The organism is Paenibacillus sp. J22R98 (assembly GCF_059383835.1).
Window position 1 is genome coordinate 403701 of the sequence record NZ_JBXENW010000002.1, and the last position, 115343, is coordinate 519043.

89 protein-coding genes (2 of these 89 cut by a window edge) are annotated in these 115343 nt (G+C 49.2%); 73 read left to right on the forward strand and 16 right to left on the reverse strand.

What is annotated here, in order from left to right:
- From AC50Y3_RS07395 to AC50Y3_RS07420, 6 genes are all read left to right on the forward strand, one after another.
- Positions 1–1451 carry the 3' portion of a response regulator transcription factor gene (locus AC50Y3_RS07395; protein WP_494818129.1) on the forward strand. It extends 175 nt beyond the left edge of the window, so 1451 of the gene's 1626 nt are visible here — the last part of the coding sequence; its start codon lies beyond the left edge, outside the window; its stop codon occupies positions 1449–1451.
- Between the two features lie 239 nt (positions 1452–1690).
- Complete coding sequence (locus AC50Y3_RS07400; protein WP_494818130.1) at positions 1691–2560, forward strand: ABC transporter permease; 870 nt, start codon at positions 1691–1693, stop codon at positions 2558–2560.
- A gap of 18 nt (positions 2561–2578) precedes the next feature.
- Positions 2579–3544 carry a carbohydrate ABC transporter permease gene (locus tag AC50Y3_RS07405; RefSeq protein ID WP_494818131.1) on the forward strand — a complete coding sequence of 322 codons (966 nt, stop codon included), beginning with the start codon at positions 2579–2581 and terminating at the stop codon, positions 3542–3544.
- A gap of 48 nt (positions 3545–3592) precedes the next feature.
- On the forward strand, positions 3593–5167 hold the full coding sequence (locus AC50Y3_RS07410; protein WP_494818132.1) for an ABC transporter substrate-binding protein: 1575 nt from the start codon (positions 3593–3595) through the stop codon (positions 5165–5167).
- A gap of 68 nt (positions 5168–5235) precedes the next feature.
- The gene (locus AC50Y3_RS07415) at positions 5236–6159 is read left to right on the forward strand and encodes a phytanoyl-CoA dioxygenase family protein (RefSeq protein ID WP_494818133.1); all 924 of its coding nucleotides are present in this window, start codon (positions 5236–5238) and stop codon (positions 6157–6159) included.
- Positions 6159–9182 carry a beta-galactosidase gene (locus AC50Y3_RS07420; RefSeq protein WP_494818134.1) on the forward strand — a complete coding sequence of 1008 codons (3024 nt, stop codon included), beginning with the start codon at positions 6159–6161 and terminating at the stop codon, positions 9180–9182. Before AC50Y3_RS07415 ends, AC50Y3_RS07420 begins: the two co-directional genes overlap by 1 nt.
- Before the next feature lie 30 nt (positions 9183–9212).
- Here the strand turns inward: AC50Y3_RS07420 and AC50Y3_RS07425 are convergent, their stop codons facing one another.
- Positions 9213–10520 carry a CBM96 family carbohydrate-binding protein gene (locus AC50Y3_RS07425; RefSeq protein WP_494818135.1) on the reverse strand — a complete coding sequence of 436 codons (1308 nt, stop codon included), beginning with the start codon at positions 10518–10520 and terminating at the stop codon, positions 9213–9215.
- A gap of 296 nt (positions 10521–10816) precedes the next feature.
- Here AC50Y3_RS07425 and AC50Y3_RS07430 point away from each other — a divergent pair, with 296 nt between their 5' ends.
- From AC50Y3_RS07430 to AC50Y3_RS07520, 19 genes are all read left to right on the forward strand, one after another.
- Complete coding sequence (locus tag AC50Y3_RS07430; protein WP_494818136.1) at positions 10817–11941, forward strand: hypothetical protein; 1125 nt, start codon at positions 10817–10819, stop codon at positions 11939–11941.
- Positions 11925–12104 carry a hypothetical protein gene (locus AC50Y3_RS07435; protein ID WP_494818137.1) on the forward strand — a complete coding sequence of 60 codons (180 nt, stop codon included), beginning with the start codon at positions 11925–11927 and terminating at the stop codon, positions 12102–12104. Before AC50Y3_RS07430 ends, AC50Y3_RS07435 begins: the two co-directional genes overlap by 17 nt.
- Before the next feature lie 99 nt (positions 12105–12203).
- A complete protein-coding gene (locus tag AC50Y3_RS07440) occupies positions 12204–12338 on the forward strand; it encodes a hypothetical protein (protein WP_494818138.1) in 135 nt (44 codons plus the stop codon).
- Between the two features lie 252 nt (positions 12339–12590).
- A complete protein-coding gene (locus AC50Y3_RS07445) occupies positions 12591–14789 on the forward strand; it encodes a helix-turn-helix domain-containing protein (protein WP_494818139.1) in 2199 nt (732 codons plus the stop codon).
- Between the two features lie 245 nt (positions 14790–15034).
- Positions 15035–16009, forward strand: a complete 975-nt coding sequence (locus tag AC50Y3_RS07450; RefSeq protein ID WP_494818140.1) for an ABC transporter permease — start codon at positions 15035–15037, stop codon at positions 16007–16009.
- A 13-nt stretch (positions 16010–16022) separates the two neighbouring features.
- Positions 16023–16922 (forward strand): carbohydrate ABC transporter permease, encoded by a 900-nt coding sequence (locus AC50Y3_RS07455; protein ID WP_494818141.1) that lies wholly within the window; start codon positions 16023–16025, stop codon positions 16920–16922.
- Positions 16923–17028: 106 nt separating this feature from the next.
- Complete coding sequence (locus tag AC50Y3_RS07460) at positions 17029–18687, forward strand: type 2 periplasmic-binding domain-containing protein (protein WP_494818142.1); 1659 nt, start codon at positions 17029–17031, stop codon at positions 18685–18687.
- 213 nt (positions 18688–18900) lie between these two features.
- The gene (locus tag AC50Y3_RS07465) at positions 18901–19482 is read left to right on the forward strand and encodes a TetR/AcrR family transcriptional regulator (protein WP_494818143.1); all 582 of its coding nucleotides are present in this window, start codon (positions 18901–18903) and stop codon (positions 19480–19482) included.
- Positions 19479–21920 (forward strand): glycoside hydrolase family 2 protein, encoded by a 2442-nt coding sequence (locus AC50Y3_RS07470; RefSeq protein ID WP_494818144.1) that lies wholly within the window; start codon positions 19479–19481, stop codon positions 21918–21920. The genes AC50Y3_RS07465 and AC50Y3_RS07470 overlap by 4 nt, the downstream gene beginning before the upstream one ends.
- Positions 21921–21923: 3 nt before the next feature.
- On the forward strand, positions 21924–23282 hold the full coding sequence (locus AC50Y3_RS07475) for a glycoside-pentoside-hexuronide (GPH):cation symporter (protein WP_494818145.1): 1359 nt from the start codon (positions 21924–21926) through the stop codon (positions 23280–23282).
- Positions 23279–24658 (forward strand): glycoside-pentoside-hexuronide (GPH):cation symporter, encoded by a 1380-nt coding sequence (locus tag AC50Y3_RS07480; protein WP_494818146.1) that lies wholly within the window; start codon positions 23279–23281, stop codon positions 24656–24658. The genes AC50Y3_RS07475 and AC50Y3_RS07480 overlap by 4 nt, the downstream gene beginning before the upstream one ends.
- 43 nt (positions 24659–24701) lie before the next feature.
- Positions 24702–26054: a glycoside hydrolase family 30 protein gene (locus AC50Y3_RS07485; RefSeq protein ID WP_494818147.1), complete on the forward strand. Its 1353-nt coding sequence runs from the start codon at positions 24702–24704 to the stop codon at positions 26052–26054.
- Positions 26055–26226: 172 nt separating this feature from the next.
- Positions 26227–27756: a right-handed parallel beta-helix repeat-containing protein gene (locus tag AC50Y3_RS07490; protein WP_494818148.1), complete on the forward strand. Its 1530-nt coding sequence runs from the start codon at positions 26227–26229 to the stop codon at positions 27754–27756.
- 195 nt (positions 27757–27951) lie between these two features.
- Positions 27952–28431: a GAF domain-containing protein gene (locus AC50Y3_RS07495; protein ID WP_494818149.1), complete on the forward strand. Its 480-nt coding sequence runs from the start codon at positions 27952–27954 to the stop codon at positions 28429–28431.
- 327 nt (positions 28432–28758) lie between these two features.
- On the forward strand, positions 28759–29199 hold the full coding sequence (locus tag AC50Y3_RS07500) for a MarR family winged helix-turn-helix transcriptional regulator (RefSeq protein WP_494818150.1): 441 nt from the start codon (positions 28759–28761) through the stop codon (positions 29197–29199).
- A gap of 210 nt (positions 29200–29409) precedes the next feature.
- Entirely contained in the window at positions 29410–30588 is a 1179-nt protein-coding gene (locus AC50Y3_RS07505; protein ID WP_494818151.1) for an MFS transporter, read from the forward strand.
- Between the two features lie 143 nt (positions 30589–30731).
- A complete protein-coding gene (locus tag AC50Y3_RS07510; RefSeq protein ID WP_494818152.1) occupies positions 30732–31832 on the forward strand; it encodes an alpha/beta fold hydrolase in 1101 nt (366 codons plus the stop codon).
- 18 nt (positions 31833–31850) lie between these two features.
- Positions 31851–32189: a bacillithiol system redox-active protein YtxJ gene (gene ytxJ / locus AC50Y3_RS07515; protein ID WP_494818153.1), complete on the forward strand. Its 339-nt coding sequence runs from the start codon at positions 31851–31853 to the stop codon at positions 32187–32189.
- 192 nt (positions 32190–32381) lie between these two features.
- Positions 32382–33464, forward strand: coding sequence for a fatty acid desaturase family protein (locus AC50Y3_RS07520; protein WP_494818154.1), 1083 nt, complete (start codon positions 32382–32384; stop codon positions 33462–33464).
- 53 nt (positions 33465–33517) lie between these two features.
- Here AC50Y3_RS07520 and AC50Y3_RS07525 read toward each other — a convergent pair whose 3' ends face one another.
- Positions 33518–34135 carry a YjgB family protein gene (locus tag AC50Y3_RS07525; RefSeq protein ID WP_494818155.1) on the reverse strand — a complete coding sequence of 206 codons (618 nt, stop codon included), beginning with the start codon at positions 34133–34135 and terminating at the stop codon, positions 33518–33520.
- 205 nt (positions 34136–34340) lie between these two features.
- Between AC50Y3_RS07525 and AC50Y3_RS07530 the strand changes: the two genes are divergently transcribed.
- Both AC50Y3_RS07530 and AC50Y3_RS07535 read left to right on the forward strand, forming a co-directional pair.
- A complete protein-coding gene (locus tag AC50Y3_RS07530; protein ID WP_494818156.1) occupies positions 34341–34955 on the forward strand; it encodes a cysteine hydrolase family protein in 615 nt (204 codons plus the stop codon).
- Between the two features lie 40 nt (positions 34956–34995).
- Positions 34996–36321, forward strand: a complete 1326-nt coding sequence (locus AC50Y3_RS07535) for an MFS transporter (RefSeq protein WP_494818157.1) — start codon at positions 34996–34998, stop codon at positions 36319–36321.
- A gap of 45 nt (positions 36322–36366) precedes the next feature.
- Here the strand turns inward: AC50Y3_RS07535 and AC50Y3_RS07540 are convergent, their stop codons facing one another.
- A complete protein-coding gene (locus AC50Y3_RS07540) occupies positions 36367–36984 on the reverse strand; it encodes a TetR/AcrR family transcriptional regulator (RefSeq protein ID WP_494818607.1) in 618 nt (205 codons plus the stop codon).
- A gap of 202 nt (positions 36985–37186) precedes the next feature.
- Here AC50Y3_RS07540 and AC50Y3_RS07545 point away from each other — a divergent pair, with 202 nt between their 5' ends.
- From AC50Y3_RS07545 to AC50Y3_RS07585, 9 genes are all read left to right on the forward strand, one after another.
- Positions 37187–38689: a DHA2 family efflux MFS transporter permease subunit gene (locus AC50Y3_RS07545; RefSeq protein WP_494818158.1), complete on the forward strand. Its 1503-nt coding sequence runs from the start codon at positions 37187–37189 to the stop codon at positions 38687–38689.
- Between the two features lie 17 nt (positions 38690–38706).
- The gene (locus tag AC50Y3_RS07550; RefSeq protein ID WP_494818159.1) at positions 38707–39468 is read left to right on the forward strand and encodes an SDR family oxidoreductase; all 762 of its coding nucleotides are present in this window, start codon (positions 38707–38709) and stop codon (positions 39466–39468) included.
- A gap of 155 nt (positions 39469–39623) precedes the next feature.
- Complete coding sequence (locus AC50Y3_RS07555; protein ID WP_494818160.1) at positions 39624–40616, forward strand: 3'-5' exonuclease; 993 nt, start codon at positions 39624–39626, stop codon at positions 40614–40616.
- 263 nt (positions 40617–40879) lie between these two features.
- On the forward strand, positions 40880–43096 hold the full coding sequence (locus tag AC50Y3_RS07560; protein ID WP_494818161.1) for a hypothetical protein: 2217 nt from the start codon (positions 40880–40882) through the stop codon (positions 43094–43096).
- 442 nt (positions 43097–43538) lie between these two features.
- Positions 43539–44666, forward strand: a complete 1128-nt coding sequence (locus tag AC50Y3_RS07565) for a GntR family transcriptional regulator (protein WP_494818162.1) — start codon at positions 43539–43541, stop codon at positions 44664–44666.
- Between the two features lie 343 nt (positions 44667–45009).
- Entirely contained in the window at positions 45010–46194 is a 1185-nt protein-coding gene (locus AC50Y3_RS07570) for an enolase C-terminal domain-like protein (RefSeq protein ID WP_494818163.1), read from the forward strand.
- A 12-nt stretch (positions 46195–46206) separates the two neighbouring features.
- Complete coding sequence (locus AC50Y3_RS07575; protein WP_494818164.1) at positions 46207–47004, forward strand: N-acyl homoserine lactonase family protein; 798 nt, start codon at positions 46207–46209, stop codon at positions 47002–47004.
- A complete protein-coding gene (locus AC50Y3_RS07580) occupies positions 47001–47780 on the forward strand; it encodes an SDR family NAD(P)-dependent oxidoreductase (protein WP_494818165.1) in 780 nt (259 codons plus the stop codon). Before AC50Y3_RS07575 ends, AC50Y3_RS07580 begins: the two co-directional genes overlap by 4 nt.
- Positions 47781–47795: 15 nt before the next feature.
- Complete coding sequence (locus tag AC50Y3_RS07585; RefSeq protein ID WP_494818166.1) at positions 47796–48812, forward strand: zinc-dependent alcohol dehydrogenase; 1017 nt, start codon at positions 47796–47798, stop codon at positions 48810–48812.
- 24 nt (positions 48813–48836) lie between these two features.
- On the opposite strand, the gene AC50Y3_RS07590 is transcribed toward AC50Y3_RS07585, so the two are convergent.
- On the reverse strand, positions 48837–50000 hold the full coding sequence (locus AC50Y3_RS07590) for an ROK family protein (protein WP_494818167.1): 1164 nt from the start codon (positions 49998–50000) through the stop codon (positions 48837–48839).
- Between the two features lie 73 nt (positions 50001–50073).
- A complete protein-coding gene (locus tag AC50Y3_RS07595) occupies positions 50074–55590 on the reverse strand; it encodes a DUF7507 domain-containing protein (protein ID WP_494818168.1) in 5517 nt (1838 codons plus the stop codon).
- 189 nt (positions 55591–55779) lie between these two features.
- Here AC50Y3_RS07595 and xylA point away from each other — a divergent pair, with 189 nt between their 5' ends.
- The 3 genes from xylA (at position 55780) to AC50Y3_RS07610 (ending at position 60622) form a co-directional block, all read left to right on the forward strand.
- Positions 55780–57093: a xylose isomerase gene (xylA, locus tag AC50Y3_RS07600; RefSeq protein WP_494818169.1), complete on the forward strand. Its 1314-nt coding sequence runs from the start codon at positions 55780–55782 to the stop codon at positions 57091–57093.
- 21 nt (positions 57094–57114) lie between these two features.
- A complete protein-coding gene (gene xylB, locus AC50Y3_RS07605) occupies positions 57115–58614 on the forward strand; it encodes a xylulokinase (protein ID WP_494818170.1) in 1500 nt (499 codons plus the stop codon).
- Between the two features lie 277 nt (positions 58615–58891).
- Positions 58892–60622, forward strand: a complete 1731-nt coding sequence (locus tag AC50Y3_RS07610; protein ID WP_494818171.1) for a methyl-accepting chemotaxis protein — start codon at positions 58892–58894, stop codon at positions 60620–60622.
- A 141-nt stretch (positions 60623–60763) separates the two neighbouring features.
- Here the strand turns inward: AC50Y3_RS07610 and AC50Y3_RS07615 are convergent, their stop codons facing one another.
- The gene (locus AC50Y3_RS07615; RefSeq protein ID WP_494818172.1) at positions 60764–61726 is read right to left on the reverse strand and encodes a helix-turn-helix domain-containing protein; all 963 of its coding nucleotides are present in this window, start codon (positions 61724–61726) and stop codon (positions 60764–60766) included.
- Between the two features lie 68 nt (positions 61727–61794).
- Between AC50Y3_RS07615 and AC50Y3_RS07620 the strand changes: the two genes are divergently transcribed.
- From AC50Y3_RS07620 to AC50Y3_RS07630, 3 genes are all read left to right on the forward strand, one after another.
- On the forward strand, positions 61795–62688 hold the full coding sequence (locus tag AC50Y3_RS07620; RefSeq protein WP_494818173.1) for a DUF1835 domain-containing protein: 894 nt from the start codon (positions 61795–61797) through the stop codon (positions 62686–62688).
- Positions 62689–62775: 87 nt separating this feature from the next.
- Entirely contained in the window at positions 62776–63177 is a 402-nt protein-coding gene (locus tag AC50Y3_RS07625) for a hypothetical protein (protein ID WP_494818174.1), read from the forward strand.
- 407 nt (positions 63178–63584) lie between these two features.
- A complete protein-coding gene (locus AC50Y3_RS07630) occupies positions 63585–69752 on the forward strand; it encodes an S-layer homology domain-containing protein (protein WP_494818175.1) in 6168 nt (2055 codons plus the stop codon).
- Positions 69753–70384: 632 nt separating this feature from the next.
- Here AC50Y3_RS07630 and AC50Y3_RS07635 read toward each other — a convergent pair.
- Complete coding sequence (locus tag AC50Y3_RS07635) at positions 70385–71056, reverse strand: transcriptional regulator (protein ID WP_494818176.1); 672 nt, start codon at positions 71054–71056, stop codon at positions 70385–70387.
- Positions 71057–71568: 512 nt separating this feature from the next.
- Between AC50Y3_RS07635 and AC50Y3_RS07640 the strand changes: the two genes are divergently transcribed.
- The 9 genes from AC50Y3_RS07640 to AC50Y3_RS07680 all read left to right on the forward strand — a co-directional run bounded on the left by AC50Y3_RS07640 (position 71569) and on the right by AC50Y3_RS07680 (position 84551).
- Positions 71569–72822: an ROK family protein gene (locus tag AC50Y3_RS07640; protein WP_494818177.1), complete on the forward strand. Its 1254-nt coding sequence runs from the start codon at positions 71569–71571 to the stop codon at positions 72820–72822.
- Positions 72823–72973: 151 nt separating this feature from the next.
- Entirely contained in the window at positions 72974–73606 is a 633-nt protein-coding gene (locus tag AC50Y3_RS07645) for a D-sedoheptulose-7-phosphate isomerase (protein WP_494818178.1), read from the forward strand.
- Positions 73603–74592, forward strand: coding sequence for an ROK family protein (locus AC50Y3_RS07650; protein ID WP_494818179.1), 990 nt, complete (start codon positions 73603–73605; stop codon positions 74590–74592). Before AC50Y3_RS07645 ends, AC50Y3_RS07650 begins: the two co-directional genes overlap by 4 nt.
- 4 nt (positions 74593–74596) lie before the next feature.
- Entirely contained in the window at positions 74597–77095 is a 2499-nt protein-coding gene (locus tag AC50Y3_RS07655; protein ID WP_494818180.1) for an alpha-mannosidase, read from the forward strand.
- A 165-nt stretch (positions 77096–77260) separates the two neighbouring features.
- Positions 77261–79108 carry a cache domain-containing sensor histidine kinase gene (locus AC50Y3_RS07660; RefSeq protein ID WP_494818181.1) on the forward strand — a complete coding sequence of 616 codons (1848 nt, stop codon included), beginning with the start codon at positions 77261–77263 and terminating at the stop codon, positions 79106–79108.
- Positions 79086–80714, forward strand: a complete 1629-nt coding sequence (locus AC50Y3_RS07665; RefSeq protein WP_494818182.1) for a response regulator — start codon at positions 79086–79088, stop codon at positions 80712–80714. The genes AC50Y3_RS07660 and AC50Y3_RS07665 overlap by 23 nt, the downstream gene beginning before the upstream one ends.
- A 111-nt stretch (positions 80715–80825) precedes the next feature.
- Entirely contained in the window at positions 80826–82262 is a 1437-nt protein-coding gene (locus tag AC50Y3_RS07670; protein WP_494818183.1) for an extracellular solute-binding protein, read from the forward strand.
- 97 nt (positions 82263–82359) lie between these two features.
- A complete protein-coding gene (locus AC50Y3_RS07675; protein WP_494818184.1) occupies positions 82360–83229 on the forward strand; it encodes a carbohydrate ABC transporter permease in 870 nt (289 codons plus the stop codon).
- A 5-nt stretch (positions 83230–83234) separates the two neighbouring features.
- Positions 83235–84551, forward strand: coding sequence for a carbohydrate ABC transporter permease (locus AC50Y3_RS07680; RefSeq protein ID WP_494818185.1), 1317 nt, complete (start codon positions 83235–83237; stop codon positions 84549–84551).
- A gap of 69 nt (positions 84552–84620) precedes the next feature.
- Here the strand turns inward: AC50Y3_RS07680 and AC50Y3_RS07685 are convergent, their stop codons facing one another.
- Entirely contained in the window at positions 84621–85925 is a 1305-nt protein-coding gene (locus tag AC50Y3_RS07685; RefSeq protein WP_494818186.1) for a BaiN/RdsA family NAD(P)/FAD-dependent oxidoreductase, read from the reverse strand.
- Positions 85926–86144: 219 nt separating this feature from the next.
- On the opposite strand from AC50Y3_RS07685, the gene AC50Y3_RS07690 reads away from it, so the two are divergent.
- The 6 genes from AC50Y3_RS07690 to nadE all read left to right on the forward strand — a co-directional run bounded on the left by AC50Y3_RS07690 (position 86145) and on the right by nadE (position 90479).
- Positions 86145–87836, forward strand: a complete 1692-nt coding sequence (locus AC50Y3_RS07690) for a two-component system sensor histidine kinase NtrB (protein ID WP_494818187.1) — start codon at positions 86145–86147, stop codon at positions 87834–87836.
- Between the two features lie 12 nt (positions 87837–87848).
- Positions 87849–88520: a hypothetical protein gene (locus AC50Y3_RS07695; RefSeq protein WP_494818188.1), complete on the forward strand. Its 672-nt coding sequence runs from the start codon at positions 87849–87851 to the stop codon at positions 88518–88520.
- Between the two features lie 41 nt (positions 88521–88561).
- A complete protein-coding gene (locus AC50Y3_RS07700; RefSeq protein WP_494818189.1) occupies positions 88562–88699 on the forward strand; it encodes a hypothetical protein in 138 nt (45 codons plus the stop codon).
- Positions 88700–88711: 12 nt separating this feature from the next.
- Complete coding sequence (locus AC50Y3_RS07705; protein WP_494818190.1) at positions 88712–89104, forward strand: DUF3905 domain-containing protein; 393 nt, start codon at positions 88712–88714, stop codon at positions 89102–89104.
- 110 nt (positions 89105–89214) lie between these two features.
- Entirely contained in the window at positions 89215–89649 is a 435-nt protein-coding gene (locus AC50Y3_RS07710) for a BrxA/BrxB family bacilliredoxin (protein WP_091221603.1), read from the forward strand.
- Between the two features lie 20 nt (positions 89650–89669).
- Positions 89670–90479 (forward strand): NAD(+) synthase, encoded by an 810-nt coding sequence (nadE, locus tag AC50Y3_RS07715; RefSeq protein ID WP_494818191.1) that lies wholly within the window; start codon positions 89670–89672, stop codon positions 90477–90479.
- A 276-nt stretch (positions 90480–90755) separates the two neighbouring features.
- Here nadE and AC50Y3_RS07720 read toward each other — a convergent pair whose 3' ends face one another.
- Entirely contained in the window at positions 90756–91448 is a 693-nt protein-coding gene (locus AC50Y3_RS07720; RefSeq protein ID WP_494818192.1) for a putative endonuclease domain-containing protein, read from the reverse strand.
- A gap of 295 nt (positions 91449–91743) precedes the next feature.
- Here AC50Y3_RS07720 and AC50Y3_RS07725 point away from each other — a divergent pair, with 295 nt between their 5' ends.
- From AC50Y3_RS07725 to AC50Y3_RS07740, 4 genes are all read left to right on the forward strand, one after another.
- Positions 91744–92838: an SGNH/GDSL hydrolase family protein gene (locus tag AC50Y3_RS07725; RefSeq protein WP_494818193.1), complete on the forward strand. Its 1095-nt coding sequence runs from the start codon at positions 91744–91746 to the stop codon at positions 92836–92838.
- 16 nt (positions 92839–92854) lie between these two features.
- Positions 92855–93640, forward strand: coding sequence for a molybdate ABC transporter substrate-binding protein (gene modA, locus AC50Y3_RS07730; RefSeq protein ID WP_494818194.1), 786 nt, complete (start codon positions 92855–92857; stop codon positions 93638–93640).
- Positions 93641–93703: 63 nt separating this feature from the next.
- Positions 93704–94099: a holo-ACP synthase gene (gene acpS / locus AC50Y3_RS07735; RefSeq protein ID WP_494818195.1), complete on the forward strand. Its 396-nt coding sequence runs from the start codon at positions 93704–93706 to the stop codon at positions 94097–94099.
- A gap of 85 nt (positions 94100–94184) precedes the next feature.
- Positions 94185–94409, forward strand: a complete 225-nt coding sequence (locus tag AC50Y3_RS07740; protein WP_494818196.1) for a hypothetical protein — start codon at positions 94185–94187, stop codon at positions 94407–94409.
- A 70-nt stretch (positions 94410–94479) separates the two neighbouring features.
- Here AC50Y3_RS07740 and AC50Y3_RS07745 read toward each other — a convergent pair whose 3' ends face one another.
- Entirely contained in the window at positions 94480–94701 is a 222-nt protein-coding gene (locus AC50Y3_RS07745; RefSeq protein ID WP_494818197.1) for a c-type cytochrome, read from the reverse strand.
- A gap of 295 nt (positions 94702–94996) precedes the next feature.
- Between AC50Y3_RS07745 and AC50Y3_RS07750 the strand changes: the two genes are divergently transcribed.
- From AC50Y3_RS07750 to AC50Y3_RS07760, 3 genes are all read left to right on the forward strand, one after another.
- Positions 94997–95833 (forward strand): AraC family transcriptional regulator, encoded by an 837-nt coding sequence (locus AC50Y3_RS07750; RefSeq protein WP_494818198.1) that lies wholly within the window; start codon positions 94997–94999, stop codon positions 95831–95833.
- 32 nt (positions 95834–95865) lie between these two features.
- The gene (gene mutY / locus AC50Y3_RS07755; RefSeq protein WP_494818199.1) at positions 95866–97194 is read left to right on the forward strand and encodes an A/G-specific adenine glycosylase; all 1329 of its coding nucleotides are present in this window, start codon (positions 95866–95868) and stop codon (positions 97192–97194) included.
- 68 nt (positions 97195–97262) lie between these two features.
- A complete protein-coding gene (locus tag AC50Y3_RS07760; RefSeq protein ID WP_494818200.1) occupies positions 97263–97895 on the forward strand; it encodes a bifunctional 4-hydroxy-2-oxoglutarate aldolase/2-dehydro-3-deoxy-phosphogluconate aldolase in 633 nt (210 codons plus the stop codon).
- Between the two features lie 707 nt (positions 97896–98602).
- Here the strand turns inward: AC50Y3_RS07760 and AC50Y3_RS07765 are convergent.
- Entirely contained in the window at positions 98603–99793 is a 1191-nt protein-coding gene (locus AC50Y3_RS07765; protein ID WP_494818201.1) for a GGDEF domain-containing protein, read from the reverse strand.
- 588 nt (positions 99794–100381) lie between these two features.
- On the opposite strand from AC50Y3_RS07765, the gene AC50Y3_RS07770 reads away from it, so the two are divergent.
- The gene (locus tag AC50Y3_RS07770; protein ID WP_494818202.1) at positions 100382–101233 is read left to right on the forward strand and encodes a tyrosine-type recombinase/integrase; all 852 of its coding nucleotides are present in this window, start codon (positions 100382–100384) and stop codon (positions 101231–101233) included.
- Positions 101234–101308: 75 nt separating this feature from the next.
- Positions 101309–101680 (forward strand): DUF2750 domain-containing protein, encoded by a 372-nt coding sequence (locus tag AC50Y3_RS07775; protein WP_494818203.1) that lies wholly within the window; start codon positions 101309–101311, stop codon positions 101678–101680.
- A gap of 138 nt (positions 101681–101818) precedes the next feature.
- Here AC50Y3_RS07775 and AC50Y3_RS07780 read toward each other — a convergent pair whose 3' ends face one another.
- On the reverse strand, positions 101819–102802 hold the full coding sequence (locus AC50Y3_RS07780) for a Gfo/Idh/MocA family protein (protein ID WP_494818204.1): 984 nt from the start codon (positions 102800–102802) through the stop codon (positions 101819–101821).
- A 390-nt stretch (positions 102803–103192) separates the two neighbouring features.
- On the opposite strand from AC50Y3_RS07780, the gene AC50Y3_RS07785 reads away from it, so the two are divergent.
- A complete protein-coding gene (locus AC50Y3_RS07785; RefSeq protein WP_494818205.1) occupies positions 103193–103414 on the forward strand; it encodes a hypothetical protein in 222 nt (73 codons plus the stop codon).
- A gap of 21 nt (positions 103415–103435) precedes the next feature.
- On the opposite strand, the gene AC50Y3_RS07790 is transcribed toward AC50Y3_RS07785, so the two are convergent.
- Positions 103436–104020: a YjgB family protein gene (locus tag AC50Y3_RS07790; RefSeq protein ID WP_494818206.1), complete on the reverse strand. Its 585-nt coding sequence runs from the start codon at positions 104018–104020 to the stop codon at positions 103436–103438.
- Between the two features lie 515 nt (positions 104021–104535).
- Here AC50Y3_RS07790 and AC50Y3_RS07795 point away from each other — a divergent pair.
- Positions 104536–105300: a M15 family metallopeptidase gene (locus AC50Y3_RS07795; protein ID WP_494818207.1), complete on the forward strand. Its 765-nt coding sequence runs from the start codon at positions 104536–104538 to the stop codon at positions 105298–105300.
- Between the two features lie 62 nt (positions 105301–105362).
- Here AC50Y3_RS07795 and AC50Y3_RS07800 read toward each other — a convergent pair whose 3' ends face one another.
- Both AC50Y3_RS07800 and AC50Y3_RS07805 read right to left on the reverse strand, forming a co-directional pair.
- Entirely contained in the window at positions 105363–106202 is an 840-nt protein-coding gene (locus AC50Y3_RS07800) for an IS3 family transposase (RefSeq protein ID WP_494818608.1), read from the reverse strand.
- 20 nt (positions 106203–106222) lie between these two features.
- Positions 106223–106543 (reverse strand): transposase, encoded by a 321-nt coding sequence (locus tag AC50Y3_RS07805; protein WP_494818208.1) that lies wholly within the window; start codon positions 106541–106543, stop codon positions 106223–106225.
- A gap of 2105 nt (positions 106544–108648) precedes the next feature.
- On the opposite strand from AC50Y3_RS07805, the gene AC50Y3_RS07810 reads away from it, so the two are divergent.
- Positions 108649–109872, forward strand: coding sequence for a response regulator transcription factor (locus AC50Y3_RS07810; RefSeq protein ID WP_494818209.1), 1224 nt, complete (start codon positions 108649–108651; stop codon positions 109870–109872).
- A gap of 2 nt (positions 109873–109874) precedes the next feature.
- The gene (locus tag AC50Y3_RS07815) at positions 109875–111737 is read left to right on the forward strand and encodes a cache domain-containing sensor histidine kinase (RefSeq protein WP_494818210.1); all 1863 of its coding nucleotides are present in this window, start codon (positions 109875–109877) and stop codon (positions 111735–111737) included.
- 62 nt (positions 111738–111799) lie between these two features.
- Here AC50Y3_RS07815 and AC50Y3_RS07820 read toward each other — a convergent pair whose 3' ends face one another.
- Positions 111800–112006, reverse strand: coding sequence for a hypothetical protein (locus tag AC50Y3_RS07820; RefSeq protein ID WP_494818211.1), 207 nt, complete (start codon positions 112004–112006; stop codon positions 111800–111802).
- A 34-nt stretch (positions 112007–112040) separates the two neighbouring features.
- On the opposite strand from AC50Y3_RS07820, the gene AC50Y3_RS07825 reads away from it, so the two are divergent.
- The 3 genes from AC50Y3_RS07825 to AC50Y3_RS07835 form a co-directional block, all read left to right on the forward strand.
- Entirely contained in the window at positions 112041–113603 is a 1563-nt protein-coding gene (locus AC50Y3_RS07825; protein ID WP_494818212.1) for a type 2 periplasmic-binding domain-containing protein, read from the forward strand.
- 80 nt (positions 113604–113683) lie between these two features.
- Positions 113684–114583, forward strand: a complete 900-nt coding sequence (locus AC50Y3_RS07830) for an ABC transporter permease (protein WP_494818213.1) — start codon at positions 113684–113686, stop codon at positions 114581–114583.
- A 14-nt stretch (positions 114584–114597) separates the two neighbouring features.
- A protein-coding gene (locus AC50Y3_RS07835) for a carbohydrate ABC transporter permease (RefSeq protein WP_494818214.1) crosses the window boundary here: on the forward strand, positions 114598–115343 show its 5' portion. Its footprint extends 157 nt past the window's final position; only the first 746 of its 903 coding nucleotides appear in the window; its start codon is at positions 114598–114600; its stop codon lies beyond the right edge, outside the window.

The window sequence follows — 115343 nt, forward strand, 5'->3', positions numbered from 1 at the left end:
CCGACAGCAATGGACTCGATCTGGTCGGGTGGGTCAGAGAGCATAACACGTCGATCGTGCCTGTTTTTTTGACTGGCCATGCCGACTTCTCTTACGCCCAACAGGCTATTCGCCTGGGCAGCTATGAATATTTACTGAAGCCTGTTAACTATGATCAATTAAGAACCGTCATGGTTAAGGTGCAGGAACGGGTAGAGGATTTGAGGAAGGTCGAGCAATTCGATGAACAATTTCAAACCTATGAGAAGCTTTGGGAGAAGCAGAAGCCCTTATTGACCGAACGGTTCTGGCAAGATATATTAGCCCAGCGCCTCATACCGACCGCGGATAATTTAAAGCAGCAGCTTCCTGCTTATCATTTCACGTTTGATCCCCATACATTGATTTTGCCCATTCTGCTTAGCGTAGAGATGTGGAGCAAGGAATTCAATCTGCGCGATGAGGAAATCATGGAGTACGCACTGCGAAATGCGGCAGCTGAGATGTTTCTCCAATCACGTGCGGGTGACGTCATTCAAGATCGAAACGGCCTTCATTTCATACTCATTTACTTGACGGGGGATGCAGAAGCAGAGAAGGATGATTGGCATGCCAAATGCCAGGCCTACATCGACGTCTGTTCGCAACTATTCTATTGCAGCTTATCCTGTTATATCGGCCAGCCCGTAGGGATAGGTGCTCTATCCGATAGCTGCCAGGCGTTACTGGAGCTGGAGGCTCGTAATATTGTAAATACGAAGGTTGTCCAATTCCAATCGGAACGTATAGGCAGTATGGCAGCAAATCCGATCAAAGCACCTGTCCATATCGAATGTGCGGACTGGGTGGTGCTATTCGAGTTAGGGAAGAAAGATGAACTCATGAAGCGTCTGGAGGCAGTCCTTGCCGAACTCCGGGAAGAGCAATCCAGCGCAGCTGAAACGATCGATGCGCTCTACCATTCGATCTTACATATGGTTTATCAAGTGTCGCACAAGCATGGACGATCCGTGAAAGAGATGATGGGTACAGGAAAATGGTTTGGAGATGCTTCGGCAACCCGTTCCGTTGCTCAGTTTAAACAGTGGGCTGCGCGCGTTATTACTGCAGGAATCGATTATATGCAGTTGATGCGGATGGACAGCTCCGCCATCATCGAGAAAATAAGGCTGTATGTGCATGCGAATTTGAAGGATGTCATGAGGGAAGGGATTGCCTCTCATGTGCATTTGAATTCGGCCTATTTATCAAGGCTGTTTAAGAAAGAAACAGGGCAAACCTTGATGGAATACATCATTACGGTTCGGATGAACCAAGCCAAGATTATGCTCATTGAAACTGATTTGAAAATAAGTGAAATATGTGAATCTATGGGATACGAAAACTTCTCTCATTTTAGCAAGATTTTCAAGAAGCAAGTCGGCGTGCATCCCCAAGAATTTCGCAAGCGGTATCAACTACTAGGTAAATAACAGTAAGATAGACCCTCGATGAGCTATTCCTTGTTCATCCGAGGGTTTTTTATTGCTGTCATAATAACGGCAATGATGTCATTCCACTTCGTAGATAGCCAATACATGAAACTCTATAATAAAGTTAACAGAAGGGGATAACGCGAAAGAAGGTGCTAGATATGGGTAATAAACCCATTAATAATCATTATAAAACATCCTTTTTTAAAAAAGTACATCAAAATCGATATTTATTACTCATGTTATTTCCAGGAATACTTTACTTAATCATCAATAATTACATTCCGATGTTTGGATCGGTTGTCGCTTTCAAAAGCATCAATTATGCGTTAGGTTACTGGAAAAGCCCTTGGGTCGGATTCGAGAATTTCAAGTTTCTGTTTAACTCGAGCGATGCCTGGGTCATTACGCGAAACACGATCTTGTACAATCTTGTGTTTATCGTCCTTACATTGGTCAGCGCCGTTACATTTGCCATTCTGCTGAATGAGCTGCGAAATCGGTTCTTCTCCAATTTGTATCAGAGCATTATGTTTCTGCCTTACTTTCTATCTGCGGTTGTCGTAGGGTATCTTGGCTACTCGATGCTGAGCCAGGAATTTGGTTTCATTAATACGATCATCTTGGCTCCACTCGGCATTGAACCGATTTCGTGGTATAGCGAGCCGAAATACTGGCCATTCATCTTGCCGATCGTCTACATCTGGAAGAACGTAGGCTACTCCATCGTGATTTACTTAGCAGCTATTATCAGTATCGACAAAGAGTACTATGAGGCGGCCATAACCGATGGCGCAACCAAGTGGCAGTTGATCAGGAATATTACACTGCCTTCCATCAAGCCGATGATGATTATTCTAACTTTGCTGGCGGTCGGTCATATTTTAAATGCGGATTTCGGTTTATTCTATCAGCTGCCGCTTGATGCGGGGGCCTTGTACTCCACGACCAATGTCATTGATACGTATGTGTATCGGGCTTTGATCCGCCTGGGGGATACCGGAATGTCGTCGGCAGCGGGGCTTTATCAGTCCGTAGTCGGATTCATCCTAGTCGTCGGCGTGAATTTCCTAGTACGCAAAATAGACAAAGAGAATGCACTCTTTTAGAACAGGAGGAGGAGAAGGTTGGAAACCACAACTTCAGTGAACTATTCTTTGCAAGAGGAGCCATCGGTAATAAAAAGGAACCAGAGAGACATACTGGCTGTCTCACCAAAGTCCAACGTCATTCTGAATGTCATTTTTATTCTGTACAGTTGTCTGTGTCTCCTTCCTATATTGTTAGTCGTAGGCGTTTCCTTCTCGGATGAGAAATCGATTGCGCTCCATGGCTATAAATTAATACCGGAGAAATTCAGCTTGTCCGCCTACAAGTATTTGTGGTTCGATATTCACAGCATTATAGCGGCTTACGGGATTTCAATCGTTGTTACGGTTGCAGGTACGATTGCCGGAATCATTATGACTGCCTTGTTTGCTTATCCGCTATCCAGGAAAGATTTTCATTTTCGCGGTTTCTTCTCCTTCTTTATCTTCTTCACGATGATATTCAGCGGCGGTCTGGTTCCATGGTACTTGGTATACACGAATGTCCTTCATCTGAAGGATACGATCTTCGCCTTGATCGTCCCTGGTCTATTAATGAACGCCTTCTATGTCATTATTATGAGAACGTTCTTTCAGACCACAATACATCCCTCCATTATTGAATCTGCAACGATGGAAGGAGCGGGCGAAGGCAGAATTCTGGTTCAGATTGTCGTCCCGTTATCGCTTCCGGTCTTTGCGACAATAGGATTGTTTTACTCGCTGGGGTATTGGAATGGCTGGTACAACAGTCTGATCTTCATCAATAATGACAACATCATCAATCTTCAGTACATGATGTATAAAGTGTTAATGAACCTGCAATTTTTACTGGCAAACGCCCAAGCGGGCTCAGGTCCAAGTTCTACGGAAATTGCAAATTTACCGAGTGAATCTGTTCGTATGGCCATGTGTATTGTCGGCACGGGTCCAATGGTGTTCGCCTACCCCTTCTTCCAAAAGTACTTTGTAAAAGGATTGACTGTAGGAGCTGTCAAAGGCTAAAACTAGCATTGCTAGTTAGCATAGATAAATATACTCAGGAGGGTTTGTATGAAAAAAATGAAAAAAGCAGCTCCACTCGTTGTAGCCACCATTGTTTCAGCTTCTCTATTGTTGTCAGGCTGCGGAAAAAATAACGAACAGAATGCAAGCAACGAGCAGCCGGCAAACGATACAAAGCAAGAAACGACGACCAATGAAACTTCGACGACCAATGAAACCCCGGCGACGCCGGAACTGGCGCCATACAAGCTGAAGATGGTCGTGCCAGGCGGAGCGGTGCCGAAAGATTTGGCATTGGTCAATGAGGAAATCAGCAAGTATCTCAAAGATAAAATCAATGCAACGTTTGAGTTGGATGTCATTGACTGGGGCAGCTGGCAGGACAAAGTAAACTTAAAATTCGCCTCAAGTGAGCAGTTTGACTTGCTTCAGACGATGAACTGGGATAACTTCGGCACGAAGATTCAGCAAGGCAATATTATCGATTTGACCGATCTTATTGATAAGGATGCACCTGATCTGAAAGCAGTGATCAACCCTGCGCTGCTCGAGGGTTCGAAAGTGAATGGACGCTCTTATGGTATACCTATTAATAAAGAACTTGCCAGCCAAGCAGGTGTGATGCTCCGCAAGGATCTGGTAGATAAATACAAAATCGATATTACGCAAATTAAAAAGGTTGAAGATTTGGAACCGATCTATCAAATGATCAAAGAGAAAGAGTCCGGTGTTGTTCCGCTGTACCTGAATAAAGATACAAGCGTGGATTGGATTTATAATCCGATGAATTTCGAAGATTTAGGAGACAGCAGCCCTGGATCGGTAGTACGGGGGGCGGGCGATTTTAAAGTCGTGTCCAGCATTGAAACGCCTCAAGTGAAAGCGGAATTGGATTTGGCACGCAAATGGTTCTTGGCCGGCTATGTGAACAAGGATGCGGCAACGGCAGCAGATATCTCGGGAGCGCTCAAAGCAGGTAAAGCCTTCTCCTACGTACAGCAGCTGAAGCCGGGTAAAGATGCGGAAGATAGTTTGGCTAACGGCGTTCAATTTGTGCAGGTAGAGTTAACAAAGCCGATTGTTAGAACAGCTGATACAACAGGCTCGATGACATCGATCTCCAGAACCTCGAAAGATCCGGATCGTGCGATGATGTTCCTGAATCTCCTCTACACCGACAAATACTTAGTTAACCTGCTCGCGTTCGGTATTGAAGGTAAACATTTCGTGAAGAAAAGCGATAACGTGATTGACTTCCCGGAAGGCGTAGATGCTACAACATCAGGTTATGTACTGAATGGGGCTTGGATGTTCGGCAATCAGTTTAACGATTATCTGTGGGCGAATGAGAACCCGAACAAGTGGGACAACTTCTTGAAGTTCAATGAATCTGCGGAGAAATCGAGCGTGCTTGGTTTCGTGTTTAATCCGGAACCGGTGAAGAATGAAATTGCGGCGTTCAACAATGCGAAGAAGGAATTCGAGCCTGCTTTATTCACCGGAACTGTGGATCCTAGCGAATTCCTACCGAAGTACATCAATAAATTGAAATCCATTGGCGTAGATAAAATTATTGCAGAGAAACAGAAGCAACTGGATGAATGGGTAAAAACGTCGAAATAATTCACATACCATCACAAAGGCTGACGCTCTACGGAGCGTTAGCCTTATTTATACCAAGGAGGAATACGATGCATAATCGTGTGCTTAACTTCGAGCAAATCGAGCATTTCAAGGAACGGGGCTGGGTGAAGGTCGAGCAGGCTTTTCCACGGGAAACCGCGCACGCCTGCCAGCAATTTCTATGGGAGAAGCTCCGAGAGAGAGGGATCTTGCAAGAAGATCCATCGACTTGGACACAACCGATGATATACATTCAGGAAGCCTATCGGAGTCCGGCATTTGATCAATGTAACACGCTGCGGATGGCTAATGCGATTGAAGAGTTGATTGGCGAAGAGAGATGGACGGATAAAGGTGTATACGGCGTCGACGAGATTCATTCCACGTGGGGCTGGTGGCCGGTTAACTTTGCGCTGGGAGCAGAGAAAGAATGGACGGTTCCAACGGAAGGCTGGCATTGGGACGGCATTCATTTCCGTCACTATGTAGATAGTCCGGAGCAGGGACTGCTGTGTCTTTGCCTTTTCTCCGACATTGCGCCTCGTGGCGGCGGTACGCTGGTGCTTGAAGGCTCACATAAGCTGGTTGCTCGCTTCTTGGCTCGGCATCCGGAAGGACTTGAATCACAGGCTGCCATAGATGCGCTAAATATGCAGCATCCCTATTTAGCCCAATTGACCGGAATAACGAGCGGGAAGTATGCTTCTACCGCGGAAAAACGCATTCATACCTTTATGAACACGCTGCATAGGGATTCAGAGGGCATTCAACTGCGCGTGGTTGAAACGACCGGCTCTCCGGGCGATGTCATTCTCTGTCATCCGTTTCTGTATCACACGGCATCGCCGAACCATAACGGCATCCCACGTTTCATGTGCAACCGCACCACCCCTTTAAAAGAACGCATGAATTTGAACCGAGAGAATCCTCGGGATTACTCTCCGTTAGAGATGAGCATTCGGCAGGCATTGAGCGATAGGGAGACTATATAGTGGCCAATAACCGTAACGAAATAATAAGCTGCGATGAATCCTTTATTCGAATTTATGGCAAGAGCAGACTGGTGATCTCCGGGGAATTGTCTTATTTCAAAACGGATCCGATTGAATGGGAGGATCGTATTCGCAAATTAAAGGCCAATCTCTTGAATTGTATAAGCACCTACGTACCTTGGGGGTTGCATGAGAGAGAGAAAGAGCAGTTCGACTTCTCCGGTCGGTGGAATATCGCCGAATTCGTCGCATGCACGCAGCAGAACCAGCTTCTTGGCATCTTAAAGCCAAGCGGATATGTCTGCGACGAAATTTCGGGCGGGGGATTCCCAGGCTGGATTTGGTCGGAAGACGTGAGAACGAGAACCGGCGACCCTGCTTTTCTTCGTTACTTAAATCGCTGGTTGGATACGATTACTCCCTTGTTGAAAGGCACTCAAATTACGGAGGGCGGCAATGTAATCCTTTGGCAAGTGGAGAATGAGTTCGGTTACGGGAATAAGCCGTATTTGCTTCAATTGGCCAATAAGGTGCAAGAGCTCGGTATCAAGGTGCCTATCGTGCTGAATAACGGCGATTATTATGCAGAAGAGGGACTGCTGGGGGCATTTGATTTCTATCCTACGCCTGCTCCGGATCAAGTAAGGGAAGTCTCTGCTTACTTTCAGAACTATCGGAAGACACATCCAGATAAGCCGATCTTCAGCCAGGAATTTGAAGCAGGCTGGTTAAACACAGCTCAAAGTTCGGACATCACCACGATGGGACATTTACCGCGCGTATGGCTGGAAAGCTTGACGAAGCTTGCGTTTATTAACGGCTGTGCAGGGCTGAACTACTTTATGTTTGCCGGTGGAACCGATCCGGGGATGCAGCCGGCTAAGTTTTTCCCCAATCGTTATTATAATGAAGCTGCAATCGAAGAGTGGGGCGAACTCGGGGAATTGTACTATCGCTACAAGACTACGCATGCCCAGCTGCTTTCCTTCGAATCCTTATTGGTCGAAGAGCCGATAATCAAGACGGGCACAGAAGCGGGTATAACTGGCGTTCCTTCCGAAGTCCTTGTTATTCTTCGCGGAAACCAGCTGCTTGCATTCAGCAATGCGTCCGATGAAATACAGGCCTTTACCTGGGAATCATCCTTGCTGGACGTATTTCCAACCAGAACCGTGCTGCAGCCGATGGAAACACGGATATATCCCTTGCAATTCGCTTTACATGAGCGCTTGAAATGGATTCATGCTTCAGCTGAATTCCTCTATAGGGATTCGAACGTTTGTATTGTATTTGGCGAGATCGGACAGGAAAATGAATTGAAGCTGATGTGGAACAGCGAGCTGCTGCCGCATGTTACCGGTTCCGGAGCGGTGAAGACAGCGTGGCGCGGGCAGGAATTAACAATCTCGTTCACACATCAAACGGAGGACCAATGGATAAGCTTGGATGCCTATCGCATTGTGGTGATTTCGCGTGATCGGGCTATGCATACGTGGTTTGGGCCGGAAGTCGGCGGCAAACGGGATCTGCTGATTTCGGATCTTTACTATGCGGAATGGTCAGGTTCTACCGATCATATTCGAGTGGAAGCTGAACCCGGCGCGAGCCATGAGTTGACTCTAATACGCCGAGCAGATGCATCGATGAAGCAAATCACCTATACTGCTTCTCATCATACAGCTCCTAATCTTCAGGACACGGAAATCGTGAAGTGGGAGATTTGCCGGAATTGGGAGAAGCCATTTATCTCCTCGCAGGTTGGAGCAAAGAAAACCAATCTAGGGGTCCCTTTTGAGAGAAATGGACATACCGATTGCGGCTATGCAGTGTACACAAGTGAATGGATCAGCGACGGTGGGGAGCATCAATTGCTGATACCAGAGATTAATGATTACTTTGATCTGTTTATCAATGATGAATGGGCAGCTTCGGGACAACGGACCATGAAGCTCCGGTTAAACAATCTATTAACCGGGAGTAACAGGCTTACTCTTCGCTGCTACTCTACGGGGCATGACAAAGATATGGCCCTGGATCCGGCTTTAAGCGGCATGATGCTGCCTTTGTATGTGGATGCCCTCCATTCCGAAGAGCTGGTGAGCTGGGAACGGAAGATGTTGTTCACCAAGGATGAGAAAGACGATTTATTCGAAGAACGGGATCAGCTACTCTCCTATCATGATGATGGCTATGCGCAAGAAATCGGCATCCATATCGCAGCTCTTGGTCAGGAGACGGAGAATTGGTCCACTTTCGAATTTGGCTCGGAAGGCAATCTGATCAAAGATGCCAATGTGGATTTTACGGGCTCCGGTGAAATCTTAAACCGAACACAGTTCTATGCGGATGCGAAGTATGCCGGAACTCGGGTTCTGCTAGAAATTAGGGATGCTGACTTAATTTACGCCCTTTATGTGAATGGCAAGCATCTCGCAGCGATTTGGCAAGGCTGGAGCAACTGGGGATTCGAGAATAGCCCTAAATATTGGGATATTACACCTTGGGTAAGATTCGGAGAACAAAACCAAGTGCTATTGCGCTGTTTGAAGGGACCAAGAGGCGGAGGCGTTCTTCAGCCCGCGAGTATTTCCTTCTACAATGCCGCTATCGAGGGAGTTGCGAGCTTTACTCCGTTAGCATCAGGGATTCAAGCTGCAATCCATGGAGAGCTGGGTACCTATGAGGGAGTAAGCCTGAATAATTCAGACGAGCAACAGGATGGATCCTTGAAGATAGCACGGAGTCAATTTGCATATATAGAACATAATGACTTGGTTAGCCCTATGTATGTAGAGTTGAATGGGATGGATGACTTTACTTTGATTTATGTGAATGGCGAGTTAATCGGAAAGTATTACCCCGGCGGCTATCAACGGCGATTCTATATCTGGCGCTCGTGGCTGAGGGATGGAATCAATGATCTGGCACTTGTGAGCAAGCTGTATGTTTCAAAGCAAACAAGCATAAAGATCGGTCGTTATCATGTGAAGGCAAAAGATAGTATTCAAACCTCCATCAGTTAAACTGATGGAGGTTTTTTACTGCTCTATGAATTATTTGACGTAAACACGGAAGTAATCTAAGGAGAACACGGCAGGGAATGAGGAGGCTACGGGATTGTTGTTCGTATTTCCACCCATGGCAAGGTCAATGAGAACCTGCGGAGCCGGTCCGTCCCATCTAAAGAGAGTCCCTTTTACCAGCGTGCCGTCCACCCATTTCTGGAGGTTGCCTTCCTTCCAAATCAAGGTATACAGATGATAGTCATTTGAAAAATCCGTTCCGGGATGCCATACCCATTGATTGGTCATGATGCTGTAATAGTCCGAGAATACACCGTCTCCATGATCGAATCCCGTCCAGTCATACGTATTCTGCGTAGGTGTATCAAAGAATTCGAAGATATCAATCTCAGAAGCGGTTGATCCGGCACCGCCTGGGGAATACAGCCAGAATGCCGGCCAAGCTCCGACCTTTTTCGGTATTTTTGCTCTTAGCTGAAAGATATACGTTTTCCCATCGTAAGGATAAAAGGTTTCTTTCGTCGTGATTTGACCGCTGCTTATGCCTCCGTCATAGACGCCGCCTAAGTTTGGCGTAGCAGTTAATTCCAGAGTTGTAGCTGTTAAATGGTGATTGGTAGCATTAATAGGTTGATATCGCTGCCATTCATTGTTAATGACCGTTGTTCCTGCAACACCATATGCGTTAAATGAATTGGAAAGGGATGTAAGACTGTTCACATTCCGGGAAGTGCCAAACGAATAGTCTCTCAATAAGGTGTATCCGGTAAGATCGGGTCCGGTCGGAGGCGGAGTCGTAGTGGTTGTTGTAACCACGTTCGGCACGCTTGTTCCTTCTTTGGTGGAGAAAATAACTTCGTTTCCGGAGATCCCCTTTAAGATGATCGAATACGTTCCATTGCCGTTTATAAGCGGTGCGACATTGAACGAATAGACGGTTCCTGCCACAAAGGTCATATTCTTGGAATCAAGCAAGGCACCAAGAGCAGGTTGGTTATTCCAGGCCAGGGTTGACTGATCCCAAGTGTTATTGCCTGTCCCCGCATATGCGCCGATGTTCGCAACTCCGCCTGTAATGCACTTCACGTTCAGAACGGCAGTCGTTATCGTACCTGAATTAGTGACATTGAATTTCAAGTACGATCTTTTGTCTTGACCGAAATTAACAGCCATCGTGTTTGCCGTAGGACCGATTAAACTGGTTCCCCACATGGTTGCATCATCAGATGCATTACTGGTTACAGTTGCCGCATGAGCTGCTTTGTTATCAAACATCAAGAATGTAGAGAGTATCATAAACAGGGTCAATATCGATACGAATGATTTCTTTTTCTTCATAATTGGCACCTCCGTTTATTTTGCTTCTGACAACGCTTACAATAGTGAGAACCATTTTCCTTTCTGTGAGATCATTTCCTCCTTCCCCAGGCGGTGTACATCTCCAGACTGTACGTGATAGAAGAGAAAGCCTGCTAATTTGTAATTAGCATCCATACTATATACCAGTGCTCTCGGCCTCAACTACGAACTGGCGTTACCTGAATGACGTAATTATGACGATATATCTAGTTGGACGAACATCTATGATTACGCCGAAGGATTGTAGTATCATGAATTGAGGTGATCAATCAGGAATGGTAATCAAATCGATTCAGACCAATTATCATAGCTACCTGAGCGAGATAAAGGGCGATATTGACCCGATCATTAGAACAATGCGGAATCAGAATGGGGAGAGCTGGCGCGGCAAAGCTTGGAAGGGGCCGGTGAAAACGGTTAGCGGCTATTTCAAGCAGGCTAAGCTGGTTAAAGGGATCTCCTGGACCACGCTGCCCATAATCGGACCTATCGCAACCGGCGTTGCAGCTGGGAACTACGCGCAGTGGCCGCTCTGGATCGGCATAATGGCAGCCATAGCGCTAATTTGCGTCATCTACTATTTGCTCGTACAAGCCTATATCCATAAGATGGCCTCGATCGGGCAGCCTGAGTTTCATGTGGAAGCCTTCAAGGCCAAACGTCCTCGTGAGTACGAACAGGTTTGGGCTCCTTTTGTGAAGAAGGATGACTTTACCTTTGATGGATTGTATACGCTCGTTAACGCCGTATTCAGCCAGAATGATCAAGATCCCTCCAGCGTCGCTTATGTCGTAGCCTACTCGCAAAGTCAGCATGATTTCATGCAAAACAGCATTGCTGAGCTGAAGTCCACGATCACCGAGCAAGAAGCGGCAATCGCTACACTGAAGGATGAATTGATAGCGTCGGATAGTGCGGTTTACACGTTAACGAAGGTTCTTAAGGCAATAACGGAGAATCAATATCGCTACGTCAATGACGCGCTGGCATTTACCGATTTGGATTTCGTATCCGGCTTTTCGTTGTACCGCCAGGAAGGAAATACCCTCAAGCTCATCATGGACAAAGGGACTACGGGGAAGAAAAGAGACCTTGATCTGGATGGCGATGATGACTTTGCAGCTGTAGCCGCGGCTAAAGATCAGATGGGACAAGCCTACTCCAACAATCCGTATCCGGGAAGGCATGTCGTCTCGTTTCGCATGGACATGCTGGAAGGGGAAACGTGGGTGTGGTGTTTTCACTTTGATGATGACGATGAACGTGCCTTGTCTCTGATTTTAGATAATGATATCATAGAGTCAAGACAGATTCGTAGAGTGATCCACGCGTTTTGTCTCACGATTCAGAAGCGAATGATCGCTCAGAAGGAGGCTGACTTGGATGCCGGAGCAAACTAATGTTGCTGAGCTTGCGGGTACGATTCGAGTGGTAAAGGATGTTTCTCAGCAAACGATTATCCAGAAGCGCCGGGAACAGCGTGAGCAGCTGCTGAAGCGGATCGGTCAGCTGACTTCCACGACAGAGCAAACCATCGAACGTTTATATCAATTAACGCGATAATATGAAGGCGGCTTGGTAGATACCAAGCGGCCTTTTCTGTTTAATAGATGGCTTCCAAGGCAATACTGACTACTATTCTCTCAAGAAGGGTGAATAGTAATGAGTAAAAAGAAGATTGTTCCATTTTGTCCGAAGCCCGTTCCTGTCAAAGACCGAACCCAAGAAGAGATATTAGACAAACGCCGGGCGAGAAGAGAAGCCGTGCTGGAGAAAGTAAAACAAAAAATGAAGTAAGGCGGCTCTCATCTAATCGCCATTCCGGTGATCGTAGAAAGTCCCGGTGATCCAGCAATGGGTCACCGGGACTTTGTTATTTGATATCGATCTTCTAGATCATAATCTGGAAATTAAGTTGGTTCCCTTCCATACACAACATAGACGATGAATACACCTATCGGTATAATGAGAAGTAATGTATGAATGCGGTTACATTAGGGGATTCCCTATGAACGCGAGCAAACTTCCTTATAAAGGAATGATGGTACTTTGACCCGTACATGGCTGCGAAAGATGATATGGTCTTACCTCCCGATATTCTTCATCATGTTCTCCTTTCTCTTCTTCGTTTTCTTCCAGACGCTCGTCGAGCAAAGCAACCGCAATACGAAAGAATCCAGCAAGGTGTTCGCAGGGCAGCTGCTCCAAACCGTCGATGTCAGTTTGAAAACGCTTGACACGATGATGATCCGCGAGCTGGTATCCAGCAAGCTGCTGAACGATTTCTTCCTTGAAAGCGGCAGCGATAACGTATTCCTGAACTATCAGGTTGTTAATCGGATGTTGCAGCTGCAGCATGAAATGTCGATTATCGACTCCTATTATTTGGTCCGTTATAAGGATGGTATAGTCTTCAGCGGAATGACAACCAAGCTGAACGACTTCGAAGACGTCGCTTTTATTCGCAGTCAGCGGTACAGCAAGGAGAGTAATTCCTCCTCGTGGAGCTCGATCCGGCCCTACCGTGAGCTGGTCGCGCAGAAGCCCAAAAATGTCATCAGTCTCGTGCACAAGGTATCCGTCGGACCCGGCGCCGACGGGCTCGTTGTTGTGAATGTCAGCGCGGCATCACTTCGGAACATCATCAAGGAAATGTACGATCCGCAGCAAGCGTTCGTCCAATTGTACGATCGCGAGGGCGAGCCGTTGTTCAAGCAGGATGAGTCGTTCGAAACCGGGAAGGTACTGGCGAGCCTTACATCCCCGTATTCCGGTTGGACGGTAGATAGCGGCATCGTGAATGGAAAAATCGTATCCGTGATGTCGAACCTCTCAAGCATTTGGCTCGTGCTGGGATTGATTATTTTTCTAGCCGGCGGCGTATCGATCGTGTACATCACTCGCAAAAATTATAAGCCGATCGAAGAGCTCGTTTTCCGTATTCAAGATCAATTCGGATCAGGGAAGCCAACGCTTGGAAGGCTCGCGGTGGATGAGTTTACGTTCATCGAGACGGCGATCAACAACTTTGCCGAGCAGACCAAGCTGTTTCGCAAAGAAGCCGAAGCATCGGCCGCCCGGAAGCAGAAAGCCACCTTCAGGGAGTTGCTGCAGTTTGAGCAAGGCGCACAGGCGGAAGCCGGTGACCTGTCGGTGCTGCCGCAGCACGATAAACAGCGGGTATTCGTCATTGAAATTGATCATCCGGAGCAAGTATTCAATCAGTATAAAAGCCGCGACCAATCCTTGTTCAAATTCGTCATCAGCAGTGCGGCCCATGAACTGTACACCCAGCACAATATTCCGATCTGGCTGGAGTGGACAACCCCGCTGCAACTGACAGGCATTCTGTTCATACCGGACACCTCTAATGAAAAGGCAGAATCGATCTGCGAGCACATAACCGCATGGATCCATCAGCATCTGGCCTTCTCGGTAACCATCGGGCTTGGAGAGGAGGCAGCCGATGGGGCGGGAGCTTCCAATAAACAAGCACTCGAGGCACTGACTTTTAAGGCTGCCCTTGGTCACAACCGGGTCATCTATTACAGCGAAACGCAGCAAGGTGCAACTGTGAAAGAGACCAACAAGCACCTGCAGGCGATTCATCGGTTAATCCAGCAATTTCGCCTTCATGAAGAGAACTGGAGGGAGAGTTTCGACGCCATGTTCAGCGGCATGCGAAACTGCTGTCTGCCTAAGAGCGAGATCGACGAACTATGCCGCTATTTTGTCGCACATATGGATCTGCAGCTCTCTCAGGCTTCGAAGGATTATTATGAGGTTTGGATGTCCGAGGCTGCGGTATCTTTAAGGCAAATCATAGACGAGTTTGACACGCTTGACGAGCTGCAAAACCTGTTTTGCGTGACGCTTCAGTCCTTCGCCGACAAGATGGGGCGAATGTACAGCGGTCGTCTGCATCACCAGCTTCTGCAGAACATTCGCGGTTACATCGGACAACACTACGCCAATCCCGATTTGTCGCTGGAGTATCTCGGGGATAAATTCGGCATCAGTGCCAAATATATCAGCCAGCTCTTTAAAGAAGAGTTCGGCGAGAACTTCCTCGATTACTTATGCCAGCTGCGAATTGCCGAAGCGAAGAAGCGGCTGCTCGAGGATCGGGATTCCATCCAAGAAGTCGGGGAGCATGTCGGTTACTTGAATGCAGCCACGTTCAGGCGAGTTTTTCGTAAAGTGGAAGGTATATCACCGGTCGATTTTCGTAAGCGCCACGCGATGTAAATCATAGAGGCTGTCCTGAGCAGAAGCATTGCTCGTGGGCGGCCTCTATTGTCGTTCATATGCGGAAATCGGAAAGTTGAGCGCTCGCGGAAAGTTGAGCGATAGAGGAGGGAAAGCCAGCAATGGCGCGGCTTTGGAAAATTGAACATCAGGTGGATTAGTGGTTGTTGCGGGCTGTGCCTTGCCTCCTATATCGTAAAAAGCAATCAAGGCCAACACTTCAATAGGGGATGTGATGGGACAACATGCCTTCATCGACAGGGGTCATCGAAAGGAAGAAATCGGAAGTTCGTGTCAGCGGCACCTCGCTCCTGCTGAGGGATCGGGGCAAACGCGTGAAGCGGCATTGGCAGCTCTATCTGCTTGTTCTGCTCCCGCTTGCCTATTTGTTTATTTTCAAATATATCCCCATGTACGGCGCTCAAATCGCCTTTCGGGATTTCAGCCCGGTACGAGGCTTTCTCGGAAGCGAATGGGTCGGCTTAACGAATTTCAACACCTTCTTCAAATCGCCGAACTTCTGGCTGCTGATCAAGAACACGCTTGTAATCAGTCTTTACTCGCTGCTCGTCGGGTTTCCCGCACCGATTATTCTGGCCCTTGCGCTGAATGAGGTGCGAAACATGCGCTTCAAACGAATCGTGCAAATGGTGACGTTCGCGCCTTATTTCATCTCGACGATCGTCATGGTTTCCATGATCATTCTGTTTCTGTCGCCGAGACTCGGTTTTATCGATCATTTTCTAAGCGTTTTTGGCATGGAAGCCAGGAACTTCATGGGTATCCCTAGCTACTTCAGCAGCATCTTCGTTTGGTCGAATGTGTGGCAGGGCATCGGATACGGCGCGGTTATTTATTTGGCGGCTTTAGCCGGCATTAACACCGATTTGTATGAAGCGGCCCGAGTGGACGGCGCGTCGCGTATCCAGAAAGTATGGCATATCGATATCCCCGGCATCATGCCTGCGGCGATTATTTTGCTTATTTTGAATGTCGGGCAGATCATGAACGTGGGCTTTGAAAAAATCTATCTCATGCAAAACCCGCTCAATACAAGCACCTCGGAGGTTATCTCGACTTACGTGTATAAAATCGGTTTGCTTGGCGCGAATTTCAGTTTCTCAGCCGCCGTCGATTTATTCAATTCGGTCATCAATCTCATTCTGCTGCTAAGCGTCAACTATTTCGCCAGACGCGTATCGGACAGCAGCTTATGGTAGGAGGCGTTCACCGGTGGCGCGTACAAACGTAATTCGAGAATCGTTCGGAGACAAGGTGTTTCTGACGCTGGTTTACGCCTTCTTGGCGATCATCCTGTTGGCCGTGCTATATCCGCTCTTGTATATCGTAAGCTCGTCCTTCAGCTCGCCGCAGGCCGTAATCAGCGGAAGAGTATGGTTGTTTCCGGTAGACTTCAGCTTAGCCGGATACAAGGCGATCTTCTCCAACCCGATGATTATGACGGGCTACGGCAACTCGCTCTTCTACACGGCATTCGGGGTTTTAATCAATGTAACCTTAACCGTCATGCTGGCGTATCCGCTCTCCAAATCGACGTTCTACGGCAGGCAAGCCATCATGGTTATCTTAGTCATTACGATGATGTTCAGCGGCGGTCTGATTCCGTATTACTTGACGGTGAAGAACGTCGGTATTCTGGATACAAGATGGGCCATGCTCCTTCCCGGCGCAATGGCGGTCTGGCAGGTCATCATTGCCCGAACCTTCTTCCAGTCCAGCATTCCCAAGGAGCTTGGCGAAGCCGCAGAGCTCGACGGGTGCACGGACTTAGGCTTCTTATTGCGGGTCGTCCTGCCGCTCTCGAAGCCGATCTTGGCCGTGCTTGTGCTCATGTATGCGGTCGGTCATTGGAATGCCTACTTCGAGGCTCTAATTTTCCTGAAGTCGCAGGAGCTGTTTCCGCTTCAAATCGTGCTGCGCAATATTCTAATCCTCAATTCCATCGACTCCAGTATGATGGTGGACGCCAACAAAATGTCCGCGATGCAGGGGCTGCGGGACTTGTTGAAATTCTCGCTTATCGTCGTCGCTACGGTACCGGTGCTCGCGATTTATCCGTTTGTTCAGAAGTATTTTGTACAAGGCATTCTGATCGGCTCCCTGAAAGGATAGCAGGGCCTATTCGATCCTGGAGGTGATGCCGGCAGTTAGCTGTAAGGATGCATGTGCGGGAAGAGAGAAGCATGATAAGATTGAAATTATCGAGGAGGCGTCTGTCTTGAAGATGAAGAGAAGCTCGAAAATGCTAGCTTTACTAGTCATGATCGCGTCAATCATCACGGCATGCAGCAGCAACGGCAATACCGGCAACAGCAGCGAGGGAGCGGATAACGGATCGGGCAACAAGGTGGATACCGGAAAAACGGTCACGCTGAATACGTTCATCAGCGTTTCGCCTAAGATCGAGGATATCAATACGAATGCGGTAACGAAGTATATCGAGCAGAAGCTCAATATCAAGTTCAAATTCGATGCAACGCCAAGCGCAAACGCAAAGGATAAGAAGAAGCTGATTCTGGCGAGCGGCGATTACCCGGCCGTGTTCCTCTCCGGCGACTTCACGCAAGCGGAGCAAATCGATTACGGCAAGCAAGGCATTCTTAGACCGCTGAATGACCTGATCGACAAATACGGCGATGAAATTAAACGTGCGTTCACGGAGGATAAGGATCTGAAGGACGCGATTACTGCTCCGGACGGCAATATATATTCGCTGCCGCACATTAACGATTGCTTCCACTGCTGGTATTCGCAGAAGCTGTGGATTAACAAGACGTGGCTGGATAAGCTGGGATTGAAAATGCCGACGACGACGGATGAATATTTCGAGGTGCTGAAAGCATTCAAAACCAAAGATCCGAACGGCAATGGCAAAGCGGACGAAGTTCCGCTGTCCGGCGCATTCAACACCTGGCATGCCATTCCGTCCAATTTCTTAATGAATGCTTTTATTTATGATAATGATGAAGATTTCTTCTACTTGAAGGATGGTAAAGTGCAGCTGGCAGCCAATCAGCCGGAGTGGCGCGATGGCTTGACTTACATCAACAAGCTCTTTAGCGAAGGTTTGATCGACAAAGAAGCATTTACGCAGAATATCGACCAAATGGCGCAAGTAGGCAACAAAGAAGGCGACAATGTCATCGGCAGCGTAACGGCCGGTCACATCGGCATGGCCTTCAGTTTGGCGGAAGGACAGAATCGCCATAAGGAATATGTAACGGTACCGCCGCTTACGGGTCCTGGCGGAGTCGCTTTCGCCGGCTATTATAAGGCATACGGCAATGGGCAGTTTGCAATCACGAATAAGGCTTCGGAGGAAGAGGCAATCGCGGCAATCAAAATGGCGGATTACATGTATTCCGAAGAGCATGCCATTATGAACGAGTACGGCCTTGAAGGGAACTTCTGGGAGAAAGCGCCGGATGGCGAGAAGGATGTGCACGGCAATCCGGCCAAGTACAGCTTGAAGCCGAAATATTGGGATATTACGACGACGTCCAACGATACATGGGATCAGATGGGCATCACGAGACGGACACGGGAGATCCGCGAATCTTGGACAGCACCGGCTGATATGTTCTCCCAACAGGGTTATGAGTTCCGTCTCTTTACCGAAACGGCGAATAATTACGAGAACAAACAGCCGGAAGAGACATTCCCGCTCACAATCTTCATGGATGAGAACGATGCGAAGGAAACGATTATGCTGCGCACCCAAATAAACGAGTACATCCGCTCCAATATGGCGCAGTTTGTGACGGGCTCGAAGCCACTGACTGATTCCGAATGGGACAGCTACATAAAGGGCTTCGAGGGGTTGAATCTGTCTCACTATCTAGATATCTATCAAAAGGCATATGATAGCAAGAAGTGATAAGCAGTAGTATAAAGGCCATCCAGCCGGGGGAGTAAGGCTTCTCCAGGCTGGATGGTTTCTTTCTGTCTGTTTCCTGTAAAGCGCTTTGCGATGTACATCTTGTACAGATCGCAGAGGTATGTTACTTTTAAATAAAACTGAGAAAACCGTTTAAGTTTTCTAAGTTTTACAAACGCTTTCATTTTTGAAGAAGTAAAGGAAGTGTACGATATGGAATTAAAGTCGCGGGTCATGAAAGCGGCGATCGAGGCGTTCGACGAGAAGGGGATTCGTTTTACGATGGACGACCTTTCTGCCAAGCTGGGCATCTCCAAAAGGACGCTGTATGAGCAAATTGGCAATAAAGAAGATGTGATTCGTCTGTTTATCCAAGAAGCTTTTGCAAGTATCAAGGAACAGGAGCAGCGCATTTTATCCGATACCTCGCTGGATGTGATCGAGAAGCTGAAGCGTGTTATTCCAATCATGCCTGCATTCTCGGACGTACTCGATTACCGGCGTGCCTACGAAATCGAAAAGACGTATCCGGAGCTGTTCGCGGAGATCGAAGGCCATTTGCAGGCGGACTGGGATCAAACGATGGCATTAATCGACGAAGGGATTAAGCTGAAGCGGATTAAGCCGATTCATCCCTTGATATTGAAGGAAATAATCGTAGGGACAATGGATCGCATGCTGAAGGATCGGTTCTTGCTGGATATGAATCTGACTTACGACGAAGCGTTGAAAGAGATGATCGATATTCTGTTTAACGGAATATTGATTGCGGAGCAAGGGGACGCACGCGGATGAGAACGCACATCCACCTGAACTTTGACTGGAAATTTGCGCAGGATTTTCAAGAAGCCTATATCGATCCGTCATTTGATGACCATTCGTTTGAAACCGTGATGCTTCCCCATACGAATAGGCTGCTTCCCTATAATAATTTTGATGAGGAATTGTCCCAATTCGTAAGCTGCTACCGCAAGCGGATATGGGCCGATGAGACGCAGAGAGGGAAGCTTGCGCGATTAAAGTTCGAAGGTGTTATGTGTTACGCCAAGGTGTATTTGAACGGTCACTATGTGTGTGAGCATAAAGGCGGCTACACGCCGTTCCAATGTGATCTCACCCCTTATTTCATTTACAATGCGGACAACGTGCTGGTTGTCATGGTGGATTCGACGGAACGCGAGGATATCCCGCCATTCGGATATGTGATTGATTATTTGACCTATGGGGGCATCTACCGCGAGGTTCAACTGGAGTGGGTGCAGCACCTATATGTAGACAATGTGTTCGTACGGACGCGTGATGTGCTCACCGAGAAGAAATGGCTGGATATTGACGTTTATTTGGCCAATAGGTCTTATGCAGAGGATGTCATCCAGCTCGAATTTCAATTGATGAAGAACGAACGGACGGAACATGCTTGGTCCCGATCGATCATGCTCTCCTCGGAGCCGCAGCAGAAGTTCAACATTAGGAAGCAATTAGACGATGTTCGTGTTCAGCTATGGGATTGCCAAGAGCCTCATCTCTATGAACTGCTTATTCATGTAAGGCAGAATGAAATCGTCGTGGATCACTATAACGTTCGTTTCGGGTTTCGCGAAGCGGAGTTTCGGAAGGATGGCTTCAGGCTAAACGGTCACCGAATGAAGCTGCGCGGGCTCAACCGCCATCAATCGTTTCCGTATGTCGGTTATGCGATGCCCAGAAGCGCGCAGGCTGCAGATGCAGATATGCTGAAACACGAATTAGGCGTTAACCTTGTTCGCTTGTCTCACTATCCGCAATCCAGGCACTTTCTTGATCGATGCGATGAAATTGGTCTGCTCGTCTTCGATGAGCTTCCGGGCTGGCAGCATATCGGTAACGAAGAATGGCAGCGATCCGCGATAAGTCAAATCGAAGAAATGATTAAGACGGACCGCAACCGGCCAAGCATTATCATCTGGGGCGTAAGAATTAATGAATCTTCGGATCATCATACTTTCTATATGGAAACGAACCGGGTTGCGCGAGCGCTCGACGACACCCGGCAAACGGGAGGCGTGAGGAACTTCGAGGGAAGCGAGCTGCTGGAGGATGTGTACACGTATAACGATTTCATTCATCGCGGTACGAATGCTGCACTGCACAAGCCCCGAAAGGTAGTTAAGAAGGATGTGCCTTACTTGGTTACGGAGCATAACGGGCACATGTTTCCGACGAAGAAATTCGATCACGAGTCGAAAAGGGTGGAGCACGCGCTTCGACACCTCCGCGTACTTGACGCTATGTACGGCGATCCGGGTATTGCCGGCGCAATCGGCTGGTGCATGTTCGATTATAATACGCACAAGGATTTCGGCAGCGGGGATCGGATTTGCTATCACGGCGTGCTGGATATGTTCAGGATTCCGAAGGCAGCGGCCTACGTCTACAGCTCGCAGCAGGATGAGAAGCCGATTCTCGAAGTCTCCGCTTCAATGAATATAGGCGAGCGGGAAGCAGCAGAGCTCGATGCCGTATACGTATTCACGAACTGTGATTATATCAAGCTGTATAAGAACGGAGAATTTATCGGCACCTATTATCCTAGCAAGGACGCTTATCCGAATGTGCCGCATCCACCGATCGTCATTACGGATTTCATCGGTCACCTCATCGAGAGGAACGAGCCGTTCTCAACGCGAGATGCCCGAGTCATCAAAGAGGTTCTTCTTGCGATCGTAAAATACGGCAATAAATCGCTGCCATGGAAATATAAACTCCAAATGGGCAGGCTCATGTTCAAGTATAAAATGTCGTACGACAAAGCGGTAAGCCTCTATACGACTTATATCGCCAACTGGGGGATGAAGTCCCTGACATTCTCGTTTGAAGGCTATCGAAATAACGAGCTTGTCAAGAAGGTGCAAAAGGGACCGGTAAGCTCCAAAGAAATTACGATGACAGCAGACAAGTGGATGCTGACAGAAGCGGAAACCTACGATGTCTGTCGCGTCACCGTGAAGCATGTGGACGAGTTCGGCCATGATCTTTCTTTCTCCAATGAGGTTGTCTCGATCGAATTAGATGGCCCGGGAGCGATTATCGGACCCCGGCAGCTGGCTTTAACAGGCGGATCTACGGCATTCTGGGTCAAATCCATCGGAGAAGCCGGAGTCGTCAAACTTACCTTGCATTCGAATCGCTATGAACCTAAACGACTGGCGCTGCAAGTGGTGAAGATGATCGTTGAAACCGGGGGGAGGAGGTAGAGGATGGGAGCGGATATGCCGGGCAATCTTGATAAGCTAACCTTGAAAGAGAAGGTTTCGTACGGGATGGGCAGCTTAGGCAATAACATTATATATGGCCTAATGAGCACCTATTTGGTCGTGTTTTATACGGACTATTTCGGGATATCCGTGGCGGCGATCGGCACATTGTTCTTCATAGCCCGCATGTGGGATGCGATAAGCGACCCCATCATCGGCCATCTGGTGGATAACACGCAAACAAGGTGGGGGCGATTTCGTCCATACCTGTTGTTCGGTCCCTTCGCTATGGGTGCCATCGTAATCTTATGCTTCTGGTCACCGCAGCTGGCTCCGGAAGGTAAATTAGTTTGGGCTTACGCCACGTACATGATGTGGGGCATTTCCTTTGCTGCGATGGATATTCCGTACTGGTCCATGAGTGCCTCGCTGACGCAAAATCCGCAGGAACGAAGCAGTGTAGTCATGGTGCCGCGGACGCTTGCGGTCATCGGCATAATCGGCGTGAATGTGATTACGCTGCCTTTAGTGAATGCCTTTGGCGGGGGCGATGACTTGCAGGGCTGGCGGATGGTGGCTGCCGTATTCGCCGCCGCAAGTATTGCGCTTACGCTCATAACCTTCTTCAACGTCAAAGAAAAGACGCAGCCCGGTCACAGGGGAAGAGTTACTTTAAAGCATGTAGGGGCACTGTTCAAAGCCAATAAGCCTTTACGGCTGCTCATTATTTCCATGCTGATCGGCGAAACGGTATTCGCGGTCAAATCGGTGCTCACCGTCTATTATCTCACTTACAATTACAAAGCCGAGTCGATGGTGCCTCTCTTTATGGGGTTGTATGCGATTGTTTCCGTTGCTGGCGCGATTTGTTCGCCTTGGCTTGCCCGCAGATTCGGGAAAAAGAAAGTCGCCATGTATGCCACCGCGATAACAAGCGCAGCTTCGATCGGCTTGTACTTCTCCGGTTATCATTCGATTGAATGGCTTCTGATCTGGAATGTCATCGGCGGCTTTGCCGATGGTGCCGCAGATATCGTACGGATGTCCATGCTCACCGATACGGTTGAGTTTGGCGAGTGGAAGACAGGCGTCAGGCAAGAGGGCATGGTCTTTTCCACGAATATTTTCAAAACGAAGGTTGCTTCCGCGATCGGCGGCTCAATCGGCGCGTTTACGTTATCGATGATTGGCTATGTCCCCAATGTCGCTCAACAGGCATCGACCTTGAACGGCATTCATGTCGCATTTACGGTTATTCCCGGGGCTATAGCGCTGCTCGCGCTTGTCCCATTGAGCCGATACGATTTAACGGAAAATAAGTATCTGCGAGTATTATCCGAACTGAGTGGAAGACGAGCATGAGAGTCGACGTGGATCGGGGGATGAGAGCGGTGGGGGAAGATAAAACAAGCTTGGGATTTAAATGGCTGTATGGTATGAATGCATATGGCAATGGACTGCTCGGCGGCTTCGTCTCCTCGTACATTATGATTTTTTTCAGTGACGTTGCACTAGTACCGGTTGCCTTTGTTGGCACGCTTTTTTTTGCCGGCAAACTATTGAACATGTGCTTCGCACCGGTCATGGGCGTCATAATCGACCGTACAGAGACCCGCTGGGGCAAAATAAAACCTTATCTGCTATTTGGCACGATAGGCATTCCGCCGGTTGCCATCTTCATGTTTACGAATAGCGGCTACTCGGGAACGAGCCTGCTCGTGTACGTTTCAATCGTTTATGTGCTTTGGGGGCTGCTCAATACCGTGTTTGGCACAGCGATGGGCTCGGTATTCCCTACGCTTACGCGCAATGTGGAAGAAAGGCAGAAGCTCTCCGTTATTCCCGCGATTGGCAGCGTGCTCGGAGACTTTACGACCGTGGGCGCGGTTCTGCCGCTGATTGCGGTTATTGCAGCTACTCAAGCTGAAGGCTACTTCCGGCTTGGACTTCTATTCGCCGCCTTATTCTTCATTAGCAATCTATTCTTCATCAAAATGTTCAAGGAACGAAGCAAAGTAGAAGCAGTCGATCGCGTGAAATTCGTAGACATTCTAAGAGCGGTATCGCGCAACGGTCAACTGCTCGTCATGCTCCTCACCTGTTTCTTCTTGAATGTAGGGACCTTTATTACGACAGGGACCGCGCTGTATTTCTTTAAATACAACATGGGGAATGAAGGCATGTTTGCCACCTTCGGTATTACCGTTGGGTTATCGCAGGTAGCGATGATGATCGTATTTCCGAAATTAATGAAAAGGCTTTCAAAAAAATCGGCTTTCCAATTGGCAGCGGCGATGTTAATTGCGGGATACACCCTCTTATTCCTAGCCAAAGATGTCGTCAGCACGCATTTCTATATCGTTTATATTGGCGGAATCCTGCTCTATTTGGCGCTTGGCCTCACAACAGCGATCGTACCGATATTTTACGCGGACATTATCGATTACGGGGAATGGAAGACGGGGGAGCGCAACAATTCGACGATCGTCTCCATTTCATCGCTGATCGGCAGCTTCAGTGACGCAACTAAGGAGCTTATTGTAGGAACGACACTTGCCGTAATCGGCTTTGTGCCCAATGTAGTGCAGTCGAAGCATACGCTCGATGGCATTGTTTTCTTGATGACCTGCATCCCGCTGATCGTCATTACGGTCTCACTAATCATATTTACGGTTTTCTACAAGCTTAATGACAGCTTTTATAATCGGATCTTGGTGGATTTGGAGCAGAAGAAATAGCTGCGTATCCTATAAACATTCTAATGGGAGATAAGGTGAGCGTATGGGGAAGCATCGTATTGAAATCAAACAGGCAGACAAGAAACAAAGGATGGAAGGCTTCGGCGCTTCCGGAGCATGGTGGGCGCAGCATACGGGCAGCTGGCAGGAGTCGGAGTTATCCAGATTACTGGAATTGCTTTATGATCCGAACAAAGGCATCGGCCTGACAATCTATCGTCATAATATCGGAGCCGGCGACGGCGAGGAAATTGAGGATGTCTGGCGGCGTGCGGAAGGGTATGAAATTTCGGAGGGACAGTATGACTGGAGCAGAGACGCGCAAGCTGTAGCGGTGATGAAGCTGGCCGTTGAGAAGGGTGCCAAGCAAATTGTAGCGTTTGCTAACAGCCCGACGCCTAGAATGACGATAAGCGGGATGACCTCCGGCCATCAAGAAGGGAAGTCGAATTTCCGGGAAGGCATGGAAGCGCAGTTTGCTCAGTTCCTCGTTGATGTCGTGAAGCATCTGGTCGAAGACGAGGGCTTGCCTGTGGAATGGATTTCCCCGATCAATGAGCCGATGTGGTTATGGAATGCGGAGAATGGACAAGAGGGCTGTCATTACACGCCCGAGGAATGTTTGCGTGTATACCGTGCTTTAGCCGACAAAATCCAAGAGCATAAGCTGCCAGTCCGTATATCCGCGATCGAAGCGGGAGAGTGGAGCAGCGCAAGGATGTACTATTACAAGCTGGCTGAGGACAAGGCGCTTATGAGCCAGATCGGAAATATTGCCGTGCATTCCTATGTTCCGCAGGTTTCAAACCCCGTATATAAAGAAGAGTTTGCCGAGCTTATTCGCCGAGATCAGCCGAACCTTAGCGTTTGGATGTCGGAGTGGACGGAAATGGAGGGCGGGGCGGACTATGGCATGGAATCAGCCTTGAATCTAGCCAATCTAGTCCATGAAGATCTAACCATTGGCGGCGTGACTTCGTGGCAATATTGGATCGCCGTGTCCAAATACGACTTCCGCGATGGATTGGTTTACGTTGATGAAGCAGAAGGCCGGATTCGGGATACGAAACGTTTGTGGGCACTCGGAAATTATAGTAAATTCATTCGGCCGGGCGATGTAAGAAACGAGGCGCATACCGATCATGCGGAGCTCAAAGTTACTGCGTTTACCGATAACGGCGGAGAGCGGGTGACGCTTGTTGTCGTCAACAGCAGTAAGGAGAATCTCACTTCCGGGATTGATATTGGCACAGATGCCAATGGAACGACGGCCGACATTTACGAAACATCGGCGGATTGCAGCCTGGAGCGCGTTTATGCCGGTTTATTGCCAGACGAGTGGTCATTTAAAGCCGAAAGCGTGACTACGGTTGTGGTGAAGACGCGCGAAGAATAAGTTGAAACGCAAGAAGTACGGTTGATGATAAAGGAGACGCAGGGAGAGGAGTTCTTTCTCTGCGTTTCCTTTTTTTAACGATGAGGGCAGGAGAAGGGACGTTCAGGAACGAAGGTTACGGTTGGTTGCATGAATAAGCCAAGCTCTCTAAATCTTATCGAGGTGACTACTAATGGAGAAGATACTGCATATTGAGGAATTTGGGGTTAAATCCGATCTCGGCATGGATGCCGTGCCGGCCTTCCGGCTAGCCTTAGAGAAAGCGAGAGAATACGATGGTCCCGTAACGATAGCGGTCGCGAAAGGCCGATATGATTTCTATCCCGAGCATGCGGCGAAGGTTCCTTATTATATTACCAACACGGCGAGCGAAGCCGAGAACCCGGATGTAACCAAGACAATCGGTCTGTGGTTCAAAGAGTTGAATAAGATTACGCTCGACGGCAACGGTTCGCTCTTTGTTTTTCATGGGAAAATGACGCCGCTTGTCATCGACAGCTGCGAACAAATTCATATTCGGAATCTCTCCTGCGATTTCGAGCGAGCGACCATGTCGGAGATGGAAGTCGAGGCAGTAGGCCCGCGGCATCTGGATGTTCGCGTTAAGCGCGATTCCTGGTATGAGCTCGATCATGAGGAGCTGTTCTGGGTCGGAGAAGGCTGGCGGTATCAAGATGGGCCGGCAGCGCAATATGATCCGGCGAACAACACCATCAGGCGAATTCCACATCCCGTCATGGAGGCGGTGAAGGTGGAAGAGTTGGAACCGAAGCGCTTGCGTTTGCATTATGCGGAGGGGGTGCCGGAGACGAAAGTAGGGAACGTCTTCCAGCTTCGCGATGGCATTCGCGATCAAGTCGGCGCTTTCGTGGTTCATAGCCGGGGTGTGACTTGGTCCAAGGTCGGTATGCATTACATGCATGGTCTGGGCATCGTATGCCAGTTCAGCGAGAATGTTTCATTCGACGAGATGAGCATGAAACCTCGTGTCGACTCCGGCCGGACATGTGCAGGTTTTGCGGACTTGATTCATGTATCGGGATGCCGCGGGCTCATCCAAATCGAGAACAGTGATTTTGAAGGGGCGCATGACGACGCGATTAATGTGCATGGAACCCATTTGCGAATTGTGGATCGTCCGGCCGAGAATCAAGTTGTCGTCCGGTTCATGCATGGGCAAAGCTACGGATTCCAGCCCTTCTTTGCCGGTGATGCGGTGGATTTCATTCGATCGCGTTCGTTAATCGCGTATTCCAGCCACACCCTTGCAGCGGTCGGGCGGATTGATGCCAGAGACTGGCTGCTCACCTTGGAACAACCGTTGCCGGATTCAATCGAGGAGCACGATGTTGTGGAGAATGCCACATGGACACCGCAGGTCAGCATTCGCAACAATCGTTTCGCTCGCATTCCGACAAGAGGGATACTGATCACGACAAGGCGGAAGGTCGTCATAGAGAATAACCGCTTTGAGCGAACGGGCATGAGCGGCATCCTTATCGCTGACGACGCTGAGAGCTGGTTCGAGTCCGGCATGGTTCGAGACGTTACAATTCGATCCAATCGGTTCATCGCTTGCGGCGATGGGGAGCACCCTGTCATTCATGTTGCGCCCGAGAACCAAGAGATTCGGGCCGAACAGCCGGTACATCAGCAAATCCGCATCGAAGATAATGTATTCGAAATGCCAGGAAGGGGATAGAGACAGTCGAAGAAGCTGTTCGGCTGCTGGCTTGCAGTGATGTGACAATCAGTGGCAATCGGATCCGGATTTGCTCCGGCGGATGTCAATAATTAATACTTAATGAATAAACATGACAATGTTATACTTTAAATAAATATAGCAAATAGCCCTCTTTAATGAAGAAGAGTACAAGGCGATAAAGGAGTAAGAGTTATGTTTCATACAGAAGAATATAACGGTTCGCGCGAAAATAATTATGAAATGTTAATCCGCCAATTACATGCGTTGCTGGATGGAGAACAGGATCAGATTGCGAACTTATCCAACACTGCGTCGTTGCTCAATCAATTTCTGGACACCATTAATTGGGTAGGATTTTATCTATATAAGGATAACGAGCTTGTGTTAGGGCCATTCCAAGGTTTACCTGCCTGCGTGCGAATCCCGTTATCTCGCGGAGTATGCGGGAAAGCGGCTAGTGACAAGGCGACGGTTCGAGTAGCCAATGTTCATGAGTTTCCCGGGCATATCGCATGCGATGCGGCTTCCCAATCGGAGATTGTCATTCCAATCATCAAGAACGGTGAGTTGTTAGGCGTGCTCGATATCGATAGTCCGATCATTGAGCGTTTTGACGAACTGGATCAGCAGTACTTAGAGCAGTTTGTTGAAGCGTTGGTTTCCCATTTGTAAGAGGTTCATGAAGTCCGCGGTCAAGTCCGCGGGCTTTTTTTATGTAGTGGATCAGATAAGCGGAGATTGAGCCTAATCATCTGAAAACCAGTAGCTGCCTTGTGCGATGCTAGTTTTTTTTGCCGTGTGCTTCGGAGGGGACTAGAGCATTGACCTTGAGAATAATTATTCAATACAATCAGGACAGGGCTTAAACGCGATGTGCGGGATTAGCAGCTGTTTGTGACATTTTGAAGTGGACTATATTCTTCCTCTTGCAATTAGGGGAATATGAGACTAAAATCGGTTTATGCGATGAGGCAACAATGTTTGGAGGAGTGCGGCGAGATGATGATGACCAATATGGACCTCTGCAACTGTACGAAGCTAAGACGCGCAGCTCGTCATATTACGCGGTTCTATGATACTTGCTTAGCAGAGGCCGGATCGGGGCTGCGAGCTACGCAATACGGTATCTTAGGTTATCTAAAGAACCGAGGGGCGCAGACGATGAATGAGCTCGCCGAGCTGATGACGATGGATCGGGCTACGATTGGACATAATTTACGCCCGCTGGAACGTGACGGTTTGGTTCGTATAGAGGTAAGCGAACGCGATCGGCGTGCCAGAATCGTGACCATTACGGAAGAAGGCCAGAACCGTATGGAGATCGGACGAGTGGGATGGGAACGAGCTCAGGCCGAATTCGAAGAGAAATTTGGACCTGAACATTCTAGGTTAATGAGAAACATGATGGATGATGTCGTTGGTGTCAGCTTGCATGCATGACGTTTGGATGTCGGATTATCGACGGTAATGTAGTATCTGTCATTATCGTCGATTCAATGTATGTTTACTTGGGAAGTATCGCTTGGCTAATCCATTGCGTTAAATAGGGGCATATGAGACTAGATTTAATAAATCATTTTGATTCCTTGCAATAATCAGGCCATACTGAGCAAACTAATTATGTTTATTAAAGGAGAGAGGAAAGGTTTTATGAAAAAAATGCTTTGGGTTGTTCTGATTATGTCCTGCGGGGCCACGTTTATTTCGTCCTTATTCCCTTTGTATGGAGAGCACTATAAGCTCAGCAGTTTGGAAATCACGGTATTGTTTGCCGTTTATGCCGCTGTCTTACTGCCGACCTTACTTGTCGTAGGAGCGAGAGGGAATGCTTGGGGGCTGAAAAGAGTCCTTCGTTACAGTATTTGGATATCAATCGCGTCAACATTGCTATTTAGTATTAGTTCTGACAGCTGGATGCTGTATGCTGCAAGGATTTTGGAAGGCGTCGCATATGGTGCTTTTACGGGTGCGGCCAGTGCGTTTCTAATCAAACAAACCGCTAAAGAAAAGGTGGGCACAGCACTCAAGTTATCTGGGGCAGTGGTGAACATTGGTTTTGGATTAGGCCCTGCGACTTCGGGTTTAATCGTACAATACTTGCATATTCAGCCGCTTCGTTTACCGTTTTGGATTTTGCTCGTTATGTTGTTCAGCTCCTTGATTGCGCTGGAATTGTTGCCCAAACACGAGGACTTGGAAGCGAAGAAGAAAGCTAAAGCAAAGATTTCGCTCGGTGTTCCTGACAATATTCGTGCTCACTTCTGGTCTTTTATCGGAATTCCGATCTTTACCGTGTTTACTTTAGGCGGCGTTGTGCTTTCCCTTATCCCAACCTTCGTTAAGCATGTTATTCACACGAACAATCTGTCTATCTCAGGATTGTTAATCTTAGCGCTTCTGGGTGGCGGAGCGCTGATGCAGTTCTTCCCTTGGCCGCGCAATCCCGTTACACGCATGCGGTTGGCGATCTTATCCCTTGCCATTGGCTCGTGGATGATCGTTTTCTCCGGCCAGGCAGAGAGTTTGTTCTTACTATGGGCAGGCATACTCATTCAAGGAATTGGAGCGGGATGGACATTTCAGGTTGCTTTACGGTTTGCGGGACAATTGCCGAAGCCGGAAGAACGTCCACGAGTTATTTCAGCCTTTTATCTATGCGCATATTTCGGATTTATTGTCCCACCGGTTGCTGTGGGCATACTGACTCAATTTTTTAATCTGAACGTATCGCTGGTTATCTTTAATTTGTTTGCTGCACTAATCGTGATTTATGTCTTGATGTATTCCGTAACGTTTAATCGTTATTTCACTAAACTCACAGCACAATAATTTGTAGCTGTCTAAGGCACGTCCCCTGTAATAACCGCGGCGCATCTGTCCCATAATAATGGCTTGAATGGCGTGCGGCTGGATGGCTGCAAAGACTTCAATACAATAGCCATCTACAGATGCGCTTATGCGGAGGAATCGTAATGCTCAGAGGACATGCTAAAGGGTTTGGATTGTTGGCTATGGCATTGATGATGGCGCTGTTTCTTTCAGCATTCACAGGCAATGATCATCGGAGTGAATCGGCTTCGAGTTCAATGGCAGCAAAGGTTCCGGATATACAGCCTGCCATGGTTTCGACTATGGAACATCCCGCTGAACCCGAAATGGACAGAAAGAAATTCTCTGATCAGGAGCTCATTAAGAAGTTTCCCGGATTCAAGAACGGATACAAAAAGGTAAATGGCGTCACGCTTCATTATGTTGAAGGCGGTAAGGGGAAACCGTTATTCCTTCTTCCCGGCTGGCCGCAGAACTGGTATGCGTATCACAAAATTATGCCGGAGCTCGCGAAGAAGTATCATGTGTATGTGGTCGATTATCGTGGAATGGGAAGTTCCGACAAGCCGCTAACCGGCTATGATAAGAAGACCATGTCTTCCGATATTTATGCTTTGGTTAAAGAGCTGGGTTATGACAAGGTTCACATGGCAGGACACGATATTGGGGCACAGGTTGCTTATGCCTACGCAGCGCAGTACCCAGAGGCAACGTCAAAATTAGTCATGATGGATGTTCCGCATCCGTTCGAAGGATTTCTGAACCTTCCACTCTTGGCACCGCCTGGAGTATACGACATGAGCAATACTGAGCGTCCTATTTACCCGTGGTGGTTTGCGCTCAATTCCGTGCCGGAATTGCCGGAGCAGCTGCTGCAAGGAAAGCAAATGAGCATTTTTCAAGATTGGGTCTTTCATTACTTGGCCTATGGCAAACCTCCGATGACGCAAGAGACGAAAGATATTTATTATGCGGCATATTCAAGTCCTGACGCCATACGAGCAAGTAATGGTTGGTATAGAACGTTTAGACAAGATATTGATGATTTGAAAACCTATAAGAAGCTGTCCGTACCTGTACTTGGTATTGGTGGTTGGGATTCCACTGCCCATACACTGGAAGCATTTCTGAAACAATATGCAACCGATATGAGAATGGTCAAAATCAATAAAGCGGGACACTGGATCGCAGAGAAGAGCCCGCAAGAAACCGTGAAGCTGCTAACTGAGTTTTTCGGTACTTAAGGGAGGAGAGGAATTCAAATGGATTGGAAAGAAATTACGACGCTTGAAGAGTGGAACAACATGCTTGCGAAGTCATCCGAGCGAGGACAGGTTATTCTGAAACACAGCACGACATGCCCGGTTAGCGCAAACGCGCTTCAGGAATATGAGAATTACTTGAAGGGCAGCCCGAATCAAGATGCGGATTACATGCTAGTCAAAGTGATCGAATCCCGCCCGGTCTCCAATCAGATTGCCGAAGATTTGAATGTGAAACACGAATCACCGCAGCTGATCGTCATTAAGGATAAGGCCAAGTACTGGTCTGCCACCCACTGGGCGGTTACCAAAGCTCATCTTACAGCGGTGCTGGACTAACCTGTTGCGATAGATAGTTGGAACAACCTTACCTCATAATCGGGGTAAGGTTGTTTTTTTTCAAGGACATCTCCTTGATAGATAGAATGTCTGTATAGTGCAAATGGAAGTCCTATTTCTTCAACGACAGTTTGACCTAAAGGAGTTATCATTTAAGAAAGCGCTATCATCCACATAAATGAGGAGGTCGACATGGTGTCTGCGAAAAAAAGAGATTATAGCCTGACAGGTCCGGAAAACATGCGAGCACAAGAAAGAGGATTGGCATCGGCTGATTGGTATCGAAGTCCGATTTCTCGTCAGCGTCTTAAAGAACTTATGAAGCGTAAGGATGGACCCGCTATTCGCGATACGATCATCATGTTTGCATGGCTTATAGGTACAGGGATTCTAGCCTATTACTCTTGGGGAACTTGGTGGGCAATACCGGCATTTGCCGTATACGGGGTCAGCTATGCTTCCACTGCCGATTCACGTTGGCATGAATGTGGTCATGGTACGGCGTTTAAGACAGCCTGGATGAATGATGTCCTTTATCAAATCGCTTCGTTTATGGATTTAAGGCCGCCGACCCCCTGGCGTTGGAGCCATGCAAGACACCATAGCGATACGTACATCGTCGGCCGCGATCCGGAAATTGCGATGTCCAGACCGCCGGTTTGGCGCATTATATTCGGAGAAATTGTCCATATCTATGGAGGTTCGAGAGACCTCAGAAGCATCATTACCCACTGTTTCGGAAGGTTGACTGCTTCAGAGAAAGATTATGTTCCGGCATCCGAATTCAGAAAAGCGGTTTGGATATCACGTGTATGGGTGCTGATTTTATTGGGCTTCATCATTTGGTCCGTTCAAATCGGGAGTATTCTGCCGCTTATGTTTGTTGGGCTCCCGACCTTCTATGGTCCAATATTGCTTCTATTGGTAGGCTTGGCGCAGCATTTAGGTCTACGTGAAGATGTGCTGGATCATCGGTTGAACACGCGTACGATTTATATTAATCGTTTCTTTAGATTTCTTTATTGGAACATGAATTATCACATTGAGCATCACATGTTCCCGATGGTTCCTTATCATGCGCTGCCAGCCCTTCACGAAGAGCTGAAGTTCGATTACCCGGCTCCGAGCCCGAGCTTATGGGCTGCTCTCAAAGAGGTGATTGCAGCCTTGATGAAGCAGAAGGAAAATCCTCATTATGTAGTGGATCGACCGCTGCCGGCTACAGCTACTCCGTATTATTATGGTGAAAACGATAGAGCGCAAAGACTTAGCTAGCAATGAAGAAACCGTCCGGGTTCCCGGACGGTTTCTTCAGTTCTTAACGCCTATTATTTATTCGCTTTAGCCGCGTAAACGTTGATGTGGTCGATATGGGCTACTTTACCTTTTACTACCTTGCTTGGGCCGACAAACTTCAATTCATAGGCTGCAGCAGGGTGGTAGACGTAAATTTTGTCTGTGCCGGAGTAGCGAACTTCTTTAGGCATACCAAGCGTTTTGATAACGGCCGCGAACGTTAGTGACTTAACGCCAACGGTTTGATCAATGGATTGCCCGAAATTACGCAGATCGTAAATGACGCCGGATTTGTTAATACCGAAACCGTAAGCGCCTTGTCCCATGCCGAAATTGTACAATTCGTAATGGTTGCCCTTCAAGTCGCCGCCAACTTCCGGTTCGCCCCATTTGTAGTGGACAGCGGAGATTGGCGTTTTGCCTGCGATTGCGTTCAGTCCGGGAATTTTGCCTTCTTTTGCAAGACTGTAGATGGTCTTGATATAAGTGCTGCCTTGCTGTGCTTTAATGCTGCTGGTATCCACTTTTGCCGCCGCTGCATGTACATCCGAGTGGGAGATGGCTGCCATAGAGCCTACTGCGATCAATCCGGCAAGAGCTAATTTGGTTCCTATTTTCAACGATGAGTTCGCTTTTGTATTCTTCAACATGATGTATGCACCTCTTCTTTTTATTGGAGACTAGGACGACGACAACAAGTTAACAACTTGGCTTACAACTACATAATAACGAGCCCAGCACCGTAATGAATGACAGAACGGTAACGAAAAAGTAACAACAAAGTTACGATTTTTAGTTCCGGTTCATCTCGACTTTTATGGGAAAACTGAACATATGGAAGGGAGTAGATATGAAATGACCAAAACGTATGACAAAACAACGACAGGACTTCTTCTGGTGGATCCGTATAATGATTTCTTGGCACCGGAAGGGAAGATCTATCCGCGAACGCAAGAAGTAAGCGAAGCGGTAAACTTACTCGACCATCTCAGAGAAATTGTTGAGGCCGTTCGAAAGGCGGGCATTCGCGTTTTTTTCGTTCCTCATCACAGAGCAGAACCCGACGATTACGAAACATGGAATCACCCGACTCCCTATCAGCTCCGGGCTAAAGAAAGACAGTCTTTTGCAAAAGGCTCATGGGGCGGGGAATTTCATGCCGATTTTCAACCTCAGCATGGCGATGTCATTATCAAAGAGCATTGGGGCAGCAGCGGATTTGCGAACACGGATCTCGATCATCAACTCAAAATGCATGGTTTACAAAAAGTAATCCTTATCGGTATGATAGCCAATACGTGCATAGAATCGACCGGACGTTTCGCCATGGAGCTTGGCTACCATGTGACCCTTGTGAAAGATGCCACATCTGCTTTCACTAAAGAAGCGATGCATGCGGCACATGAAATCAATGGGCCAACGTTCGCGCATGCCATTCTAACAACAGATGAACTCCTTGCTGTATTGTAAGAAGCTTGCACGGAAAGCTTAAGAGTAGGAAGGTACCAACATGAATGACAAAATCGTAATGCCGGTTTGGACGTTCGGTCTGTTCATCGTTGTGATGAATACGACGATGTTTAACGTGTCCATTCCGAGTATCATTCAAGATATTGGCGTTTCGGCGGTGCTTGGATCGTGGATTGTTTCAAGCTATTCGATCGGATATGCCTTATCAACGGTGATTTACAGCAGACTCTCCGACGTGCTGCCCATTCGAAGATTGGTGGCCGTCGGACTCTCGATTCTAGGTATTTCTTCTATAATCGGGATCCTGGCGACGAACTTCGAAACGCTCCTGCTCGCTCGTATCGCGCAGTCTGCCGGTTCCGGTGCGATGGCGGGACTTGGCCTTGTTCTCGCCAGCCGGTATATCCCTTATGAGAGACGCGGCAGAACGATATCGATGATATCGGCGGGCTCCGCTATGGCATTCGGACTTGGTCCGATTGTTGGCGGGCTGATCAGCGAGTACATCGGCTGGAACGGATTATTTGGCGTCACTTGTATCGTTCTTATCCTGCTTCCAATCCTGCTGCGCCTGCTTCCCAAAGAAGAGCCAAAGCCTTTCCGCTTTGACTTAATCGGAGCTGTCTTAACCGTCGTCAATGCTGCGGCACTTCTGATTGCCGTTACGCAGCGCTCATTCATCTGGTTTATTGCCGCCTTGTTGTCGATCATCGCACACGTCTGGCATCTTAAGCGCGGGAAAGAAACGTTCATCAACCCGCAGCTCTTAACGAAGCCGGCATACTTGAAGCTGCTTGTTGTTGGTTTCAGCATCTTGGTTATGAACCTCGGCAACCTGTTTCTAATGCCGCTGGCCCTTGCGAATCTATTCGACAAATCACCGCTGGTTATTGGCTTCACGATTGCTCCGGGAGCGGTGTTATCCGCCTTTCTGACACGCTTCATCGGACGATGGATTGATCAATACGGGAATGTACGGTTTCTGATCCTGGGGCACGGCCTGTTGGCATCCGTTATGATCCTGTTTAAGGAAGAGCTCGGCGCATCGCCGCTTATCATCCTAATCGGGTACCTGTTCTTCTCACCGGCGGCATCCGCTACATTGGCATCGTTAAACAATGAAACGTCTCGCATTTTACCGGCCGAGCTGATCGGCTCAGGTATGGGACTTATGCAGCTCATCCAGTTTTTCGGCGGCTCGTTGTCGGTTGCGGTTTGCGGCATGCTGCTTGAATTTCAAAAGAAATATTCACTCCTGCACGCTTATGAATATGTGTACGGCGTTCTAATTGCCGTTAGCATTTGCTCGTTATGCATGCTGCTCTGGTACTCGCTATCCGGTAAGCGTAAGGCATTGCCTGCTTAGAAGAAGCGGCGGACAAAGGTTACTACAACCTTGTCCGCCGTTTTGTTATGTATGGGTAGGATTCTGATGTAACCGGAACAGCAGGGAGAGCTGCTTAGCGAGATAAAGCGGCGTATAGGGCATATCATTGCGAAGCCAGCACACGATTGTGCCGATGAATGCGGAGGAGCCATACCAGATGGCAATGTCATTTGGAACGTTCAGCGTCGGTACAGACGAGGATGCTCGGTTCTCCGCACGCTTACTGATGATTTCAACCATGAGATTCATAAGGCGGTCAGTGAAAATGGATATCCGTTCGGAAGCAAGCAGCACCGTGTAAAATTTCGAATTTTCCGCGATATGTTCAAGAATCCGAAGCAATATGGTCCAATCCACCTCAACCTGAGGTTTCTCCGGCACTTCTCTTAAGATCGAATGAATTTCATGAATCATGTCATCGGCCATCTTATCCATCAGATCGGGAATATCCCGGTAATGAAGATAGAAGGTGACACGACTGATCGTGGAGCGTTCAGCTATCCGATTGACGGTTATTTTCTCAAGGTCATGTTCCTGAAGCAGGTCGATGAATGCATCCCGAATCAATTGGCGCGTTCGAAGTACGCGCGGATCCGTTCGTGTTGATTTTACCGGCAAGAGTTCAACTCCTTTTTTTACCATCTTGTTCACGACAATTAGGACCGCTTCGTAAAAGATGTTTCGTTTAGGCGACACAATCGGCGTATTCGTAAACTAATTAACATTTCTCGAAAAGCTGTTGCTTGTGATCGTGTAGTGCGGTGCTTATAATCTTACATTAGGTACATTATACAACAGTGTGTAAATTAGTTCAGAAAAGAATTTGAAGGGGGTTGAGCAATCCATGAGTCATTCTTCAGGCCTTGAGATTAGTTCCATAAAGAAAGGTCCGCTATTGTTTGTTATGATTCTCGGGGCGTTCATCGCGGTCTTGAACCAGACCATCATGAGCGTTGCACTGCCGGAGCTGATGATCGATTTTGACATTGCGGCATCTACCGCGCAATGGCTGACTACCGGTTATATGTTAGTGAACGGCGTTCTGATTCCGATCACAGCTTATCTCATGCAGCGGTTTACGACGCGTGAGCTGTTCCAGACGGCAATGATTATTTTTCTCGGGGGTACGATCGTTTCGGCAGTAGCACCTAACTTCGATGTTTTGCTTGCAGGCCGTTTGATCCAGGCTGCCGGTGCCGGAATTATTATGCCGCTTCTTATGACCGTAATCCTGACGGTTTTCCCTCCTGACAAACGGGGAGCAGCAATGGGGATGGTCGGTTTTGCTATTATTTTCGCTCCTGCAATTGGGCCTACATTAGCCGGTTATGTGATGGAGCATTTCTCATGGCGCACGATGTTTTATGGCATGATTCCACTCGCAGTAATCGTAATTGCAGTCGCTTTTGTTTTCTTGAAAAATGTGGCTGAACGACAGTTTCCTAAAATCGATCTATGGAGTGTACTGCTCTCCACAGTCGGATTTGGTGCCGTACTATACGGCTTCAGCAGCGCAGGAAGTAAAGGTTGGTCAAGCACGGAAGTTATTCTTTCGATCGTTGTTGGTGTGATCGCGTTGATTCTGTTCACATGGAAACAGCTGGTCTCCAAGGAACCGCTTCTTGAACTTCGGACGTTCAAATATAGTATGTTCTCACTGACGACCATTATTAATATTGCGGTTACGATGGTGATGTATGCGGATATGATGCTTCTGCCTCTGTATTTGCAAAATGCACGTGGTTACACAGCGCTGGAGTCTGGTTTGCTAATGCTGCCAGGTGCGCTTCTGATGGGCGTTATGATGCCGATCACAGGAAGATTGTTCGACAAATTTGGAGCGAAGTGGCTGTCCATTATCGGGATGGCAATTACGATCGGAACCACAATTGGCTTCGTGAATCTGACCGATTCAACCAGTTATACGTATCTGGTTCTGATGTCCACAGGAAGACGTTTCGGTATGGCGATGTTCCTCATGCCGATTACAACAGCCGGTTTGAACCAATTGCCTGCCAGACTCAATGCGCATGGTACAGCCATCTCCAATACGATTAAGCAAGTAGCTGGCGCAATCGGTACCTCCTTGCTGGTTACCGTTATGACGACCAGAACGAAGACTCATTTGCAGGATATGATGACTGCCGGCGGAGATGCTACACAGGAGCATATGATCATGGAGTCGTCCATTCAAGGAATTAACGATGCGTATCTAGTCATTATTGGCATTGGCGTTATCGGACTATTGCTATCTTTCTTCATTAAACGTACAGGTCAGGCTGTCGAAGAGAAGGCAGCAGCAGCAATTAATTTAGAACCTAAACCAGTTACTGTATCTAATCGATAACAAGGAGCAGATCATCCATGAAACTTCAAAATCAAGTAGCCGTTGTCACTGGAGCAGCATCAGGAATGGGGAAAGCAATCGCCGAATTGTACGCAAAGGAAGGCGCGAAGGTGATTGTCGCCGACCTTAACCTTGAAGGTGCGGAGCAAGTTGCGCAAGAGATCGTAAGTAACGGAGGAGTTGCTAAGGCGATTCAAGTTAACGTTGCGGTACTGGAAGACATTGAAGGAATGATTGAAACTGCCGTTAACGAGTATGGCACTCTCGATATTCTGGTTAACAATGCGGGCATTATGGATGGGTTTGAGCCAGTGGCGGATATACTAGATGAGAAGTGGGATCGCGTATTCGACATCAATACCAAAAGCGTCATGAGGGCTATGCGCAAAGCGATTCCAATTTTCCTTGAGAAAGGCAAAGGCGTCATCGTCAATACGGCTTCTACCGGCGGCTATAATGGCGGACACGCAGGTGCGATCTATACGGCTTCTAAGCACGCGGTTGTCGGCTTGACCAAGAATACAGGCTTTATGTATGCGAAACAAGGGATTCGTTGCAATGCGATCGCGCCGGGAGCGGTTATTACGAACATCGCATCTTCGATGAAGAACATCAATGAGTTCGGCCTCAGCCGTTCGCAGGCAGTGCAAGGATTGATTCCACGTGCGGGTTCGGCTGAAGAAATTGCTAAGGTTGCTTTGTTCTTGGCCTCCGATGATTCGAGTTTCTTGAACGGAACGGTTGTTACGGCAGATGCAGGATGGACTTCCGCATTCTAAGCGATCTTCTCCGACTATAGAGTAAAGCTTATGAAAAGAAGTAGTTTCCTCAAAAAAAGGAGGAGGCTGCTTCTTTTTTGCCTTATAATAAGGACAACCGTATGAGATTAAGTCACTAGCAGCAGAATCAGTTTATAAATCGGCAGGTGATTGTGATGTACAGGACCATTATTCTAGCTGCGAAGCTCTATGAACATAATTCCGAGACGCGATTGATGTTTTATTGCTGCATTCCCGGAGTCAAAGAGGGCTATATGGCGCTCAACGTGGGGGAAGGCAGGGCGGATTATGGATTTTGGAGCGGGCTTCATAAAGTCGTTGGCTTGCTGCATCGCACATACCGAAGCTACGGGATTCAGCTTGCTGTTTCAAAGTCGGCTCTTTCCTTGCACGGTTTAGCAAATAAGGAACAGGTCTCCGTCATGCTGGATGAGTTTGTTTCTTATGCTCCAACTAGCTGTGATTCCTATACCGACCGGCTTGATCTGCTCCATGACATTAGCATTGTCGATCAGATAAAGCCAGGCGTGCTCAAGGGCTACCCGGTTGCGGTGATCGCTGCAGCACAGTTGAATCCTCCTGTTGTAGTGAAGGAGAAACCCAAGAAGTACGATTACTACACGGAGCTTACGATGCCTGAAGAAGGTGTTGTGCTGGACTTTGAGACCACTTCGCCTATCGTGGAGTATGCCAAAATCATTGAAATCAGCGCCTTGAAATTTAAGAACGGACAAATCATTGATCGATTCCAAACACTGGTGAATCCCAAGCTGAAGCTTCCCAAACAAATTAGGGAGCTCACGGGCATTACCGATGAAGATGTTGCCGATATGCCGACTTCCTTTCAAGCCGTGAAACAATTGAACAAATTCCTCGCGGGTACTCCGGTGCTCGTCGGTCATAATGTGCAGTATGATTATCGCGTGTTGAAGGCGATGTGTGACAGAGCTAATATTCGAGTTTGGAAAGGCAAGCTGTTATGCACGATTAAGCAGGCAAGGCAGTTAAAGCTTCCCGTTGAGAGCTATGATTTATCAACCCTTTGCGATCGTTTCGGCATTCAAAATGAACGGCCGCATCGCGCATGGGCCGATACGAAAGCTACGTTCGAGCTTATGAAGTGCATCTATCAATCCCACCTTGTTTAATGAAGAAACCTCGATGCCGTGAATAGGGCATTGAGGTTTTTTGTTTGTGATGAGGGTAAGGAAAATTTATCAAAGTATATTTATTGTTAGGTTTCGGCGTGTTAAAGTATTGATAGTCGGAACATTAAGTTTAATTAGTATACTTAAATAATCGACGGATGGAAGGAGGTCATTAATACACGGCAGTGATTTCTGATTCTGTTTTGGAAGCGTTTACTCCACGGATGTGAGGCGACTATTCGAAAAGGGAAGAGGGAGATTGGATGGCTCTATCGATAAGGCTGACTTTCGGATCGAAATTGCTGAAGGCAATGCTGTTTGCAATTGTTGTACTCTGTTGTTTCTTTGTATGGAACGCGAAGGCGAGTGCAGCGGACTATTATGTGGATTGCTCTGCCGGATCCAATGGAACGGGCACGCAGGTATCCCCTTACAACAGCTTTAACTCGATAAACAGCATCGGTACGATGAGCGCCGGCGACCGTATTTTGCTCAAGAGCGGCGTCACTTGCAACCAGCAAATGACGGTTACCGGGCAAGGCACCTCGACAAACTACATTACGATCGATTCCTACGGCGGCACCGCTAAAGCGAAAATCATCCGCAACGGCAGCCAAAGCGATCGCGGCATTAAGCTGACGAATCCAAGCTATTGGAAAATCAACAATTTGGAGGTAGGCAGCGCCGGAACGGGCATTCTAGTTACCTTTTCGACAGCGGGGCATAATGATTTGTCCTTCACGAACTTATACTTTCATGACATCTACGGCATTCATCAAGGATCAGGCAGCGGCAATGATTCTACGGGGGATGCCATCTGGAACTCGGCAGGGATTGAGTTCACCTCCAAAACCTTCAACGCTTCGAACCCCGCCAGCACCTACATTGTAGATAACGTCACATTCGATACGATTGAAGGCACACGCAACTTGGATACGATATCGATCGACTGGTACAACTCCGGATATATGAATGCTACCGGCCACAAGGCAGCGGAGCATGTGTTGATGAACAATCTCAACATGCATGGCGACAATGCGGGCGGAGGCACCGGTTGCGATGATGGCATGCGGCTGACATCCGTTCGGTATTTAACCATGATTAACTCGAAGCTCGATGGAGAAGGCGGCTGTCACTCGGATACGGGAACGGCTGCGATCTATATTGCTTTTGTAAGCGACTCGTACATTCTGAACAGCATGTTCACGAACGTGCCGAACACATCCTCACCGGACGAAGTGGCCTTCGACTATGAGTGCTGCACAGACAATTTGCAAATCAACAATAACTATATTGCGGGCAACGCAGGTGCCGGTATCTCTTATTTGGCGATCCATCCGGGCCTCGGTTTGGAGACGAACAGCGTGGCAGGCGGCAATGTTTTCATTAACAACGGCAGCGGCTCCTTCCGCCGTGCAGGCAACTCCGATACACCAAGCGGAACGATCCGCGACAATCTGTATTCGGAGCCAAACAATTTCTTGTATCAGGACGGTGCTAATTACAGCGGTTTTACGCTCACCAACAACCTCCAAATTACAAACAGCAGCAATATCTATCATGCAGCCAAGCAGTTTAGCGCCACGCAAGGGAGCAGCAATTGGTCGTATAAAGCCTATAACGGCTCGACGTGGAGCAACCTCGGCTACTATGATACAGCGGGTAACATTTGGCAGGCTTCCTCCGTATCGAATGTGCCGCAGGTTTCTCAATTTGAAATGCATCCAGACACCGGAGTCGGCAAAATCGTTGCCCGCGCATGGACGGCGCCAACAAGCGGAACGGTCAGTATTCGCGGCCGCGTGCTGAAATCCGTCATCGCCGGCGGGGACGGCGTCGTTGCCCGCATCACGAAGAATGGCACACGCATTTGGCCGGCTGGAGGCGACCAAAGCATCGCGTACAATGACCGCTTCGGTTATGAGAGCAACCTCGATGGCGTTACGGTCGCTGCGGGAGATGAGATTCGATTCGAAATTACGAGCGGTTCAGCGGGCAGCAACCAGTACGATAATGTAAGCTGGTCACCGGCAGTCGCCTACACGGCTTCGAGCATCGCGGCGCAGTGGGATTTTGCAACGGCGGGCAGCACGGACGGCTGGGGCAACACGAATCAAATCAGCAGCAGCGTATCGAGCGGGATTTGGACGATCACTTCGAGTGGCGGAGATCCCTATTCCGTTGGCCCGAATAACCTCGGTATCGCTTCTTCTTATCGTTATCTCAAGATCCGCTTGAAGAACAATACGGCCGATACCGGCGCGAAGTTCTTCTTCATCACGAACGCTGATTCGACCTGGAATGAAGCCAAGTCCAAGACATTCACGACAGCTGCGAATATGGGCAGTTACACCGAGTACACGATCGACATGGGTACCGTGGCCGGCTGGAGTGGGACGATTAAATCCCTGCGCTTCGACCCATTCTCGACAACGGGCACGATGAACGTCGATTATATTTGGCTGACGAATACGCCATAGAAGTTGGCGGCGGAGAGTTGATGGTAAGCAGACAAAGTGGCTGGGCAGGAGGAGTAGATCCTGCTCGGTCACTTTTTTTTTTGTGTGAGTTGAGGGCAGCTCGGCATGGCTTACAGGGAAGCAGCGATCCGCCGCCGGAGTGGCTCAATAGACAAGTAGCTTGTCTAGGGATCTACATTGAGCGAGACTCGGATAAAGAGGGAACCAGTTACCGTTGATGAGCTAGAAAGGTTAGTTGCGAGCGCAAGAGGGGAACCAGTTACCGCTCTTGTCGTGTTATCTCTATCTCATGCCGCTCCACCTCAGGACCTCATCATGAAGAATAACCACTAACTTTTACTTGGTTTTTTGATAAAGTATACTATATAATCAAGTTAGAGATTTATAAGTATAATTTACTGTCCGCGCATTGGGTAGGAACCGGCAGAAGGGGTGTATTGGGATGAGAGAGACAATGCCGCTTTACAAGTTTATTGTGGAAGACATTAAAGAGAAGATCGGCAACGGCCAATTGAAGGACGGAGATGCGATACCGACGCAGATCGAGCTGGCCAAGTTGTACGAGACGAGCGAAATTACGTCGCGACGCGCGCTCAGCGAACTCGTCAATGAAGGGCTCGTTGTCCGCATTCGTGGCAAAGGGACGTTCATTCAGCTGCGAGACCCGCAGCAAGCCGAAGCTTCGGAGGGCGGCAAAATTGCGCTCGAGCAAATTGTGCTGATTCATCCGTCCGCCTCGCCGCATCTGTTTAACCATCCGTTTTATGCCAATTTTATTAGCGGCATTCATGCAGCTTGCGAAGAACATGACATCCGTTTCCAACTGCTCGACGTAAGCGAAAGCGATGGAATCGAGTCGAATCCGCTGGTCGGAGCTATCGTGCTGCCTGGCGCACCGGGCGCTCAAAATATACTGATTTCCCAACTGAAAGCGTGGAAAGAAGCCGACCTGCGCATGGTGCTGGCTCACTTTTACTTCCCGCAGCTTCAAATTCCGTATGTCATCGTCGATAATCTGACGGGCGGCTACCTGGCCACCGAGCATCTGATTTCACTTGGACACAAGCGCATCGGCATCATCGTAACGGGCCACTCCCTAATGGACATCAACCAAGAATTCTCGCTGCGCCTGCAAGGTTACAAGCTCGCCCTCTCTCAGCACGGAATCGCCTTCGATGAGTCGCTGGTATCGGTGATGGAGGCCAACGAAGAGCTGGAGGAGATGGGCTACGAGGGTGCCAAGCAGCTGCTGGCGCTTGAGAACAAGCCGACAGCGATCTTCGCAACGAGCGATTACAAGGCTTTCGGCGCCATTCGCGCTGGCAAAGAGCTCGGGCTGCGCATTCCCGATGAGCTCAGCATTGTCGGCTATGACGACGTCATTCAAAGCCGCTACACCTCGCCGGCGCTCACAACGGTCAATCAGAATACGGAGCGGATGGGTAAGCGCGCCGTTGAGTTACTGCTGAAGCCATGGAGTGAAAAGGCGATCGAAGAGTCTTTTGTGAAAGAGGAAATTGTACCAAAGCTGCTGGTTCGCAGCAGTACCACGCATTACTTCGCAACCTAATAAAAGTATACCTATATTCAAAATAAAACTATTATTGAAACTAAATAACATACATTGTATACTTAATTCGAAAGCGGCGCTGGGCTGCCACCCCTAATAGGAGCCCAGCGCTGCTCCTACCTCATGCAACCTCACAGACCACCACCCAACCAGCAGCAAATCAGACTCCCACACTGTTCAAACGCTCAGCTCACCGCCGCCGAATCGGAATGGAATCACTCAAGCAGAAATCCTCAGGATGCTTGATGCTTTTTGGCATGCCATGTTTTTGTAAACGCTTATATGCACGCAACTGCCAGGTGCTAGAATCACCCAATTAACAGATCAAGAGGAGGCTGCTTGAATGAAAATCGAGCATGTACGCGTCTTTATTGTGAATGGTGAGAAAGCTCATGCCCAGCAAGTGAGGCAGGGGAGCGTCAATACGGAGGGCTCCTGGTTGTCGGAAACGGTAATTGCGAATCCGATGTCCAATTACCCGGAATACTTCGACCGCAGGTCCAGCTGGCTTGGCATGGGAGGCCGTGTGATCGTGCAGATCATTGCCGACAATGGACTCGAGGGGTTCGGCGAGAGCACCGGAGGCATGGCGACGGCGTCGATCATTAACGAGCATATCAGCCGCATATTGCTGGGGAAGGATCCTTTTCAAATCGAGAAACTGTGGGACATGATGTTCAAAATCACGCTGCCTTACGGTCGTAAAGGCATTCCGATCATGGCCGTTTCCGCGGTCGATTTGGCGTTGTGGGATCTGATTGCCAAAGCCAGGCAAGAGCCGCTTTATGTCAGCTTGGGCGGCGCAACGAAGGACAAAGTGCAGGCTTATGTCACAGGAAATGAATCCGCCAAAATCAAAGACCGCGGCTTCATGGGCCAAAAGCTCGCCATGCCGTACGGTCCGTCCTCGGGCTGGGAGGGCATGAAGCGCAATGTGGCGCTGGTGGCGGAAACAAGGGATATTTTGGGTCCGGATATGGAAATTATGCTGGACTGTTATATGGCGTGGAATGTGGAATATACGATTCGGATGGCGGAGCTGGTCGCACCTTACCGCGTCAAATGGATCGAAGAGACGCTGCCGCCGGACGATATTGACGGCTACGCGGAGCTCAACCGCAAAGTCATCACTTCCGCTATTGCGACAGGCGAGCACGAATATACGCGTTACGGCTACCAACAGCTGATTCAAGCGCGCGGAGCTCAAATTCTGCAGCCGGACATTTGCTGGGTCGGCGGGGTATCGGAAGCGCGCAAAATTTGCACGATGGCATCCGCATGCAATCTGGAAGTTATTCCGCATGCAGGAGGCCTGCAGCCTTGGGCGCTGCATCTGATTTTCGCGCAGGTGAACATTCCGTATGCGGAGTTTGCTTATTACCATGGTGCGGATAAAACCAACTACGACGTCGTGTTCGATGGCGTACAGCTGCCGCAGGACGGATGGTTTACGCTGCCGGAATGCATTGGCACCGGACTTTCGCTGCGCGAAGGGGCACTTGAAGTGCTTGATGAGCTGACTAGATAGGAGGCATCCCAAGTGAGCGTCTATACGATCAAATGCTTGCGAACCGCGACGCACAGCGCGCCGAAACCGGTTTTTCTATTCATGGAAGGGTTCGGGGAGCAGGTGCATGTCAATTGCTATTTCTGGCTGATTCAAGGTGCCGGACGGAACATCCTTGTGGATACTGGGATGGGCGGTACGCATCAGCTCAGCTACGGCGGCGAATACGGTGAGGCGTTTCATAGACTCGATCAGAATAGTCATGCCGGTTTCCCGGTCGCCGAGGGTGAAGATACGATATCGCTGCTTGCAAAATGCGATGGCTTGCAGCCTCAGGATATCGATACGGTCATTCTGACGCATCTGCATTATGACCATATCGCCAACATTCCGCTCTTCGTCAACGCCAAGATCTACGTGAATCGCAGAGGCTGGGATTTTGCAGTCGAACGTGGCGTGCCGATCTTCGATACGTTCCCCCATGCCCTCCTTCGGTACATGGACAACGAAATGAAAGAACAGCTTACGCTCGTGCCGGACGAGGCTGAAATTGTGCCGGGTATTCGGGTTATCCATGTGGGCGGACATACACGCTGCTCGCAAGCGGTTCTGATTCAAATGGAGGGCGGCGTAGCCGCCATTACCGGCGATGTTGCATTTTTGTACGAAAATTTGGAGCGAGAGCATCCGATCGGATTCGGGTTCAGTGCGGAGGACAGCGTATATGCGATTCGCCGATTGAAGCGGGAAGCGGATATTTTGCTGCCTGGGCATGATGCGGCGATATTGGAACGGTATCCGGATGGATGGGTGAGGGGGAATCGACCTTGAACTTGGACTTGAGCTTGAGCGGGAAATTGCAGGGGCAAGTCGCAATTGTAACCGGCGGAAGCCGCGGCATCGGCAGGGGAATCTGCGGGGAGCTTGCCGCTGCGGGAGCGACGGTTATCGTGAATTACACCAGTCATGAGGAAGCTGCCCAAGAGGTGGTTGCCGAGATCCGGCAGCGCGGCGGGCAAGCAGAGGCGATTGGCGCGGACATTGGGGTTAAGGCGGAAATCGATCGCATGGTCAGCGATGTGAAATCGCGATATGGCCGCATCGATATTCTAGTCAATAATGCGGGCATTTGCCCATTTCGCGATTTCTTCGCTATCGAGGAAGAGACGTGGAATCGGACGATTGCCGTCAATCTGGCAGGCGCTTTCTTCTGTTCGCAGGCTGCCGGGGCAGTGATGCGGGAGCAAGGGCGGGGAGCGATCGTTCATATCAGCACGGTCACGACGATGCGGGGCGGACCCGAGCAGGTGCATTATGCGGCAAGCAAAGGCGGCATGAATTCGCTAACCTCGTCGATGGCAAACGCGCTTGGTAAGTACGGCATCCGAGTCAATGCGATTCTATGCGGCGGTGTGGCTACGGATATTAATCTTGAGCAGCGCAAGCAAGCCGGAGTACAGAGCGATGAATGGGCGTCGAATTTACCGGCCAGACGCGGGGGACGACCGAGCGATCTCGGGAAGGCCATTGTTTATCTGACATCGCCGGATGCAGAGTGGGTCACCGGTGCTTTGCTTGCTGTCGACGGCGGCGCACTGATCATGTAATAGGGGAAAGAGGAGATGGCCATGAAAGCAGTCATGTGGACAGGACCGGAGCAAATGTCGTTCATTGATTTGGCTTTACCGGAGCCGAAGGAGCAGGAAGTCGTCATCAAAGTCAGCCATGCGGGCATCTGCGGATCTGACCTGGAGGGGTATCTCGGGCATAACAGCTTGCGGCATCCGCCGCTGCTGATGGGCCATGAATTTGCCGGTGAAATTATCGGCGCTGCTGCAAGCTTCGCGGTAGGCGAGCGAGTTGTCGTGAACCCGCTTATCCATTGCGGAACATGCCCGCGCTGTGTTCGCGCGCAGTATAACCTATGCGATCGCAGACAAATTATCGGCATCCACCGTCCCGGTGCTTATGCGGAGCAAATTGCAGTGCCGGCGGCACAAGTGGTGCGCATTCAAGATGCGCTCTCCTATCGCCGAGCTGCGTTGGCCGAGCCCTTGGCATGCTCCCTGCGCGCAACCAGGCGGGCAATGGCGACTGTTCCGTTTGGCAATGTGGCCATTATCGGAGCAGGGGCAATCGGATTGCTTTGTGCGTTTACGGCACGTTTGCTGGGAGCGGGCAAAGTGTTCGTGCTTGATAACAATCCGCTGCGGCTGGAACTGGTCTCACAAATGGGCTTCGACGGCGCAGTAGACAGCACAAGCGATTCATCCCTTGCTGCTATGAGGCAGGCGACGAACGGCAAAGGCATTGATATCGTCATCGATGCGGCAGGGTTCAGCGTAACGCGAAGCCTGGCGAAGGCAATCGTCAATACCGGCGGTACGATCATGAATATCGGGCTCGGCAGCGCTGAGTCGCCGCTTCCGATCAACGATATGATTCGCTGCGAGACGAATGTACTCGGTTCATTCTGCTATACGCCGCAGGATTTCGCCGATGCACTGGAGCTGCTGAGCGAAGGGAAAGTGACCGAGGAAGGCTGGACAACAGAAAAACCGCTGGAGGAAGGACCGAGAAGCTTCCAGCGGCTTGTGAAAGGTGAAATTCAATACGGTAAAATCATTCTGGCCGTCTAGGCGAAGGGAGCGAAAAGCTGTACATCAGCTCTCCTTCATCTTGGTCAAAAAAGCGGAAATCGCATAATGAGCGGCTCCCCGCACAGCAGACTTGTCACCTTGCTCCGCATAGAGCAGGCGGAACTGTTCCCGGTGATAAGCAAGCGCGCGGCTGCCGACCGTAGCGGCGACGGCATCGCGAATCCACGGTTCCGCGCGGCGCATCCGGTTGCCGATGATCACAACATTCGGATTGAACACATTGACGATGTTCGCAATCCCCGTTCCGATCCATTCCCCGATACGATGAAACAGGGCGATGACTTGCTCATCGCCTTTTTCGGCCGCGCCGATAAGAGCATCCAAATCCGTAAGCCCAAGCGGCTCCGCCTGTTCAAGCAGCGCGTTCTCGGAGGCATACAGCTCCCAGCAGCCGCGGTTGCCGCAGCGGCATGGCGTGCCATCCGCCATAACGGAGAGATGGCCAAGCTCACCGGAGAAGCCGGCCGCCCCTTTGTACAGCTCCTTGTTCAAAATAATGCCCGTCCCGATCCCGATCCCGATACTGACATAAATCTGATTCGCAATGCCGCGTCCGGCGCCGTATTTCTGCTCACCCTGCGCCCCGGCGTTCGCTTCATTGTCGATCGTGGCCGGCACACCGAAGCGTTCCTCGATCATCGCCCGTAGCGGAACCTGCGGCCAAGACAAGTTAGGGGCGAATAAGATCGTGCCCTCGCCATTGACGATCCCTGGCACGCCGATCCCAATGCCAACTAGACCGTAAGGACTCGCAGGCATGGATGACTTCAGCTCTTCGATGCAATCCATCAGCTTCGGCAGCACAATATCGGCCTCGTGATTGTCGATGGTCAGCTCGCGTTCGAGCACGACGGCGCCTTCCAGATCCGTCAAGATGCCGCGGATATAATTAACCCCAAGATCAATGCCGATCGCGTAACCCGCACGGGCATGGAATAAGAGGAGAAACGGCTTGCGGCCGCCGCTCGATTCACCGGGGCCGATGTCGAGCACGAGATGGCGGTCGATCAAATCCTGCACGAGGCTCGACACCGTCGCTTTGTTCAGCCCGGTCCGCTCTGATATTTGGGCACGTGAAAGAGGCGCGTGACGAAGCACCGCCTCCAGCACGATTGCTGTATTCATTTGTTTGACTAAGGTCAAATCTCCGGTCTTCTTAATGGCCATAACGTCCCCCGAATCCGCCTTGCGGATGATTTGGGTACGATTTTACCACGCGGAAGATGAAGTTGCACTTTTTTTATTCCTCGTCGTCGTATACCTCAACGATCCACACATTCGACTCCGCTGTGCCGCTGACCGAATGTCCGCCTTCTGAGAACGTAAAGCTGGCATGCGCCTGGTTCTCTAATTTGTGGCCCGGCGGCTCCAGTTTTACCCTAGCCTTGAACGAAACCGTCGCGAATGTACCGGCTGGTATCGTGCCAATTGGAATTCCAGGGAAGCCCGGAGTAGCATCAGGCAGCCGTTCGCCGTTGACCGATACACTGCCCGGAATAAAGGCGGCTTCCATCGGAAGCGGATCTCGCAGTACTACGTTGTGTGCCGCATATGGCGTCGGATTTCGAACAACAAGTGAATACGTGATGCGATCGCCGACAACAACGGAGATGGCACTTGATGTTTTCTCGACAAGCAGACCTACGACCGTAACGAGCGCGCGCGCCTCGGAAGGAGCCGTTTCGTTCGAGCTGATCACAGCCGTGTTGGCGACTTGGGAACCGATCTGTACATCCTGAGGCAGGATGAACCACAGTGATCCTCGTTGATTCGCGCCAGGCGTCAGTTCATCCAGATGGAAGTCATACCGGGCTGCTGAATCGGCCAAATGAATATGATGCAAGGTGACGTTTCCGCTGTTGATGAAGAACAGTTCCATTCGTAGCTTGCCGCCCGGAATTCCGATAATCGGCAGTCTCTTGGTCAAATCAAGCCGTGGCTGCGGAAGGACGAGCACGGATCTCTCCGCGACGGCAGGCGGTGTTTCGCTGGAAGTTACCGTCACAACGTTGGTGATAATGGTGTTCGCCAATGTGCCCGCTGGTACGATGTAGTTGGATCGAAGTGTAAAGGAATCACCGATATCCAAGGTGCTGATCGTTTCAATGATGCCAATCAGCGGATCGCTTAACACCAAATTCGTCAAAATCGCATTGGAGGTATTGGTTACCGTCGTTTCGAACGAAATCGTTCCTCCCGGCAGCACTTCCGTTTGCGCCGAAGTCTTCCGAACATCAAGCGAGTAAACCGGCAAAATATCCAGATTCGTCATGGCCTCTTGCGGGGTGGTTTGGTCAGAGACGGCCACAACGGTATTGAATATTTTGGTTCCCGCAGGTATTCCGAGAGGGACTAGATACGGAACGTTCAGTAGAACAGAATGTTGAGGTTCCAGCTGCGAAATGATTTCATTCAGATTGAGTAAGGTATCCGTTAACCGAACACCGGTTAAAGCAACGTTGCCTGTATTGGTGACCGTGATCAAATAATTGACGATCTGTCCAGGGGTGGCGGTTCTCGTACTCTCACGTTTCTCTAAACTCATGGAAGGAGCAGCGGCCACGGTAACGGCAGCGTCGGCGGAAGCGGGCAGCGTCTGGTCTGAGGTTACGGTTGCGACATTGTCAATAATTGTGCCTGCAGCCGTTTGCGCAGGAATCACGTAATCGACCGTAACGGTTCGTGTCACTCCTGCAGGAATGAGCGGAGCAACAATGGATAAGCTAAGCAGCTCATCGGTAAGCATCACATTCGTTAAATCAATTGCTGAAGTATTGATGACCTCAATCGTGAATGTAACGGTTTCGCCCGGAGCGGCCGAAGCAGGGCTGACCGACTTCGTAATGGAAATGCTGGCCGGCGTATTTACGCTAATCGATGCGGATGCCGTGGCCGGCGTCGGAGTTTGATCCGAGACGACAGATGCCGTATTCGTAATGACCGTTCCGGGAGGCACGGGAGGGACTAGGAATTGCACGATGGATGGCACGCTTTGGCCGATCGCGAGCAATGGAATCAATTCCGCAAAGCCAAGTGTCGGATCGGTAACCGATACATTCGTCAGCGGTACGTTGCCGGTATTCGTGACCGTAATGGTGTAGTTAATAAGGTCACCCGGCAAGGCGGTCTGTTGACTGGCCGTCTTGGTCAAAGTGACTGACGGAATCCCGTTCACCGTGATTGTTGCAGTGGCCGTCTGGGTTTCACCGAGCGCATCGACGAAGACGGAATTGACGATTAACGTGCCTCCGGGTGTACCAAGCGGAACCGTATAAGGCACGCTGAGTGTATAGGCGCTTTGTGGCGGCAGTTCAGCCAATGTCTCGCTGATCCCAAGGACAGGGTCCGTAATAAGAATATTGGTCACGAGCGCGCCGGAGTCGTTAAACACAATAATCGTATAAAAGATCGTTTCGCCCGGATCAGCGGTTAACGTGCTGACAAGCTTCTGCACTTTAATATCTCCGGCGGGAATCGGCAGTATTTCGACCGTGGCGCTTGCCGTGCGATCGCCGGTCTGTATGCTGCTCGCAGTCGCTGTGTTCACAATCGTCGAGCCGGGAATGGCATCCTCCGGAATGGTGAACGGAATCATATACGTCCGAACCGTGTTAGGATCAAGCTCCGTAATCACGGTCTGCAGGCCAAGGACGGGGTCCGACACCTGAACATTGAAGAGGGGTACGTTGCCTGTATTTTCAACCTCGATGGTGTACGTAATGGTTTGACCCGGCAAGGCTGTTGCGAAATTGACCGACTTCGTAATCGTCATATCAAACACATTCTCGGTGGTAACGGAAGCTGATGCGGAAACCGGAGGCGTCTGGTCGGAGGAGACCGTTACGGTATTCACAAACACGGTTCCTCCAAGTGCCTCAAGCGGAATGGTGAAATCTGCATGGATCGTTCGGGATTCACCCGGTGCGAGACTGTCGAACGTATAGTCCAAATTGAAGAACTCATCAACGAGCAGCACGTTCGTTAATACGACCGCTGACGTATTCGTCAGCATAATCGTGAATGTGACCGTTTCTCCCGGAAGCGCGGTAGGCTGACTTACGACCTTGGTGAGCGAAATGGTCGGCGGCGTACCGACGGTTACAAAAGCGTCGGCGAACACCGGAGTCGGCGTCTCGGTTGATGTTGCGTTAGCCACATTATGAATGATCGTTCCCGGCGGCAAAGCCGGAATTGCGGATGGGACGTTGAACACGGCCTGCCCGCCTTGCGCGATAAGCGGAATCGTAGTATCCACGCCAAGAAGAGGATCTTGAACGCGGACTTGCGTCAAGCTCGTGTTACCGGTATTGGTGACGGTAAACGTATAGGTGAGTGGCGTACCCGCCGGACCGCTGGTTGGCACGACGGCTTTGGCTAAGTTAAGCGATGGAACGGCCGCGATAATAACCATCGTCGTTGCCGTTGTCGGCTCGGTCTGATCAGAGTCGGCTGTTGCGGTGTTCGTCAAGATGGTCCCGGCAGGCGTGCCAGCAGGAACTGTGTATTGAATGTCATACATACATGTAGCGCCGTCAGGGAAAGTCGCGATCGTTTCCGTAAAGGACAGCAGATCGTCCGTAATGGTGACATTTGTCAGATCGGCATTGGAAGTATTCGTGACCGTAATGGTGTAGTTGATTATTTGCCCGGGTACGGCTGTACTCACATCCGCTTTCTTATCCAGCGATAAGCTATATACCGCTGCGACAACCACTTCGGCCGTTGCAGAAATTGCGGGAGTTTGATCGGTTATTACGGTTGCGGTATTGATGATCTTCGTCCCAGCCGGCGTACCAAGCGGAACCAAATAAGAGGCATTTGCGACATAGTTGCCGCCAACCGGAAGAATAGGCACCGTGACGGAGAAGGACAATACCGGGTCGGTAATGAAGACATCGGTAAGCGGGATGTTGCCCGTATTGGTTACCGTAATGTCGTAGAAGACGGTTTCGCCCGGGGTTACCAGCGTCGCGCTTGGTGTTTTGGTTATTGTGACGCTGGGGGCAGCGAGGATGGTGACATCCGTACTCGCCGTTTGTGTACCAAGCGAAGAGACGAGTGTCGCGGTATTGTGAATGACCGTGCCAGCAGGTGTTCCGGCGGGAACCGTATACATGCCATGAAAAACGACCGTCGTTTGCGGATCGAGCTTCGCAATCGTTTGATTGACCTGAAGCAGCGGATCTGTCAGCACGAGATCGAACAGTGTCGTTGCTTTCGATTCATTGCTGACGGTAAGGGTGTACGTTATGGTTTGGCCCGGTACTGCAGTGGCAGTATCCGCTGACTTGGTTAATACGACAGACGGCGTTTCGGTGATGAATACAGTAGCCATAGCGGTGAGGGTTTGAGGTAAATTGCTTGCCGTCAATGTGGCGGTGTTCACGAAGTTGCTGCCAATCGGCGCGTTTGGCGGAATGACGAACGGCACGGTCGTCAGCTGCCCATTCGTCGCTGTCGGAAACGTCACATCCAGGCCAAGGACCGGATCGACCAGATGCACATTCTGCAAGGTAACCGCATCCGGTAGGACAAGTGTAAAGGTATACGTGACCGTATCACCCTGCATAGCCGAGGTAGGCTGTACGGATTTAATCAATTGGGCGTTTATCGGTCCGGTTATGTTGATGGTAACGGATGTGGATAGCGGAGGTGTTTGGGCCGTTTGTACCGTAGCGGTATTTAAGTAGCTGGTACCAGGGGCACCGGGCTTGATCACGGATTGGATGGTAAACGTTGCTGATTGCCCGGCCAGGAGTTCCATGATCGTTTGATCAAACGACAGCTCTGGATCGGTAATGTGGACATTGGTCAATGTGCCGGCGCCTGTGTTCGTAACTTTAATGACATAGGTAAGAGGAGTTCCCGGAGGACCGCTTACGGAACTGCCTCCATTGACGGTCTTCTCGATCTTCACCCTTGGCGTACAGAACACTTCCGGCAAGCAGCCTGTAAATGGGACATGATGCTCTTCGATCGAGCCTGTCGTATTCGTCAGCGAATCGACGACAATCGTACCGTCGATGTTGCCAAATCCGGATGCGCTCCACGCAGCGAATGGTGCGAGTACAGAGCCTTTAATCGACAGGTTGAGGTTGAACGCATTTTGCGCTTGGAAGAAATTCCATAGAATGACGGCCCCGTTCGATGGGGAGGATTGACCGCCGTTGATGAAAATCGCATAGCTCCCGAAGCCGACATTGGTCCCGGAAATATTCACAAGTACAGTGGAGCCGGGCGGCGTGATGATATTGATGCCGTTTGCGGTGGACAGCGAAACGCCTGAGCCCGCTACGTTATTGCCGTTGATGTTGAAAATATTCAGGGTAGGGCTGTTACCGCTTAACACGATTTGGCCGAAGTTGACGAAGGCGGTTCCGTTCGGACTAAGGGTGCCCCAGGAGCTTGAAGCACAGGTCAAATATTGCTCGGCCGCTGCAAAATCGACAGGCGTGGCCCGGAAAGGCTGACCGGTAACGCCGTTATTGTTCGTCATCGTGTAGTTGATTATCGTACCGGTAGGGCTGATGACGCTGTTCCCGTTGAAATTGGTCCCGCCGATAATATTCATATTGCCGCCGACGATCAAGTCGGCACGCGTGGTCGATGAGGGAAGTGCATTGCCTATACCGTAGCTGTTGTAGGTTGCGTTGCCGCCAACCGCAACGCGCCCGCCGGAATCGACGAAGGATTGGGTATGGTTCCCCAGCACGAATACGTTAAAATCGTTTGCCACGCCTAAATTGCCGCAGGCCATCCATGTTCGCCTCCTATACAGAAAATAAACTATGTACAATGTATGCGAGCAAGCCGGTATGAATGCCTGTATTTGGGATGGAGGATTTTAATAAAAAAACATACTTTGTTTAGTAGACAAACTAAGTTTGATGATGCTAGAATAGCTGTAAGAGCGTTTTCAATACATCCATTCTAGGAGGAATTATTCATGGCTTATTTTCAAAATATCGGTAAAATCGCGTACGAAGGCAAAGGTTCCGACAACCCGCTGGCATTCAAACATTACAATCCTAAAGAAGTAGTACTTGGCAAAACCATGGAAGAGCATCTGCGCTTTGCGGTTGCTTACTGGCATACATTCACTGGAGCAGGTTCCGATCCGTTCGGCGTAGGCACTGCGGTTCGCGGCTGGGATTCCGCTAATGAGATGGACCAAGCGAAAGCTCGCGTTGAAGCGAACTTCGAATTCCTGAACAAAATCGGCATTCCTTACTTCTGCTTCCATGACCGCGACATCGCTCCTGAAGGCGCGACGCTGGCTGAAACAAACAAGAACCTTGACATAATCGTGGACCTGATGGAAGAGAACATGAAGGCTTCCGGCGCGAAGCTGCTGTGGAACACGGCGAATATGTTCACGAACCCGCGTTTCGTACATGGCGCAGGCACAACATCGAATGCAGATGTGTTCGCTTATGCCGGTGCGCAATTGAAGAAGAGCCTTGAAGTGGGTAAACGTCTCGGCGCTGAGAACTATGTATTCTGGGGCGGCCGCGAAGGCTACGAAACGCTTCTTAACACAGATATGGCGCTTGAGCTCGATAACCTGGCACGTTTGCTTCACATGGCTGTTGCTTACTCCAAAGAAATCGGATTTGGCGCTCAATTCCTGATCGAGCCGAAGCCGAAAGAGCCGACTAAACACCAATATGACTTTGACGCGGCAACGACGATTGCGTTCCTGCAGAAGTATGATCTGAAAGAATACTTCAAGCTCAACCTTGAAGCGAACCATGCAACGCTTGCCGGCCACACCTTCGAGCATGAAATCCGCGTTGCCGCTATCAATGGCATGCTTGGCTCGCTCGACGCGAACCAAGGCGACTTGCTGCTCGGCTGGGATACAGATGAATTCCCTACAGATCTGTACTCCACAACGCTTACCATGTATGAAGTGCTTAAAGCCGGCGGTATTGGCAAAGGCGGCGTAAACTTCGACGCTAAAGTACGCCGTGGCTCTTTCGAAGATGTGGATTTGTTCCTTGCTCACATCGCAGGTATGGACACGTACGCTTGGGGTCTGAAAGCAGCTGCGAAGCTGATCGACGAGAAAATCATCGACAACATCGTGGACAATCGTTACCGCAGCTTCAAAGACGGCATCGGTGCCGAAATCGTTGCCGGCCGCGCTACACTGCAATCGCTTGAGCAATACGCAATGCAAAACAACACGATCAAGAACGAATCCGGCCGTCTTGAGCGGATCAAATTGGTGCTGAACGAAGTTATCTACAGCGTTTAAGTCGAGGGGGTCCATTAACGCATGTCCTATGTTATCGGAATTGACCTTGGTACAAGCGCCGTCAAAGCGCTTCTCCTGGATCGGAGCGGCACTGTAGCTGCCGAAGCTTCCCGCGATTATCCGCTGTATCATGAACACTCCGGCTGGAGCGAGCAAACGCCGGATGACTGGGTGGAAGGTACAATCGGCGCGCTTCGCGAGCTCGTGGAGCAATCCGGCGTACCGGCTGATGCGATTGAAGGCATCAGCTTCTCCGGTCAAATGCATGGCTTGGTGCTGCTGAATGCTTCAGGAGATCCGGTTCGCAAAGCCATTCTATGGAACGATACGCGCACAACGGTGGAATGCCGCGAGATTGAAGCATTAGTGGGCCAAGAGCTGCTGCTTACGGTAACACGTAATCCAGCGCTTGAAGGCTTCACGCTGCCGAAGATTCTATGGGTGCGCAAGCACGAACCGGAAGTCTTCGCGCAGGCGGTTTCGTTCTTGCTGCCGAAGGATTATGTGCGTTATCGCCTAACAGGCGCACTGCACATGGACTTTTCGGATGCAGCAGGCACCTTGCTGCTTGATGTAGCGAACAAATGCTGGAGCAGCGAGGTGCTCGAAGCGGTCGGTCTTCCGGCTTCCTTCGCGCCGCCGCTAGTGGAATCCCATGCGTTGACCGGCACATTGCTGCCTGATCAAGCTGCAGCTTCCGGTCTAACCGAGAGCACGAAGGTGTTCGCGGGCGGTGCGGATAATGCTTGCGGAGCCATTGGCTCCGGTATTCTGCAAGAGGGGCTGACGATGTGCAGCATCGGCACCTCCGGCGTCATTCTTTCGTTCGAGCAAGGCAGCGGCAACGATTTCCGCGGCAAAGTGCATTTCTTCAACCATGGGAAAGAGAATGCGTTCTACGCGATGGGCGTTACGCTTGCGGCAGGCTACAGTCTCAGCTGGTTTAAGAATACGTTTGCCAAAGGGGAATCGTTCGAAGAGCTGCTTGCCGGTATTGGCGACGTGAAGCCGGGTGCTAACGGACTTCTGTTCACTCCCTACCTAGTTGGTGAGCGTACGCCGCATGCCGATTCGGTCATTCGCGGCAGCTTCATCGGAATCGATGGTTCGCATGAACGGATTCATTTTGCCCGTGCTGTTATGGAAGGCATTACGTTCTCGCTGAATGAATCGGTGGATTTGTTCAGACAAGCCGGCAAAACGGTCGATACCATCATTTCCATCGGCGGCGGTGCGCAGAACCCCGTGTGGCTTCAAATGCAGGCTGATATTTTCGGTGCGGATGTCGTATCCTTGGAGAACGAGCAAGGTCCGGGGCTTGGTGCGGCGATGCTCGCAGCTTATGGCTGCGGATGGTTCGAAAGCTTGGAAGCTTGCGCGGAACTATTCGTCAAACGCGCTGCTGTTTATCATCCGGATCCGGCTGCTGTCAGCGCCTATGCAGGGCTGTTCCGTATCTATCAGGACGTTTACGCGCAGACGAAATCGTTGAACGCAGGATTGCAGCCTTATCGCAATTAGATGTCTTTGATGAAGCCGCTTCTCTCGAAAGTTGAGAGAAGCGGCTTTTTTTGCTGAGAGTGAAAATTCTTCTTTCTTTAATTATTTCACTTTAAGCAAAAATATGGTAGATTAACAAAATAGGTATTTGGCGCTAAAATGAAGGTTTTACTTGGCATTTCGTGAAAACGAAAAATGTCGAAAAATGTAATTATTAAAGTGAACAATTTCCAAGTATACTGGAAACATTACTGAAATTAATGGCGTTAACTTATCTGGGGCAGAGGCGGAGATCAACATGGGGAAGAAGAATGGAAAGGTTAGATTTACGGTTGGAGCCAAGCTGATGATTTCCTTTATCAGCGTTCTGCTTTTGCTGCTTGTGAATGGAGTATTGAGCTCCCTCATGATGACCAAAATTAATGACAACACGAAGCTGATTGCGGATAAGTGGCTTGTAGGCGTCGAAACGATCAACAACATCAACTACATGGCGGATCATGTGCTCACGCTGCAGTACAAGATTCTTCTTGAAACCAATGCAAGCTTGAAGAAGCAATATGTCTCCGATACCGAAGCGACGGTTAAGAAAGTCGATGAGAGTCTCGCAGCTTACAAAGCGATTATGACGGCGGGGGATCAGACGGATCTGGAGCTGTTCACGAAGCTTGAGGAAGCGTGGAAAGGCTACCAGGACGTGACGATGAAAGTGTCCGCGAGCAACAAGCAAGCGCTGAGCACCGAAGAGATCGTTACGCTGATGAAAGATTCGGAGCATTCCTATTCGGCGATTCAGAGCAGCATAGATTATTTGGTCCGTAACAACCATACCGGCGCAGAAGAGGCGAAAGCGCAAAACATCACCATTAATGGGCAATCGCTGCGGACAAGCCAAATTGCGCTGGTTGTCGGAACGATTCTGGTCATCTTCCTGACCTGGTATGTGCGCAGAACGATATCGAAGCCAATTAAGCAAGCGGCTGTCGTTGTCAATGAAGTCGCAAGCGGCAATTTGGTTACGCAGATGCCGAAGATTCGCAATAAGGACGAGATCGGCGCTTTGTTTAACTCGCTCTCCGGTATGATTCTGCAATTGCGCTCCGCCATGCAAGGCGTACAGGAAGCGTCGGCAGGCATTGCCTCTTCTTCTCAGCAGATGCTGGCAATCTCGGAGCAGAACGCAGGCTCGTCGCAGCAAGCCGCTGAATCGGTTGCGGAGATGGCTGCCGGAACAGAGGTCACCTTGCAGCGATTCGAGGAAGTAAGCAAGACGACGCAGGATCTTGGCGAAGGCATCAATCGCATTGCGGAATCGACCTCGCTTGTTGCGAGCTTATCGGCAGACGCCAGCCGTCAGGCAGCGATCGGGCATGAAGCGGTCTCGCAGGCAATGGTACGTATGTCGGCTATTCACGATACCGTGCAGCAAGCAACCGAGCAAGTTAACCGACTCGAAATGCATACCCGCAACATTGGCGGCATTTCGAAGCTGATCGGTGAAGTGTCGAAGCACACGAACTTACTCGCTCTGAATGCGGCGATTGAAGCTGCTCGCGCAGGCGAGCATGGCCGCGGTTTTGCCGTAGTCGCGGACGAGGTTCGGAAGCTGGCGCTTCAAACGTCGCAAGCGATCGAAGAGATTGAGCAAGTCATCGAGCATGTCACGAGCGATACCCTTACAGTCGTGGAAACGATGCGCTCGAGCTCCGTAGAAGTGGAAGCCGGCCTGCGCAGCGTGCGTGAAGCGGGAGCATCCTTCGCCGGCATCGCAGCAGCGTCGGAGCGTGTATCCGGTCAGGTGCAAGAGGTGGCAGCAGCGTCGGAGCAAATGGCAGCAGGCTCGGAGCAGGTCATCAGCTCGATGCAGCGTCTGCAGGAGATTGCAAGAAACAGCTCCGAGACGGCGATGACGGTGGCAGCTACGACAGAGGAGCAGACGGCATCCGCGGAGCAAATCGCGATTTCCTCCCGTTCGCTGAGCGATATTGCGCTTGAGATGAATGAGTTGACAGCGAAGTTCAAACTATAACCGTCTGAAGAAGGACCGTCTCAGAAGTGTGCAATACAACTTATGAGGGCGGTCCTTCTGTCTGCATGCAGGTATTGGCTGCTTGTTGCCGAAAAAGAAAGGAGCTAAGCGCATTAAGCCGCTTAGCTCCATTTTACAATCTTAATCACCCCAAATTTCCCCCGGCTCCACACCGAGCTCTGCCGCGATCAAATGGGCGGTTAATCGCTGCGGTTTCTTGATTTTACCGTTTCGAATATTGGATATCGTTGTTAATGAGATTTGGGTGTTCTCGGCAAGCTGGGTGACCGAAAGCTTCTTCTCCACCATCAGCAGACGCAGCTTATAGGCCGGATCGATATCCGCATCGCGCATTTCGCTCTTAAAGGCTTGGGTTTGTTTGCGGATAGCTTGTCCAAACTTGGACAAGTGAATGGCATTCATGGCAAGCGTTAAGATGGCATAGCATTTAAAGCTCTCATCCGCATTGTAGAAGGGCTGGACGAGTGCTGTCGTAAGGTAGCGATCTTCAAATAGCTTCAGTGTGTACGTGATTTGACCTGACTGGCGGCTTTCACGGAGTGAGTGAAAGAAGCTGAGGACACGAGGTTGGTCCTCTTCCACTACAAAGTCTTTGTTATGTTTCAGGGAAAGCTTGTATCTGTCGTATGGAATCGAGCTGCGATAGCTGCGAAGCGATGTCATTAAGCCGCCGCTTGTATAAATGACCGATGAAACAACATTCTGTTTCAGCACCATCTCTTCAATCCATTTGTGCTCAGAGCGGTCAACAAGTTTCACGGTGTAGTAGACGGCGTTAATAATTTCAAGTTGTTGAATATGAACTTCTGCGAAAATATGCTTATCTTCCTGTACAGTAAGATTGCATTCCGCGTATGCGCTGTTCTTCTGCTCCGAGATGGTGTCACAAAGCCGGTCAATAAGCTCCCACAGCGTGTTGGAGGTATTAGGCTGCAGCGTAGCTATATCTTGCCCGACCAGTTGCTCAGACGTAAAGCCGGTATTAGTCGTGAAGGCATTATTAATCGTATGTATTGTACGTACACCTTGATTCTCATGAATGATCATGATTGCATCTGTATAATACGTAAATAAATCATCCATTATTATGCACCCCTGCACCTGTTGTTCGTTTATTATAACATATAATTAATGGAAGGGAATGGATAAACATGCTTCACATCACAAATGGCGATCATGCCGCATCATTATTAGCACAAAGTGGACGATTTGAATCAGACCGTATTCTGCCTTGGAGAGAGAGCTGGATCGATGGCCCTACGCCTCTGGAATGGTGGGGACAGGCGGAGACAATTGAGCGCTCGGCATGGATTGAACGTGATTTTGGCGTGCCGAGTCAAAGCTATCTTCGCGAGTGTGAAGCGCAATTAGCGGTGCTGACTAGTGCGGTAAAAGAAGGCGAGGAAATCGTGCTCTGGTTCGAATATGATTTGTTCGATCAGGCGATGCTTGCGGCACTGCTGTATTGGCTGCGGCGCTCGGAAACGGAGCTTGGACAAGCTCCGAAGCTTAGCTGGGTTATCGCTGTAGAGGTTGACGGCGTTGTGGCTTTCCGAGGCCTGGGACAGTTGACACCGGAGCAGCTTGGCGGCTTGTGGCCGGAGCGTAAGCCGATTTCCGGTGAGGAGCTCGCTGCAGGGGCTCGTGCATGGGAGGCTTATGCGGCAGGAGGCAGGGAACCGATAGAGGCTTGGCTGCTGAGCGAAGATGCTGCTGTTCTTCCTGTGATGGCAGCCGCGCTTCAGTTCCATTTGCAACGGATTCCTTCTAGGGCTGAGGGTGCTTTAGGAATTGTGGAGCGCTTAACACTGGAAGCACTGGCAGCGGGGCGGGGGCCATTGACCCCGGATCAGTTATTTCGTACCGTTTCGGCGGCATTGCCGATATTGGGCATGGGCGATTTATCGTATTGGTCTGTACTCAATAGGATGGCAGCCGGTGGTTCACCGCTCATTATCATTGATAGCGAAGAGCCGCTGCCGGGGTATACTGCGGTACATCCGATTGAATGGAGCAAGTGGCAAATTCGTCCTGCAGCGAACTGAATTGGCAAGGGGGAGGAATGACTTCCCGCGAAATGGGTATTCTAGACGGGAATGGACTATTTTGCCGGAGAAGGGTGTGCCTGAAAGATGCAGAACGATACTGCGTTATTTTTTCAATTCGGTGACAGCAAGACCGCCGCGCTCGCGTGCAGCACGCTTCAGGAGTTAGGTTACGATCCTGTCATCCAGCAGGAGATGGGGGTGCACATTCATCTGCACGGCAGTGATCTCACCTCTGCACTTGAGATTGCGCAGGCGCATGGCGGCCAGCTCGCGGTCCAGTCCTCCATACCGGATATTGAGCTCACAAATGATGCTTACAATATGGAAAATATTACGATACCGGCCCATGTGGTCAACGAGGACCTCATCGCTCAAGAAGAAACACAAACCGGATTGACCAATTGGGACGACGATGCCCCGCAGCAGGATGATTTCTTCCCGGACGACGGCTCGTACGGGTATTTCTCCGGCGATGTACATACGTAAGCTCGCATAGTATGCGAGTTCTTTTGAAAAGCTGACCGGCTGCTGCTGGTTGGCTTTTTTGCTGTTTCCAGGATTAAGAGCTCTCAAACGCAGCGATTGAGATGTGGAAACGGTTCGTTAGATTTTCGCGGCATGACCGACATACGGTACGCGTGCAGGTTCAGATGTCAAAATAACAACAGACACAAGTAAAGATATTCTATTAATGCGTTTTGCGAAACGCAGTACAATAGCTGTGAAAACTTGAAAGCGCTTCAATCGAGCGAATTACATACATGCTACTCACTTGAGCGGTTACAGAATCCATTGAAGGAGGCGTTGCAGCGGGGACAGGGAATGGCCCAAAACGCATAGTGCTACTGGGACAAACAGAATGATGGAGCAAATAAACGGGAGGTTATATGAGCATGTTCAGACGAATAAATGCCATTATACTTACAACCACAATGCTGATCGGCTTGATCGGTTTCGGCGTCGCACCGGCTAGCCGGGCATACGCAGCTGATGATCAGGTAGTATCGGCAGGTCCGACTACGCAAGAAGAGGTTATAAACGGTTTCGAGAATGTTGCAGATTGGGAGGCTAACGATAAGGGCTCGATGACTGTCGCAGCAGATACGGTGAATAAGACGGAAGGTGCACAGTCTGTCAGCGTGACTTATCCGGTGCCGACACCGGGGGGTGACAACGCATGGCGAGAAATTCTATGGAAAACATCCGCAAATCCCATTGACGTATCAACTGCAACACAGTTGAAGGTCGACATTCGCCCCGTAGGTAGTCAAACGGCGGGGGATTATGAACCGATCCGTTTCAAGCTGTACAACGAAACAACAGATAAAGTGTTGTTCGAGGCTGCACTTCCGAAACAAACGGCGGATCAATGGAATACATTCACTTTGGATTTAAGCGATATGTCAGTTGCTGACAAAGCTTCGATCAGCCATATTGTTTTCTACATTTGGAATAATGATTCTGCTGTGGAAGGCAGAACGACGCTGCAATACGAGTTTGATAATTTAAGAGTGTTGAAACCGATTCAATTAGCGGAGTCCGTTATTAACGGCTTCGAGAATGCGGCAGATTGGGAGCCAAATGATGAGGGCTCGATGAACGTTTCAGCAGATACGGAGAACAAAACGGAGGGCACGCAATCTTTAAAAGTGACCTATCCGGTACCAACTCCGGGAGGCGATAACGCGTGGCGCGAAATTCTATGGAACGTAAAGGATAATCCTCTCGACTTATCCACTGCCACACAGTTAAAAGTTGACATTCGCCCCGTTGGCAGTCAAACAGCAGGGGATTACGAGCCGCTTCGATTCAAGCTGTACAACGAAACGACGGATGAGGTGCTGTTCGAAGGCGCGCTTCCAAAACAAACGGCGGATGAATGGAATACATTCACTTTGGACTTAAGCAATATGTCCGTTGCAGATAAAGCTTCGATCAGTCATGTTGTTTTCTACGTTTGGAATAATGATCCTGCTGTGGGAGGCAGGACGACGCTGCAATACGAGTTTGATAATTTAAGAGTAGTAAAGCCTGTGGACACGTTGATGGAAAGTGTCCTAAATGGGTATGAAAATTTGGATGATTGGCAAGGTACAGCAGCTGTTGCCAATACAGAAACTAAAACGGAGGGAACGCAAGCTGCCGATGTCACATTTACCGTACCGAGTGCGGATAAAGGAAATGCATGGGTCGAGTATCATTGGGATGTCACTGCAAATCCAGTCGACTTGTCCCCGGCAACGGAAATCAAATTCGACATTCGCCCAGTAGGCAGCCAAACGGCAGGCGATTACGAGCCGATCCGTTTTAAGCTGATGGACGCAGTGGGCGGCGTTCTTTATGAAGAGTCGGTCCCTGTTCAGACGGTAGATCAGTGGCATACATTCACATTAGCTCTAACTAATATTCCGGCAGCGAAACGCTCGCATATTACGAACATCATCTTTTACGTGTTTAATGGCGATTCCGCTGTTGCCGGCCGAAGCTCGCTGCACTATCTGCTCGACAATATGAGAATCCTTACGAGCCAAGTTCAACGTGTAACGGCTACGCCGGGTTCTTCGGTAGTTACGTCTGGCACAGCGGTAAGCCTTACTACGCCGTCTGTAGGAGCAAATATTTACTATACGCTTGATGGGTCCGATCCCAGGAGCTCCGTTACCAAAACGTTGTACAGTGCTCCGATTACAATCTCAGATGTAACGACGATTAAAGCGTATGCAGATATCCCTGGTAAACCTCAAAGTGCGGTTTCGGTCTTCGATTACAAAATTGGAACCGGTGTGCCGGGAGAAGAGGTTTATGGCATTCGCTCTGGAGTTGCAGATATTTGGACCAGCATGCTTGCGGGACTCCAGCGTCCGAGTGTAGTCGATTCAGATGGTTTTGTGAGTGATTGGAGCGGGCAAGCTTCGTTCGATCTGCCGTCTGCAAGTAAACAAATCCAAATTTCCGGATGGAAAGGGATAGACGATTTGTCGGCTCAAGCATCACTTGCTTATGATGACAACAGCCTCTACATGCATGTAAACGTGAAGGACAATATCCAGTTCGACTACTCGGGCGGTGATATTTGGAACGGCGATAGCGTTCAGGTTGCCTTCTCCAAAGAGGGGGCAGTGTATGGGCCGGAATACGGTTTCTCTTACGGAGGCGGAGCACTGAGTAAATTCAGCTGGAATAGTGGAAGCGCTAAGCTAGGCGTAGATTCCATCAAGCTGAAGGTCAGTCGTGACGAGGAGACAAAACTAACGACGTATGACATAGCTATTCCATGGTTAGCTGCGCTTCCTGCCGCACCAGGCGCAAATGTTCCATTTACTTTGCTGATTAATGATAATGATGCTTCTGGCAGAAAAGGCTACATCGAATGGACGCCGGGCATCGGTAACGGCAAAGATGCAACCAGCCTTGGTTCCTTGATGCTTATGGATCAAGAGCAAATTTGGAGCACTTGGATGCATGGACCGCTGGATGTCCTTCAGAATACGGAGTACGACTATTCAGTCGCAATCGCGAATTTTGGAGAGGAAGCAGAAACGTTCCAAATCTCTCTTCCAAATAACAGCACTAGCGAAGTACTAGAAGTTACTGTTCCCGCAAAGAAAGTGCTCAAGAAAGCAATTCCGGTATCATTTTCAACTGTCGGCAACCAGCAATTGGAGGCCACCATTATTAATATAGAAACAGGTGAGACTAAGCAACAAACGATTGCCGTATCGGTGAAACGGAATGGAGAAGCCTTGCTAAGCTTACTGGATGAAATGCAAGCGAAACTGCCTGCGCTTGAGGATCTGCTTACGGAAGCCAAACAGCAGAATATCCCGGTAGACTATGAAACGGTGAATTACACCGTCATCAAGAACTTCGTCCAGTACGGCAAAGATGACATTACGAACAATTTATTACCACGAGCCGATTATTTCGTGAATGAGCTGGAACGCCTCTATAATGAAGCGACTGCTAATGTTCAGGCTTACTTGAGTGGAGAGAAAACAGCATTAAGTGTTCCGAAATATGTGACTGCTCGTTCGAGGATGGACGGGTTCTCGTTTGTCGGACCAACGAAAACATCATCTTCAAGTACAGCCGTTGACAGGCCGATTTTCTTCACGGGTTACGGCCACTTCGATCAAGCTAAAGCCGATATTCCGCAGTTTAGCGATTTCGGCACGAATATCATACAGATGGAGCTTGGTCCGGACGGTACGGTGCTGGCACCGGCAGAGGGAAGCGAAGCCGATTACAGTATCTCAACAGAATTAATCACGAATAGCGTTATTCCAACATTGGAAAATGCAGCGGAGCATAATGTCGCTGTCAGTCTGCTCATCTCGCCGCATTATTTCCCGCAGTGGGCTAAGGATAAGTGGAAGGATTTGGGTAATGACAATGACGGATTTTTGAATTACAACGTTAACGCGCCGAAAGCGCGTGAAATCGTTGAAGCTTACATCAGAACCCTTGTTCCGCTAGTGAAGGATCAACCGGCACTGCATAGTATCATCATCAGTAATGAGCCTAAGTATGATACGAGAACGGATACTTTTGCATTGGCGCCATGGCACCAATTCTTAGAGAGCAAATACACAACAATTGCAAGTTTAAATGGAAATTATGGTACGGAGTACAGTGGATTTGATGCTGTTGCGATGCCGTCTGTCAAGACAGCCACACCTTATTACTACGACTGGACAGTATTTAACAATGATTACCTCTCATCGTGGCATTCATGGATGGCAGAGCTGGTGAAGGAGCTTGCGCCAAGCGTTCCTGTCAGTGCCAAAATCATGGCTGACTTGACCGGCGCTACAAGATATGGCGTTGATCCGGAAGATTTCAGCGAATTCTCGGATATGAACGGCAATGACAACTGGAACTATCTTGGCAGTGGGGTTAGCGGCTTCATTCGCGAGAACCGATTCTATGATTTGCAAGGTTCGTTTAGGAAGGCACCAATTTTCAACTCAGAAACTCACGTGATTGCGGATAGAGATAAGGTATATATGCCGGAGCAAGCCAAGCACGTAGAAACATCACTCTGGCAGTCAGCTGTACATGGCAAGAATGCATCCACAATTTGGGTATGGCAGAGAGACTATAATCCAACCTCGGATTTCTACGACAGCGTTCTGACCCGCCCGGATGTGGTACAAACGATCGGTAAAGTGAACTTGGACTTAAACCGATTGGCAAATGAAGTAACTGAATTGCAAAATCGTGCCCCACAGGCAGCCATTCTCTACTCTTTACCTTCAATGGTTTACTCGAATGCATACTTGGATTCGATAGATCGTGCGTATGAAGCGTTAACGTTCAGCGGCCAACGAGTAGGTTTTGTGTCCGAGAAGCAATCTCAGGATGGCGATCTAACTAATTTCAAGCTGCTAATTATTCCACAAGCTACGAATGTTTCGGCTTCTACATTGACAGCCATTAAAGCTTTCGTTGCTGCAGGCGGGAAGGTCATCATGATCGGTGACAATTCTCTGAGTGCAGATGAGAACAACAAGTCGTTGAATGGTGCAGACAGAGATGCTGTGATAGCCGGTGCGAAGGTACTTGGCAGTGACATCGACAACGGCGCGTTGAAGCAATCCGTCAGAGCTAGCTTAACTGAATTGGGCTTAATGAACGTTGTTCTGAAGGATAAGGCTACGGGCCAGCCGATCGATGGCGTAGAATGGCTGAGCACGAACTATGATGGCAAACTGCTCATCAACATTGCTAACTATGACCCGACTACAGCGTCCAAAACGATTTCAATCGAAGTGAATGGCAAAGCTGCAGGAAATGCACAAGAATTAATCAATGGCGGGACCATTGATACAAGTAATTTCACGGTTGCGCTTGAGAAGCCTTACCTGCTTTCTATTGATCAAGGAAGCAGCGGAGGACCCGTTTACTTTGGCAACCAAACAGAGGTCAAAGACACCGTAATAAAAGTGACGCCTACATTGAAAGATGGCAAAGCGACAGCTTCGATTTCGGAGGGTGATTTTGCCAAAGCACTTCAAGCTGCGAAGAAGGATGAACAAGGCAACAGCGTGGTTACCGTTGCAGTTGGTGCTCTTACAGGTGCAAATGGTTTCGTGCTGGAGCAGCCGGCTTCCCTATTCTCGGAGAAGAATGCTGCGACTAAAGTGGAGATTCAAACAGGTGATGCTGAGGTCGTGCTTCCACTTAATATGTTTGCGGATAAAGAGATCGCAGGTGCAAAGACAATCGCGCTGACGATCAGCCGAGTTCTGAAGGATGGCAAACCGGTTGTCGATATCAGCTTCACGGCGGATGGCAAAGCATTGCATTGGAACAATCCGAATGCACCGGTAGTCGTATCGATTCCTTACGCACCAACGAAGGAAGAGCTTGAGCATCCGGAGCATATCGTCATTTCGTATATCGACGAGGCTGGACATGCGATTGCTGTGCCGAATGCCAAGTATGATGCGGAGTCAGGCAAGGTCGTGTTTACGACAACACACTTCAGCAAATATGCGGTAGCTTACAGCGTGAAGACTTTTGCAGATGCAGCGAAGTACAAATGGGCACTGCAAGCGATCGAGGCTGTAGCTTCCAAAGGTATCTTGAGCGGAACCAGCGAGACGCAGTTTAGTCCTGCGAAGAACATTACAAGAGCGGACTTCCTCGATGGTTTGGTGAAGGCGCTGGGACTGTCTGCGAAATTCGAATCAAACTTCAGCGATATCGACAAGTCGGCTTCGTACTACGAGTCGCTTGGTATTGCGAAGGCGATCGGCTTGTCGCTAGGAATAGGCGGCAATAAATTCAACCCGAACGGAGAAATCACAAGACAAGAGATGGCTGCACTTGTTGTCAGAGCTATGAAACTGGCGAAAACTTCGCTGGCTGCGGGGGCGGACAGTGATCTGAAGGCATTTGCCGATGCATCGCAAATTGCCGGCTATGCGGTTCCAAGTATAGCATCCCTCGTGAAAGAAGGGATCCTAGTAGGCGACGGTGGCAAAATCTCACCTACAGGTAAAGTGACAAGAGCGCAGGCTGCAGTCGTGCTCTACCGACTGATTACTAGAGAGTAGCGGCAGGGTGAAGAACAAGTCCACGATGGATGTCGTGGACTTGTTTTTGTTGGGCGGGCAGACAAAGCGGGATATTCAAACTGCGGGGTAGTTGCTCGGAAGTCACTCGTCAGTCTGCCGACAAGTCGCCAGCAAATCGCTCGGAAATTCCTCGGAGAATCTCGGCATACTCTCGACTATCTTCTCTCCAGCAGCGCTTCGCCGGCCTTTTTGCTAACTCTCAGTTGTATCCGGTAGTCACACTTCCAGCAGCTTTCGCGAATCTCGCTAACTATCACAATTGTTTCTTGATAGTCGCACTTACAGTAGTCATCGCCAACCTCTCGCTAACGCTCTCAGATGACTCTCGATAGTCGCTTTTCCAGCAGCCAACGCCGCCAACTCTCGCAACTCTCTCAGATGACTCTCGATAGTCGCTCTTCCAGAAGCTTTCGCCAATCCCCTCACCACTCTAACGAATCGTAGGGGTCTTATTTATCCGAAATAAGCCAGCAAAATATTCTAACGAATCACAGAGGTCTTATATCGCCGAAAGAGGCAGAAATGCTCGCCAGTTTGGCCAAATAAGACCTGTATGGTTCGTTAGAATTTCGGATCGATGTTTTTCGATCAATTAAGGCTTCTAGGATTCGTTAGAAGTATGGAGTCCGCAAGGTGTAGGTACGATAGCGCAGTTTACCGTTTGCGACAATAAGCAGCTGGTGTTCGACTAATTTGTGAAGTACAAGCCGTGCCTGATTGTCTGAAACTCGCAAATGGGAGGCCAATTCTAATGGTGTAAACGGACGAAATAACCTTCGTGCGAAACGAATGGTCTCGGCTTCGAAACAATTCAAACCTTCGGGCACATCGATGGCAATAAACTTGCCGATAAAGGAAAGAATGAGCTGCTGACAGCGTTTGGGTTCATCTGTAATTGATAGATAAGCAATCGGTAGGAAAATCCAATCGTCAAGCGCCAATAAACAATGCCGCCAGCATAAATCCTTGAAGCGGCGCACATCGAGATCCCTTGCGTGAGGTCCGTATCCTTGAATTTCGATTCCTCCTTTTACATCGCTGCTTGGCATATAAGCAAGATCGAGATATCGATATCCATTAGTAGCATCTCGCACCTCCCATTCGGGATATAGATAATTGAAGTTTCGTACAGTCGGAAACCAAACGGAGCGTAGAAACTCAATCGTGCCGTGGCCGAGTCCATTCTCCAGCATTTCGCGTCTTCTGTGATTCTGTTCATGGGCAATGTTTGATGATATCCATTCCTCGTAGGCTTCGTCAAATCTAGTAATAGCTCCTCGCATCCTTCCTAATTAGCCGCAGAAACAGAAAAAGCCGCCTCAACACAATCACACCCCTCAATAAGGTGTATGTGCTAAAGCGGCGTGTGCTTCACGACCGTTAATACGACTAGTATAGCAAAACTGGAAGTAGCTGTCATAAAAAAGTCACGGCGAGATTTCTAACGAACCGTGGAGGTCTTATTTTGGAGAAATTAGTACTTCAAAAATTGTAACGAACCACAGAGGTCTTATATAGCCGAAATAGGCAGAAATGCACGAGTATTTGAGCGAATAGGACCTGTAGGATTCGTTAGAATTTCAAAACGATGTTTTTGTATCAAATAAGGCCTGTACGGTTCGTTAGAGGTGGTGGTGGTTAGCGGAGCGTGAGATTGGGAGCGGATTAGTTAATAAAGGATGAGTGTAGTTGCGGAGATGCGGTTTGGCGGGAGTGGGGCAAGGCGCATCTCCAACAAAGAACCTTTTATGCTATAATTCCCATAACTATGTATGCCTAAGGAGCGTTGGTGGAAGTGAATCAATTGAGAGGAGCCAACAACAGGCGGGTCAAAAGCCTTAACCGAAGCGCGGTGCTCCAATACATCCGCAAGCAGGGACAAGCGTCCAAAGCCGACATTGCGGCGCAGACGCATCTGAGTTTTACAGCGGTGAAGAGCATCACTGATGAGCTGCTCTCTTATTCGTTCATCAGTGAAGTAGGCTACGATGAATCAACAGGCGGCAGGAAGCCGCTCCTATATAAGCTCAAGGAAGACCGTTTCTACTCGGTGGGTCTTCATCTCAGTGTCGCTCGCATTCAGGTTGTCGTTCTGAATCTATCAGGCGGCGTACACGCACATTACGAGACGGAGACGAATTCGGATGCACTGCAATCGGCCGCTATCGTCGATCAGATGATCAGCTGCATCGAAGAAGCCATCGTGATGTCGAACGTGGAGCGCACTCGAATACTCGGTATTGGCATGGCCATTCCGGGACCGCTGGATACTTTTGGAGGTGTCGTGCTCTCCCCGCCAAACATGAAGGGGCTTGCGGGCTTGCCGCTTAAACAGTTGATGACGGATCATTTTCACATCGAGACCTTTATTGAAAAGGATGCCAACCTGATCGCGCTCGGAGAATATTGGCATGGCGCCGCGCAAGGGAAACAAAATGTATTCTATCTCGATGCTGACATTGGGATCGGAAGCGGCATGATTATTGATGGTAAGCTGCACTATGGGTCGCCGTACGGTGCAGGTGAAGTGGGCCACGGAACGATCAATATGGATGGTCCTCGCTGCAACTGTGGGAATTACGGGTGTCTCGAAGCAGTTGCGTCGGGTCTTGCGATTGAGCGGCGTGCGGGGGAAGAGATTCGAAGAGGGGCAGAAGCACCGTATCGAGATCGTTATCTTGCAGATGAAAAGTCGGTCTCAGTGGACACGATTCTAGATGCGGCACGTGAGGGAGATGCATTGTCGAAGCAGCTGTTAACGGAATCAGCGCGCTATGTGGGCATTGCGATTGGCAATGTCATTCATCTGCTGATGCCGGAAATCATCATTATTGGCGGGGCGCTTACACATGCGTATCCTCCATACTTCGAGCATGCGAAGGACATTGCGTTGAGCCGGATTTTTGCTTCCTTTGCCGAACATATTAGAATCTACAAAGCCGAATTAGGTGTGCTGGGCGGGGCAATCGGTGCGGGAACGCTGGTGCTGGAGCAGTTTTTTCAAAAGGATTTAAGCGAATGGATAGACAAGAAGCCGCTGCTTAGTTGAGGGCGGCTTTTGCAATATCATCTTCTTAAATTCATAGTAAAAAGGTGGAGAAATTCCATTGACGCACGAATAGGTCAGCTGTAAAATCTATCCTATAATCACTACTTATTAATATCATATTAATAAGTTTAGCGAAAGGAATCGATTGCTCATGAATCCGCATCTGAATGTGCTTCAAAGCAGATACCCGGAGCTTGCAGAATGCCTCACGGATATCCAGCGCAGCTTCGAGCTGATGGAAGCCTGCTATCGGCAGGGTGGGCAAGTATTGGTAGCGGGCAACGGAGGCAGTGCGGCGGACAGCGAGCATATCGTCGGAGAATTGATGAAAGGGTTTATGCTGCCGCGTCCGGTTCCGCAGTCTTTTCGCGAAACGGTAACAAAGCTGTTTCCGGCAGAAGGGGATTCGCTTTGCAACGGCTTGCAAGGCGCGCTTCCTGCAATTTCGCTCGTCAGCCACAGCGCACTTATTACGGCATTCGCCAACGATGTAGCTGCCGATATGGTCTTTGCCCAGCAGGTATATGGCTATGGCCGTGCAGGAGATGTATTCCTCGGGATCAGCACCTCGGGCAATTCCCGCAACATCATTCAAGCGATTCAAGTAGCCAAAGCGAAAGGGATGACCAGCATCGGGTTAACCGGCGGCTCTGGCGGCAAAATGAAAGCGCTTAACGATTGTACGATCGTTGTCCCGCATGCGGTAACGCCGGACATCCAGGAGCGTCATCTGCCCATCTATCATACGCTGTGCATCATGCTAGAGGAGGCGTTTTTTGGATGATAGCAGAGACTTATGCCGGGCTTGATATTGGAGGCACGAAATGTGCGGTTACGCTGGGACGTGGAGCAGGGGCAGCGGGTGAGCAAATCGAATTGGTAGATAAGGTTACGTTTCCAACCGAATCCACTCCTGAAGCTACGCTAGATAAGCTAACAGCACAATTGAATCTGCTCCTCGAGCAGCATACAGCGGAGAAAGAGCGGCTCAAGGCGATCGGCATCAGCTGCGGTGGTCCACTGGATAGCCGTAGCGGACTAATTCTATCCCCGCCGAATCTACCAAACTGGGATCGCGTTGATGTCATCACGCCGTTCAAGCAACGCTTCGGCGTCCCGGTCGGCCTGCAGAACGACGCCAATGCATGTGCGCTCGCAGAATGGCAGTGGGGAGCGGGACAAGGGACGCGGAACATGATCTTCTTGACGTTCGGCACGGGCATGGGAGCCGGACTCATTCTGGATGGCCGCCTGTATACCGGAACGAACGATAATGCAGGCGAGGTGGGTCATATTCGGCTTGCGGAGGGAGGACCGGTTGGGTACAACAAGGCCGGCTCCTTCGAAGGATTTTGCAGTGGAGGCGGGATTGCCAGACTTGCGCAGTCGAAGGTAGCCGAGCGGCTTGAAGCTGGCAATGAGCTTCCGTCTTACTACCAGCCAGCACAGGAAATTACGACCAAAGCTGTTGCGGAAGCTGCAAGGCGAGGTGACCCGCAAGCTTTACAGATCTTCCAAGAGGTTGGACGCATGCTGGGGCGAGGAGCCGCTGTCCTGATCGATATTATTAATCCGGAGCGGATTATTATTGGCAGCATCTATGCAAGGCAGCAAGAATTACTGGATCCCCATATGTTCGAAGAGCTGCGCTGTGAGGCACTGAGCGGTTCCGCAGCCGTTTGTGAAATCGTTCCTGCCGGACTTGGAGAGCATGTCGGCGATTATGCCGCGTTATCCGTGGCCCGGAATCTAACGGAGAAGAGGGATTGAATCGATGAATAACAGTATTCAGCTGCATATGATCGGCAATGCGCATTTGGACCCGGTATGGCTATGGCAGTGGCAGGAAGGTTATGCGGAGATTAAGGCGACGTTCCGCTCCGCGCTTGATCGAATGAATGAGTTTCCGGACTTTATTTTTACATGTGCAGGGGCTGCTTACTACGAGTGGATAGAGCAAAATGCACCCGAGATGTTTGAAGAGATTCGCGCCAGAGTGAGCGAAGGCCGCTGGGTTATCGTAGGAGGCTGGTGGATACAGCCGGATTGCAATCTGCCTTCAGGTGAATCCTTCGTTCGGCATGGCTTGTACAGCCAGCGGTATTTTCAAGAAAAGTTTGGCGTGATGGCTAAGGTTGGCTACAATGTCGATTCCTTCGGTCATAACAATATGCTGCCGCAAATCTTGAAGAAGAGCGGTATGGACAGCTATGTCTATATGCGCCCGCAAGAGCAGGAGAAGAGTATGGAGCGCAATGTGTTCTGGTGGAAAAGCCTCGATGGCAGCCAAGTGCTGGCTTTCCGCAATCCAATCAGCTATAGCAACTATTCCCCTATCAAACATGACGACCCTGTCTATGGCAAATCACTGGAGGTCATGGAGCTGGCTGAGCAGCATGAACACAATTTCATGGGCTTCTATGGCGTCGGCAATCACGGCGGCGGTCCGACCATCGCTAACATTCAGTCCATTCACCGACTGCAGTCGGATCTAGGCAGCGAACGTATTCGTTTCAGCTCTCCGAATGCTTATTTTGAAGAGATGATACACAGCGGCGTGCAGTTCCCGGTATTCGAGGATGATCTGCAGCATCATGCAAGCGGCTGCTATTCGACCCATTCCGAGTCGAAGGCTTTGAACCGTAAAGCCGAGCACCGGCTCATCACAGCGGAGAAGTTCGGTACACTCGCTCACTTGCTCGCAGGCTACGATTACTCCGCACAAGACATTCAGCGGGGCTGGAAGAATGTGATGTTCAATCAGTTCCATGACATTATGGGCGGCTGCTCCATCCAGGAAGCTTTTACCGATGCAAGGGAAGCGTATGGGGAATCGCTGAATATTGCGGCCGTCACGCTGAATGCGGCGCTGCAACGAATCTCGTGGTCGATTGATACCATGAAGGACGAAATTCAGTCGCTCAGCAAAGATATGGACTGGGTACTCTGGGAGCAGAAGGACGCCGGCGTTCCGGTTGTCGTGTTTAATCCGTTGTCCTGGGAAGTGAATGCGCTGATCCAAGTGAACAAGAAAGTGACGAGCGTCACCGATGATCAAGGCGTCGTCACCCAGCATCAAATCGTGCGCGGTTCGCGGACGAACGGCAGTGACGATAAGTTCGATACTGCATTCATGGCGCGTGTTCCGGCACTAGGCTACCGTGTGTATTGGATCTATAAGGAGAAGGACCTTGGAGAAGCCGCCAAGTCTGAGCATCTGTTGCTCGCAGAACCGGCAGCACTTGAGAACGACTGGCATCGCGTAGAATTCGAACCGCATACGGGGCATATCCGCAGGTTATATGACAAGAAGAACGCAGTGGACGTGCTCAGCGGAAACGGAGCAGTGCCGATTGTAATCGACGAGCATCATTGCGATACTTGGGCGCATGGCGTTTTTGAGTTCCGCAATGAGGTTGCGAGATTCGGAGACGCGGAGGTTAAGCTGCTAGAGTCAGGGCCGCTGCGCGCGGTCATGAGAGTGACGAATCGCAGTGGTCAATCGGAGCTGCGCCAGGACTTTATCCTGTACCGCGACAAGCCGGGCATTGAGGTGCGAGCGAAGCTGGATTGGCGGGAGAAGCATAAGATGCTCAAGCTGTCCTTCCCTGTTCGTGTCAGTCAGCCGAAGGCGACGTACGAGATCCCGTACGGCTATATTGAACGGCCGGTTAACGGCGAGGAAGAGCCGGGCCAGCAGTGGCTAGATGTGAGCGGCTCCCCGGATGTAGAGGGACTACCGCAATACGGCTTAACGCTGCTCAACGATTCGAAGTATAGCTCGGATGTAAAGGATAATGATCTGCGGATGACGGTCGTTCGCAGTCCGATCTATGCGGACCACTTCGGCGAAAGAGATGAATACTGCGAATATATGGATCAAGGACTGCAGCAATTCCGTTACATGCTCATTCCCCATGAAGGGGCTTGGCAGCAAGCGCAGGTGTCCAAGCAGGCGCTCGAGCTGAATGTCCCGCCGATTCACATCGTGGAAACGTACCATAAAGGCTCGCTGCCTCAGACGTCGGAGGGAATCCGGGTTTCCGCTGATAATCTGATCGTTACGGCATTTAAGCCTGCGGAGGATGGTGATGGTTATGTGCTGCGCTGTTATGAAGCATGCGGGCATGGCGGCGAGGCTGTCATCGAGGTTCCGGCGCTGAAACGAAAATGGACGCTGCAGTTTGGCCAATGCGAGATTAAGACATTCCGGATTCCTTCGGATCCGCATCAGGACGTGACCGAGGTGAACATGATCGAGTTTCCTATTTAGCGTGTTCCATCAGAAATAGTCCGTTCCTGAGTGGCTGGGACGGACTGTTTGCGCTGTTCATCGCGAAATCTATCACAATTTTAGTAGAAGGAAGTATAAAATCTAATGAACGAAAGGCTATTCTCCCTTTATAATCTAAGTAATTAAGGTGAGATGAGGTTCAGGATGCAGAAGATGCGGACTAAAGTGCTGCTATTTCCCTACCATTGGATAACCAAGTCGCTCTATCGGAAAATTTGGTTCTGCTTCTTCATTACGATCTCGATCACCGTTTCGGCGCTGGGGCTGGATTACTATATCCAAACCTCCTCGGACATCAAGCAGCGAGCAGTCGGCAATATGGAGCAGATCAGCAGTCAGTCGGCCGCTACACTGGAATCGTACATGCTGAACGTAAAGAACTTCGCATGGGACTATTTTGGCAATAAAGATTTCCAGCAGTTTGTGAACAAAATGGGGGCTGATCCGGATGCCTACTCCCACTATTCCGCGAAATTCAGCCAGTTTCTGACCGATAACCCGGTCGTGGATTATATCATGGTCAGCCAATTGGACGGCTACATGCTCTCGAGCGGCAGAATGAACGAAACGAACGAGCTGGACTTTGATTTCGAGCCGATCGAGAAGGCCGCTGTCGCCAAGGACGGGAAAGGCATTTGGGTGCCGACGCATACGATCGACGCGGCGACGAATCAACAGGTCAATACATTGATGTTCGCGCAAGCGGTCAAAATTATCAATTTCAATATCGACACCCCGATTGTCGGTGTCCTCTATATTCGGCTCTCGCCGGAGTATCTGAAGAAATGGCTCGGCGATATTGCCAGCGACGAACAAGGCAATTATATGCTGGTCGACTCGGCAAGCGGGCAGGTGATGCTCTCGGACCACGAACGGACAGACGCGCAGCTGCAAGGTCTGAGCGGACTCTTCCGGTTCAGCTACGGCATTTCATCCAGATACATGTTCGGCGATGATCATGGCGTGGAGACATTGTTTGTTTCCAACGAGCTGAACAATACGTCTTGGGCGCTCATTGGGAAGGTCCCGCTGCAGGTGCTGCTGAAGCAGGTGAATACGTTTGCCCTTCGCACGCTTGTGATCGGCATGATCTGTCTGCTTGGCGCGATGGTGATCGCGAGCGTTCTGGCCAGCCGCATTATTACGCCGCTTAAGCTGCTGAAGAATGGCATTATTTCCATCGAGCAAGGGAATTACGAGGTTTCTGTGCCCGTTACCTCCAAGGACGAGATCGGCTACTTTATCCGACATTTTAATCAGATGGCAAAGGAGATCAACTCGCTCATCGTGAAAGTATACGAGACGGAGCTGGTGAAGAAGGATGCGGAGATCAAATCGCTGCAATCCCAAATCAATCCGCATTTTCTCTACAACACGCTTGGGATGATCGACAGTCTGGCCTCGCTTCACGAGGATGACCGAATTAGTCTGATCAGCTCCTCTCTTGCCAAAATGTTCCGGTATAACATCAGCGGCGGCCACATGTCCACGCTGCAAACCGAAATTCGGCAGCTCGAAATTTATCTGTCGATTCAGCAAATCCGGTTCGGCGAACGGCTTCGGTATTCGATCGAGATCGAGGAGGGACTTCACGCGACGCTGACGCCAAAGCTGCTCCTGCAGCCGCTTGTCGAGAACAGCTTTATTCACGGGATTGATCACCTGACGCAAGGCGGGGAAATTCGCATTCGGGCTTACAGCCTCACGGATACGGACGCCGCGATTACGGTTTGGAATAATGGCCCTGCGATTGAAACGCAGAAATTAATGGTGCTGCAAGGGAAGCTGGAGCAATGCCAGCAGCTTAACTACTCGGATCACACGGCTTCATCCATCGGCCTGTTCAATGTGCTTTACCGCATCAAGCTTGTCTTCGGCAGCAGCTATGGGTTAACCGTTCAAAGCAGCCAAGATCAGGGGACGACGGTAACGGTTCTGATCAAAAAAACGCGAGTGGAGGAGCCTTCCTATGAAATTGCTAGTCGTAGATGATGAACAGCTGATGCGGCAGGGCATTATAAAGAAAATTCAGATGTCCGGTCTGCCGCTCACATCGGTCACCGAAGCGGGAGACGGAGCGGAAGCGCTGCGAGTGCTGCGCGAGGTAAAGCCTGATATCGTCATCACCGATATTCGGATGCCGCTTATGGATGGGCTCACCTTCTTGAAGGAAGCGGCGCAGGCGATGCCTGAGCTGCAGTTCATTGTCATCAGCGGCTACGGGGAGTTCGATTATGCCCGCAAAGCGATTCAATTCGGCGTGACGGATTATTTGCTTAAGCCAGTCGACAAGGAAGAACTGAAGGAGAGCTTGCTGCGAGTCATGGGCAAAATCCGGCAGCGCCTTGAGCAGTCCGAAGCAGGCGAGCAGATCAAGCATCTGCAGAGCAGCGCAGAAGAGTCGATTCGCGAGCGGATGCTGAGCAAGCTTATCCAGTACGGACCCGGCGGCGAGCCCCAGGCGGAGAGAGACGAGCAGCTGCTGGCGCTTCGGGAGAGCTGCAGTTATTTTGTAGCGGTGGTCTTCGTACTGCAGTCGGTGAAGCTGCCGCATCTGTCCTTTCGGCAAGGAGACGAGAAGCTGCTTTCGTTTGCCGTTCAAAATATGATCTCCACCGTACTCGAATCAACGGAGCGCAAAGGTGTATTATTCCGGCACGCGATGCTGGAAAATGAGCTTGTTTACGTGCTGGGCGGCCACTCGCCGGTGGAGACGGACATGCTTCACCGGGAGCTTGAAGAGATTCTCGGCGGCATTCAGCGCCATCTGAAGCTGCAAGCTACAATCGGATGCGGCGGTGCCGTGAATCAGATGGAGATCATACAGCAGTCGTACCAGCAAGCGAAGCAGGCGCTCCGGAACTGCATTATTCACGGCAATGGCCGTATCTATATGAATGACGCCGGCGAACAAGTGAAGGCCGGTTTACATTCCGTTATCTCCAGAGAAGATGAAGCACTGCTGCTGCGATTCCTGAGCGAGTGTAACGTCACCGCGCTGACAGGCTGGATTGATGAGCGTGTACAGCAGATTGCCACAGGCAAACAGGTGTACTTCGCCCATATGGAAAGCTTCTGCGTCGAGTTTCATCTGCTGCTGCGCAAATATCTGCTCACCCAAACGAGCATCCCGGAGTGGATTATCGGGGAGCTGGATGATCTGCTGACCTGGCTGCATGGTCTTACGCAGTGGCAGGACATTCAAGAGCATTTAAGCGAAATGGTCCACAATATCGTCGGACATTTGTACAAACTGCGCCATTCCTCGGAATACAGCGTCATCGACGAGGTGAAGCTTTTCATCGACAGCTCCCTGCATGAGCCGATTAACCTACAGACCATTGCAGATCGTTTCTACTTCCATCCCAGCTATTTCTCCCGCCGCTTTAAAGAACGATTCGGCGAGAGCTTCGTGAACTATCTGACTGCTGCGAGATTGCGCAAATCCGAACAGTTTCTCCGAGATTCCAATTTGAAAATTCAAGAGATTGCCGAGCTGGTCGGCTTCAAGGATGCTGCTTATTTCAGCAGCGTCTTCCGGAAGTCTACCGGCATGACACCGGTACAATTCCGTGCCACGGTATCATCAAAATTTTAATAGCGCATAAGTTCGTTATTTCCATTAACGAGTTCAGCCGATCCAGCTATGATTAACCTGTAACCGGCGGCGGTGATGGTGACCGTGCTGTTTACGATCAGGAGGTAAGGAATGAGAAAGCCGGAGATTCCTAACAGGCTGTCCACTTTCATACTGGCAACTGCCTTATGCTCAGTACTGCTTAGCGCATGTAATGCCAATAATCATCTTTCGGGTTCGGCTGTAGGCGAGGGTAACAATGGGACTGTGGCGGCAGAGAATAATGAAGCTGCCTTAGATTCCTCAATGGATGAGACGGAGCCGATCATCGAGATTACCGCTTGGGATCAACCGGCGCCGGACGATCCCGGCAAGCCATTCGTAGAGAGCCGGTTCAAGCGATTCGAGGAGCTTCATCCGAACATTAAGGTTAAGCATGTCGAAGCGTTCCAGACGAATGTTCGCGAGAAATTTATGACAGCGGTTGCAGGCGGAGAAGGACCCGATGTGATGGAGCAGCCGTTCCCGGACATGCAGCTCTATATGCAGAAGGGAATTGCCGCAGACATTACGGAGATGATGAATAACTCGCCGGATAAGCGCCGTTTCATCGACGGCGCGTTTGATCTGGCAACGAAGGACGGCCGAATTTACGGCATTCCAAGCTTCATGTATTCATCAGGCTTACTCTACAACAAGTCGATGTTCAAGAAAGCGGGGATAGACAGTCCACCTAGGACGTGGGATGAATTTGCAGAGGCAGCCAAGAAGGTGCAGCAGTATAATCCGGACACGATCGGCTTCGATATTCTGGGCATGGACTGGGCAGATTGGCATTTCGAATATTATGTATGGCAGGCAGGCGGCGACTTGACGGAGCTTCAACCTAATGGGACCGTTAAGCTGAAGTTCAGCTCGGATGCGGCCGTGAAGGCGCTCCAATATTATAAAGACCTGAAGTGGACGCATAAAGTGACGCAGAAGAACGTCGTTCAAGATTATAACGAGAATTTGCGAGACTTCTACACCGGTCGTTCCGCGATGATACTTGGCAGCTCCGACAGCTTCGGCAACTTCTTGAAGCAAGGGATGAAAGCGGAGGATATCGGGTTTACCCCTTTCCCAATCGGCCCTTCAGGCAGAGCACCTTCGCAAGTAGGCGGGAACTTCTGGATGCTGAATCCGAAATCGACGCCGGAGCAGCAGAAGGCCGCATTTGAATATGCGATGTTCTTCCTCTCGAAGGAGCATATGGATGCATGGGCGCAATTCTGCTTGGACAATGGTTTTGCAATTAATCCGTTGTCCATTGTCAAAGACTTCGACGTAACGAAATGGGTCAAGGATTTACCTCCCGATTATGTAGCGGCTGTCCAGGCGACGGCAAGGGACAAACATCTGGAATATTATTTGAAAAGCAGCCTGAGCAGCTACCTCGTGAAGCCGATTCAGAAGATTCTGCTTGATCCAAGCGCCGATCCGGCCACAGAGCTCAAGGCGGCTGAAGCACTTGCCCAGAAGGAAGTGATCGATAAGTATAACAGCGATATTTTGGCAGGTGTCAAATAGCTGATCTGATCTAATCAGAGCAATTCATTACTGCACCGCGCCGCGCGGCTTGACGATTTAATGGAGCGGCACGGTGCAGCAAGTAGGTGGTGAGGAAATGGTGAATAAATGGAAGATCCCGTGGACACCGATTTTGTTCCTGCTTCCTTCTGTCGTCGTATTTTTCATATTCAAATATTATTTGCTGTTCAAAGCGGTCTATATCAGTCTCTTTAATTACGATATTATGACGCCGCCCGGCAAATTTGTCGGCCTTGGCAACTATTTCGAGTTTCTCAGCAGTCACACCTTCTGGGTTGCGATGAAGAACACCTTTGTATTCTTCGGCCTGTCGGTGCTGCTCGTATTCTGGGTTCCGATCGTACAGGCGCTTTTCCTCAGTCATCTTAAGCGGCTTAGCGGACTCTATCTGGTGCTCTATCAAATTCCGAATGTGCTGCCGCTTGTTGCAGGCGCGTTGCTGTGGAAGTGGATGTATAATCCCGATCATGGGTTGTTCAACTATCTGCTAGGCAAGCTCGGGCTCGGCCCGTATGGTTTTCTGAACGACCTCCGCATGACCAAACTTGCGATTGTACTGCCGGGCTTCTTCGCCAGCGGCGGTATCGGTGTGCTGCTCTATTATGCAGCCATCAAATCCATTTCATCCGAGCTATTCGAAGCAGCGAAAATTGACGGCTGCGGACCTTGGCGGCGCATGCTGATTATGATTTTGCCGAACCTATCGTTTGTCATTATCATTCAGTTCGTTGGGTTTATGTCAGGTGTCCTGCTGTCGTTTGATACTATTTTTGTCATGACGCAAGGCGGACCGGCAGATGCCTCGCTAGTCGTGGCGCTGATGATTCAGAAGACGGCCTTCGAGCAATCGAGATTCGGCGTTTCGGCGGCGCTCTCCTTCTTCATGTTCCTCTTGATCGCCGTCCTGACCGTGATTCAATTCCGTTTGCAAAGAGAGGACGACTGAATGTAATGAGACCTAACCGCATTGTGGAAAAGGGCGAGCGCAAGCTGGACGTCGCTTCCTATCTGGTTACGATCGTGTTCGTCGTGCTTGGACTGCTTCCGCTGGTTTGGCTGCTCGTAACGTCCGTCATGGATAACGAATCGATTGAATCGACGACACCGAGATTTCTCCCGAGGATTCCGCATTCGATTGAGCTGACGCTGGATTACTCCGGGCAAGCGAATAGAGAGCAGACGTTCTATGAGAAAGATGCGATGAAAGCGATCTGGTATCCGTGGCGAGCCTTCATGCGGGACAATATCGGGGAGATTACCGTCATCGGCATTAAGGACGGGCTCAAGCTGTACAGGGCGAAAACCACCGCAGCGGAGTTCTATGTCGGTCAGCCCTTTATCGTGTCAACCGATCGTTTCTCCGATAAAATCATGAATACGAAGCTGACCCAAATTCGAGATCGCCGTCTATCGGACTTCGCGTGGTATGGGATTTCGGAAGGAGATACGTATCGTGGGCAGCCTTACTTATCCGGAGAGTCGCTGAGTGCGCAGCTGCTAGCTTATTTCGACGAAAGTGGATTACTGGACGGCAAAGTGGTGGCAATGGAGCAATCTCGTAATTGGCTGCGTTTGTTCGATAGCTTTCGAAGCTTGAATCTACTTGCGGTGGAAACAGCGGGCAGCCTCGGATTCTATCATTTCTTCCTTAACAGCCTCATCATTTGTATGGTGGTTATCGCGTGGCAGCTCTTCTTCGGGGCATTGTCCAGCTATGCGCTGTCACAGCTCATTCCGAATCGCAGAATTCGGTTCATCGTCCTGATGTATTTCCTCGCCACAATTATGATCCCGAGCGTATCCGTGCTCATTCCGCAATATTTGCTTATGCAGAAGCTTGGCCTCGTGGACAATATCTGGGCGATTATACTGCCGCATTTTGCATGGGGGTTCGTCATCTTCTTGTTCAAAGGGTTCTTTGATCAATTGCCCATGGAACTGCTTCAAGCAGCACGCGTAGATGGGGCTTCGGAGCTTCGAATCTTCCTGCGTATTGTCGTTCCGATGTCTGTTCCGGTCTTTACGATCGTGGCTGTACTGACCTTTATTCCGGTATGGAATGATTTCCTCTGGCCTTACGTTGTATCGAGGTCGCCGCATAATTGGACTTTCACGGTGGCGATGAACGATATGCAAAGCGGACAGAACCCGCGGCCCAACTGGATCAGCGCGAGCGGTGTCATCTCCATTCTGCCGCTGCTGCTCGTATTTATGGGCACGCAAGGCGCGCTGGAAAAGGGGATTTTGTTTAGCGGTGTGAAGGGCTGATGGGGCTAAATTAAAAAAAATGGCGGCAATAGGGTTCCCCTTATCGCCGTCATTTTGTGCTGTGATAATCTATACACTCGCACCGGTCTGCATCGCGGCATGACTGCCTGCAGTATAGCCGGTCGAGAAAGCAGCCGTGATGTTGTAGCCGCCGGTATAGCCATGGATATCCAGGATCTCGCCGCAGAAGTAGAGTCCTTCTTTGCATTTAGACTGCATCGTCTTCGGATCTATTTCTTTCAAATTCACGCCGCCGCCCGTAACGAAAGCTTCTTCTATCGATAAAGTCCCGTTAACGTAGATCGGGAATGCTTTCATGAGTTTGCTGAGCTCACGCCACTCTTGTTTTGGAATATTATCATAGGTGACATAGGGATCGAGTGTAGTTCGTCCAAGCACAATCGGTAGAATGCGTTCAGGCACATAACCTTTGAGCACATTGATAATGGCTTTCTTGGATTCCGATTTTGCCGCATTCAAGGTTTGATTGTAGAGATCCTCTACGGTTAAGTCCGGGAAGAAGTCGATCGTTAGCTGAACGGGGGCTTTGGTTTTGACCCGCTGCTTCACGACGAATTGACTGCAGCGCAGCACAATCGGGCCAGAGATCCCGAAGTGCGTAAACAGCATGTCGCCTCGGTGCGTGATGATCGATTTGCCTTTCTCATTATGGACGCTGAGCGCGACGTCTCTTAAAGCAAGTCCTTGAATCTCCCGTTTCACGATAAAATCTTCCTTCGATGTCAGCGGAACCTCAGTCGGGAATAACGGCGTTATGGTGTGTCCTGCTGCTTCTGCCCACGCGTATCCATCTCCGGTCGAGCCTGTGTGAGGCACCGATTTGCCTCCGACAGCGACGATAACGGCGCTGCCGTCGATTCGTTTGCCGCTGGCAAGCTTAACGCCAAGCACTTTCTCTTCATCATATAGCACACTCGCAACCGGTGAGTTGACGAGCAAGTCCACGTCGTAGCGTTTCACTTGGCCAACCAAGGCATCGACTACCGTCTTCGCTTTGTCCGAAACGGGGAACATGCGGCCGTTATCTTCCTCTTTAAGCGCGATGCCAAGTCCCTCGAAGAACGCGATGATCTGTTTATTGGAGAAATTGCTCAGTGCGCTGTGAAGGAAGCGCCCGTTGCCGGGGATGTTTTTGATAAGCTCGTCGGTATCTTTATTGTTCGTTACATTACAGCGTCCGCCGCCGGAGATGCCGAGCTTGCGCCCGAGCTTGTCTCCTTTGTCGAGCAGCAGTATGCTGGCACCGAGCTTGCCGGCTGCGACAGCAGCCATCAGACCGGCAGAGCCTGCACCGACGATGATAATATCATAGGATTTCATTTCTAGTATTCCGCCTTTATAGAGTGGGACCATGTCCACGAATTTCGCTAATTATTTACCGAATAATACTGCGATTTGCCGTTATTTATCATACTACCCCGAACATGCCGCGTCTACTCACTAGTCAGTTTGAAAACTACCATTTTGAAACGTTGTAAATTTCCAAGACCTATGTTTTAATCGGATTAACAGGTTTTCTCTATTACATATACTGGGTTTCTAGGAGCTAGTAGGAAGGTGGGACTTGTTTTTGTGTGGAAGCTAATACTCCTGCAAATTATCGTAGCATTATTGCCTGTATTCGCCTTTCAAATTTGGTACGATTATTCGAAACCGCGCAAAAATATTCCCAACGTTCTCATCCTCATCTGTGGTGCTTGCGTCCTTCTTGGACTCGGGGTCTGTGTCGAAATTAAAGAGTTTTACTTGGATTATCACTATGTGCCGCTCTTGCTGGGTTCGTTGTATGGCGGCCTCGGAGTGTTGATTCCACTGGCAGCCATTTTCATCGCTTCGGAACTTTATATGATGGACGGATTATGGACTTGGATCGACGTTATTGGCATGCTGCTTCTGCTTCTCCCCATTATTTATAAGTATCATAAAGGATTTCTGGACTTCTCCAGACAACGGAAGCTCGCGATTGTATTGGCTTCTACAGCAGTGATTTTGGTGATTCGCGCAAGCGCATTCATTTATTATTACCGCGCCGAACAACCAGACCTGACCTCCACCGACCTCTTCTACATCATAGGCCATGAGCTTTTCTACTTCATACTCATGTGGATGACGTTATCCTTTGCCGATAATTTTATCCGCAGGCAAATGGTTGCGTATGAACTCAATGGCATTTCCAATAACTATCGCATCGAGGTTCAGAAGCTGCAGCAATTTATTGATGAAACGCCGCTCGGCGTTATCTTCGTCGATCAGCAGGGGACCATTACGCATATCAACGAGATGGCGATCCACCTGCTGCGCGATAAAGTAGGCGGCAAATCGCGACATGAGCTGCTCGGCCAACCATTCACGATTATGTACGATCATATCGAGAAGGATGTTCTGGGCAGGCTGCTCTATCAGGCGCTCAACGGGCATCGGCTGACGACGGAGTACGTGCAGGAGCAAGGCAAAATGTACGTTAACTCCGGCATCTGTGTGCGTGATATGCAAAATAATGAAATCATCGGAGCCGCTCTCATCGCTCACGATATAACCGAGCTAAGCCGTCTGCGCGATGAGATTGGGCGGATGGAACGATTGAGTTTGGTCGGGCAAATGGCGGCCAGTATTACCCACGAAATCCGGAACCCGATGGCTGTTATTCGCGGCTTTGTCCAATTAATGCGAGAGCGGAGTCCGGAGCATCAGCGTGAATATTTCCGTATTGTAATGGACGAGCTTGACCGAGCAAACAGTATCATTAATGACTTTCTCTCTCTGGCACAGAATCGGATCATTGAGAAAGAAAACTGCTCCTTGCATGATATCTTAAACGAGATTATGCCGCTGCTCTGGGCAGATGCCAATTTGCGCGGACAGTCGATTGAGCTTCGTTTGGCTGAGCGGATACCGTCCTTAATGCTGAATGAGAAAGAAATGAAGCAGCTGATCTTGAACCTGGCCCGCAACGGGATGGAGGCAATGGATCAGCATGGCGTGCTCACGATCCAGACGGAGTCGCACACGGATTATGTGGAGCTTCGAGTAAATGATAACGGAAGCGGGATTCCGAAGGAGAAGCTGGAGCATCTGTTCGAACCTTTCTTTACGACAAAATCCCGCGGTACCGGCCTTGGCTTACCATTATGTCTGAGTATTATCGAGCGTCACGGCGGTGGCATACATGTGGATTCCAAAGAAGGAATCGGCACGACGTTCATCGTTAAGATCGACAGAACCCGTAATCATAATGAAGCGGCCGCAGCTCTGAGCAGCTACTAAGGAGAGCAGAACATGTCTGAAGTGATCGAAATCGGCCCTCTGCGTCTGGATGCGATGCTGCTTGCCAGTCTTCTATCTGCGGCAGCCGGGCTGGCCTTGTTTAAGCTATGGATTGCGCGATCGTCCCTGCAAAGTGAGAGCGGTTGGCTGGATACCGGATTGAATGCTGTTATTTGTACAATTATTGGCTGGAAGCTGGCTTTTCTTGTCCGCGATCCGGAGATCCTGTGGGAACGGCCCAGTGCACTGATTCTCGTTCGCGGAAGTGCATCCGATACGGTTGTCGGCTTTCTTCTTGCTTGCGGGTATATCGCTTATACGGGCTGGAAACGTAAAATTCCGCTGAAGAAGCTGCTGGATGTGTGGCCTTACGCGATTTTGCCCGGCTGCTTCGTGTGGACGTTGTTAACGGACTTTCCCTATGGAATTCCTTACGCGCTGCTGCTCGCTTGCGTGTATGGAATCTTGTTTCGAACCGGAGCTTCAGGCCGAATCGGCAGCGGAGATTCCGCATCGCTTAGCCTGCTTGGCGCGGGTATAGGCGGATTGTTCGTTAGTTTGTTTGCGGCTTATCCTCCAGGAGCATTACCGACATTGACTTTTGGTTTGACGATGCTGCAATGGCTGTTTATCGTGTTGTCTTTCATCGGTATTTTCATGCCCAGGATGGGACGGATAAGCTGATTGCGACCCGCACATACTAGCGGTGGAAGGGGGTGCCAGCATTGGGAAACAAACAACGGCAGCACAATGCCGGGGCACAAGAAGCCGCAGCAAGCAACAAGCAGCGCAGCAGCGGTAAAGCACCGGAATCGGAAGGCTACGACAAGAAATTAGACGGCCCCAATCGCCCTGCGGACTAAGGGGGACTGAGCATGAGCAAGGATAAAGAGCGGGACTCGGACGCTTATCCGCTAGCATTCAGCAAGGATGACCCGGGTTTGGATCCTTACGAAATCAACTTTCTACCGGAGTTTCGCAATAATAGGGGGCCACGGGGACCGTTTGTGAACAGCAGCGGCGTCGTTATCGGCGATCATCAGTATGAGTCGCCGGAGTCTCCGCTCAGTCAATGGACGGAGGAAACGGATCCGGCCATAATGGCAGGCAGTGAGTGGGTGCATCCGTTTAAGGATATCGGGTTTCTCACTAGCGAGAACCGGGATTATTTTGAACAAGGGATCGCTCCGCAAGGCGGCATTTTCTTGCATGAAGATAAGAATGCGGCTTCCGGAATTGCGGAGAATGAGCCTGCCGAGGATAAGTAAAGTGGTAAACAAAGAGCAATCGGGCGCAGGTCCGGTTGCTTTTTCTTTGCTTTCAAATTGAGCGGGGCGTATAATAGAAAGAAAAATGAACTTTTAAGGAGCGATTATTCATGTCGATGTCTTTTGAAAAATACATGGTGGATATGGTGCAGCCAATGCGCGATGATTTAACTCGAATCGGAATTGAGGAGCTTCGTACACCTGACGAGGTTGCTGCTAAATTGACGGATTCCAAGGGAACTGCGCTTGTCGTTGTTAACTCCGTTTGCGGTTGTGCTGCAGGTCAATGCCGTCCGGGCGTTGCGCAAGCATTGCAACATGACATCACTCCGGATCACCTGTACACGGTATTTGCCGGTCAAGATAAAGAAGCAACTGCTAAAGCGCGTGAATTCTTCGCGCCATACCCGCCGTCTTCTCCTTCCATCGCGCTGATGAAAGACGGAGAGCTTGTTCATTTCATTGAACGTCATCAAATCGAGAACCGTTCGGCTGCTGACATTGCTGCAGATTTGACATCTGCTTTCGAGCGTTTCTGCCGTTAAGAGGTGTAGGAGACATGGGGATGAGCTTGCAGGACGAAATTATTAAGCAATTGGGCGTAAAGCCTGAAATCGATCCAGAGCAGGAAATTCGCCGCCGGGTTGATTTCCTTAAGGAATACGTGCGCAAGTCCGGCACGACGGGGCTGCTCATTGCGATCAGCGGCGGGATCGATAGCGCGGTAGCAACAGGTCTCTGCAAGAAAGCAACGGATGAATTGTCCGCTGAGACGGGCAAAGAATATATGACACTCGGCGTGTTCCAGCCTTACGGTGACCAGGTGGATATTGCAGACAGCTACGCGGTTGCGGAAGCGTTCAATCTGAAATATCGCGTGGAAACCAACATTCAAGAGGCCGTCGATGAGATTGCCCTTGAAGTGGAGCACAGCATGAAGTCGATCGGCATTTCGCGCCACATCAGCCGTGGGGGCAAAGGCAACGTAAAAGCCCGTACCCGCATGGTGGCCCAATATGCGCTCGCGTTCGAGCTTAATCTGCTCGTTGTCGGGACAGACCATGCATCCGAAGCCGTCACTGGCTTCTACACCAAGTGGGGCGACGGCGCGGTCGATATTACGCCGCTCACGTCCTTGAACAAGCGGCAGGTTCGCCAGCTGGCAGCTGCACTCGGCGTACCGGGCGCAGTCGTCACCAAGGCACCGACCGCCGGCCTCTGGGATGGCCAAACTGACGAGAACGAGCTCGGCATCACCTACGATGACAACAGCTCCTACCTCGAAGGCAAACAAATCGATGACGCGACTCGCCAGAAGCTCGAGAAGCAATTCATCAAAACCGCTCACAAACGTGACCCGATCCCGGGGATCTAATTGTAAACCGCCCCGCCGGCTCTCGGCGGGGCGGTTTTTTTTGTGTTGGGGTTGGCTGGTGGCGGATATACCGCTAATAGAGTCGCACAAACGCCGAAACCCAACTAATCTCGCCCTTTTAGGTAGCTATAAGCGGATATGCCGCTTACAGCAGAAAAAAGAGGTCGAAAAGCTGCACATAAGCGGATATACCGCTAATAGAGTCGCACAAACGCCGAAACCCAACTAATCTCGCCCTTCAGGTAGCTATAAGCGGATATACGACTATAAGCCAGTTCACTTTAGGCGATGAGGGGAAGCGCCGAAGTGTTCCCGATTGACAGCATAGCCGCGGACCCTTATTTCGCCTTTACCTTGCGGGATCAGGAAGTTTTTCTGGTGCATTTGATGCAAAATGTCATATGCCCAATCTTTACTAATCAGCAAAAGCTCCATCACATCCCGCGGCCGTAATGGACGATTTAAGCGCAGGCCGTAGCGAAGAACTTCCGCCTCGAGAAGCTCCGAGGCTCCGTGCGGACGTCCGCGTTCGTGGACACCTCCGAGCCAGCAGCCCATAAACTGCTGGAGAATCTGCTCGCACATGCGAGGCCGGTCGCTGATGTCATCGTAGGAGAAGCGCAGGAGCTGCCAACCGTCGATGATGAGGTGATTTTGGCGCATCAAGGAGTCGGAGAATTGCCAGCGAGTGACTTTGGCTGAATGAGGGCCATACCCGTCGATTTCGATGGCCAGCTTGATTGGTTCTCGGATAAAAGCGAAATCCAGGTACCGCGATCCATCCTTGAAGTCAGCCACTTCATATTCACCGAATAAATGATCGAAATTGCGAAATGCCGGAAACCACACCTGCTGAAGAAACAGTCGCTCGGCATGTCCTTGCCCTTCCTCTAGTTTGTGTTTTCCCTCACCCTTCTGTCCCTGCAACTGACGATCCATCCATAGTTGATATGCAGCTTGAAACGACATGCCACTCGTCCTCCCTCAAAATGAGCATAAAAAAACCGCCACAATCGGACAGACGCGTCCAATCGAGCGGTGTGTGTGCTTCACAACCTGATGATTTGCTATGATTGTACCACGGCCAGCAGAGAATCTCAAAGGTGTTACGAGACTGGGAGCCGTACATGTATTTCGCCATGAAACTACATAGCACAAGTGGTATGATAAGGAAAGTAACGTTCGTCAATCATCATGGAGATGCAGCACCGCGAATCAAAGTTGTGTGAGTTCAATAGAACCTCATGGGGAGGAAGCTCAACAAATGAATGCAGCCGTGTGGAAACATCGCAATCCATTAGTACATACGCGCAAGGCACTGTCCGAGGGACAGTTGACGGTTGGTTTTATCGGAGGTTCGATCACAGATGCGCGTCCTCGGCACAATTGGCCGGAGCCCGTTATTGCTTGGCTGGTTGAGCAGTACCCTGGTGTTAGAGTCATCGTTGAAAATGCTGCAATCGGAGCAACAGGCAGCGAACTTGCGGTATTCCGTGCAAAACGCGATCTTATTGATCGTGGCTGCCAGCTTGTTTTTATCGATTATGCGGTAAATGATTATGGCGATCCTTCTGATCAAAGACGGCGTACAAGAGAAGGGTTACTCCGAAAGCTGCTGGCTGACGGGGACCGCGATATCGTGCTCGCTCATACGTTTATGCAGAACATGTACGCGGTGATGAGCGAGGGAGGCGTACCGGATTCGATCGCCGAGCTGGAGGAACTCGCCGATCATTACGGGACAGGCTCAGTGTGGATGGGGCTGTACGCTCTTGAAGAAGTCCGCAAAGGTCGAATGCGCTGGGAAGAGTGGCTGCCGGACGGCTTGCACCCGACTCACAGAGGCAGTTTGAGTTACGGGCAGAGCATTATCACCTTTTTAGAGAATGAGCTACTGGGGGAGGCGGCCATAGCTACGTCGTATACCGCTTCGCTCCCCGCACCGCTGCATCCGCAGCACTGGGGAGCCGCGGAACTGCTGCCGCTCACGCAAGTACAAACCGAAGGGCCATGGGTCATCCGCCGTTGGCCGTTCTATGAATGGATCGACCAAGTGCTGGAAACGGCCGCTGTAGGCGCGAAGCTGTCCTTCTCCTTCGAGGGTCGCGGTCTGTCGCTGGGGTTTGATTTTGGCAAAATGTCCTCTGAATTCCGCTACCGATTTGACGATGGAGACTGGGTGACCATGTCGCGCGAGCGCCCGGAATGGTGCGGCGATGACGGATGGTATCGAGCCTGTTTCCTCGGAGATGATCTGCCGCAAGGCACGCACAAATGTGAGCTGGAAGTCACGCATGGCGACGGTCCGGAATGCAGAGGGACGAATTTCAGATTGGCACATATCGGCGTCATCCGCTAGCGTGAGTAACTCGCACATGAACAGAAACACATCTAATCCAATAGCTAGTTTGTTCATTATCATATTCCTGCTGAGCGCAATCTTGTCTTCATGCAGCAAGCAATCGCATCAACCGGTTGAGCTAACCGTCTCCGCGGCCTCGAGCTTGAAGGATGCACTTACCGAACTGAAAACGACATACGAAGAGCAGCGGCCCGATGTGCGAATCACGTACAATTTCGGAGCTTCGGGGACACTGCAGCAGCAGATCGAGAAAGGTGCTCCGGTGGACCTGTACATTTCCGCGGGCCAGAAGCAGATGGAGGCTCTCCAGGACAAGGGACTGGTGGGCGTAAGCCCGATTTTGCTGCGAAATGAGCTGGTATTGATCGTGCCGAAGGATACTACAACAGCCGCACCTTCGGAGCTGACGACATTAACCGATGCCGCCTACAGGACAATCGCGATCGGCGAGCCCGAGAGCGTTCCGGTCGGAAACTACACGAAACAGTCGCTGACGGAAGTAGGCATTTGGGACGTAATCGAGCCGAAGATGGTATATACGAAGGATGTTAGGCAAGTACTGTCATACGTAGAGACCGGGAACGCAGACGCAGGTTTCGTCTATTTGACGGATGCGATGACATCGAAAAATGTTACCATCGCGTTAACGGTGCCCGCAGAAACCCATAAGCCAATCGTGTACCCGGCCGCAGTAATGAAAGAAACGAAGCATCAAGACCAAACCTTGGAGCTGTTAGGTTTCCTGCAAAGCGAAGCGGCGGGAAAAGTATGGAGAAAATACGGGTTCATACTGCCTTAGTGCAGAAGAACAGTTGAAGACAAGACAGGTACTCCACAACCACAAGTAAGGCGGTAGGCAGAAGTGATTATCGGAATTGGGCATGACATCTCATCGCTTGAGCGAATGGACAAAATGATACAAGGCGAGAGCGGCGCGAAGTTTATGCGCCGCATTCTGACCGAACGCGAGCTGGAGCTTGCCGAAGTGAAGGGCGAAAAACGGCTGGTCGAGTTTACAGCTGGCCGGTTCGCGGCGAAGGAAGCGGTGTCCAAGGCGTTTGGCTGCGGCATTGGAAGCAACCTTTCTTTTCGCGATATCGAGGTGGATCGACACCACAGTGGAAAGCCGGTATGCCGACTGACAGATGGTGCTTGGAAGCGGCTTGGCTTGATGCAGGAGAAGACGGTCATCCATGTTACGATTACGCATGATCAGTCACTGGCCTCAGCTTTCGTGATCGTGGAACAGCTGGATTGAAAACGGATGCATAACATCGTCACCTTTTGCCCATAATTGGAATAAACCAATAGGAAAAATAACAGGGTAGAGGGACGGTGGAAGCATGACGACTCACTCTGAACGAAACGATAAGCGCTACTATAAGAGCGGACAGCTTGTTCCGGCAGACGGTGTGTATGGTGACGCTTGGGGCTGTTGGCTGCCGCTGCTTGCAGGCGATCTGTTTCCGGCTCATCCGAAGATGGGCGCATCCAAATGGTATTATGAAGGAACCTTGGCATCCGGTTTGCCCCAAATGCGGCTAGGCAGGCGAAACACGCACAAATAAAGATAAAGACCCTCTGCTCAAGCAGCATCATGCTATATGCATCATGCCGCTGTGACAAGGGTCTTTTTTATTATTTCTTCGCACTGAGCCAGTTTGCCAGCTCCCGCACTTCGTCCGATGTAAGCTTCCCGGAGAAGGCAGGCATACCGCCGCCGCCTTTATTGATTTGAGCGGTGATCTGATCCTTGGTCATTCTTTTGCCGACATGCTGTAGATTGGTTGATGGGCCCATCCGCCCCTGCAGCCCCGATCCATGGCAGGAGATGCAATTGGATTTATATACCTTTGGCATGTTTAAGGCTGCCGTTGAAGTCGGTGAGGACGAGCCGCACCCTGTTAGCAGAACCACGATAGATAATGCAAGCAATGGAAAAAAGCGCGAAAAATCAGTGTTTCTAGTAGTAGAAGTGCGCATTGGCGAGCGTAATCCTCCTCCTGTTAGTGGACTTACTATCGAATCTTCGGCCTGTGCAACCGGGGCAGTAAGGTCAGGACCGAGGTGTTCATTTGGTCGAATAGTGCGCTATAATAGGGAAATGCGCGTACACTCGCAAATTCTGAAAAGTGGGAGACGCAGGTGAAAAATAATGAAACACACCTACAAGACCATCATACAAAATTATTTTCACCGCTTTCAAGCGGATGTAACCATCGCGGCATTCTCAGCACCGAAGAACGGACAGGCCATGGAGCAGGTTTCTGAATTTTATCGGCTCTGGTTCATTATAGAAGGTGAAGGTGAGCTGATGCAAAGCGGCCGCTTGTATCATACCAAACCCGGACAGCTGCTGCTTCTGCCGCCCGGTAAGCAATCATTTAACACAGGGACAGCGCCGAATGCGGTGTATTGGTGCAATTTTCGAGCATCCATCGGGGATATGGAAATGTTCGATCTGCTTAAACTGCCGCTCATCGTGGAGCCGACGGAGCAGGTTTACCTGCGGACGTTGTTTGAACGGTTGATCGATGTTTACAGATCGTCGATGATAACGAGGGAGCTGCGTATTCGAGCAGCTTTGTTTGATATTATGGCTATTTATTTGGAATATGGCGGCATCAGCGAAGAGTCGCTGCAGCAGGTTGAACCGCTGGAGAAAATCGACCGGGTGCTGGATTATATCGAGTTGCATTTATCGGATCAGATCGGCGTGGAGGATTTGGCTAGGCTGGCCTATCTCCATCCGAATTATTTTATAGGTTATTTCAAAAATATTGTCGGGTACGCGCCTACGCAATACGTGAACATGCGGCGTGTGGAGCGGGCCAAGCAGCTGCTGGAGAAGCCGGAATGCAACATTTCCGAGGTTGCTCAGCAGGTTGGGATGCAGAATCATTACTTATCGCGGATGTTCAAGCAGTACACGGGCGTAACGCCGAGCCGCTATCGGCAAATTTATTTGAGCAAAAAACAGAACAAATCATAAATGTCGTGCATGGCCGAGAGGATGAATCAAACATGGGGTCGGAGGCTTCTCAATATTTCAGCAGAGAGCTGCTAAGTTGGTATTTAGCAAATAAGCGTGTTTTGCCGTGGCGGATGAATCGTGATCCCTACCGAGTATGGGTCTCGGAAATTATGCTGCAGCAAACACGAGTGGATACGGTCATTCCGTATTATGAACGATTTATGGAGAAGTTCCCGACAGCTGCCGTACTTGCAGAAGCGCCGGAGCCGGAGGTGTTGAAGTGCTGGGAAGGGCTCGGTTATTACTCGCGTGCTCGTAATCTGCAGGCCGGGGCGCGTGAGGTATTAAACCTCCACGGCGGCATTGTGCCGGATAATAAAGAAGCGGTTGCTGCGCTGCGCGGCGTAGGGCCGTATACGACCGGGGCGATCATGAGCATCGCGTTTAATCGACCGGAACCGGCAGTGGACGGCAATGTCATGCGCGTGTTATCTCGCTATTTCTGCCTGGAAGAAGACATTGCGAAGCCGTCTACGCGGATCGGCATCGAGAAGCTGGCCGCGACGCTGATTCCCGAAGGATCAGCGGGAGACTTCAATCAAGCGCTCATGGAGCTGGGCGCGCTTGTGTGCACGCCGAAGTCACCGGGCTGTCTGACTTGCCCGGTGATGATGCACTGCGAAGGCAGGATGGCTGGGAAAGAGCACATCCTGCCGATCAAGACGAAGGCGAAGCCGCCGCGGCCGGAAACGCGGCTCGCCGCTATCATTACAGGCAGCGGCGCGCATGAAGGCAAGCTGCTCGTGCGGCAGCGGCCGGAGAGCGGCTTGCTCGCCCAGATGTGGGAGCTGCCGCATGTGCTCGCGCTGCCGGGCGAGGGCGGCGCGAAGCGCAAAGGCCGCGCCAAAGCCGGCGCAGCCGCTGCGGCGGAGCTTGAAGCAGCCGCAGCAGCAGATGCCATCGCTGCCGGAGCCGAGGCTGCAGCACCAGCGAGCGGCGGCAGCCTGATGGACCTCCATGCGGCACAAGCCGATTATCTGAGCCGCATGTTATCGGCGGATGAAGGCTTGCTTGTCAGGCCGACAAGCTGGTGGGGCGAAACGGAGCATGTGTTCAGCCACATCGTGTGGGACGTGCAGGTATTCCGAGCGGAATTCGGATTCTGGCAGCAGCAAGCCGAGAGCGATAGTGCGACCGTGGCTGCAAACCCTGCAGAAGCACCGGCACATCTAGCAGCAGACTCAGTCTCATCATATGGACTGCCACAAGGGAAAGCGCCGGCCAACTATCGCTGGATTGGACCTGAACAGATGAAGGAGCTTGCGTTCCCGAACGTGTTTGTGCGTATTTTGCGTGATTATTGGCATGGTTTGGATTGATTTTCGCAAAGGTCTCGTTCTACAATGAACTATAGGATTGTCCATAGTGATGAGGAGGCTGCTTAAACGTGAGTCAAATGCTGGAACGATTACGGCAAGAGAAGGTTGTAGCTATTTTTCGTTATATCGAGGATCAATATGCAGATCAGGCGGCCGAAGCGCTGATTAGCGGCGGCATTACCCTGATGGAAATTACGATGAATACCGAGGGTGCTGCCGGTATGATTAACCGCTGGCGCGATAAATACGGTGACCAAGCAGGAATTGGCGCAGGAACCGTTCTTGATCTGGATATGGCGAAGGAAGCCGTAGCAGCGGGCTCTCAGTTTCTGATTTCCCCGAACTTGGATGAGTCGGTCGTGGAATATGGATATGCGAACGGCGTGCCGGTATGGCCCGGCGTGATGACACCGACTGAAATCGTGCGTGCATGGAAAGCCGGTGCCGAAGCGGTGAAGATCTTCCCGATGGGTACACTGGGCTGGAAGTACTTGTCCGAAATCCGCGCGCCACTGGACAAAATCCCGATGCTCGCAACGGGCGGCGTCGATCTGGACAACATTGCGGATTACTTCAAAGCCGGCGCATGTGCAGTCGGAATGGGGAGCAAGCTTGTGAACTTGGATTGGGTGCGCAGCGGGCGGTTTGACCTGCTGACGGAGCGTGCGCGCCAGTTTGCAGACGCAGCTAAAGCACTTTAAGAATTACATCATTCAAATAGGAACGAAAGCGCGGCAGACTGCCGCGCTTTTTTTTATCATCCAGTCAATTTTTCTGCAGGCTAATTATAAACTAATAAGGGTGATGCATATGGAAGAAAATAGGAGTGTTATCGAAATTCTCGCTGCTTCAACCGACGAGGATAGGGATTGGCTGAAAGCTTTGTGGATAAGCGAGATGGGCGGCGAAATGGTTATAAGCAAGGGCCAAGTACATCATCTCCGAGACGTGGAACCTATCATTGCTTGGAGGGATGGTGAACGAGTCGGCGCAGCCACTTATCGAATCCATAACGATGAGTGTGAATAATGATAATGTAGATGCATTACGCTTTTATCAAAGGCTTGGTTACCGAATAATCGCGGTATATCCAAACGCACTGGATGAGACAAGGAAGCTCAAGCCTGCAGTCCCGCTTGTAGGATATTACGGCATCCCCTTGCGTGACGAAATTGAGCTCAAGAAGTTCATATGATGGGATAACCGCCTTTGTAATAATAGGGCGGTCTATTTCTATTCAATCGAAGCTGAAGATAAAAAAAGAGGCCTGCGGCATCTCCGCAGGCACTAGAGAAAAATATATTTTAAAAGGGGGGTCATGCCACTTATTATATAGACCGATTATGAAGAAAAGATGAGGAGAGTATGAAAGAAGTATGAAGGGAATATTACAGTTTGATTACGAGCATCAAAACGATGCAATCGCTTCATGTAACTGCTCGGATCGGCTGCGGAACATGCCGTTTCTTCCATTGCTCTTTGCCGTGTAAAGGGCTTTGTCGCAAGTTGCGTATAACGTCTCCAGCTCCGTGTGTTTATTCGGCACTATAGTGAGGACGCCCATACTGACCGTATAAGGTACCAGTGGATCTTCGCTAACCGAGCCCCTTAACGAATGTTTAATCCGTTCGGCTAGTTCGGTGGATTCGGCTTCATTCTTCCCAGGGAGCATAAGACCGAACTCATCGCCTCCATACCGGACAAACAAATCCTCGCTGTCCAGCTGCTGCTTGATCCGTGATGCCAGATCCTGCAACACCAGATCGCCGACGTAGTGGCCATACGTATCATTAATGGTTTTGAACCAATCAATATCGAAGAGCAGATAGGATACAGGTTTCCCCTTCTTCGCGTAGTGAGCAAGAGCCAGCTTTGCTTGGAGCGTAAAGGTCCTGCGGTTCAGTGTTCCTGTCAAGTCATCGTAGCTGGCTAGCTGCACTAATTCTTGATTGGTTTTCTCCTTCAAAAGCAATGCAAATGCTATACTCCCCAGAACGGTAAGCAGGAATATCCCCAATATCGAAATCAATTGAAAGATTCCCGGAATGAAGAAACTAGCTGATTCCACGGACTGTAATGCAATTATCCCTCTTGCCACAAAAACGACAATTGCAATCATATATAGACTACCAGTAACTCTCCTAAGCATAGTTGTTCCTCGCTCGAGAAGGAGCCGATAGGCTGGAATTAACATTGCTGCAGTTACCCAAGAGATATAGGCAATTCGGATATCTTCCTTGTTATGAAGAAGGAGAATCAATTGAAAGCCGATAATGCTGCATATCGTCATAATCGTATATCGTATATTGGTCTTGAGTCCAATAGGTTTATGAAGATTCAAGAGGGTTACCATTTCGATGGCAGTCCCTGCTAATAGAATTGAGTTCGCGAAACTGATGGTTACTAAGTCCGGTACGATATCTCCTCGAAACGCCATACTAAACCAGGCTATAATTTGCAAGCATTTCGCGAATAGGTAGCTTTTAATAGATGCTAAATTCGTACGATCCAGCCAATAGGAGCTGCCAAGAGATAATGCCAATAAGTAACCGATTCCAAGCGCAATGATAATCGTGCGTGAATCTAAATATAAATTCATGTTGTGCACCTGCTTAAATGGGAATATCTACTCCCTCTAATTATAACAAATACTAGGGGAGTGTATATACATCCATCTATGACGCTATCTTCATACAGTCACACATGAAACCGGCGGGTTCCTTACAAAAGAATTACGCTATTCCATCGAAGTCTACTATTCTCCGCGAAAAGTCTCGTAAAAAACAAAGAGGCCTGCGGCATATCCGCAGGCGCAAGAGAAAATATATAATAAAGGGGGGTCATGTGTTTATTATAAAGGCTCAACATGAAAGGAATATGAAGGAAATATTACAATTACATTACAAAGTTAAAATTTGGAGGCTTGACTGTCCTCTTGATGAGGGAAAATAAAGTTCTTTAACTGAAAATAAAGTTCTTTAACGCAAAATAAAGTTCTTTAATCACGCTGGTCTGAAATGAGGCTTGTTTAAAATAAAGTTCTTTAATTGCTTGATATTACTGAAGCGGAGAGATAAAACAGCCGATGTATCATACTGCAGATTCGTCGTACAGGTAACATAGTATACAGATTAAACCTCCCAAATTTAGCGAAGCTAAAAGTAATTAGCCCTTGGGAGGTTTTGTTATGAAGATGAGCGAATTATGGTTGTTGTATGAGGCCGATAAGCGTATTTTGGGTTTTAGTCCGTATACGTTGAAGGCATATTCACTACAGTTAAAAGTTCTGATCCGCGAGGTTGGCAACCTGAATATTGAAGAAATATCTTTAACGTTGCTCAAGGAATATCTAGCCAAACAATCTGAAAGCTTGAAGCCAAGCAGTTTAGCCCACAAAGTTCGTTTCATCAGATCCCTATTCCGTTTTGCATTTGAAGAAGGACATATGGCTCGTAACCCTGCTCTAAAACTGAAGGAACCAAAGATGGACAAACGCACTCCTAAATTCCTAATTGAAGAAGATATCATTCATCTGAAGATTACTTGCGTTTCTAAACGTGAACACGCACTTCTTGATTTCTTTTATTGTACTGGCTGCCGTGTTGGCGAGGTGCATCAATTAAATATTGAGGACATAAACTGGGAAAACTGCTCGGCAGTTGTGCATGGTAAAGGTTCTAAGCAACGAGAAGTCTACTTTACAACGGAATGCAAAATCTGGTTAAAGAGATACTTAAAGGACCGTACGGATTCCTGTATAGCACTCTTTGTTACAGAGAGCTTACCTACTCGCCGTATGTCGATCTCGACAATCCGTTATGAACTTAAACAATTAGCTGCACGAAGTAAAGTGAAGGCGAATGTATACCCACATCGGTTTCGTCATACTTACGCATGTCATCTGCTAGATAATGGCGCACCGTTGGAGTTTATTCAAGGAATGTTAGGTCATGACAAAGCTTCAACAACGCAGATTATGCCCAATTACGGGGAGAACGACGGAGAGAACTATACAGGCGTTACTTTTAGGGGGCCTTGAGCCCCCAATTCAACTAAAGGGCAGGATAGTGGAATATATGATACTTTAAAATAAACACCTACAAAGGAGTATGTTATGTCGAACAATTTGGGGCTGAAAATTGATTCTGAGTATCGTTTTGAAAAATTCGTTAAGAAGATAATAGAAACCCAGCTTGTGTGGGGTTTAAAATCCGAAGACGGCTGGTGTGTTTCGCCTTCGAACGATTTTGAAGAAACAGATGTAATGCCTTTCTGGTCGGAAAGAGCCTTTGCAAAACAATGTGCTATTGAAGAGTGGGTACATTACAGTGAACATTCGATACCGCTTGATGATTTTGTGAATACTTGGATTCCTGGACTTGATAACGATAATTTACTCATTGGTACGGATTGGAACGCCAATCTTATAGGAAAAGTGATAGAACCATTAGAATTATTGGCATACCTTTATCAGAAAGAATCTTAATTCATTACGCTCACGAAGAACGATAGTTTAACACACCGGCGCTGCCGGCGCTAACCGGCAGCCTTATTACGCTAACGGGCAGGATAATGCAGGAAATTTAAGAATAACCTATACAACGGGTCCCCCAAATACGACAGCTTACCCCTCGAACGGATAGACAAGCCCCCACTGGGCTCTTAAGGTATCCAGCGTTTCGGCGACCGCGATTGATTCGTCGAGCGTGATCAAGGCGTTCTCCTTCCGGCCTGCCCGCAAGTCTTCATGTACGGCTGTAAATTCATAGCCGAAACCTTCCCCGATCCGTTCATCCTTGATTGTGTCCTCAAGCCGATCCCCTATGATCAATCTGGCTACTCTAGGGGACCAGAACCGCGGAACTTCAATATGGCCCTTGGTTCCGATGATGCGAACCTCTTGCGGCGTCGAAGTCGAGATGGAAGAGAAGAGCGAAGCCATCTGTCCGTTCTCATATTCCAGCAAGCATGCCATTCGGGCATCCACTCCAGTAGAAGTAGAGCGGGAACGACTGAGCACCTCGACTGGCTTGGAACCGAAAACCATCGAGGCGTAGGAGACTGCGTAAACGCCGACATCGAGTAGACTGCCCCCGGCCATATCGGGATTGAACAGGCGCGATTGAGGGTTCTCCGCAGCGGAGAATCCGAAGTCCGCCGTTAAGTAATGCACGTCTCCAATGGCGCCGTCCGAAACCCACTGCATGACCTTGCGCGTTACCGGGAAGAATCGGGTCCACATCGCTTCCATAAGGTACGTTCCGGTTTCTCTCGCTTTCTCAACCATCTTCCGAACCTGCGCGGCATTCGGAGCGAACGGCTTCTCGCATAACACCGGCTTGCCTAATTCAAGTGCCAAACAAGCATGTTCCATATGGAGATGGTGCGGCGTGGCGACATAGATGGCATCCACTTCCGGGTTCCGGATCATGGCTTCACAGTCGGTGTAAGCCTTTGCACCGTAAGGCAGCGCTAACTGCACCGCATTATCTTCCGTACGGGAAAACACAGCGACCAATTTAGCATCGCTCAATTCCTTGAAGTCGTTCATAACCCGCTTCGTAATTCCGCCTGCTCCGATAAAACCCCAACCAATTACAGATTTCATGGGCTCACTCCGTTCTTTCGCTTCTTCCGCCGACCCTCAAGGGCTCGGCTATAAGATTAATTTACCATGCCCCCGACGAGGAGGCTATCTTAACTTAAGCCGAAGTCACCGAATGGAAAAAGAATATATGGCTGTCGTTTCTCAACTAACTGGCAGTTTAGCGGAATGATTACTTATAAATTGAAATTAAGAGGCATTAGGATTATTCTGTAAGTTAAATCGGAACTGAAATATGTGCAGCCATTGGACTTATATTGTTAATCCAACCATATTTGCATTAACAGATTAAACTAACAGGGAATTTTTGTTTCGCTATCGGGCAAATATGGAAACTATAAACCCGTGGTTTTCCCCCAAACACTAAGAGTAATTATGGGAGGAAGTGTAGATATGGCAACCGAAACCTTGATACCTAAAATCCTGGAGTTTGAAGCTCGTACAGTAGTTGGTTTGGGGAATATTGGTAATGACCATGTGAACAATCCTGAGACAACTGGCAGGGAAGAGGGGAGAACCGGGTTATGGCCGTATGCAAACAAGGCATGCCCAGGAGAAGCATGCCTTGTGGTTTTCGCTTTCGCCGTTCGGCGTGAAAACTTCAATAAGCGTTGACGCGAGCGACTGTAAATGGGGTTACTTAACTGATTTGTTCACGAGGTTGATATGGTCAATTCCCATCCCGGTCGTGCCATTGAAAATGAATTCCAGTTGGTACTTGCCGCGGACGTAGGTGATTTTCTTTTGTACGGTTTTGCCCGATTTAATTAGAACCGATTCATTCGGTGCGCCCCAATGCTGGATGAGCATGCGGACGGAAATACCGCCGAGGTTAGTCTCGCGCTCGACGTTCGTTCCGAAGTAGCGCATTTCACGTATTCTGTTCAACTTGTAGTTTATCGCGTAGCCTGGATGTCCCATTTCCGCATGATAAACGTCGAAGCTGTCGGCATCTTTTGCCGGGGATTCGGCTTTACCGATCGCCTTGATGACCGTTCCGTGCGTGGTCGAACCGAGTGTAAAGCCGTGAAAATTCGGAAACTGGCCTTGGAGAGCTGGTTTGTATAAGCTCATCAGCGTTTCGAGAGCCTTCGTATGAGCGTCAACCGGAGAAGCGGATGCGAATGCGTAAGTCGGAACGGCACCGGCGGCGGACAGAGCTAAGGTTCCGGCAACCACTGCGGCAATCGCCGTTTTTTTTGCAGAAATATATACGTTCATTATTCATTCCTCCTCATTGTGTAAGAACCTTTACGACTATTCACTGGCATGTCAATGATTCTTCGAAGAAACTTGGACAAGGGTTTGTTTCTTACATGCTCATCTTACCCAATACGCGGACGGAGTTCGTTACAAATGAGTAACGAAATAGTTGCAAAAAAGTTAAGACGAGACGGATGCGTCAGAGGAATTTCGCAAATAGTAATCCATGATGAACAACGTTTCCCGGCGTGAACATGGGCGTATATAGGGCTGTGCTGTGCACTCGCGACTTCTCCCGAAAGTGGTATTGATTATGGAGTTATTCAGTATCAACAAGCAGCTGGGTTTGCCGTCGCTCATTCTGACTTAAAGGGCTGCTTTTTTGAGTCTTAAGTTCCGAAAGCGATATCAAAGCGATATTGCTACTGTGACCAAATATTGATAATCATCAATAGGGGACGCTTAGCTCATGCTAGGAATAGGTCGACAACTCGAACATTATGTTGTTGAACATATTCTAAAGAGGTGTTCGGATGAATCGAAAACATGTGGTCGTAATTTTATTTACATTTATTTTGCTCTTCAGTGTAACAGGCTGCAGCAAGCATAAGAATCCAGAGCCCCTGCCAAATTCATATCATTCCCAATCAAACGATAATAAGCCAATTCACATAGATAACGAAAACACTTCGGCACAGACGATGTTTCCATCGAAGTATCCGGCATCGATTGGGGCCATAGTGAACAAACATATATATTTGCCGAAAACCTACAAGCCTAAAGATTTAGTCTATCCAAATGTACCTTTTCTGTTCAAAGAAAAAATCGAAAAGCGACTAATGCGACGGGAAGCGGCGAAGGCATTGGAGAAAATGTTTGCAGCCGCAAGGAAGGATAACGTTTATTTGAGCGGGGTATCCGGATACCGTTCGTACGCTACGCAGAAATGGCTGTTCGAAAGCTACATGAAAAGAGATGGCTATATCGAAGCAATGAAATACAGCGCGCTGCCCGGAACGAGCGAGCATCAGACGGGGCTCGCGATTGACATTAGCGGCGCGAATGGCAAGTGCGCCGTATCCTCGTGCTTCGAGTATACGAAGGAGGCGAAGTGGCTCGGTCGGCATAGCGCTGAATATGGATATATCGTCCGGTATGCAAAAGGCAAGGAGCATATCACAGGTTACAAGTATGAGCCATGGCATATACGGTATATCGGTCCGAGTAAGATCTCGCTTAAAATGCTCAAACTTAGGGTTTCTTTAGAGGAGTTTTACAATGAGGTTTTGAAATCATGACTTATGAAAAATAAAAGCCGCGAAAATGGTCATACCCCTGTCAAGTAGACAGCTGAAAAAAGCTAAGCAGCCAACGCGCATCGATACTCAATCGGTGCGCGTTGTTTTAGTTTGGCCTGAAAGCGGTGGTAGTTGTAGTAATAAATGTACTCCTCCACCGCTTGCTGAATTTCCGCTCCTGAATTAAACTGTTTGAGGTACAGCTTCTCTGTTTTGAGATGCGAAAAGAAGGATTCGATGCATGCGTTATCCAGGCAGGTTGCTTTGCGAGAGTGGCTGCCTTTAACGCCGAATGCTTTTAATCGTGTGTTGTACGCTTGAGACGTGTATTGGAAGCCTTGATCCGAATGGAGCACGGCTTCCGAGACGTCTCTTTTTCTTGTCCATTGCGTGATGGTATCCAATACTAGCTCTACATCGTTTCTTTGCGATAATTGCCACGCGACAATTTCATTGTTAAATAGATCTTGAATGACGGATAAATAATGAAATCGGGTTCCGTCCGAAATATAGGTAATGTCCGTCACCATTTTTTGTTGTGGCGCTGTGGCTTGGAATTGACGGTTTAAGCGATTTGGATACACGACAGAAGGGGTGTAGCTGGACAGCTTCCGTTTCTTTCGAATGATCGATTGGATCGATAGTTCTTTCATGATTCGCGACACTTTCTTGTGATTCACGTTGTAGCCTGACTCCCACAGAGCGGTCGTCATGCGAGGGTAGCCGAATTCTGGATGCGCAAAATGAATGGCCATCATGTGTTCCTTAATCTCCTGATCGCTGTCTTGCCTCGCCTTGCGCTGCGGCTGTGTGGCTCGCCATTTGTAATAACTGGACCGAGGTATCCCCGCAATGGCTAACAAGCATGTAATGCCGTGCAAGGGGCGTAGTTCCTCCATTATTCCGTAGTTCTCTCGCTGATTTAGCGCTTCTCCTTTACTAGATTGGGATACTGCTTTTTTAAATAATCCACCTGCGCCTTCAGGTAGTCTCGTTCTTCCTCTACGCTGTCAAAAGTTGTGCGAGGGCGTCCCTTCAGAGGGTTTAGCTCGTTGCCTTTTCGCTCATCGAACGGCTCCCCATTTTGCCATTTCTTCACCCAAACTTTCAGTTGAGTACAGCTTCGAATTCCTTCTCGTTCGGCTGTTACTTTGTAACTCGCTGAGCCTTCAACATACGCTCGGACTGCCTTCAGTTTGAATTCTTCAGAATACGTTTGAAATGTTTGTCCTTTTTTAGCCATAAAAATATCCCCTCCAAGTGGCACTCAAACCCCCATGATAACATGAAGGTTTTTTTTGAGTGTCTACTTGACGGGGATAATACCAAAATCGCGGCTTTTATTTTTTAAGGCCAAGTTCTTGTCAAAACCAAATGACAAGCGACGTGACGAGATACGTTTTCTCAACTAACGGGAAACTTTAGTTGAACGACAACATGTCGGCACAATCCGAAAGTGCCGAACCTTGCTTTAAAAGCTTAGTTGGGCACTATTATTTGTTTTAAAGCCGCATAATGATCTACGGTTGGAATGGTCCGCCAATTAAGGTTTTCGAGGTCAATGGAAAAACAATAATAGTTGATGGACACCATCGAGCGGCTGCGGCTAGACAAGCAGGGATTACAAATGTCCCAGTCGAATACATTTCCGAAGCGGAACTAAAGAGTGCTTGGGGTGTAACCCCTGACGAATTATTAAAACAAACTTATGAAGCAGGAGGCAGATAGTATGGGGTTAGAATCTTATAACTTTCTTCTTTACCCCAAGAATAAATAATGCCAGGCTTACTGATGATGGTTGGGAGACAGTTGGTTCGGATTCAATATTGTTCACAGATATCAGAACGGTTCTCGAATCTAATTTAAATTTTCATCAATATACTCCTAAAGATATGTGGGGGACTGACGATGCTGAGTGCTACTATTCGTATAACGATGAATCAAGCATTGTTGAGGTTCAGATTGGCACAGGAGTAAAGAAAAATGAAGTTGATGAGATATCAGTGAGATTTGCAGTATGTAATCCCGAAGGTGCATTTGAAAGGGCAATTGAATTATGTGGGAAATTAGAAAACCGTTATACTGCGATGAGGTATTCGATGTGTTAAGAGGTAAGCAGTAACATTTATTTTACTCTGAGTGGGAAAACCACTCAGAGTTTTTCTTTATCCCAGCCAATGCCGACGGCTAAGTCGTATCACACTTTATTTTAATAATTCATAGCAACTTCTCTCGGTAACTATGCTCACCTGCTTATACTCACCTGCTGGAAATCAAGATACATGGCATTATCATCTGCATGTATTTCCAAGATATATTAATGATGATTTGTATAGAAGTGAAGTGCGAAGAACAAATGTTGAGGATAGAAGAGAATATGCAGAACAACTGTCGGGTGACAAGAACATTTTCTCATTAAAGACCGCGATAATCGCGGTTTTTTTTATTATGGGATCAAGTTCTTGTCAAAACCAAATGACAAGAACTTGATCCCATTACCGAAATTGACAAGAACTTGATCTCATTCCTGCAAAAAGCTTAGAAATCGCATTGATGAAGCATCAAGCAAGAAATGACCGACTGCACTTCGTTCAACTACCATGAAAGAACGAATTAACTTTCATGCTCTTTGGTGCAGTATAAGAGTTGCATGAAGGGCTAACGGGAGATTTACTCTACATAAACGGCAGGATAGAACGAAAGGTAATACGATAAAGAGCGTAGAATAAGTTTATAATAGGTTAGGCGTTGGCACGAAAGTAGGTGGATGTATGAAACTTAAAGGACTATCACTGAACAGGAATACAGAAGGGAATTGCAGGCTTCGAAAAATCGCTTATTGAATGATGGATCCATGCGCAGGTTTTTAACTGTTATTAAAGAAAGCTTTCCAGCAATGAAAACAGCACATATTCTATATTGGATACTACCCGAACAAGGTGAAGATATTATTACTTTCCTGGAAAATACATGCGGTTATTACAATTGAGCTTGATCGCTTCGATCATCAGATTGACCACCCTCTTGAGATGGATGACTTCTAATACATAGCATTAAATGGGAAACACCCTACGTCATATCTTAGAAAGCCGGGTTAGAACTTGAAAGTAAACAATCGATCGCGTATTTACAAAGAACTGGAATAGTTCGAGCTGGAACGGATAGTAAGTCATGTTTGCGGACCTGATACGGTCATTATTGAATCACATCTGCTAGATTATTGAATATAGAGTCAGCCATCATGCATTGCGCAAAGGAAAAGGTTTGTTAAAACTAGGATTTATTAATTTTCGTCATGCATGCTCTACTAATAATTGAAAGCGCTATTTTTAAGGGGCCTAGACTGCAATGAATAAAGAATTGTCCGTATTAATTGCTGAAGATGAGTTTCTAGCCAGAATCGGAATTAAAGTATCGATATCAAATGCCAACCTGCCATTTACTGTTGTAGCGGATGCTCCTGATGGTGTTTCTGCATTTCATCTTTATCTGGAGCATCGCCCTGATATTGTTTTTACGGATATCCGAATGCCACGATTAGATGGAATCGAGCTAATACGGAAGATCCGGGAACAGGATGATGATTGTGAAATCGTGGTCATATCATGTCTAGAAGATTTTGAAACGCTTAAAGAGGTAGCCAAATACAACATTTTTTCTTACCTCCTAAAGGCAACAATGACAGCCACTGAAGTGATAAGCACATTGTCAAAGATTCATCATAAGTATCTTGGATCTGGAAAGAAACTTGAAGCAAGTAATGCGAGCTCTCCAAGAAGTTTTGAGAGTCTACTGCAAAAGTATGCCTTGGACAGGGAAATAGAGTTTACCTCTTTTATGGCGATGAAGAACAAAATGGGTAACGCGCACGACTATTCAACTCTGCTAGAAGTCATTCTTCCCGTAGAGGGCAAATTAGATATACTGATACCGACAATAATCGAAATCTTTAAGGAACGATTTGATGGTATTGTTTGCTGCAGGACGAACACCAGGTTGATCTGCTTATACAAGAAAGGCAGCGCCCTGCATGAGGATATTAAAAGTGTCTGGAAATATATTGAAAAAACCTGTTCTGCCAGATTCGGGCTGTTGGTGAAAACTTTTGATGACCTGTCAGAACTTCCGGAGCTGATTGACTTGTTTGAGCAGACTGTTCAACGACAGCAGGGAATAGTCGAGTGCATTTATTTCGATGACCTTCACTATGAGAATTTTAGAAGGGGCAATGTATTCAGAAGCGAAATCAAGACGATTATCAAACATCTTGAGAGTAATTCCAGCAAAGATATTACTCTGAATGATGCTGCTTCGATGGTAGGGCTTAGCACGAATTATTTTTCCAATCTATTCTCACAACAAACCGGAATTAGCTTTATTATGTATTTGAATCATCTCCGGCTTGAAGGTGCAAAAGAAAAGCTTGAGTCGACCGATTTGCCGATCAGCGAAGTTGCAACGTTTTGCGGGTTTAAAGATGAAGCGTATTTCAGCAGACTGTTTCGAGAAAAAATCGGCGTAAGTCCTAGTAAGTGGAGAAGAATGCAATTAAAAACGGAGAAAAAAGGTTAAACATGAAGCAGCTAAAGGTATTATTCAGTCAAATTAAATACAGAATGCTCCTGATCACGCTAATCGCGCTAACAATGTCGCTCACTATTGGTTTTACAATCATCATTCATGTTGTAACAGATATCATGCTGAAAGAAAATGAGAAATCCACCATTGCCGGCTTTTCAAAGATCGAAACTAGCATCGAGCTGCTTCTTAGCAATGTGCTGAGATTCTCGATGTCCGTGCAGAACATGGATTCTGTACAGTCGTTTCTTCACAACAGTAAACTTGGCGAGGTTGAGAAAACACAGGGAGAAGTAGAACTAATAACCAAATTGGATCAAATGCTCGCATCGTATGATGCGATGAATTCCATTATTATCTTTAAAAAGAATGGGGAGATAGGCGGAACATCGAGCCCTAGGACATTCTTTTCAAACCATAGCCATCACCCGTTTTTCTCGACTAACGATTATGCCGAAGCTGTTGACAATCCTTGGAAAATTGTGTGGACGACTCAGTATCCGAGACAATATTTCTCTCAAAGCCACGTCAATGGCGCTCTTCAGTCCACCGATATCTATATTGCCGGCATTAGGTCAATGGAAAAGAAACGAAATTCTGAAAACTTCGGAGACGTCCTGCTTGTATCACTCAAAGAGAGTGTTCTACGCCAATACTATGGACAGCTTAACGATGAACACGGCGAAATCGTCATGCTGGATGAGCAGGGTAGGCTTTTTTCAGGTACGAGCCTTGAGGGGTTCGGTGAAGTTCCTTACTATTTTGACAAAATAGACAAGTCGATGAACTCAGGCAGCTTTGAGGTCTCTTCTAATGATGAGAAGAATGAACTTGTGTATTATCACATGAAAAATACAGGTTGGTGGATGGTAAAATCCATGCCTGTTTCGTTTTATCAGCAGAACATCTCAGTCATCAAGCCCATCATGATTCTTGTAGCAATCGGTGTAGCGATTTTGATAGCAGCGTTATACTCGGTCGGATTTATGATTGTAACGAAGCCGCTATACGCACTTCTCAAGGTTTTCCGAATGATCGGAAAAGGGGATCTGACGCAGAAAGCAAATCAGAATACCGGTGTTTATGAGATGGATGTCATTGGTTCTGCATTTAATAATATGCTGAATAACATTAATTCGCTTATTGAGAAAAGCAAAATGATGGAGAGAGAAAAACATAAGCTGGAACTGGGTTCCCTTCAAAATCAAATCAAGCCGCACTTCTTTTATAATACGATCGTGTCTATAAGATGGATGGCGACGCTTTCCGGCTCAGACAATGTTGCTGATGCGCTTGTCGTGTTGATAAAACTGCTCAGACCTGTATTTAGCTCGCAGCAGTTTCATTGGACAATCGGTGAGGAGCTGCAATTTTGTGAGAACTATCTTCAGCTGATGGAATTGAGATTCGGCAATCAAGTTGGACACGTTGTCGAGTATGCGGATGATGTTGATATTGAGGAAGTTCAGCGTCTTCTAGTACCCCGTTTCTCACTCCAGCCGATTATCGAAAACTGTTTTGAGCATGCCTTCGTTCCTAATCAACCGATGATTATACAAGTAAAGCTTACGACGGACGACGAATTTTTAACGGTTGCCGTATCAGATGACGGAGCAGGGATGGATCCTATATTGGCAGATAGCTATAATCTTAATTTTACGAGAGAGATAACTTCCAGTGACGAGGATGACGATCACGAGACACATATAGGGTTGCTCAATGTCAATCAACGGCTTAAGCTTTCAGCTGGTATTGAATCTGGGCTTGTCATCGAATCGATGGAAGGCCGGGGCACAAACGTAATTTTCAAAATCAATCGTAAGAAAGTCCAGGAATCTGTAGAAAATGCAAAAAGTTGATAAAAACGGTTATAGTGCCCACTATAACCGTTTTGTTATTGTTAAGTAGAAATTTGAACGAATCAAAACTGTTTATCTAAAGGGGCGATTAAAATGAAGGCAAGGAAATTATCTATTTCATTGATGGTTTTAGCTGTATTTGGAATGCTAGTAGCCGCTTGCAGTAACTCCCCAGGTTCAAATTCAGAAACTAGCAATGCCAAAACAAACTCAAGTTCTAGCAAAAATGAAAGCGCTAACGAGGCTGAGGAGAGCACTGGACCGATCACGCTCACCTTCGGTACATTAGGCGGGAGCAATCAAATGGATGAAAAATGGTGGCCGGATGATGTGACCGCCGAAATTGAAAAAAAACTCAACATCAAACTAGAGTGGATCGTATACGACACGGACAAGCTTAACCTTGCTCTGGCAGGCAACGATCTTCCTGATTTGATGAAAATCCCAGTAAGTTATGTTCAGCAGGTTCTCGATTCAAAACTGGCCGTTCCTCTGGACGATTATCTGGATAAGACCGGTTCAAACATCAAATCCTACACAACTCGAAATGATATCATCCGCAAGTTCTTAAGCAATGGAGACGGGAAGCTGTACTTCCGTACGCCTAACACAAGCACGGAAGGCGAAGATATTGGTGCCGAAGGCTGGGCAGGCTACGTCGTTCGTTGGGATTTGTATAAGGAGCTTGGCGCTCCTACCATTGCCAACGATGACGATTATGTTCGTGTATTGAAGCAGATGCGGGATAAGAACCCTACAACCGAGTCGGGTCAAAAAGTGTACGGCATCGGGATTCCAGGTGCAGATGGGCTTTGGCAGTGGAACATTGGGAAATTTGCCTCCATGGGTTATGTGAACAACGCCACATGGGGTTACGCATCGAGCGTCAAGGACAACTCGCTTGTTCAAAATTATCTGGATGTAGATAAGTCTCCGTTCTGGGCGGCCATGAAGCTGTTTAACAAGCTTAATCGCGAAGGGCTGTTAGACCCGGATAGCTTCACAATGAAGTCCGAAGAGATGAGTGAAAAGGCTGCTAGAGGCCAGTATGTAGGCGCGAAGATTACATGGGATGTTGGCTCGTACAACACTGCCATGAAGCAAGCGGACCCGAACACGACAAAAGGGTTTATGGCGATTCCTGCCGAAGGCCAGTATTCCTGGTATGGCGCACGCTCGATCGCTGGTTGGGGCGATAAGGAGATGTTCGTCACTTCAACATCGAAACACATTGAAAAAGCAGTACAGCTTCTTGACTTCTTAGACAGTCCGGAAGGCAACCGTCTCCATTACTCGGGCGTTGAAGGAAAGCACTGGGAGAATAAGAACGGAGTACCTACGCTGCTGCAAAGCACGATCGACCTGCGTACCTCAGGAAGTGAAGAAGAATGGCTGAAGACGGGGATTGGCAACATGTCCAACTTCATTGGCGCTGGCGGAAAATCCAAGGACCCTAACGGCTATCCGTACGATCTTTTCCAAACGAAGGAAGGACTTGTAGCTTCCCTGTCGGCACTGCAAAAGGATTTTGCTAAGTTCTACAATGTGGAATATCCTGGAGCACTCCAGATGAAGATGGTTGCTGAAGGCAAACATTTTGACCAAAGCAAATCGCTTGCGACTGCCATTAACATTGGCATCGGAGCCGTACCGTCCGACATATCGCGGATTGACGCCAAGATGGACGAAATCGCGACAAAGGCGATCCCAACTTTAGTTCTGGCTAAGAGTGACGAGGAGTTTAACGCGGCACGCGACAAATTTATCAAAAATATCAATGCGGCAGGAGCAGATAAGGCATGGCAGTGGTGGGACAAGCAATGGAACGCTTCAAGAGAGTATGTCGAGTCCGTTGATACAAAATAAGGTACAGCTAAGCATCAGAACATTGAGAAGGTCGCAAAACCTGCGGCTTTCTCAATTCTACAACCGAAAGCTGGTGAAGCATGAATTACAGAAATAATGCGCGCTATGGCTTGCTATATATGGCGCTTCCTTTGATGGCCTTGGTGTTTCTTTTCAGCTACATGCCTTTGTTCGGATGGATTTATGCCTTCTATGACTATAAAGCGGGTATACCTCTTTTTCAAAACGAGTTCGTAGGCTTTAAGTTCTTCGAATTAATCTTCCATGATAAGGCGGATATGATCCGCGTCATGAAGAATACGCTCATTTTTGCATTTATCGGTCTAGCGCTTTCTCCGCTTCCGATGATCTTTGCGATACTGATAAACGAAATTAGGGTGAAACGCTTTAAAAGCTTTATTCAAACCGCAACGACGCTGCCGAATTTCGTGAGCTGGATTATCGTGTATTCGCTTACGTTCATGATATTTTCTACCGAAGGCTTACTGAATCAAGTTTTGCAATCTCTCGGATGGTTGACAAACCCGACTAATATTCTGACCAAAGGCGAGGCTGTCTATTGGTTTCAGACTGTTCTTGGCATATGGAAAGGGCTTGGCTGGGGCGCAATCGTCTATGTCGCAAGTATTAGCGCCATCGACCAGGAATTGTACGAAGCAGCCGTCATTGACGGTGCAGGAAGATTCAAGTCGGCATTGCACATCACGCTGCCGAGCCTAGCGCCTACCTATCTTGTGTTGCTGATTCTAAGCATAGGCAATTTCATAAACGTGGGCATGGAGCAGTATTTGGTCTACAAGAATGCATTAACGGCCGATAACATCGAGGTCCTTGATTTATATGTCTATCAGCTCGGAATTAACAACCATGACTATTCCTATGGCGTTGCGGTAGGAATATTGAAATCAGGGGTCAGCATCATCCTTCTCGTCCTTGCGAATGTCATTGCGAAGAAAGTCAGAGGCTCAAGTATCTTCTGAAAGCGGTGTGAGGAATGAAATTATACAATCGTACGTTTGGATCAACGGTATTTGATGTGTTTAACTATGCATTCTTTGCTTTGTTAGTCATCCTATGCCTGTACCCGTTCTGGTATATGTTTATCTATTCCATTAGTGAACCTTCGCTTGCGGCCAAAGGAGTAACGCTGTTTCCGAGAGGGTTTACGCTGTTCAACTACAAGAAAGTGATGGAGCTCAAAGGCATATACAATGCTTTCTTCATCTCCGTGATGCGAACCGTAATTGGGACGGCTCTGAGTGTGTTTTTGAATGCGCTGCTGGGTTATTTGTTCTCGAGAATGGAGATGCCGGGAAGAAAGCTACTGTATCGTATGCTCCTGCTGACCATGTATATAAGCGGCGGTTTGATCCCTTATTATTTGATTATTAAAAATTACGGTCTGTTAAACAACTTTATGGTGTATATCATACCGGGGGCGATTGCAGCCTTCAACGTCATTCTGATCAAAACCTTCATCGAGTCGCTGCCCGACTCGCTGCAGGAATCCGCAATGCTGGACGGTGCCGGATATTTCACGGTATTTACTAGAATTGTCATGCCGCTCTGCCTCCCGATTATTGCGACGATCGCCGTATTTTCCGCTGTAAGCAACTGGAATGCATGGTTTGATAATTACATGTTCATCAGCTCGGAGAAGCTAAATACCCTGCAGTTGACGCTGTACGAATACCTGAACGAAGCACAGACGCTTGCACGGCTTCTCCAGGAAAGTGGAAA

Excerpts from the sequence above, each read along its gene's own strand:
- AC50Y3_RS07400 (WP_494818130.1), top strand. The coding sequence starts at position 1,691 with ATGTTATTTCCAGGAATACTTTACTTAATCATCAATAATTACATTCCG.
- AC50Y3_RS07410 (WP_494818132.1), top strand. The coding sequence starts at position 3,593 with ATGAAAAAAATGAAAAAAGCAGCTCCACTCGTTGTAGCCACCATTGTT.
- AC50Y3_RS07415 (WP_494818133.1), top strand. The coding sequence starts at position 5,236 with ATGCATAATCGTGTGCTTAACTTCGAGCAAATCGAGCATTTCAAGGAA.
- AC50Y3_RS07425 (WP_494818135.1), bottom strand. The coding sequence starts at position 10,520 with ATGAAGAAAAAGAAATCATTCGTATCGATATTGACCCTGTTTATGATA.
- AC50Y3_RS07430 (WP_494818136.1), top strand. The coding sequence starts at position 10,817 with ATGGTAATCAAATCGATTCAGACCAATTATCATAGCTACCTGAGCGAG.
- AC50Y3_RS07435 (WP_494818137.1), top strand. The coding sequence starts at position 11,925 with ATGCCGGAGCAAACTAATGTTGCTGAGCTTGCGGGTACGATTCGAGTG.
- AC50Y3_RS07440 (WP_494818138.1), top strand. The coding sequence starts at position 12,204 with ATGAGTAAAAAGAAGATTGTTCCATTTTGTCCGAAGCCCGTTCCTGTC.
- AC50Y3_RS07450 (WP_494818140.1), top strand. The coding sequence starts at position 15,035 with ATGCCTTCATCGACAGGGGTCATCGAAAGGAAGAAATCGGAAGTTCGT.
- AC50Y3_RS07465 (WP_494818143.1), top strand. The coding sequence starts at position 18,901 with ATGGAATTAAAGTCGCGGGTCATGAAAGCGGCGATCGAGGCGTTCGAC.
- AC50Y3_RS07470 (WP_494818144.1), top strand. The coding sequence starts at position 19,479 with ATGAGAACGCACATCCACCTGAACTTTGACTGGAAATTTGCGCAGGAT.
- AC50Y3_RS07475 (WP_494818145.1), top strand. The coding sequence starts at position 21,924 with ATGGGAGCGGATATGCCGGGCAATCTTGATAAGCTAACCTTGAAAGAG.
- AC50Y3_RS07480 (WP_494818146.1), top strand. The coding sequence starts at position 23,279 with ATGAGAGTCGACGTGGATCGGGGGATGAGAGCGGTGGGGGAAGATAAA.
- AC50Y3_RS07485 (WP_494818147.1), top strand. The coding sequence starts at position 24,702 with ATGGGGAAGCATCGTATTGAAATCAAACAGGCAGACAAGAAACAAAGG.
- AC50Y3_RS07490 (WP_494818148.1), top strand. The coding sequence starts at position 26,227 with ATGGAGAAGATACTGCATATTGAGGAATTTGGGGTTAAATCCGATCTC.
- AC50Y3_RS07495 (WP_494818149.1), top strand. The coding sequence starts at position 27,952 with ATGTTTCATACAGAAGAATATAACGGTTCGCGCGAAAATAATTATGAA.
- AC50Y3_RS07500 (WP_494818150.1), top strand. The coding sequence starts at position 28,759 with ATGATGATGACCAATATGGACCTCTGCAACTGTACGAAGCTAAGACGC.
- AC50Y3_RS07505 (WP_494818151.1), top strand. The coding sequence starts at position 29,410 with ATGAAAAAAATGCTTTGGGTTGTTCTGATTATGTCCTGCGGGGCCACG.
- AC50Y3_RS07510 (WP_494818152.1), top strand. The coding sequence starts at position 30,732 with ATGCTCAGAGGACATGCTAAAGGGTTTGGATTGTTGGCTATGGCATTG.
- ytxJ (WP_494818153.1), top strand. The coding sequence starts at position 31,851 with ATGGATTGGAAAGAAATTACGACGCTTGAAGAGTGGAACAACATGCTT.
- AC50Y3_RS07520 (WP_494818154.1), top strand. The coding sequence starts at position 32,382 with ATGGTGTCTGCGAAAAAAAGAGATTATAGCCTGACAGGTCCGGAAAAC.
- AC50Y3_RS07525 (WP_494818155.1), bottom strand. The coding sequence starts at position 34,135 with ATGTTGAAGAATACAAAAGCGAACTCATCGTTGAAAATAGGAACCAAA.
- AC50Y3_RS07530 (WP_494818156.1), top strand. The coding sequence starts at position 34,341 with ATGACCAAAACGTATGACAAAACAACGACAGGACTTCTTCTGGTGGAT.
- AC50Y3_RS07535 (WP_494818157.1), top strand. The coding sequence starts at position 34,996 with ATGAATGACAAAATCGTAATGCCGGTTTGGACGTTCGGTCTGTTCATC.
- AC50Y3_RS07540 (WP_494818607.1), bottom strand. The coding sequence starts at position 36,984 with ATGGTAAAAAAAGGAGTTGAACTCTTGCCGGTAAAATCAACACGAACG.
- AC50Y3_RS07545 (WP_494818158.1), top strand. The coding sequence starts at position 37,187 with ATGAGTCATTCTTCAGGCCTTGAGATTAGTTCCATAAAGAAAGGTCCG.
- AC50Y3_RS07550 (WP_494818159.1), top strand. The coding sequence starts at position 38,707 with ATGAAACTTCAAAATCAAGTAGCCGTTGTCACTGGAGCAGCATCAGGA.
- AC50Y3_RS07555 (WP_494818160.1), top strand. The coding sequence starts at position 39,624 with ATGTACAGGACCATTATTCTAGCTGCGAAGCTCTATGAACATAATTCC.
- AC50Y3_RS07560 (WP_494818161.1), top strand. The coding sequence starts at position 40,880 with ATGGCTCTATCGATAAGGCTGACTTTCGGATCGAAATTGCTGAAGGCA.
- AC50Y3_RS07565 (WP_494818162.1), top strand. The coding sequence starts at position 43,539 with ATGAGAGAGACAATGCCGCTTTACAAGTTTATTGTGGAAGACATTAAA.
- AC50Y3_RS07570 (WP_494818163.1), top strand. The coding sequence starts at position 45,010 with ATGAAAATCGAGCATGTACGCGTCTTTATTGTGAATGGTGAGAAAGCT.
- AC50Y3_RS07585 (WP_494818166.1), top strand. The coding sequence starts at position 47,796 with ATGGCCATGAAAGCAGTCATGTGGACAGGACCGGAGCAAATGTCGTTC.
- AC50Y3_RS07590 (WP_494818167.1), bottom strand. The coding sequence starts at position 50,000 with ATGGCCATTAAGAAGACCGGAGATTTGACCTTAGTCAAACAAATGAAT.
- AC50Y3_RS07595 (WP_494818168.1), bottom strand. The coding sequence starts at position 55,590 with ATGGCCTGCGGCAATTTAGGCGTGGCAAACGATTTTAACGTATTCGTG.
- xylA (WP_494818169.1), top strand. The coding sequence starts at position 55,780 with ATGGCTTATTTTCAAAATATCGGTAAAATCGCGTACGAAGGCAAAGGT.
- xylB (WP_494818170.1), top strand. The coding sequence starts at position 57,115 with ATGTCCTATGTTATCGGAATTGACCTTGGTACAAGCGCCGTCAAAGCG.
- AC50Y3_RS07610 (WP_494818171.1), top strand. The coding sequence starts at position 58,892 with ATGGGGAAGAAGAATGGAAAGGTTAGATTTACGGTTGGAGCCAAGCTG.
- AC50Y3_RS07615 (WP_494818172.1), bottom strand. The coding sequence starts at position 61,726 with ATGGATGATTTATTTACGTATTATACAGATGCAATCATGATCATTCAT.
- AC50Y3_RS07620 (WP_494818173.1), top strand. The coding sequence starts at position 61,795 with ATGCTTCACATCACAAATGGCGATCATGCCGCATCATTATTAGCACAA.
- AC50Y3_RS07625 (WP_494818174.1), top strand. The coding sequence starts at position 62,776 with ATGCAGAACGATACTGCGTTATTTTTTCAATTCGGTGACAGCAAGACC.
- AC50Y3_RS07630 (WP_494818175.1), top strand. The coding sequence starts at position 63,585 with ATGTTCAGACGAATAAATGCCATTATACTTACAACCACAATGCTGATC.
- AC50Y3_RS07635 (WP_494818176.1), bottom strand. The coding sequence starts at position 71,056 with ATGCGAGGAGCTATTACTAGATTTGACGAAGCCTACGAGGAATGGATA.
- AC50Y3_RS07645 (WP_494818178.1), top strand. The coding sequence starts at position 72,974 with ATGAATCCGCATCTGAATGTGCTTCAAAGCAGATACCCGGAGCTTGCA.
- AC50Y3_RS07650 (WP_494818179.1), top strand. The coding sequence starts at position 73,603 with ATGATAGCAGAGACTTATGCCGGGCTTGATATTGGAGGCACGAAATGT.
- AC50Y3_RS07655 (WP_494818180.1), top strand. The coding sequence starts at position 74,597 with ATGAATAACAGTATTCAGCTGCATATGATCGGCAATGCGCATTTGGAC.
- AC50Y3_RS07660 (WP_494818181.1), top strand. The coding sequence starts at position 77,261 with ATGCAGAAGATGCGGACTAAAGTGCTGCTATTTCCCTACCATTGGATA.
- AC50Y3_RS07665 (WP_494818182.1), top strand. The coding sequence starts at position 79,086 with ATGAAATTGCTAGTCGTAGATGATGAACAGCTGATGCGGCAGGGCATT.
- AC50Y3_RS07670 (WP_494818183.1), top strand. The coding sequence starts at position 80,826 with ATGAGAAAGCCGGAGATTCCTAACAGGCTGTCCACTTTCATACTGGCA.
- AC50Y3_RS07675 (WP_494818184.1), top strand. The coding sequence starts at position 82,360 with ATGGTGAATAAATGGAAGATCCCGTGGACACCGATTTTGTTCCTGCTT.
- AC50Y3_RS07680 (WP_494818185.1), top strand. The coding sequence starts at position 83,235 with ATGAGACCTAACCGCATTGTGGAAAAGGGCGAGCGCAAGCTGGACGTC.
- AC50Y3_RS07685 (WP_494818186.1), bottom strand. The coding sequence starts at position 85,925 with ATGGTCCCACTCTATAAAGGCGGAATACTAGAAATGAAATCCTATGAT.
- AC50Y3_RS07695 (WP_494818188.1), top strand. The coding sequence starts at position 87,849 with ATGTCTGAAGTGATCGAAATCGGCCCTCTGCGTCTGGATGCGATGCTG.
- AC50Y3_RS07705 (WP_494818190.1), top strand. The coding sequence starts at position 88,712 with ATGAGCAAGGATAAAGAGCGGGACTCGGACGCTTATCCGCTAGCATTC.
- AC50Y3_RS07710 (WP_091221603.1), top strand. The coding sequence starts at position 89,215 with ATGTCGATGTCTTTTGAAAAATACATGGTGGATATGGTGCAGCCAATG.
- nadE (WP_494818191.1), top strand. The coding sequence starts at position 89,670 with ATGAGCTTGCAGGACGAAATTATTAAGCAATTGGGCGTAAAGCCTGAA.
- AC50Y3_RS07720 (WP_494818192.1), bottom strand. The coding sequence starts at position 91,448 with ATGTCGTTTCAAGCTGCATATCAACTATGGATGGATCGTCAGTTGCAG.
- AC50Y3_RS07725 (WP_494818193.1), top strand. The coding sequence starts at position 91,744 with ATGAATGCAGCCGTGTGGAAACATCGCAATCCATTAGTACATACGCGC.
- modA (WP_494818194.1), top strand. The coding sequence starts at position 92,855 with ATGAACAGAAACACATCTAATCCAATAGCTAGTTTGTTCATTATCATA.
- AC50Y3_RS07740 (WP_494818196.1), top strand. The coding sequence starts at position 94,185 with ATGACGACTCACTCTGAACGAAACGATAAGCGCTACTATAAGAGCGGA.
- AC50Y3_RS07745 (WP_494818197.1), bottom strand. The coding sequence starts at position 94,701 with ATGCCAAAGGTATATAAATCCAATTGCATCTCCTGCCATGGATCGGGG.
- AC50Y3_RS07750 (WP_494818198.1), top strand. The coding sequence starts at position 94,997 with ATGAAACACACCTACAAGACCATCATACAAAATTATTTTCACCGCTTT.
- mutY (WP_494818199.1), top strand. The coding sequence starts at position 95,866 with ATGGGGTCGGAGGCTTCTCAATATTTCAGCAGAGAGCTGCTAAGTTGG.
- AC50Y3_RS07765 (WP_494818201.1), bottom strand. The coding sequence starts at position 99,793 with ATGAATTTATATTTAGATTCACGCACGATTATCATTGCGCTTGGAATC.
- AC50Y3_RS07770 (WP_494818202.1), top strand. The coding sequence starts at position 100,382 with ATGAAGATGAGCGAATTATGGTTGTTGTATGAGGCCGATAAGCGTATT.
- AC50Y3_RS07775 (WP_494818203.1), top strand. The coding sequence starts at position 101,309 with ATGTCGAACAATTTGGGGCTGAAAATTGATTCTGAGTATCGTTTTGAA.
- AC50Y3_RS07780 (WP_494818204.1), bottom strand. The coding sequence starts at position 102,802 with ATGAAATCTGTAATTGGTTGGGGTTTTATCGGAGCAGGCGGAATTACG.
- AC50Y3_RS07785 (WP_494818205.1), top strand. The coding sequence starts at position 103,193 with ATGGCAACCGAAACCTTGATACCTAAAATCCTGGAGTTTGAAGCTCGT.
- AC50Y3_RS07790 (WP_494818206.1), bottom strand. The coding sequence starts at position 104,020 with ATGAACGTATATATTTCTGCAAAAAAAACGGCGATTGCCGCAGTGGTT.
- AC50Y3_RS07795 (WP_494818207.1), top strand. The coding sequence starts at position 104,536 with ATGAATCGAAAACATGTGGTCGTAATTTTATTTACATTTATTTTGCTC.
- AC50Y3_RS07805 (WP_494818208.1), bottom strand. The coding sequence starts at position 106,543 with ATGGCTAAAAAAGGACAAACATTTCAAACGTATTCTGAAGAATTCAAA.
- AC50Y3_RS07810 (WP_494818209.1), top strand. The coding sequence starts at position 108,649 with ATGAATAAAGAATTGTCCGTATTAATTGCTGAAGATGAGTTTCTAGCC.
- AC50Y3_RS07815 (WP_494818210.1), top strand. The coding sequence starts at position 109,875 with ATGAAGCAGCTAAAGGTATTATTCAGTCAAATTAAATACAGAATGCTC.
- AC50Y3_RS07825 (WP_494818212.1), top strand. The coding sequence starts at position 112,041 with ATGGATGAAAAATGGTGGCCGGATGATGTGACCGCCGAAATTGAAAAA.
- AC50Y3_RS07830 (WP_494818213.1), top strand. The coding sequence starts at position 113,684 with ATGAATTACAGAAATAATGCGCGCTATGGCTTGCTATATATGGCGCTT.